This is a genomic window from Halorubrum hochsteinianum (assembly GCF_023702125.1).
Taxonomy (GTDB): Archaea; Halobacteriota; Halobacteria; order Halobacteriales; family Haloferacaceae; genus Halorubrum; species Halorubrum hochsteinianum.
Window position 1 is genome coordinate 1,171,135 of the sequence record NZ_CP098415.1, and the last position, 110,398, is coordinate 1,281,532.

At 71.0% G+C, this 110,398-nt stretch carries 111 protein-coding genes and 2 tRNA genes (2 of these 113 running past the window's edge); 52 read left to right on the forward strand and 61 right to left on the reverse strand.

Annotated elements, in window-relative coordinates; translation table 11 throughout:
• Both NAF06_RS05750 and cgi121 read left to right on the forward strand, forming a co-directional pair.
• Positions 1-1,830, forward strand: the 3' portion of a protein-coding gene (locus tag NAF06_RS05750; protein ID WP_008585450.1) for an ATP-dependent DNA helicase. The gene continues 624 nt to the left of window position 1, outside the view; only the last 1,830 of its 2,454 coding nucleotides appear in the window; its start codon lies off the left edge, out of view; its stop codon occupies positions 1,828-1,830.
• Complete coding sequence (gene cgi121 / locus NAF06_RS05755) at positions 1,827-2,423, forward strand: KEOPS complex subunit Cgi121 (protein WP_008585448.1); 597 nt, start codon at positions 1,827-1,829, stop codon at positions 2,421-2,423. The genes NAF06_RS05750 and cgi121 overlap by 4 nt, the downstream gene beginning before the upstream one ends.
• Before the next feature lie 81 nt (positions 2,424-2,504).
• On the opposite strand, the gene NAF06_RS05760 is transcribed toward cgi121, so the two are convergent.
• Positions 2,505-2,577 (reverse strand) — tRNA-Gln (locus NAF06_RS05760).
• Positions 2,578-2,729: 152 nt separating this feature from the next.
• On the opposite strand from NAF06_RS05760, the gene NAF06_RS05765 reads away from it, so the two are divergent.
• Entirely contained in the window at positions 2,730-3,323 is a 594-nt protein-coding gene (locus tag NAF06_RS05765; protein ID WP_008585445.1) for an IMP cyclohydrolase, read from the forward strand.
• Positions 3,324-3,419: 96 nt separating this feature from the next.
• Positions 3,420-5,522 (forward strand): S9 family peptidase, encoded by a 2,103-nt coding sequence (locus NAF06_RS05770; RefSeq protein WP_008585443.1) that lies wholly within the window; start codon positions 3,420-3,422, stop codon positions 5,520-5,522.
• A gap of 44 nt (positions 5,523-5,566) precedes the next feature.
• Here NAF06_RS05770 and NAF06_RS05775 read toward each other — a convergent pair whose 3' ends face one another.
• From NAF06_RS05775 to NAF06_RS05790, 4 genes are all read right to left on the reverse strand, one after another.
• Positions 5,567-5,941: a helix-turn-helix domain-containing protein gene (locus NAF06_RS05775; RefSeq protein ID WP_008585441.1), complete on the reverse strand. Its 375-nt coding sequence runs from the start codon at positions 5,939-5,941 to the stop codon at positions 5,567-5,569.
• 55 nt (positions 5,942-5,996) lie between these two features.
• On the reverse strand, positions 5,997-6,236 hold the full coding sequence (locus NAF06_RS05780) for a DUF8001 family protein (protein WP_006629152.1): 240 nt from the start codon (positions 6,234-6,236) through the stop codon (positions 5,997-5,999).
• A 63-nt stretch (positions 6,237-6,299) separates the two neighbouring features.
• Positions 6,300-6,986, reverse strand: a complete 687-nt coding sequence (locus tag NAF06_RS05785; RefSeq protein ID WP_008585438.1) for a DUF5828 family protein — start codon at positions 6,984-6,986, stop codon at positions 6,300-6,302.
• Positions 6,987-7,048: 62 nt separating this feature from the next.
• On the reverse strand, positions 7,049-7,312 hold the full coding sequence (locus NAF06_RS05790; protein WP_008585435.1) for a DUF8007 family protein: 264 nt from the start codon (positions 7,310-7,312) through the stop codon (positions 7,049-7,051).
• Positions 7,313-7,438: 126 nt separating this feature from the next.
• On the opposite strand from NAF06_RS05790, the gene NAF06_RS05795 reads away from it, so the two are divergent.
• Positions 7,439-7,819 carry a cupin domain-containing protein gene (locus NAF06_RS05795; protein ID WP_008585433.1) on the forward strand — a complete coding sequence of 127 codons (381 nt, stop codon included), beginning with the start codon at positions 7,439-7,441 and terminating at the stop codon, positions 7,817-7,819.
• Entirely contained in the window at positions 7,812-8,498 is a 687-nt protein-coding gene (locus NAF06_RS05800) for a DUF8052 family protein (protein ID WP_008585430.1), read from the forward strand. Before NAF06_RS05795 ends, NAF06_RS05800 begins: the two co-directional genes overlap by 8 nt.
• A gap of 42 nt (positions 8,499-8,540) precedes the next feature.
• Here the strand turns inward: NAF06_RS05800 and NAF06_RS05805 are convergent, their stop codons facing one another.
• The 4 genes from NAF06_RS05805 to NAF06_RS05820 form a co-directional block, all read right to left on the reverse strand.
• Positions 8,541-10,397, reverse strand: coding sequence for a carbon starvation CstA family protein (locus NAF06_RS05805; RefSeq protein ID WP_008585428.1), 1,857 nt, complete (start codon positions 10,395-10,397; stop codon positions 8,541-8,543).
• A gap of 264 nt (positions 10,398-10,661) precedes the next feature.
• Positions 10,662-11,615 (reverse strand): ArsA family ATPase, encoded by a 954-nt coding sequence (locus NAF06_RS05810; protein ID WP_008585425.1) that lies wholly within the window; start codon positions 11,613-11,615, stop codon positions 10,662-10,664.
• Between the two features lie 28 nt (positions 11,616-11,643).
• The gene (locus tag NAF06_RS05815) at positions 11,644-11,940 is read right to left on the reverse strand and encodes a DUF7990 family protein (protein WP_006629145.1); all 297 of its coding nucleotides are present in this window, start codon (positions 11,938-11,940) and stop codon (positions 11,644-11,646) included.
• 132 nt (positions 11,941-12,072) lie between these two features.
• On the reverse strand, positions 12,073-12,288 hold the full coding sequence (locus NAF06_RS05820) for a hypothetical protein (protein WP_008585423.1): 216 nt from the start codon (positions 12,286-12,288) through the stop codon (positions 12,073-12,075).
• Positions 12,289-12,404: 116 nt separating this feature from the next.
• On the opposite strand from NAF06_RS05820, the gene NAF06_RS05825 reads away from it, so the two are divergent.
• The gene (locus NAF06_RS05825) at positions 12,405-13,673 is read left to right on the forward strand and encodes a CobW family GTP-binding protein (RefSeq protein ID WP_008585421.1); all 1,269 of its coding nucleotides are present in this window, start codon (positions 12,405-12,407) and stop codon (positions 13,671-13,673) included.
• Positions 13,674-13,697: 24 nt separating this feature from the next.
• On the opposite strand, the gene NAF06_RS05830 is transcribed toward NAF06_RS05825, so the two are convergent.
• Positions 13,698-13,937 (reverse strand): hypothetical protein, encoded by a 240-nt coding sequence (locus NAF06_RS05830; RefSeq protein WP_008585419.1) that lies wholly within the window; start codon positions 13,935-13,937, stop codon positions 13,698-13,700.
• Positions 13,938-14,016: 79 nt separating this feature from the next.
• Complete coding sequence (locus NAF06_RS05835) at positions 14,017-14,343, reverse strand: hypothetical protein (RefSeq protein WP_008585417.1); 327 nt, start codon at positions 14,341-14,343, stop codon at positions 14,017-14,019.
• Positions 14,344-14,401: 58 nt separating this feature from the next.
• On the opposite strand from NAF06_RS05835, the gene NAF06_RS05840 reads away from it, so the two are divergent.
• The 6 genes from NAF06_RS05840 (at position 14,402) to NAF06_RS05865 (ending at position 17,950) form a co-directional block, all read left to right on the forward strand.
• On the forward strand, positions 14,402-14,644 hold the full coding sequence (locus tag NAF06_RS05840; protein ID WP_008585416.1) for a DUF8107 family protein: 243 nt from the start codon (positions 14,402-14,404) through the stop codon (positions 14,642-14,644).
• 103 nt (positions 14,645-14,747) lie between these two features.
• On the forward strand, positions 14,748-15,425 hold the full coding sequence (upp, locus tag NAF06_RS05845; protein WP_008585414.1) for a uracil phosphoribosyltransferase: 678 nt from the start codon (positions 14,748-14,750) through the stop codon (positions 15,423-15,425).
• A 67-nt stretch (positions 15,426-15,492) separates the two neighbouring features.
• Positions 15,493-15,708 carry a DUF7569 family protein gene (locus NAF06_RS05850; protein WP_006629139.1) on the forward strand — a complete coding sequence of 72 codons (216 nt, stop codon included), beginning with the start codon at positions 15,493-15,495 and terminating at the stop codon, positions 15,706-15,708.
• A 108-nt stretch (positions 15,709-15,816) separates the two neighbouring features.
• On the forward strand, positions 15,817-17,100 hold the full coding sequence (thrC, locus tag NAF06_RS05855; protein WP_008585411.1) for a threonine synthase: 1,284 nt from the start codon (positions 15,817-15,819) through the stop codon (positions 17,098-17,100).
• Positions 17,101-17,171: 71 nt separating this feature from the next.
• The gene (locus tag NAF06_RS05860) at positions 17,172-17,552 is read left to right on the forward strand and encodes an antitoxin VapB family protein (RefSeq protein ID WP_008585409.1); all 381 of its coding nucleotides are present in this window, start codon (positions 17,172-17,174) and stop codon (positions 17,550-17,552) included.
• Complete coding sequence (locus NAF06_RS05865) at positions 17,549-17,950, forward strand: type II toxin-antitoxin system VapC family toxin (protein WP_008585407.1); 402 nt, start codon at positions 17,549-17,551, stop codon at positions 17,948-17,950. The genes NAF06_RS05860 and NAF06_RS05865 overlap by 4 nt, the downstream gene beginning before the upstream one ends.
• On the opposite strand, the gene serA is transcribed toward NAF06_RS05865, so the two are convergent.
• Positions 17,951-19,555, reverse strand: a complete 1,605-nt coding sequence (gene serA, locus NAF06_RS05870; RefSeq protein WP_008585405.1) for a phosphoglycerate dehydrogenase — start codon at positions 19,553-19,555, stop codon at positions 17,951-17,953.
• A gap of 171 nt (positions 19,556-19,726) precedes the next feature.
• Here serA and NAF06_RS05875 point away from each other — a divergent pair, with 171 nt between their 5' ends.
• Both NAF06_RS05875 and NAF06_RS05880 read left to right on the forward strand, forming a co-directional pair.
• Positions 19,727-21,028 (forward strand): hemolysin family protein, encoded by a 1,302-nt coding sequence (locus NAF06_RS05875; RefSeq protein ID WP_008585403.1) that lies wholly within the window; start codon positions 19,727-19,729, stop codon positions 21,026-21,028.
• Positions 21,029-21,152: 124 nt separating this feature from the next.
• A complete protein-coding gene (locus tag NAF06_RS05880) occupies positions 21,153-21,983 on the forward strand; it encodes a DUF7504 family protein (protein WP_049908833.1) in 831 nt (276 codons plus the stop codon).
• Positions 21,984-22,047: 64 nt separating this feature from the next.
• Here the strand turns inward: NAF06_RS05880 and NAF06_RS05885 are convergent, their stop codons facing one another.
• The 4 genes from NAF06_RS05885 to NAF06_RS05900 form a co-directional block, all read right to left on the reverse strand.
• Positions 22,048-23,541 (reverse strand): HEAT repeat domain-containing protein, encoded by a 1,494-nt coding sequence (locus tag NAF06_RS05885; RefSeq protein ID WP_008585399.1) that lies wholly within the window; start codon positions 23,539-23,541, stop codon positions 22,048-22,050.
• A gap of 89 nt (positions 23,542-23,630) precedes the next feature.
• The gene (thpR, locus tag NAF06_RS05890; RefSeq protein WP_008585396.1) at positions 23,631-24,215 is read right to left on the reverse strand and encodes an RNA 2',3'-cyclic phosphodiesterase; all 585 of its coding nucleotides are present in this window, start codon (positions 24,213-24,215) and stop codon (positions 23,631-23,633) included.
• A 120-nt stretch (positions 24,216-24,335) separates the two neighbouring features.
• Positions 24,336-24,983: a class I SAM-dependent methyltransferase gene (locus NAF06_RS05895; RefSeq protein ID WP_008585394.1), complete on the reverse strand. Its 648-nt coding sequence runs from the start codon at positions 24,981-24,983 to the stop codon at positions 24,336-24,338.
• A gap of 82 nt (positions 24,984-25,065) precedes the next feature.
• Positions 25,066-26,829, reverse strand: a complete 1,764-nt coding sequence (locus NAF06_RS05900; protein ID WP_008585392.1) for an excinuclease ABC subunit C — start codon at positions 26,827-26,829, stop codon at positions 25,066-25,068.
• Positions 26,830-26,954: 125 nt separating this feature from the next.
• On the opposite strand from NAF06_RS05900, the gene NAF06_RS05905 reads away from it, so the two are divergent.
• The 3 genes from NAF06_RS05905 (at position 26,955) to NAF06_RS05915 (ending at position 30,303) form a co-directional block, all read left to right on the forward strand.
• Positions 26,955-28,568: a methyl-accepting chemotaxis protein gene (locus NAF06_RS05905; protein ID WP_049908832.1), complete on the forward strand. Its 1,614-nt coding sequence runs from the start codon at positions 26,955-26,957 to the stop codon at positions 28,566-28,568.
• Between the two features lie 145 nt (positions 28,569-28,713).
• Positions 28,714-30,108 carry a cytochrome P450 gene (locus NAF06_RS05910; RefSeq protein ID WP_008585389.1) on the forward strand — a complete coding sequence of 465 codons (1,395 nt, stop codon included), beginning with the start codon at positions 28,714-28,716 and terminating at the stop codon, positions 30,106-30,108.
• 3 nt (positions 30,109-30,111) lie between these two features.
• Positions 30,112-30,303 (forward strand): hypothetical protein, encoded by a 192-nt coding sequence (locus tag NAF06_RS05915; RefSeq protein WP_080507161.1) that lies wholly within the window; start codon positions 30,112-30,114, stop codon positions 30,301-30,303.
• Positions 30,304-30,647: 344 nt separating this feature from the next.
• On the opposite strand, the gene NAF06_RS05920 is transcribed toward NAF06_RS05915, so the two are convergent.
• Genes NAF06_RS05920 through mdh form a run of 3 tightly spaced genes read right to left on the reverse strand, consistent with a single transcriptional unit; the run spans position 30,648 to position 32,368 of the window.
• Positions 30,648-31,196 carry a 2'-5' RNA ligase family protein gene (locus NAF06_RS05920; protein WP_008585371.1) on the reverse strand — a complete coding sequence of 183 codons (549 nt, stop codon included), beginning with the start codon at positions 31,194-31,196 and terminating at the stop codon, positions 30,648-30,650.
• A 13-nt stretch (positions 31,197-31,209) separates the two neighbouring features.
• Positions 31,210-31,398, reverse strand: coding sequence for a DUF7554 family protein (locus NAF06_RS05925; RefSeq protein ID WP_008585369.1), 189 nt, complete (start codon positions 31,396-31,398; stop codon positions 31,210-31,212).
• 55 nt (positions 31,399-31,453) lie between these two features.
• Positions 31,454-32,368 carry a malate dehydrogenase gene (gene mdh / locus NAF06_RS05930; RefSeq protein WP_008585367.1) on the reverse strand — a complete coding sequence of 305 codons (915 nt, stop codon included), beginning with the start codon at positions 32,366-32,368 and terminating at the stop codon, positions 31,454-31,456.
• 131 nt (positions 32,369-32,499) lie between these two features.
• Between mdh and NAF06_RS05935 the strand changes: the two genes are divergently transcribed.
• From NAF06_RS05935 to NAF06_RS05945, 3 genes are all read left to right on the forward strand, one after another.
• Positions 32,500-33,093, forward strand: coding sequence for a DUF7474 family protein (locus NAF06_RS05935; RefSeq protein WP_008585365.1), 594 nt, complete (start codon positions 32,500-32,502; stop codon positions 33,091-33,093).
• Positions 33,094-33,141: 48 nt separating this feature from the next.
• Positions 33,142-34,563: an MFS transporter gene (locus tag NAF06_RS05940; protein ID WP_008585363.1), complete on the forward strand. Its 1,422-nt coding sequence runs from the start codon at positions 33,142-33,144 to the stop codon at positions 34,561-34,563.
• Between the two features lie 82 nt (positions 34,564-34,645).
• A complete protein-coding gene (locus NAF06_RS05945; RefSeq protein ID WP_008585360.1) occupies positions 34,646-36,496 on the forward strand; it encodes a sensor histidine kinase in 1,851 nt (616 codons plus the stop codon).
• A gap of 44 nt (positions 36,497-36,540) precedes the next feature.
• On the opposite strand, the gene NAF06_RS05950 is transcribed toward NAF06_RS05945, so the two are convergent.
• From NAF06_RS05950 to NAF06_RS05960, 3 genes are all read right to left on the reverse strand, one after another.
• Positions 36,541-37,284, reverse strand: coding sequence for a DNA polymerase sliding clamp (locus NAF06_RS05950; protein WP_008585357.1), 744 nt, complete (start codon positions 37,282-37,284; stop codon positions 36,541-36,543).
• A 61-nt stretch (positions 37,285-37,345) separates the two neighbouring features.
• The gene (locus NAF06_RS05955; RefSeq protein WP_008585355.1) at positions 37,346-37,717 is read right to left on the reverse strand and encodes a hypothetical protein; all 372 of its coding nucleotides are present in this window, start codon (positions 37,715-37,717) and stop codon (positions 37,346-37,348) included.
• 145 nt (positions 37,718-37,862) lie between these two features.
• Entirely contained in the window at positions 37,863-39,287 is a 1,425-nt protein-coding gene (locus NAF06_RS05960) for a phosphohexomutase domain-containing protein (RefSeq protein ID WP_008585353.1), read from the reverse strand.
• 405 nt (positions 39,288-39,692) lie between these two features.
• Here NAF06_RS05960 and NAF06_RS05965 point away from each other — a divergent pair, with 405 nt between their 5' ends.
• The 3 genes from NAF06_RS05965 to rio1 all read left to right on the forward strand — a co-directional run bounded on the left by NAF06_RS05965 (position 39,693) and on the right by rio1 (position 41,931).
• The gene (locus NAF06_RS05965; RefSeq protein ID WP_008585351.1) at positions 39,693-40,259 is read left to right on the forward strand and encodes an NADPH-dependent FMN reductase; all 567 of its coding nucleotides are present in this window, start codon (positions 39,693-39,695) and stop codon (positions 40,257-40,259) included.
• A gap of 90 nt (positions 40,260-40,349) precedes the next feature.
• Positions 40,350-40,901: a Holliday junction resolvase Hjc gene (gene hjc / locus NAF06_RS05970; RefSeq protein ID WP_008585349.1), complete on the forward strand. Its 552-nt coding sequence runs from the start codon at positions 40,350-40,352 to the stop codon at positions 40,899-40,901.
• Between the two features lie 40 nt (positions 40,902-40,941).
• Positions 40,942-41,931: a serine/threonine-protein kinase Rio1 gene (gene rio1 / locus NAF06_RS05975; RefSeq protein ID WP_008585347.1), complete on the forward strand. Its 990-nt coding sequence runs from the start codon at positions 40,942-40,944 to the stop codon at positions 41,929-41,931.
• Here rio1 and NAF06_RS05980 read toward each other — a convergent pair.
• Positions 41,928-42,446, reverse strand: a complete 519-nt coding sequence (locus NAF06_RS05980) for a GNAT family N-acetyltransferase (protein ID WP_008585345.1) — start codon at positions 42,444-42,446, stop codon at positions 41,928-41,930. The two genes, rio1 and NAF06_RS05980, sit on opposite strands and share 4 nt — an antisense overlap.
• A 158-nt stretch (positions 42,447-42,604) precedes the next feature.
• On the opposite strand from NAF06_RS05980, the gene NAF06_RS05985 reads away from it, so the two are divergent.
• Positions 42,605-43,147, forward strand: a complete 543-nt coding sequence (locus tag NAF06_RS05985) for a KH domain-containing protein (RefSeq protein ID WP_008585343.1) — start codon at positions 42,605-42,607, stop codon at positions 43,145-43,147.
• Positions 43,148-43,250: 103 nt separating this feature from the next.
• On the opposite strand, the gene NAF06_RS05990 is transcribed toward NAF06_RS05985, so the two are convergent.
• The gene (locus NAF06_RS05990; protein WP_008585340.1) at positions 43,251-43,439 is read right to left on the reverse strand and encodes a hypothetical protein; all 189 of its coding nucleotides are present in this window, start codon (positions 43,437-43,439) and stop codon (positions 43,251-43,253) included.
• A gap of 577 nt (positions 43,440-44,016) precedes the next feature.
• On the opposite strand from NAF06_RS05990, the gene thsA reads away from it, so the two are divergent.
• From thsA to NAF06_RS06005, 3 genes are all read left to right on the forward strand, one after another.
• Complete coding sequence (gene thsA / locus NAF06_RS05995; protein ID WP_008585338.1) at positions 44,017-45,669, forward strand: thermosome subunit alpha; 1,653 nt, start codon at positions 44,017-44,019, stop codon at positions 45,667-45,669.
• A gap of 293 nt (positions 45,670-45,962) precedes the next feature.
• Positions 45,963-46,619, forward strand: coding sequence for a lactate utilization protein (locus tag NAF06_RS06000; RefSeq protein WP_008585336.1), 657 nt, complete (start codon positions 45,963-45,965; stop codon positions 46,617-46,619).
• Between the two features lie 231 nt (positions 46,620-46,850).
• Positions 46,851-47,672: an alpha/beta fold hydrolase gene (locus NAF06_RS06005; RefSeq protein WP_008585334.1), complete on the forward strand. Its 822-nt coding sequence runs from the start codon at positions 46,851-46,853 to the stop codon at positions 47,670-47,672.
• Between the two features lie 76 nt (positions 47,673-47,748).
• Here the strand turns inward: NAF06_RS06005 and NAF06_RS06010 are convergent.
• A tRNA-Lys gene (locus NAF06_RS06010) sits at positions 47,749-47,822 on the reverse strand.
• A gap of 123 nt (positions 47,823-47,945) precedes the next feature.
• On the opposite strand from NAF06_RS06010, the gene NAF06_RS06015 reads away from it, so the two are divergent.
• Complete coding sequence (locus NAF06_RS06015; RefSeq protein WP_049908830.1) at positions 47,946-49,298, forward strand: M20/M25/M40 family metallo-hydrolase; 1,353 nt, start codon at positions 47,946-47,948, stop codon at positions 49,296-49,298.
• Between the two features lie 10 nt (positions 49,299-49,308).
• Here NAF06_RS06015 and NAF06_RS06020 read toward each other — a convergent pair whose 3' ends face one another.
• Entirely contained in the window at positions 49,309-49,965 is a 657-nt protein-coding gene (locus NAF06_RS06020) for a DUF7119 family protein (protein WP_008585330.1), read from the reverse strand.
• Between the two features lie 87 nt (positions 49,966-50,052).
• The gene (locus NAF06_RS06025; protein WP_008585327.1) at positions 50,053-50,754 is read right to left on the reverse strand and encodes an SdpI family protein; all 702 of its coding nucleotides are present in this window, start codon (positions 50,752-50,754) and stop codon (positions 50,053-50,055) included.
• Between the two features lie 253 nt (positions 50,755-51,007).
• On the opposite strand from NAF06_RS06025, the gene NAF06_RS06030 reads away from it, so the two are divergent.
• The 3 genes from NAF06_RS06030 (at position 51,008) to NAF06_RS06040 (ending at position 52,621) form a co-directional block, all read left to right on the forward strand.
• On the forward strand, positions 51,008-51,934 hold the full coding sequence (locus NAF06_RS06030; RefSeq protein ID WP_008585325.1) for a tetratricopeptide repeat protein: 927 nt from the start codon (positions 51,008-51,010) through the stop codon (positions 51,932-51,934).
• The gene (locus NAF06_RS06035; RefSeq protein WP_006629105.1) at positions 51,935-52,234 is read left to right on the forward strand and encodes a DUF424 domain-containing protein; all 300 of its coding nucleotides are present in this window, start codon (positions 51,935-51,937) and stop codon (positions 52,232-52,234) included.
• 69 nt (positions 52,235-52,303) lie between these two features.
• Complete coding sequence (locus tag NAF06_RS06040) at positions 52,304-52,621, forward strand: hypothetical protein (protein WP_008585322.1); 318 nt, start codon at positions 52,304-52,306, stop codon at positions 52,619-52,621.
• A 17-nt stretch (positions 52,622-52,638) separates the two neighbouring features.
• Here the strand turns inward: NAF06_RS06040 and NAF06_RS06045 are convergent, their stop codons facing one another.
• Positions 52,639-53,748 (reverse strand): pyridoxal-phosphate-dependent aminotransferase family protein, encoded by a 1,110-nt coding sequence (locus tag NAF06_RS06045; RefSeq protein WP_008585320.1) that lies wholly within the window; start codon positions 53,746-53,748, stop codon positions 52,639-52,641.
• 216 nt (positions 53,749-53,964) lie between these two features.
• Here NAF06_RS06045 and NAF06_RS06050 point away from each other — a divergent pair, with 216 nt between their 5' ends.
• Positions 53,965-56,355, forward strand: coding sequence for an amino acid permease (locus tag NAF06_RS06050; protein WP_008585319.1), 2,391 nt, complete (start codon positions 53,965-53,967; stop codon positions 56,353-56,355).
• Positions 56,356-56,410: 55 nt separating this feature from the next.
• Here NAF06_RS06050 and NAF06_RS06055 read toward each other — a convergent pair whose 3' ends face one another.
• From NAF06_RS06055 to NAF06_RS06075, 5 genes are all read right to left on the reverse strand, one after another.
• On the reverse strand, positions 56,411-56,668 hold the full coding sequence (locus tag NAF06_RS06055; protein ID WP_008585318.1) for a DUF7561 family protein: 258 nt from the start codon (positions 56,666-56,668) through the stop codon (positions 56,411-56,413).
• 86 nt (positions 56,669-56,754) lie between these two features.
• Complete coding sequence (locus NAF06_RS06060) at positions 56,755-57,003, reverse strand: hypothetical protein (protein ID WP_152418755.1); 249 nt, start codon at positions 57,001-57,003, stop codon at positions 56,755-56,757.
• A gap of 221 nt (positions 57,004-57,224) precedes the next feature.
• On the reverse strand, positions 57,225-58,370 hold the full coding sequence (locus NAF06_RS06065) for an ABC transporter ATP-binding protein (RefSeq protein ID WP_049908826.1): 1,146 nt from the start codon (positions 58,368-58,370) through the stop codon (positions 57,225-57,227).
• Positions 58,360-60,186: an ABC transporter permease gene (locus NAF06_RS06070; RefSeq protein ID WP_008585316.1), complete on the reverse strand. Its 1,827-nt coding sequence runs from the start codon at positions 60,184-60,186 to the stop codon at positions 58,360-58,362. The genes NAF06_RS06065 and NAF06_RS06070 overlap by 11 nt, the downstream gene beginning before the upstream one ends.
• Before the next feature lie 27 nt (positions 60,187-60,213).
• Complete coding sequence (locus NAF06_RS06075) at positions 60,214-61,437, reverse strand: thiamine ABC transporter substrate-binding protein (protein ID WP_008585315.1); 1,224 nt, start codon at positions 61,435-61,437, stop codon at positions 60,214-60,216.
• Positions 61,438-61,622: 185 nt separating this feature from the next.
• Here NAF06_RS06075 and NAF06_RS06080 point away from each other — a divergent pair, with 185 nt between their 5' ends.
• The 5 genes from NAF06_RS06080 (at position 61,623) to NAF06_RS06100 (ending at position 67,654) form a co-directional block, all read left to right on the forward strand.
• Complete coding sequence (locus NAF06_RS06080) at positions 61,623-62,441, forward strand: DUF6517 family protein (RefSeq protein ID WP_008585314.1); 819 nt, start codon at positions 61,623-61,625, stop codon at positions 62,439-62,441.
• Positions 62,442-63,064: 623 nt separating this feature from the next.
• A complete protein-coding gene (hisA, locus tag NAF06_RS06085; protein ID WP_008585313.1) occupies positions 63,065-63,820 on the forward strand; it encodes a 1-(5-phosphoribosyl)-5-[(5-phosphoribosylamino)methylideneamino]imidazole-4-carboxamide isomerase in 756 nt (251 codons plus the stop codon).
• A gap of 385 nt (positions 63,821-64,205) precedes the next feature.
• On the forward strand, positions 64,206-64,802 hold the full coding sequence (hisB, locus tag NAF06_RS06090; protein WP_008585312.1) for an imidazoleglycerol-phosphate dehydratase HisB: 597 nt from the start codon (positions 64,206-64,208) through the stop codon (positions 64,800-64,802).
• A gap of 98 nt (positions 64,803-64,900) precedes the next feature.
• Positions 64,901-65,788 carry a YkgJ family cysteine cluster protein gene (locus NAF06_RS06095; RefSeq protein ID WP_008585311.1) on the forward strand — a complete coding sequence of 296 codons (888 nt, stop codon included), beginning with the start codon at positions 64,901-64,903 and terminating at the stop codon, positions 65,786-65,788.
• An 84-nt stretch (positions 65,789-65,872) separates the two neighbouring features.
• Positions 65,873-67,654, forward strand: coding sequence for an L-aspartate oxidase (locus NAF06_RS06100; protein ID WP_008585310.1), 1,782 nt, complete (start codon positions 65,873-65,875; stop codon positions 67,652-67,654).
• Positions 67,655-67,672: 18 nt separating this feature from the next.
• Here NAF06_RS06100 and NAF06_RS06105 read toward each other — a convergent pair whose 3' ends face one another.
• The 7 genes from NAF06_RS06105 to larE all read right to left on the reverse strand — a co-directional run bounded on the left by NAF06_RS06105 (position 67,673) and on the right by larE (position 72,630).
• Complete coding sequence (locus tag NAF06_RS06105) at positions 67,673-67,963, reverse strand: DUF7861 family protein (RefSeq protein ID WP_008585309.1); 291 nt, start codon at positions 67,961-67,963, stop codon at positions 67,673-67,675.
• A gap of 28 nt (positions 67,964-67,991) precedes the next feature.
• Positions 67,992-68,591: a GNAT family N-acetyltransferase gene (locus NAF06_RS06110; RefSeq protein WP_008585308.1), complete on the reverse strand. Its 600-nt coding sequence runs from the start codon at positions 68,589-68,591 to the stop codon at positions 67,992-67,994.
• Between the two features lie 69 nt (positions 68,592-68,660).
• The gene (locus NAF06_RS06115) at positions 68,661-69,803 is read right to left on the reverse strand and encodes a Brp/Blh family beta-carotene 15,15'-dioxygenase (RefSeq protein WP_008585307.1); all 1,143 of its coding nucleotides are present in this window, start codon (positions 69,801-69,803) and stop codon (positions 68,661-68,663) included.
• Positions 69,796-70,626, reverse strand: coding sequence for a lycopene cyclase domain-containing protein (locus tag NAF06_RS06120; protein WP_008585306.1), 831 nt, complete (start codon positions 70,624-70,626; stop codon positions 69,796-69,798). The genes NAF06_RS06115 and NAF06_RS06120 overlap by 8 nt, the downstream gene beginning before the upstream one ends.
• A 95-nt stretch (positions 70,627-70,721) precedes the next feature.
• A complete protein-coding gene (gene serB, locus NAF06_RS06125; RefSeq protein ID WP_008585305.1) occupies positions 70,722-71,369 on the reverse strand; it encodes a phosphoserine phosphatase SerB in 648 nt (215 codons plus the stop codon).
• A 46-nt stretch (positions 71,370-71,415) separates the two neighbouring features.
• On the reverse strand, positions 71,416-71,619 hold the full coding sequence (locus tag NAF06_RS06130) for a hypothetical protein (protein ID WP_008585304.1): 204 nt from the start codon (positions 71,617-71,619) through the stop codon (positions 71,416-71,418).
• Between the two features lie 93 nt (positions 71,620-71,712).
• A complete protein-coding gene (gene larE / locus NAF06_RS06135) occupies positions 71,713-72,630 on the reverse strand; it encodes an ATP-dependent sacrificial sulfur transferase LarE (RefSeq protein ID WP_008585303.1) in 918 nt (305 codons plus the stop codon).
• A gap of 154 nt (positions 72,631-72,784) precedes the next feature.
• Here larE and NAF06_RS06140 point away from each other — a divergent pair, with 154 nt between their 5' ends.
• Together NAF06_RS06140 and NAF06_RS06145 are read left to right on the forward strand one after the other, a co-directional pair.
• Positions 72,785-74,818, forward strand: coding sequence for a MutS-related protein (locus NAF06_RS06140; protein WP_008585302.1), 2,034 nt, complete (start codon positions 72,785-72,787; stop codon positions 74,816-74,818).
• 73 nt (positions 74,819-74,891) lie between these two features.
• The gene (locus NAF06_RS06145) at positions 74,892-75,143 is read left to right on the forward strand and encodes a hypothetical protein (RefSeq protein ID WP_008585301.1); all 252 of its coding nucleotides are present in this window, start codon (positions 74,892-74,894) and stop codon (positions 75,141-75,143) included.
• 51 nt (positions 75,144-75,194) lie between these two features.
• Here the strand turns inward: NAF06_RS06145 and NAF06_RS06150 are convergent, their stop codons facing one another.
• From NAF06_RS06150 to tatC (NAF06_RS06160), 3 genes are all read right to left on the reverse strand, one after another.
• The gene (locus NAF06_RS06150; protein ID WP_006629081.1) at positions 75,195-75,680 is read right to left on the reverse strand and encodes a twin-arginine translocation signal domain-containing protein; all 486 of its coding nucleotides are present in this window, start codon (positions 75,678-75,680) and stop codon (positions 75,195-75,197) included.
• An 83-nt stretch (positions 75,681-75,763) separates the two neighbouring features.
• Positions 75,764-78,715 (reverse strand): excinuclease ABC subunit UvrA, encoded by a 2,952-nt coding sequence (gene uvrA, locus NAF06_RS06155; protein WP_008585300.1) that lies wholly within the window; start codon positions 78,713-78,715, stop codon positions 75,764-75,766.
• An 85-nt stretch (positions 78,716-78,800) separates the two neighbouring features.
• Positions 78,801-81,011, reverse strand: coding sequence for a twin-arginine translocase subunit TatC (gene tatC, locus NAF06_RS06160; protein ID WP_008585299.1), 2,211 nt, complete (start codon positions 81,009-81,011; stop codon positions 78,801-78,803).
• 228 nt (positions 81,012-81,239) lie between these two features.
• On the opposite strand from tatC (NAF06_RS06160), the gene tatC (NAF06_RS06165) reads away from it, so the two are divergent.
• Together tatC (NAF06_RS06165) and NAF06_RS06170 are read left to right on the forward strand one after the other, a co-directional pair.
• A complete protein-coding gene (gene tatC / locus NAF06_RS06165) occupies positions 81,240-82,349 on the forward strand; it encodes a twin-arginine translocase subunit TatC (protein ID WP_008585298.1) in 1,110 nt (369 codons plus the stop codon).
• Positions 82,350-82,728: 379 nt separating this feature from the next.
• Positions 82,729-82,884, forward strand: coding sequence for a hypothetical protein (locus NAF06_RS06170; RefSeq protein ID WP_008585297.1), 156 nt, complete (start codon positions 82,729-82,731; stop codon positions 82,882-82,884).
• A gap of 46 nt (positions 82,885-82,930) precedes the next feature.
• Here NAF06_RS06170 and argF read toward each other — a convergent pair whose 3' ends face one another.
• The 13 genes from argF to trpY form a co-directional block, all read right to left on the reverse strand.
• The gene (gene argF / locus NAF06_RS06175) at positions 82,931-83,830 is read right to left on the reverse strand and encodes an ornithine carbamoyltransferase (RefSeq protein WP_008585296.1); all 900 of its coding nucleotides are present in this window, start codon (positions 83,828-83,830) and stop codon (positions 82,931-82,933) included.
• Between the two features lie 33 nt (positions 83,831-83,863).
• Positions 83,864-85,030 (reverse strand): [LysW]-lysine hydrolase, encoded by a 1,167-nt coding sequence (locus NAF06_RS06180; RefSeq protein WP_008585295.1) that lies wholly within the window; start codon positions 85,028-85,030, stop codon positions 83,864-83,866.
• Positions 85,030-86,157: an aspartate aminotransferase family protein gene (locus tag NAF06_RS06185; protein ID WP_008585294.1), complete on the reverse strand. Its 1,128-nt coding sequence runs from the start codon at positions 86,155-86,157 to the stop codon at positions 85,030-85,032. The genes NAF06_RS06180 and NAF06_RS06185 overlap by 1 nt, the downstream gene beginning before the upstream one ends.
• Positions 86,154-87,095 carry an acetylglutamate/acetylaminoadipate kinase gene (locus NAF06_RS06190; protein WP_008585293.1) on the reverse strand — a complete coding sequence of 314 codons (942 nt, stop codon included), beginning with the start codon at positions 87,093-87,095 and terminating at the stop codon, positions 86,154-86,156. Before NAF06_RS06190 ends, NAF06_RS06185 begins: the two co-directional genes overlap by 4 nt.
• A complete protein-coding gene (gene argC, locus NAF06_RS06195; protein ID WP_008585292.1) occupies positions 87,092-88,141 on the reverse strand; it encodes an N-acetyl-gamma-glutamyl-phosphate reductase in 1,050 nt (349 codons plus the stop codon). Before argC ends, NAF06_RS06190 begins: the two co-directional genes overlap by 4 nt.
• Positions 88,138-89,088, reverse strand: a complete 951-nt coding sequence (gene lysX / locus NAF06_RS06200; RefSeq protein WP_008585291.1) for a lysine biosynthesis protein LysX — start codon at positions 89,086-89,088, stop codon at positions 88,138-88,140. The genes argC and lysX overlap by 4 nt, the downstream gene beginning before the upstream one ends.
• A 79-nt stretch (positions 89,089-89,167) precedes the next feature.
• Entirely contained in the window at positions 89,168-89,356 is a 189-nt protein-coding gene (gene lysW, locus NAF06_RS06205) for a lysine biosynthesis protein LysW (RefSeq protein ID WP_004599337.1), read from the reverse strand.
• 233 nt (positions 89,357-89,589) lie between these two features.
• Positions 89,590-91,104: an argininosuccinate lyase gene (argH, locus tag NAF06_RS06210; RefSeq protein WP_008585290.1), complete on the reverse strand. Its 1,515-nt coding sequence runs from the start codon at positions 91,102-91,104 to the stop codon at positions 89,590-89,592.
• Positions 91,105-92,343: an argininosuccinate synthase gene (locus tag NAF06_RS06215; protein ID WP_008585289.1), complete on the reverse strand. Its 1,239-nt coding sequence runs from the start codon at positions 92,341-92,343 to the stop codon at positions 91,105-91,107.
• Positions 92,344-92,706: 363 nt separating this feature from the next.
• A complete protein-coding gene (gene hemL / locus NAF06_RS06220) occupies positions 92,707-94,044 on the reverse strand; it encodes a glutamate-1-semialdehyde 2,1-aminomutase (protein WP_008585288.1) in 1,338 nt (445 codons plus the stop codon).
• 100 nt (positions 94,045-94,144) lie between these two features.
• On the reverse strand, positions 94,145-95,824 hold the full coding sequence (locus NAF06_RS06225; protein ID WP_008585287.1) for an ammonium transporter: 1,680 nt from the start codon (positions 95,822-95,824) through the stop codon (positions 94,145-94,147).
• Positions 95,825-96,333: 509 nt separating this feature from the next.
• Positions 96,334-97,365 carry a DNA repair and recombination protein RadA gene (radA, locus tag NAF06_RS06230; protein ID WP_008585286.1) on the reverse strand — a complete coding sequence of 344 codons (1,032 nt, stop codon included), beginning with the start codon at positions 97,363-97,365 and terminating at the stop codon, positions 96,334-96,336.
• A gap of 159 nt (positions 97,366-97,524) precedes the next feature.
• Positions 97,525-98,025 (reverse strand): TrpY family transcription regulator, encoded by a 501-nt coding sequence (gene trpY, locus NAF06_RS06235; RefSeq protein ID WP_008585285.1) that lies wholly within the window; start codon positions 98,023-98,025, stop codon positions 97,525-97,527.
• Between the two features lie 141 nt (positions 98,026-98,166).
• On the opposite strand from trpY, the gene NAF06_RS06240 reads away from it, so the two are divergent.
• On the forward strand, positions 98,167-100,395 hold the full coding sequence (locus NAF06_RS06240) for an ATP-dependent DNA helicase (RefSeq protein WP_008585284.1): 2,229 nt from the start codon (positions 98,167-98,169) through the stop codon (positions 100,393-100,395).
• Positions 100,396-100,426: 31 nt separating this feature from the next.
• Here the strand turns inward: NAF06_RS06240 and NAF06_RS06245 are convergent, their stop codons facing one another.
• Entirely contained in the window at positions 100,427-100,786 is a 360-nt protein-coding gene (locus tag NAF06_RS06245) for a DUF7473 family protein (RefSeq protein WP_008585283.1), read from the reverse strand.
• Positions 100,787-100,903: 117 nt separating this feature from the next.
• The gene (locus tag NAF06_RS06250) at positions 100,904-101,464 is read right to left on the reverse strand and encodes a TATA-box-binding protein (RefSeq protein WP_008585282.1); all 561 of its coding nucleotides are present in this window, start codon (positions 101,462-101,464) and stop codon (positions 100,904-100,906) included.
• A gap of 84 nt (positions 101,465-101,548) precedes the next feature.
• On the opposite strand from NAF06_RS06250, the gene NAF06_RS06255 reads away from it, so the two are divergent.
• The 3 genes from NAF06_RS06255 (at position 101,549) to rpiA (ending at position 104,665) form a co-directional block, all read left to right on the forward strand.
• A complete protein-coding gene (locus NAF06_RS06255) occupies positions 101,549-102,637 on the forward strand; it encodes a methyltransferase domain-containing protein (protein WP_008585281.1) in 1,089 nt (362 codons plus the stop codon).
• 105 nt (positions 102,638-102,742) lie between these two features.
• Positions 102,743-103,867 carry an ORC1-type DNA replication protein gene (locus NAF06_RS06260; RefSeq protein WP_008585280.1) on the forward strand — a complete coding sequence of 375 codons (1,125 nt, stop codon included), beginning with the start codon at positions 102,743-102,745 and terminating at the stop codon, positions 103,865-103,867.
• A 72-nt stretch (positions 103,868-103,939) separates the two neighbouring features.
• Positions 103,940-104,665 carry a ribose-5-phosphate isomerase RpiA gene (rpiA, locus tag NAF06_RS06265; protein WP_008585279.1) on the forward strand — a complete coding sequence of 242 codons (726 nt, stop codon included), beginning with the start codon at positions 103,940-103,942 and terminating at the stop codon, positions 104,663-104,665.
• A gap of 82 nt (positions 104,666-104,747) precedes the next feature.
• On the opposite strand, the gene NAF06_RS06270 is transcribed toward rpiA, so the two are convergent.
• Positions 104,748-104,915, reverse strand: coding sequence for a DUF1931 family protein (locus NAF06_RS06270; protein WP_004047560.1), 168 nt, complete (start codon positions 104,913-104,915; stop codon positions 104,748-104,750).
• Between the two features lie 279 nt (positions 104,916-105,194).
• Between NAF06_RS06270 and larB the strand changes: the two genes are divergently transcribed.
• The 3 genes from larB to NAF06_RS06285 all read left to right on the forward strand — a co-directional run bounded on the left by larB (position 105,195) and on the right by NAF06_RS06285 (position 106,718).
• A complete protein-coding gene (gene larB / locus NAF06_RS06275; protein ID WP_008585278.1) occupies positions 105,195-105,983 on the forward strand; it encodes a nickel pincer cofactor biosynthesis protein LarB in 789 nt (262 codons plus the stop codon).
• 170 nt (positions 105,984-106,153) lie between these two features.
• Positions 106,154-106,306, forward strand: a complete 153-nt coding sequence (locus tag NAF06_RS06280) for a DUF7563 family protein (protein WP_004599353.1) — start codon at positions 106,154-106,156, stop codon at positions 106,304-106,306.
• Positions 106,307-106,457: 151 nt separating this feature from the next.
• Positions 106,458-106,718: a GIY-YIG nuclease family protein gene (locus NAF06_RS06285; RefSeq protein WP_008585277.1), complete on the forward strand. Its 261-nt coding sequence runs from the start codon at positions 106,458-106,460 to the stop codon at positions 106,716-106,718.
• A gap of 15 nt (positions 106,719-106,733) precedes the next feature.
• Here NAF06_RS06285 and hisG read toward each other — a convergent pair whose 3' ends face one another.
• Positions 106,734-107,624 (reverse strand): ATP phosphoribosyltransferase, encoded by an 891-nt coding sequence (gene hisG / locus NAF06_RS06290; protein ID WP_008585276.1) that lies wholly within the window; start codon positions 107,622-107,624, stop codon positions 106,734-106,736.
• Positions 107,625-107,684: 60 nt separating this feature from the next.
• Here hisG and NAF06_RS06295 point away from each other — a divergent pair, with 60 nt between their 5' ends.
• On the forward strand, positions 107,685-108,047 hold the full coding sequence (locus tag NAF06_RS06295; protein WP_008585275.1) for an SHOCT domain-containing protein: 363 nt from the start codon (positions 107,685-107,687) through the stop codon (positions 108,045-108,047).
• Between the two features lie 18 nt (positions 108,048-108,065).
• Here the strand turns inward: NAF06_RS06295 and NAF06_RS06300 are convergent, their stop codons facing one another.
• Positions 108,066-108,440, reverse strand: a complete 375-nt coding sequence (locus NAF06_RS06300) for a hypothetical protein (protein ID WP_008585274.1) — start codon at positions 108,438-108,440, stop codon at positions 108,066-108,068.
• Positions 108,441-108,563: 123 nt separating this feature from the next.
• On the opposite strand from NAF06_RS06300, the gene NAF06_RS06305 reads away from it, so the two are divergent.
• Together NAF06_RS06305 and uvrB are read left to right on the forward strand one after the other, a co-directional pair.
• Positions 108,564-108,791, forward strand: a complete 228-nt coding sequence (locus NAF06_RS06305) for a hypothetical protein (RefSeq protein WP_008585272.1) — start codon at positions 108,564-108,566, stop codon at positions 108,789-108,791.
• Positions 108,792-108,862: 71 nt separating this feature from the next.
• On the forward strand, positions 108,863-110,398 hold the 5' portion of the coding sequence (uvrB, locus tag NAF06_RS06310) for an excinuclease ABC subunit UvrB (protein ID WP_008585270.1). 519 nt of this gene lie beyond the right edge of the window; the window shows 1,536 of its 2,055 coding nt (coding positions 1-1,536); the start codon lies at positions 108,863-108,865; its stop codon lies beyond the right edge, outside the window.

A 110,398-nucleotide genomic window follows, 5' to 3' on the forward strand; every position in this document is an offset into this window, starting at 1 on the left:
GGCGTCCACTTCGGCAACGCGATCAACTTCGACGACGGGAGCCAGCGCGAGGTCCCGGTCGAGCGCGGCGAGGACCAGACCGCGGAGCTCGTCGGCGACGCCTTAGACACCGAGGAGGGCGGGCAGGGCGGCTCCTCGCTCGTCTTCGTCAACTCCCGCCGCAACGCCGAGTCGTCGGCCCGGAAGCTCGGCGAGGTGACGAGCTCCCGGCTCACCGGCGAGGAGCGCGACCGCCTCCGCGAACTGGCCGAGGAGATCCGCGGCGTCTCCGACACCGACACCTCCGAGGACCTCGCGGACGCGGTCGAGCAGGGGTCGGCGTTCCACCACGCCGGCCTCGCGAGCGAACACCGCAGCCTGATCGAGGACGCGTTCCGCGACCGCCTGATCAAGTGCGTCTCCGCGACCCCGACCCTCGCCGCCGGGGTCAACACTCCCGCCCGCCGGGTGATCGTCCGCGACTGGCGGCGCTACGACGGGGAGTTCGGCGGCATGAAACCCCTCGATGTCCTCGAAGTCCACCAGATGTGCGGGCGGGCGGGCCGCCCCGGGCTCGACCCGTACGGCGAGGCGGTGCTGCTCGCGAACGACGCGGACACGCAGGAGGAGCTGTTCGAGCGGTACGTCTGGGCCGAGGCCGAACCGGTCCGCTCGAAGCTGGCGGCCGAGCCGGCGCTCCGCACCCACGTCCTCGCGACGATCGCCTCGGGCTTTGCCGCCACCCGCGAGGGGCTCCTGTCGTTCCTCGACAACACGCTCTACGCGACACAGACCGACGACGAGGGCCGCCTCGCCGCGGTCACCGACACCGTCTTGGACTACCTCGAAGTCAACGGCTTCGTCGAGCGCGACCGCGACGGCGGGGCGGAGGGCCTCGCCGCGACCGGGATCGGCCACACCGTCTCGCGGCTCTACCTCGACCCGATGAGCGCGGCGGAGATCCTCGACGGCCTCCGCACCGTCGCGGACGGCGACGCCGACGACGCCGCCGCGGACGCCGAGTTCGTCCCGGCGGACGAGGCCGGCGCGGACCCCGACGCCGACAGTCCGGGCTTCACCACGTACACCCGCGGGGACGCCGAGGAGACCGATGGCGACGCCGATCGGCCTGACTCGGGTAACGACGAGCGCCCCGCGGTCACGCCGCTCGGGCTCTATCACCTCGTCAGCCGGACTCCCGACACCTACGAGCTGTACCTCAAGTCCGGCGACCGCGAGGAGTACACCGAGGTCTGCTACGAGCGCGAGACGGAGTTCCTCGGCGACGTGCCCTCCGAGTACGAGGACGTGCGGTTCGAGGACTGGCTCGCCGCGCTGAAGACGGCCCGCCTGCTGGAGGACTGGGCGAACGAGGTGGACGAGGACCGGATCGCGGAGCGCTACGGCGTCGGTCCCGGCGACATCCGCGGCAAGGTTGACACCGCCGAGTGGCTCCTCCGGGCGGCGGAGACGCTCGCGCGCGACGTCGAGGGGATCGACGGCGACGTGGTCGTTCAGGTGCGCGAGGCGCGCAAGCGGCTGGAGTACGGGGTCCGCGAGGAGCTGCTCGACCTCGCCGGCGTCCGCAACGTCGGTCGCAAGCGCGCCCGCCGCCTCTACGAGGCCGGCATCGAGAGCCGCGCCGACCTCCGCGAGGCGGACAAGGCGGTCGTGCTCGGCGCGCTCCGCGGCCGCGAGCGCACCGCCGAGCGGATCTTGGAGAACGCCGGCCGCGAGGACCCCTCGCTCGACGGCGTCGACCCCGACAGCTCCGCCTCCGCGGCGGCGACCGCGGGCGCGGACGCCGACGGCGACGGCGACGGACAGGCCAGCCTGGGTGATTTCGGATGACCGACTCCGCGGTCGAGGCCGCGGGGGAGCCGGCAGCGCCCCCCGACCCCGCCGTCGGTCTCGTCGCCGGGACGTTCGCGGTCCCCGACCTCGACGCGTTCCTCGCCGACCTCGACGAAATCGCCGCGAAGACCGGCGCGGTGGTGCAGGCGTTCGACGCCGACCGCGTCGTCTCGCCCGCGCATCTCCGGGCGGCGACCCGGCTCGCGGCCCGGTCGATCGCCCGCGGCGAGGCGGTCGCCCGCGACCCCGGCGTCGAGATACTGCTGTACGCGGCCGGCCGCAGGCAGATCGACCGCGCGCTCGACCTCGGCGTCTCGGAGGGCGAGCGCGCCGCGATCGTCCTCGCCGCCGACTTCGGCGACGTCCCCGGCGTCGACCGCCCGCCCGCGGACGTGGACGAAGCCGTCGAGCGGATTCGCGGACTCGCCGCCGAGGGGACCAGCGAGTTCGGCGGGAGCCGGAACCCCGCGCTCGACGAGGACCGCGTCCGCGAGTTCTACGGCGTCACGGACCGCGAACTCGCCGCGACGACCGGCGACCTGACGGACGTCGTGCGCGAGCGCGTCGCGCTGCTCGACGTCGAGAAGTGATCGCACACCCCTTCGTTTCGACTGGAAACCGACTGACGGAGGCCTCTCTCGGTTCCAGTCGAAATGAGGGTACCGCAGAAGTAGTCCATCCTGGATTCGAACCAGGGTCGTTGCCCCCAGAAGGCAACAGGATTGGCCACTACCCCAATGGACTGCGCACTCATGAATAACCCACACGTCTTTGTAAGCGTTGCGCGTTGCGACCGCCGTGCGACTCGGTGACGCCCCTCCGCGGTCGACCCGCTTTCGGATCGCGTTCGTGCGCATATCGACGCGCTTTACACGACTCAATCCGCACGAAGCTGTATGTACGTCGGACGATTTGTCGTCGTCGCGCCCGGAATCGGCGGCTACCGCGTCTCCTCGCGCTCGTTCCCGAACCGCCGCGTCACCGACCGCGACGGGACGCTCACCGTCGGCCCGACCCCGGACGCGCCCGAGACGGACAACCCGTACGTCTCGTACAACTGCGCCCGCGCGGTCGAGACCCCGACCGGGGAGGCGCTCGCGGTCCTCGGCAACGGCTCGCACGTCGACCCGATCGCGGAGAAACTGGAACTGGGCTACCCCGCCCGCGACGCGCTCGCGACCCCGCTGCTCGCGCTCGACTTCGAGAAGGACGACTACGACACGCCCCGCGTCGCCGGCGTCGTCGGCGCGGAGTCGGCGACGATCGGCGTCGTCCGCCGCGACGCGCTGCTCGTCGAGGCCGTCGAGGAGCCGACCGTCGTCGCGACCTACGAGACGGATTCCCCCGAGCCGTACGACCTGACCGCGACCGACGCCGACGGCGTCGCGACCGAACTGCTCGGAGCCGACCTCGAACACCCCGTCTGCGCCGCCGGCGCGACCGTCGACGACGACGGCGTCGCGCTCGCGTTCGACAACGGCGGCGACTGAGCGGTCGCGGCTCGCCGCTCCGGCCGCCGACCGGTTCGTCGCCGCCCGCTTTTCCGGCTCCCGACGCCTTTTGGCTCCCCCGTCCGAGTGACGCCCATGGAGCGCGTCACCGCGGCCGACTACCACGACCTCGCGGTCCCGTCCGACCCCCGGATCTCGCCGGACGGCGACCGCGTCGCCTTCGTGCGCCGACAGCCGAACGACGACGACAGCTACGAGACCACCATCTATCTCGTCGACGTCGCCGGCGAGGACGACCCGCGGCGGCTCACCCTCCCGGAGGGCTCGGACGCCGAACCGCGTTGGAGCCCCTCCGGTGACCGGATCGCGTTCACCTCCACCCGGGGCGCGGCCGACGACCGCCAGCAGCTGTGGGTCCTCCCGGTCGACGGGGGGGAGGCGCGCCGCCTCACCGACGTGGTCGGCGGCGTCTCGCAGATCGCGTGGTCGCCCGACGGCGAGCGGATCGCGTTCGTCCAGTCGGTGACGGCCGACGACCGCGAGGCCGATCGCGACCTCGCCGTGCCGGCCGACTACGAGCCCGACGAGCACCCCGACCCGCGCGTCATCGACCGGACCGTCTACCGGTCCATGGAGCGCTACTTCGACGGTCGCCGACCGGGCGTGTACGTCGTCGACGCGGACGCGACCGTGGGGGGCGTCACCGACCCCGACCCGGCCGAGTCGGGGGCGGTCGCGCGCGTCACCGACCGCGACGCCGACTTCGCCGCCCCGTCGTGGGGCGACGCCGACACGCTGTACTACACCGAGGCCGTCGGCGACGACCCCGACGACTCCGTCGAGATCGCGATCCGCGCGCGCGACTTCGCGTCCGGCGACGACGATCGCGTCCACACGACGACCGGCTGGGGGGCCGACCTCGCGGCGACCGGCGACGGCCGCGTCGCGTTCACCCACGCGGAGCCGGATCAGGTGTCGATGCAGCCGACCGACCTCCGCGTGCTCGACGCCCAGTCCGGCGCGGTCACCGACCTCACCGGCGACCTCGACCGCGGGCTGGGTCGCGGGACGATGCCGCAGTGGGGCCCGGACGGCGAGACGCTGTACTTCGCGACGCCCGACGAGGGGAAGACCGCCCTCTGGCACGTCCCCGCGGACGGGAGCGCCGACCCCGAGCGCCTCCTCCGCCCGGGGACGGTCTCGGGCGCGGCCGTCGGCGGCGAGGCCGACGCCGGCCCCGACTCCGTGACCGTCGCGTTCGCCGCCAGCGAGTGGGACCACCCGGGCGACGCGTTCGCCTACGACGCCGCGGCCGACGAGACGACTCGCCTGACCGAACTCAACGCCAACTACCTCGCCGAGCGGGCGGTCGGCGAGCCGGAGGAGATCCGGTTCGAGTCCGACGGCGTCGAGGTTCAGGGGTGGCTGCTGACGCCCCCGGAATCCGCCGACGCCGACGAGCCGTACCCGCTCGCGGTCGAGATCCACGGCGGCCCGCACGCGATGTGGTCGACGTCGGGGACGATGTGGCACGAGTTCCAGACGCTCGCGGCCCGCGGCTACGCCGTCTTCTGGTCGAACCCCCGCGGCTCGACCGGCTACGGCGAGGAGTTCATGCAGGCCATCGAGCGCGACTGGGGCGCGGTCACCACCCGCGACGTGATGGCGGGCGTCGAGACGGTCGCCGACCGCCCCGAGGTCGACGCGTCGAACGCGTTCGTCACCGGCGGCTCCTTCGGGGGGTTCATGACCGGATGGATCGTCGGCCAGACGGACTACTTCGACGCGGCGGTCTCCCAGCGCGGCGTCTACGACCTCACCGGCTTCTACGGCTCGACCGACGCGGCCTACAAGCTCGTCGAGGGCGACTTCGACACGGTCCCGTCCGAGGAGCCCGAGTGGCTCTGGGAGCAGTCGCCGACCGGCCACGCCGACGCGGTCGACACGCCGACCCTCCTGATCCACTCCGAGGACGACACGCGGACACCGATCTGTACGGCGGAGCTGTACCACCGGATCCTCCGGAAGAACGGCGTCGACACGCGGTTCGTCCGGTACCCGCGCGAGGGCCACGAGCTGTCCCGGTCCGGCGAGCCGGCCCACGTCGTCGACCGCATCGAGCGGATCGCCCGCTGGTTCGACGGCTACTCCGACCACCACGACGCCGAGCGCGCGCTCGACCGCCCCGAGGACGACGGGCTGACCGCGGGCGAGGAGTCGGACGAAGCGGAGGAGTAGGAGTCGGACGAAGCGGAGGAATAGACGGTCGCGTCGGCCCCGGCTCAGCGCTCGTCGGGATTGAACCCGTCGATGGCGTCGTGGACGTCCGCGACCCACTCGTCCAAGGCGTCGTGGAGCCGCCGCTTGGCCTCCGGTACCGGGATCGCGGTGTACTGGTAGACGTATCCGCCGGAGTCGAGCAGCCGCCGGCGGCGCTCGACGAGCCCCTTCTCCCGGAGCGTCGACAGCGACCGGTTCACGTTCGACCGGTCCCGGTCGAGGGCGTCGGCGAGCTCCGAGACGGTGCTGCCGGGGTTGTCGAGCAGCGTCAGGTACGCCCGGCTCTCGTGGTCGCGCACGCCGAAGACGCAGGAGAGGACGTGTTCGAACGAGGGGGACCGGTCGCCGACGAGGTCCTCGATTTCGGGGTCGCTCATGCCGCCCGGTTCGCACGCGCCGAGGTTAAATGTCGGTTTCTCGGCGACGAGAGCCTCACTCCTCGGCCGCGTATCCCATCTGGTCGATACAGCCCCGCATGTCCGACTCCGCGGCGTGTCGGTGAAGGTTCGTCGGCGTGTCGCAGTGGTAGGTCTCCCCGTCGTACCGGAGCGCGACCTCGTGGCTGGCCCCGGCGACCTCGACGTCGACGAGGATCCGCCGGCCGTCGTTGAGTTCGTCGATGAGTTCGTCGGCGGACAGCTCCCCCGCCTCGACCCGGAGTACCTCGCTCATGCGTTCGTATCCGCGGTCGGCGAGTTAAAATCGACCGATATCGCTCGGCGCGGAGCGCGCCGGTCACGTCGTCGTCGAGTCCGGGCCGCCCTCCTCCGCCGGCGGCTCGACTCCCTCGGCGGCGGCGACGTCCTCGGTCCGCTTCTCGGTGTCGACGTGCCAGCGGTCTATCTCCGACTCGTAGTCGCCGAGCACGTCAGACACCTCGGCTTTCAGCTCGTCGTCGTTGACGTTCACCTCGAAGACGAACGTCTCGCCGTCCTCCGCGCGGGCGACCTCCTGGATGTTGGCGCTGACGAGTTCGTTGTCGAAGTAGTACGGGGCCATCTGGGTCATCACGTTGCGGTAGACGGCGTCCTCGACCTTCCTGAGCGCCTTCCGGCTGGCGGAGTCGGCCGCGCGGGCGACGTGTTCGATCGACTCGCCCCAGCGCTCGCGGGCGCTCTCGGTGTCGTTCTCCTCGACCTTCTCGTAGGACTCGGTGAGCTTCTCTCCGGCCGTCTGGAGGTCGTCGCCGGGGGATTTCCCCGCGCGCTCGCCTTTCCCCTCGTCGACGGACGCCTGCGCCGCGGTCTTCTCCGAGACGTCCTCGTCGATGCGCTCGTGGGTCTTGGGTCGCCACTCGTCGAACTCGTAGTAGGCGTCGCCGTCGACGCCCACCTCCCGGAGCGCCAACGCGATCCGCTCGCCGTGTTCGACGACGTCGCCCCAGTCTCCGCGCACCTTGAAGCCGGAGATGCTCTCTTCCATCGATTGAACTCGTTACGGAACGGACGCGTATAAATCTCTTTGACCCGACGCGAGCCCGGCCGCTACTTCCCGTACCCGATCCGGCGGCCGATCTCGTCGACCCGCCGCTTGAGGTCGCCGAGGACGCCGGCGGGCGAGACCCGACGGAGCGACGACTCGTCCACCTCGATCCGCCCGTCGGCGAACGGGTCGCGCTCGGCGCGCTCCTCCGGGGACTGGTCGTTCGCCACCGCCCCGACCACGGTCGACATCGAACAGCGGCCGCACGCCTCCGCCGTGATCTCGGCGTCGACCGGCTCCGGGGTGCGCGACTCGTCGTCTGACATGGCTTCTCATCCCACGATAGGCGGTTCCCGCACTTAAATCCGCGCCCCGCCGCTTCGGATCGGGATGCTCGCGCGGTGCGGCCCGGTTCCCGACGCGCTTTTACTGACTCCGCGGAATGCGTTCCCATGGGATACCGCGTCGTCGACGTCGACTCGGTCGAACCGGAGTCGGACCGCCCCAGCGAGTGCCGGAAACTTGCGGAACCGGGGGGACTCGACGCCGCGGCGATCAACCGGTTCCGCGCCGAGCCCGGCGAGCAGCTCCCCTTGGCGTACCACTACCACGAGACCCAACAGGAGGCGTTCTACGTCCTCGACGGGACGCTCGCGGTCGAGACGCCCGACCGGACGTACGAGGTGGCGACCGACGACCTGTTCGTGGTCGACCCCGAGAGCCCGCAGCGCGCGTACAACCCCGCGGAGGCGGACGGACCGGTGACCGTGCTGGCGGTCGGCGCGCCGCCCGCGTCCGGCGACGCCGTCGCGTACGACCCGGACGATGAGTGACCGCGCGGCGTCGGACGAGCGCTCCGGCCCGGGCGGGGAGCCGGGGACGGAGGGGACCGCCGAGCCGGGCGAGGGCCCCCGCCGCGACCCCGAGGAGCTGCCGGCGGAGATCCGCGAGTCGGTGCCGGACTACGACGACGAGTACCTCGACCGGGTCTCGGACCGGCTCATGTACAGCTACGACCTCGACCGCGACGTGGCCGTCGACGGCGAGCGCTTCGAGCTGTACGCGGAGATGCGCGTCCGCAACCAGAAGCAGTTCCTCCACCCCGTCCTGAGCTATGCGGACCACGACATGCGCGAGTACGTGTTCGCCGGCCGAGTCTCGCGGCCGCGCGTCGGCGATCTCGAACGACTCGTCGAGTTCGCCCACGGCGTCGCCGACGACCGCGTCGACGGCCACGAGGAGCACTACGAGAGCGACATCACCGTCGTCCTCGTCGCCGACGAGCTCCCGGACGACGTGGTCGACTTCGTCGAGGGGTTCCGAGACCGCACTCTCCTGAAGTTCGGCTACTACGGGCACTACGAGGTGAACTTGGTCGTCGTCGCGCCCGAGCGCGAGTCGCTCGCCGCGAGCGAGCGCGCCGACACCGCCGCCGCCTTCCGCCTGTGGGAGCCGGTCGACGAGCCGGACGAGGGGTTCTTCTCGCGGGTCGCGAAGTGGTTCTGGCGCTGACCGCCCTGAGATAAAAAACGAAAACGCCGCGACTGCGAGTTTTCAGTCGTCGCTCGGCTCGGCGGCGGGCCGGTCCCCCCTACGGACGCTCGTGATGTTGTCGTAGCCGATGCGCACGAGCGACAGTGCGAGGTAGACCAACACGACCGCGAGCGCGATCCGGACGACCATCGAGATCTGGTTGCCGATGCCGGTCACGCCGCCCTGGATCAGGTTGACGAACAGCCACTGATACCCTGCTAGGAACGCCAAGGCGATCACGGTGATAACGACCATGATAGCCATCGGGACGCCCGTGGTGACGAGCTGTTTCGTCTCGTTCCAGTTGGCGAGCCAGACCGTCCCCGTGAGCAGCGCGAGCGCGGCGAGCAGCTGGTTCGCGCTGCCGAACAGCGCCCACAGGGTCGCCCACTCGCCGGAGATGACCAGCGCGTACGCGATCAGCCCCTGAATGACCGGGTTCGTGTACCGGCCGCGGGCGAACGACCCGACGCCGCCGCCGAAGCCGGACTCGCTCGTGGTCCCCTGCGTCCCGACGATCTCTTCCATCATGTAACGGCCGAGCCGCGCGGCCGTGTCCGTAGAGGTGAGCAGGAAGCTCACGAGCACCAGCGCCATGAACGGGGCACCGTACTCGGCGGGAATTCCGAGACTCGTCAGGATGATCCCGCCGCCGCTCGCGAAGTTCGGCAGCGCCCCGCCGATGCCGCCGGCCGCGGCGTCAGAGGCGAATCCGGCGATGGCGAGCGCGGACAGCGCCGTCGCCGCGAGCAGCCCCTCGCCGAGCATGCCGCCGTAGCCAATGAGCCGGGCGTCGCTCTCCTTGTTCAGCTGCTTTGCCGTCGTCCCCGACGAGACCAGCGAGTGGAATCCGCTGATGGTCCCGCAGGCGATGGTCACGAACAGCATGGGGAAAAGCGGGTACGGCGCTCGACTGTCGACTCCCATGAACCCCTGGAACGGCTGGATGCTGCTGTCGATCACGAGCGGTTGCGACGAGGTGCCGAAGATCGTACCGACGATGATCGCCAACAGCGCGCCCCCGACGCCCGCGTACAGGAGGAACGACGAGAGGTAGTCACGCGGCTGTAGTAGCGTCCAGACGGGAAGTGCGCTCGCGATCACCGCGTATATTAGGATGACGGGAACCCAGGCGGCCGTGTTGCCGCCGAGCGCGCCCGCCCCGGGCACCCACGAGCCCGTGCTCCCCTCGAAGAGGACGAACGTGCCCGCGGCGTGAGAGGCGTCGCCCGCGAGCTCGAAGAACGCGAACGGGTACTGGATGCCCACCCAGACGCCCGCGAACACCCCGGCGACGAACAGGACAGTTCCCGGAACGAACGGCCCGTCGAGCTGGTAGAGGTACACGCCGAACACGACCGCGAGCGCGATGTACACGAAACTCGCCGTCGCCGCCGACGGGTACGCGTTCAACACGATTCCCACGACCAAGGCGAACACAGCGACGACGAGGATGATCGTGAGGAACGCGAACCACAGCAGCAGGTTCTTCCCGCGTTCGCCGACGTACTGCCCCACGATATACCCGATCGACCGCCCCTCGTGTCGGATCGAACTCGACAGCGAGATAAAGTCGTGGACCGCGCCCATCAGCGGGTTCCCGATCGCGACCCAAAGCAGCGCCGGGACCCACCCCCAGATGGCTCCGGCCGTGATCGGACCGACGATGGGCGCGCCGCCCGCGATGCTTGAGAAGTGATGCCCCAGTAACACCGGTTTCTTCGACGGGACGTACTCCTGTCCGTCTTCGTACTTGTGCGCCGGCGTCTCCCGGTCGTCGTCCAGTTCGACGAACCCCGAGAGGTACCGCGAGTACCCCATGTACCCAACGGTGAATGTGCCCAGCACGGCAACTACGATCCAAATTACACTTGTCATAGGTTCCCTGCCTCGTGGGAGTGGTTCACTATGTCAGACTTAAACGTTGCTCTCGTTCATGATATTTGAGGCGATCGGCCGGCCGAGCCGACCGAAGCACCCGGACGCCCCGGGTTTCTTACTCGGAAAAACGGATAAAATTCGCCACATCACCGGTCGAGTCCGCTCGCGCGCGCTCGGGCGGCGAGTTCCGGGTCGGCTCGAACCGCTCCTCCACTTCGGCTCGAACCGCTCCGTCCGGGGGCCCGACGCCGTCGGACCGGCTCAGACGTCCACGTCGAGCGCGTCGGCGACGTCGGTGAGGACGTCGCCGCGGACCTCGCTGGTCCGGGACTCGATCTCGGCGACGAGCGGCGGCTCGAACCCCTCGCGCACCTGTTCGAGGCGGTCGCGCTCGGTCGCGACCCGCTCCCGGAGGTAGCGCGCGCCGCGGCCGGTCTCGTCGTCGTCGGGCGTCGGCGTGAGCTTGTTCGCGACGAGCCCGCGCACGGAGAGGTCCCGCTCGGTGAACCCCTCGATCGCCCGCGCCGTCTCGTTGACGGAGAGCTGGTCGGGGTTGAACACGAGGAAGAACGCGGCCTCCGTCCGCATCGTCTCGCCGGCGTACTCGAAGAACTCCTTGCGCCGCCGGAGCCGCTCGATGACCGGATCGCCCTCCAGCAGTCTCCGGGGCTCCATGTCGCCGATGGCGGCCTTCTCGAACAGGTCGATCGACTGCTTCCGCTTGTACAGCAGCCGGTCGATCCAGTCCCCGAGGAACTCGGGGAGGCCGAGCAGCCGCAGCGTCGACCCCGTGGGCGCGGTGTCGAAGACGACCCGGTCGTACGGCTCGCTCTCCTCGCGCATCACGTCGACGAACGCGTCGAACAGCGCGGACTCGTACGCGCCGGGCGTCCCGTGCGACATCTCTAGCTGGCGGTTGATCTCCGAGACCATCCCGGCCGACACCTGCTCGGAGAGCGACTCGCGGATCTCGTCGAGGTGCCGCTGCATCTCGTCTTCGGGGTCGATCTCCATCGCGTCGAGCCCGTCGACGCCCTCCACGGACCGCGGCTCGTCGTCGAACGACTGGTCGAACACGTCCGACACCGAGTGGGCCGGATCCGTCGAGACGACGAGCGTGCGCACACCCGCCGTCGCGCAGCGGTACGCGTACGCACACGAGACCGTGGTCTTGCCGACGCCCCCCTTCCCGCCGAAGAAGACGAACGGCTCCATCAGTCGCGGGACCCCCCTCGTCCCGTCATCAGAAGTGGTACTGCTGGCCCTTCCGCTCGATGAGGCTCTCGCGGTCCCAGAGTCGGCGCTCCCACGCCTCGAACTCGTCTTCGAGGTAGGGGAGCAGCTCCGCGGTGTAGTACGACACCGGCGACGGGATCCCGAACGCGTCCGGGAAGCACGCGAGCATGAACTCGTCTTCGGCGTCCTCCGCCTCCTTCTCGATCTTCTCGTAGGCCGGATGCGTGATCATCCCGTGGTACAGCCCGCGGAGCCACTCCGTCAGGGTGGCCCGAAACGTCTCGATCCGGTCTGCGAGTGTCATCGTTTCCCATGACACTCCCGATCGCTAAAAGGTGTCCCGGTCGTCGGGTTCGGTCTCCGGCGCGTTCCGATGCTCGCGTTCGGTCTCCGGCGCGTTCACGGGTTCGGCGTCGGTCTCCGCGCGAGCGATCGCTCAGGCGGACGCGCCGTCGGTCAGTTCCTCCTGCGTCTCCTCGGTCTCGACGGATCCCTCGTCGTCCTCGTCGAGCACCGGACTGTCGGCCTTCCCGGGGCTCGGACTGTGGACGTCGCTGTCGAGCGCTCCCCAGACGAGGTACAGCATCGCGGCGATCATCAGAACCGTCATCGCGATGCTGACTAACGCCACGGACCCGGCGGACACGACCATGTCGCGAGTTCGACGACCGCAGCCTATCAACGTATCGGCTTGGTCCGACCGCCGTCCGCTCGCCGACTCGCCTCGCTCTCGCCGGGCTTGAAGGGGATTCCCGCCAATCCACCGGCATGGACACCCCCGACGAGACCGACGACCGAATCCCGGTGACGGTGCTCTCCGGGAGCCTCGGAGCCGGCAAGACGACGCTTCTGAACCACCTGCTCGCGAACGCGGGCGACCGCGACGTCGCGGTCCTCGTCAACGACATGGGCGACGTCAACGTCGACGCGGACCTGATCGCGGAGGGATCCGAGGTCGACGTCGAGGGCGTCACGGAGCTGTCGAACGGCTGTATCTGCTGTGAGCTTCAGGACGACCTGGAGTCGGCGGTGGTCCGGCTCGCGAACGAGCGCTCGTTCGACAACCTCGTCGTCGAGTCGTCCGGGATCTCCGAGCCCGCCCCCGTCGCCCGCCTGTTCACGACCGAGTCGCGCGCGGCGGCCCGCTACCGCGTCGACGCGCTGGTGACCGTGATCGACACGCGGCAGTTCCTCGACGCCTTCGCGGGCGACGGGACGCCGGAGCGCCGCGTCGATCCGGACGCGGACGCCGCCGACGGCGACGCCGACCGCCCGCTCTCTGACCTCCTCGTCGAACAGATCGAGGTGTCGAACCTCGTGGTGTGTAACAAGGCGGACCTCTGTACCGACGCGGAGGTCGACGAGGCGGTCGACCTCGTCGGCGCGCTCCAGCCCGACGCGGAGACGGTCGTCACGGAGTTCTCCGCGGTCGACCCGGACCGGCTCCTCGACGTGGGCCTGTTCGACGAGCGGGCGCTCGGCGACCTCCCCGGCTGGAAGCGCGCGCTCGCAGACGACCACCGAGAGGAGACGGAGGGCGACCACGGCGACCACCGCCACCCCGACGAGGTGTACGGCGTCACTTCGTTCACCTACCGCCGGCGGCGACCGTTCCACCCGGACCGGATCGCCGCGCTCCTCCGGGACCTCCCGGCCGACGTGGTCCGCTCGAAGGGGACGCTGTGGGTGGCCGGGACCGACCAGCGCCAGCAGGTCGGACAGGCGGCGCGGTCGGTCCGCGTCACCGCGCTCGGGCCGTGGATCGCGAGCCTCCCGTCGGTCGAGCGCGACATGCTCCGCTCGAACCGGCCCGACCTCGACTGGGACGAGGAGCGCGGCGACCGCCTGACCGAGTACGTCGTCATCGGGACCGGCGTCGACGAGGACGCGCTCGTCTCGCGGCTCGACGACGCGCTCCTCACCGACGACGAGCTCGCCGCCCTCGGCAGTCCGGGCGTCGGCGACGAGCCGGCCGACGCGGACTCCGACCCGTTCCCGACCGAGCAGGGCGACGAGGTCGCGCTCCGCGAGCCCTGACCGCCTCCCCGGCGGCGCTCGCGCTCAGCAGGCGCAGCCGCTCCCGGTCGCGCGCTCGAACCGCATCGGATCCCCGCAGTCCGGACACTTCGGGACGCCCTCGCCGTCGCGGTCGAGCCCCTCGGCGTCCACGTCGACGTCGCGGACGCGGACCCCGCAGTCGTCACACCAGTAGGCCCCCTCGGAGCCGTCGTCGCCGGCGACCCCGGCAGACCGCTGTGTCGACGCCGCCAGCGTTTCCGCGACAGTGCGTAACAGTCTCATACCGTTCGCTTCCGTCCGAACCGACCTGACTCTCCCGCTGGTGTGTGAAGTGACCACACGACCGGTTCGCCCGGACGGCTCAAAGCAGCGGTATCGTAAGCCCGACGAGCAGGACGCCCAGCGCGAGCGCGGCGTACAGCAGTCGCTCGAACCGCGGCCCCGGGGGGAGCGCCCCGGCGTCGGCGGGCGGTGCCCGGTCCACGAGCCGTCGGTGCGCGACGAGGGTCGCCCCGACGAAGGCTCCCGCCGACGCGGCCAGCGCCTCGGACAGGGAGAGCCCGTACGCGAGCCCGCACATCGGCCCGAAGGAGAAGGCGAACACGAATCCGAGGCCCGTCGTCACGAAGAACGGAACCGGATCGACCGGCTCGCCGCGACGGTTGCGGAGGCTGTGCGGGTCGGTCACGGGACTCGTACGGGATCGACGGACAAGAGCTAAGTGGGGCACTCCCGCCAGTCGGCGTATGAGCGACGCGGGAGAAACCGGCGGCGGAGACGCCGACGACCGTGGGATCAAGGAGGGAGTCGAACGCTCGTCGGGCGACCCGCGGGTGCTGTTCGCGATGAACGCGGTCCTCTCGGCGCTCCTCGCCTCGACCGTCGTCTGGGGCCTCGACTTCCTCGGCGCGGCCGCGTACTCCCTGCGCAACGTCGCGACGCTGACGCTTATCGTCTTCGCGGTGACGTACGCCGTCGTCCTCCGGTAGGGACCGCGGCGGGCCGGAGAGGCATTCGCCCCCGCCTTGGAGCGCCGCTCTCCACCGGGCGATTCGCAACGTTTTAAGGCCGTTCCGAGCGGAAATTCGGCCAATGACGATCGAAGACCGGGACGACGCGTACCTCATCACGCACGCGCTGGCGACGGACACCCTCTCGCGGCTGCGCGACGTCGAGACCGAGCAGGTCGCCTTCCGGAAGGGGCTGGTGAAGCTCGGCCGCATCTGCGGCTACGAGATCATCGACGGGGCGATGGAGACGGAGTACGTCCCCGTCGAGACTCCCCTGGAGGAGACGACCGGCGAGCGCGTGAAGGGGCTCGACGACGTGGTGATAATCAACGTCCTCCGCGCCGCGACGCCGTTCGTCGAGGGCCTGTTGAAGGCGTTCCCGCGCGCGAAGCAGGGCGTCATCTCCGCCGGCCGCGACGAGGAGGCCGGGATGACGGAGGACGGCGAGTTCCCGATCACCATCGACTACGTGAAGCTCCCCGAGATCCGGCCCGAGGACACCGTCATCGTCGCGGACCCGATGCTCGCGACGGGGTCGACGATGGCCGCCGTCCTCGACCACGTCCTCGCCGAGGCCGACGACTTCGAGGACCTGTTCGTGCTCTCGGCGGTCTCCGCGCCGGCCGGCCTCGTCCGCGTGAGCGAGGCGGTCCCGGAGGCCGACCTCCTGACGGTCGCCATCGACGACCGCCTCGACGACGACGGGTTCATCGTCCCCGGCCTCGGCGACGCCGGCGACCGCGCGTTCCGCACGGTCTGAGGCCGAGCGACGACCGCGCCGTCCTCGTCGACGTACTTTTAAGAGCCGCCCGCGCGACCGATCGGACATGAGCGACGCGCCGACGACCGAGCCCTGCGACGCCTGCGGCGAGCCGACGACGGACGCGCTCGCGCGCACCGTCCGGCTGAGCGTCGACCGGGCGAACATCGACACCCAGCGGCTCTGTCCCGACTGCTTCGCCGACTGGATCCGGCGGTATCAGGACCGGCTCGGCTCCGGCGGCTCCGAGGACGACGGCAGCTCCGAGATCATCGTCGACTGAGAGCGGCGGCGACCGACCGCCGTCGTCTCGACCGAACACCTTCGCGTCGGCCGGCAACGTCCGTTCCGACCGCCCGGCTTAAGCCCCGCCGGGACGGAGCCTCACTCAATGGATCTCGCCATCGACGCCCCGGCCCCGGCGGCCCCCGACTGCGCCGACGACGGGACGTGGCTCGCCTGTATCGAGTGCGACGAGACGTTCGCGCCCTTCGAGACGGTCCGGTACACCTGCGACGAGTGCGACGGCCTGCTCGAAGTCCGGTACGACGACCCGCCGACCTTCGACGAGTTCGGCTCCGGCGCGCCCTCAGAGGGGCCAGACCGGGGCGTCTGGCGCTACCGCGAGGCGCTCCCCTTCGACCTCGGCGTCACGCTCCCGGAGGGCGACACGCCGCTCCACCGCGTCCCCCGCATCGAGGAGGCGGTCGGCGTCGACGCGCTCCGGATCAAACACGAGGGGATGAACCCCACCGGCTCGTTCAAGGACCGCGGGATGACGGTCGGCGTCCGCGTCGCGAAGGAGCTGGGCGTGGGTGCGCTCGCGTGCGCCTCCACCGGGAACACCTCGGCCGCCCTCGCCGCCTACGGCGGCCGCGGCGACATGCAGACGCTCGTGTTGCTCCCGCAGGGGAAGGTCGCCGCCGGGAAGGTCGCGCAGGCGAGCCTCCACGGGGCCCGCATCCTGGAGGTCGACGGCAACTTCGACGCCTGCCTCGACATCGTTCAGGAGCTGGCCGCCCGCGGCGAGGCGTACCTGCTCAACTCCCTGAACCCGTTCCGCTTGGAGGGCCAGAAGACGATCGGCTTCGAGATCCTAGAGGAGTTCTACGCGGACTACGGCGTCTTCCCGGACCGGATCGTCCTCCCCGTCGGCAACGCGGGCAACACCTCGGCGCTGTACAAGGGCTTCCGCGAGCTGGTTCAGGCCGGCGCGCTCGACCCCGACGAGGTCCCCAAGCTGACCGGCGTTCAGGCGGACGGGGCCGCGCCGATGGTCGAGGCGATAGCGGAGGGGAACGACGAGATCCGGCGCTGGGAGGAGGTCGAGACCCGCGCGACCGCGATCCGCATCGGCAACCCCGTCAACGCGCCGAAGGCGATCCCGGGGATCCGCAACACCGGCGGCACGGCGGTCGCCGTGAGCGACCCCGAGATCACCGCCGCGCAGCGCCACCTCGCCGCGGAGGGGGTCGGCGTCGAGCCCGCCTCCGCCGCGAGCCTCGCCGGGCTGAAAAAGCTCCGGCGCTCCGGCGTCGTCGACGACGACGAGCGCGTCGTCTGCCTGACGACCGGCCACCTCCTGAAGGACCCCGAGGCGGCCTACGAGGCGGGCGGCGAGCCGGAGCCGGTTCCGAACGACGTCGAGGCCGTCGTCGACCATCTTAGGGGCTGAACGCTCTCCCCTCGGCTCCGGCCGGCTCTCGCCGCAGGTATTTATACACACAAACACGTACACAAACACCGATGGCGACAAAGACAATCGGCGTCCGCGAGGAGGTGTACGAGCGGCTCCGCGCTCGGAAGCGGGACGACGAGAGCTTCACCGACCTCATCGACCGGTTGATCGACGAGAGCGAGGGCGACTGGCGCGAGGGGTTCGGATCGCTGTCAAGCGAGGAGGCCGAGTCGCTCCGCGAAGCGGCGGCCGCGTCGCGGGGGCGGCTCAACGAGTCTGCGGTCGACCGACAGACGGCGGCGGTCGACCGGTTAGCGGCCGCGGACGACGATGGTCGGCTGGCTGACGACGCCGACGCTGATGACGATTCCGACGCCGACCCGGGCGGCGACACCGCCGACGCGGACGATACTGACGACGCGGGCGGCGACGCCGGAGGACCGCCGTGACTCGGTACCTACTCGACACGACGTTTCTGATCGACTACCTGGGCGGTACCGACGGCGTTCGTCGCTTCCTCGAAGCACACGACGGAGACGAGTTCACGACGACGGCGATGAACTACAAGGAAGTCGCGGTCGGCCGACGCCTCGACGACTCGTTCGACCCAGAGGAACTCGCGGCGGCGTTCGCGTGGCTCGACGTGGTCCCGATCGGACGGGAACACGCGCTCGCGGCGAGCGCGTTCGAGGCGGACCTATTCCGCTCCGACGATCACACGAGGCGGGCCGTCGACGCCGCGACCGCGGACATCCTGATCGCCGCCGTGGCCGACGTCGAGGGGATGACGGTGGTCACCCGGAACGTCGACGACTTTGAGCCGTTCGTCCCCGTCGCGAGCTACTGACTACTCGTCGGCGCGCGCCTCGGCGGCGTCCAGCGTGATCTCGGTGATCTCGACGATCCGGTCGTCGGCGAGGAGTTCCTCGATGGCGGCGTCGGGGACGGCGGCGTCGAGGTTGTAGACGGTGAGCGCCTCCCCGCCCTGCGTCTCGCGGCCGTTGAACATCCCGGCAATGTTCACGTCGTGGTCGCCGAGCACGGTCCCGATGAGCCCGATGACGCCGGGCTCGTCGGTGTTGCGCGCGACGAGCATGTGCCCGTACGGGACCGCGTCGACGCGGAAGCCGTCGATGCGGACGATGCGGGCGTCCTCGCCGGCGAACAGGGTCCCCTCGACCGCTATCTCGCCGTCGCCGTTGCGGACGGTGACGCGGACGAGGCTCTGGAAGTCGTCGGTCTGCCGCGTCTTCGACTCGGTAACCTCGATGCCGCGCTCCTCGGCGAGCCGCGGCGCGTTCACGGCGTTCACCTGCCACTCCAGCGGCTCGAAGACGCCCTTCAGCGCGCTCGCGGTGACGAGGTCGACGTCCTCCGCGGCGATGTCACCCTCGTAGGTCGCCTCGACCTCGGTGATCCGGCCGTCGAGCAACTGTGCGGCCACCTTCCCCGCGGTCTCGGCCACGTCGATGTACGGCTCGATCCGCGGGAACGCCGTCTCGTCGACCGAGGGGGCGTTGAGCGCGGTGAGCACGGGTTCGTCGTCGAACGCGGCGAGCACGGCCTCGGCGGTGTCGACCGCGACGTTCTCCTGGGCTGCCTCCGTCGACGCGCCGAGGTGCGGCGTCACGACGACCTCCTCGACGTCTAAGAGCGGCGAGTCGTCCGGGAGCGGCTCCTCGGCGAAGGAGTCGAGCGCAGCGCCCGCGAGGACGCCGTCATCGACCGCCTCCGCGAGCGCGGCCTCGTCGACGATGCCGCCGCGGGCGCAGTTGATCAGGTAGCCGCCCTCCAGTTGGGCCAGCTCGTCCTCGCCGATCATCCCCTCGGTCTCGGGGAGCAGTGGCGTGTGGATCGTCGCGAAGTCGCCCCGCCCGAGCGCCTCGTGGAGGTCCTCGACGAGCTCGGCACCGAGCCGCTCTGCGCGCTCCTCGGAGATGTACGGGTCGTAGACCACCAGATCCATCCTGAGCGAGTCGAGCCGCTTCGCGACCTCCTGCCCGACGCGGCCGAGGCCGACGATGGTGAGCGTCTTGTTGTTCACCTCGGTGCCGAGGAACTCGCCTTTCGCCCACTCGCCGTCGACGAGGCGGCCGTGCGCCTGCGGGATCGAGCGCGCGACGGCGAACGTCATCGCCACCGTGTGTTCGGCGGCGGCGCGGACGTTCCCCTCGGGGGCGTTCGCGACGATGACGCCGTGGTCGGTGGCGGCGTCGATGTCGATGTTGTCCACGCCGATGCCGGCGCGGCCGACGATGACGAGGTCGGGGGCGGCCTCGAAGACGGCCTCCGTGACCTCGGTTCCGGACCGCACGATCAGCGCGTTGGCGTCGGCGACGGCGTCGAGCAACGCCTCCCCCTCGCTCTCGTAGTCGGTGACGACCTCGTGGCCGGCGTCTTGGAGTCGGTCCAACCCCGCGTCCGCGATGGGGTCGGTCACGAGTACCTTCATGCCGAAACGCACCCGCGGCGCGGGGTTAACGCTTTCCTCATCGCGCCGTTTTGCCGCCCGAACGGATCCGCGATCGCGTTCATCTACCCCTCCGTTTCCGGTGGAGAGTGCGCGTTCGTGTACACTTCTCGCGCCGGTACTGCCTTTTATACGGGGCCGCATGGTCGGGACATGGACTTCACGATCGCGTTCGTCGGCGTCGGGGCCATCCTCGTGCTCACCGCCGTCAGCGCATTCTTCTCCAGTTCGGAGCTCGCGGTGTTCTCCGTGCCGACACACCGGATCGACTCGCTCGTCGCGACCGACGTGCCGGGCGCGAAGGCGCTGTCGGCGCTGCGCGACGACTCGCACCGCTTCCTCGTCACCGCCCTCGTGAGCAACAACGTCGCCAACATCGCCGCCGCGTCGGTCGCGACCGCGGTGTTCGTGCGGTTCGGGTTCTCCGGCGGCGAGGCGGCCACGGGGTCGACGCTCGTCACCTCGGTGTTCGTCATCGTCTTCGGCGAGATCGCGCCGAAGTCGTACGCGGTCGCCAACGCGGAGAAGCACGCGCTTCGCGTCTCCCGGATCGTCGTCGCGATCCAGCGCGTCCTCCGCCCGATCCTGTTCGTGTTCGAGGCGCTCTCGGGGGTCGTCAACCGCTTCACCGGCGGCGAGTCCGCCATCGAGTCGTACCTCACCCGCGAGGAGATCGCGACGTTCGTCCGGTCGGGCGAGGCCGCGGGCGCGCTCGACCCCGAGGAGGGCGCGATGATCCGCGGCGTCCTCGATTTAGAGACCACGACCGTCGCCGCGGTGATGGTCCCCCGCACCGACGTGGTCGCGCTCCCCGACACGGCCAGCCCCGCGGACGCGCTCTCCCGGGCCGCGAGCGAGGGCGTCACCCGGATGCCGGTCTACGGCGAGAACCGCGACGACGTGGTCGGGATCGTCGACGTGCGCGACGCGATCCGCGCGAACGACGCCGGCGACGACCTCGCGAGCGCGCTCAGCGAACCGACGTTCGTCCCTGAGACGAAGCCGCTCGACGAGCTGTTCGCCGAGATGCGGGCCGGCGAGGCGCGGATGGTCGTCGTCGTCGACGAGCACGGCGCGGTCGTCGGGATCGCGACCCTGGAGGACCTCTTCGAGGAGGTCGTCGGGGAGCTGGTCGGGCGGTGGGAGACGGACGCCGTCGACCTCGTCGCCCCCGACGCGGCCGTCGTCCGCGGCTGGACGACGGTGTCGCATCTCAACGAGACGCTCGGCCTCTCGCTCCCCGCGGACGCGGGAGCCGAGACCGTGGCGGGGCTGGTCACCCGACAGCTCGGCCGGCTCCCCACCGAGGGCGACCGCGTCGCGGTCGGAAACGTGACGCTCGCCGTCACGGGCGCGACCGCGACCCGAGTCACGCGGGTCCGGGTCGAGCACGCCGACGAGAGCGGGTTCGGCGTCGTCGACGGAGCCGCCGACGGACCGGTCGACGCCGCGTGACCGCCTCCCGTCCACCCACCGTCTGTCCGACCGCCGCCGCGGTCCCCGCCGGTCGCGGAGAGATGCCACACGTAACACAACATACATGAGTCTCCGAGGGGTCCCGGGAGACACGTTCTCGATCATGGTGAGCCGCTGGGCGTGCGACCGGTGCGGGTTCGTCGCGTGGACGCGGGACCGGTCCGACATCTCGGAGGTGACGGGGTCACACCTGCTCGCGCACCACTCCGACGCGCTCTCGAAGTCCGACTTCCGCGTGAGCTGGGACTGCCCGTACTGCGCCACCGCCAAGACCGCCTACGACACCGACGGCGCGGTCGCCGAGTTCAAGACGCACCTCCACGGCCACGCGACCGACCGGATCGACGACGGCGTCCACGTGGCCGACCGGGTGGGCTGGGACGGCGTCGTCCGGGTCGACGCCTCCCCGACCGGCGGCGAGGCCGACGCGCTCCGGGCGCACTTCCACGGCGCTGCGGGGCTCGTCGTCGCCGTGACGCCCGCGCCGGAGCGACTGGTCCGCGCGCTCGACGAGCGCCTCTCCTCGTGGCCGCGCCGGACGGTGATCGTCAGCACCGGCGAGTACGACTTCGAGGCGACGCCGGACGTCGACTTCGAGGGGCTCGACGTCGAACTCGTCGAACTCGACCCGCGCCTCTCCCCCGACGAGGTCGGCGAGACCGTCTCGCGGATCCTCGACGCGAACCACGAGCCCGGCGAGCGCGTCTCGCTGGAGGTGAGCGTCTTCCATCAGATCGTCGCCGCCTTCGACGTCGAGCGCGCGGTCGCGTTCGTCCGCATGCTCGCCGCGCGCCTCGCCGACGCCGGCGGCGTGTTACAGCTGTACGTCGACGCCGACGCGGACCGCAACGTCGCCACCGTCCTGAACTTCCTCGACGAGACGATCGACCTCACCGTCGCGGTCGACGGCGACCGGTTCGTCCGCCGACCGTAGGCGCGGCCGCCGGTCTCTTCCTGCCAGCCTCTTCCTGCCAGTCCCTTCTCCCGGTCGGCCCCGCCTACCCGTCGTAACTCTCGGTGTAGTCCGCGGGCCAGCGGACGTAGACGTACTCGACGTGTCTGTCCGCGGCCGCCTCGACGACGGCGCGCTTGAACCGCCGCAGCACGGCTCTCGCGCGCTCTCGGGCGGCCTCGGAGGCGGTCCCGTCGCTCGCGAGCGCCCGGAGTTCCCGTTCGACGTCGACGCCCAACGGGGGCTCGGCCGGCTCGTCCGGTGGATCCGCCGCGTCCGAGATTCCCTCGGTCGCGTCCTCGGAGACCCCCTCGGTCGCGTCCTCGGAGATCCCACCGGTTTCGCCCTCCGAGACGATCCGGGGCAGGTACGCGGCGGCGAGGTCCGCCACCAGCCGGTCGCGGTGGTCGAGCGCGTCGATCAGCCACTCGACCGCCGCCGACCGGTCGGCCGCGCCGGGGTCCGCTGCCTCGAGGAGTTCGCAGTACAGCCACGCCGCGTACCGCCGCACGTCGGTGTCGCGCGCGCCCGTGCCGGAAGACGGGCTCCGCCTCCCTCCCGTCCGATCGGCCGCGGTCCGCTCCCCGGCGACCGCGCGGAACGCCGCGAGCAGCCCGTCGGCCTCGAACGGACGCTCGGTCAGGAGTCGGTCGCGAACGTCGCCCGCGGGGACGGCGTCCGCCTCGGCGACGACCGCGGCGACGGACGCCGCGGCGGCCCGACGCACCGCTTCCGAGGGGTCTCCGAGCGAGCCGAGCAGCGCGCCGGTCGCGTCCCGCCGGTCGAGGTCCCCGAGCCGCTCGACGACGGTGAGCCGGAGCCGCTCGTTTCCCCGGCGCGCCGCGAGCGCGAGCAGCTCGACCGCCTCGTCGGTGTCCATCTCGACGAGCGCGTCGACCGCGGCGCTGCGAACGAGGTCGTTCGGCGCGTTCACCAGCGGTCGGACCGCCTCGACGTTCTCCCCGCCGACGCGGGCGTAGCCCCTGACTGCCCGGGCGCGGACCCGGTCGTCGCCGTCGTCGAACGCCTCGCGGAGCCGGGGCGCGGCGTCCTCGCCTCCGACGAACCCCAACCCGGTCGCGCCGACCATCCGATACGCGGCCCGGTCGCGGTCCAGCCACCGCGCGAACGTCCCGGCGGCGCTCTCCTCCGGCTCTCCGGCCCCCTCCGCGCCCTCGCCGCGCCGTCGCTCGGCGATCCGCCTCGCCAGCCGGTCGACGTGGGCGTCGCCGTGGAAGTACAGCGACTCGATCGCCGCCGCGCGGACGGCCTCGTCGGGGTCGTCGAGCGCGGTCCCGAACAGCGCCTCGACGATCCGGTCCCGCTCGGCGCTCATCGAACTGGAGGGATTGCCGAGCGCCTCGGCCGCCTCGCGGCGCGTCGAGGCGTCGAACCGCCGGTCGAGCCGCGCCATCGCGGGCGGCCGACCGCCGTCAGTGCGCCCGGCGTCGGCGTGGGCCGAGCGGTCTCCGCGGTGACGGCCGGCGTCGCCGCTCTCCGTCGGCTCCGGGGCTTCGTCGGTCCGCGGCCCGTCGTCCATCTACGAAAACCTCACCGATCCGGTACGTTAAACGCACGGCCGCGATTATCCGAACTGAGAATCTCTCGGGGGCTCCGAGTCCGTCCGCGTCAGTCGAGCCCGAACACCCGGACCGCGTCGTACTCCGGCCCGGAAGGCGTCAGCGTCGACTCGATCAGCCGGATCTCGCCGACCGAGAACGTCCCGACCGCCGGGTCCTCGGCGTCGAGCGCGTCTCGGACCGCGTCGGCGCCGGTCGCGTTCTCGACGCGGCCCAGCGTGACGTGCGGCGTGAACCCGTGGTCGGCCGGGTCGACGCCGAGCGCGGTCGTCTCGGCTTCGAGCGCCTCGTGGAGCGCGGCGAGGTCGTCGCCGCCCCGGCCGACGCCGGCCCAGACGACGGAGACGTACTCGCGGTTCGGGAAGACGCCGAGGCCGCCGACCGCGGCCTCGAACGGGGCGACGCCCGCGCGGTCGACCGCGCGCTCGCCGGCTTCGATCACGTCGTCGACGGCGGGCGTGTCTCGGGGGGAGTCCCCGTCGCTCTCGGCGACGTCGCCGCAGAACTTCAGCGTCACGTGCGCCTGCTCGGGGTCGACCGGGTTGACGCCCGGCGCGTCCGCGAAGGGGGCCTGCGCGTCCGCGACTGCCGGGGCGAGGTCGTCCGGAAGGTCGACGGCGAAGAACGCGCGCATCGTCGGGCGCGACGCTTCGCCGCGACGGTTGATAAACCCCGGCCGATGCGGCGGCGTCCGCCTCGCGTCGGCCGCCCCGCCAAATCCCAATTTCTCACCGCTTGGGCCGCCTCGCACCGCTCATTTCTCGACTATCACGCACGGGTTCGTCTGCCCGATCGACCGCCAGTCGTCTTCCCCGACCGCCTTCCAGAAGCTCCGCGGCCTCGTCCCGAGCGCGTCCCGGATCTCGTCGTACGTCAGGAGGTTCTCGCCGTCGAGCAGGAGTTCGAAGCGCTCGGGGTCCGTCTCCGGGTCGCTCCGGTACGCGGCGCGCGTGTGCCGGTTCGGATAGTTGAAGATCAGCCGTCCGCCCGGTTCGACGCGCGCGTACAGCGCCTCGATCGCCGGGACGATCGCCTCGACGTAGTGGAGCGTCGCGATACACGTGACGCACTCGAATCGCCGGTCGACGTCGAACTCGGGAAGCCTCGCGGTCTCGAAGGTCAGGTTCTCCGCCCCTTCGGCGTCGGCGAGCGAACGGTTCCCCCGCAGGACCGACTCGGCCGCGTCGTACCCGAAGAGGGACGCCTCGGGGTGCCGGCGACTCAGGGCGAACAGGGCGAACCCGGGCCCGCAGCCGACGTCGGCCACGGACTCCGGGAACGGTTCGAACAGCCGGTCGAGCCGGTCGGCCATGCGCTCGCCGGCGGCCCGCATCCCGTCCAGCGACGCCCGGTCGGTCGTCCGCCAGTGTTCCTCCCAGTCGATCGTCGAGGGGAACGCCATGGCTCCGTCGGGAGATGGGGCGGGCCGGCCGAGAGTCCGTCGATCGGCGTCGTTCCGGGTCGCGGTGCGCGTCGCCCGACGGTCACAGCCGCTCCCGGATCGTGTCGGCGGTCGCGTCGCCGACGCCGTCGACGTCGGTGAGGTCGTCGCGGGAGGCCTCCCGCACGTTCTCGACCGACCCGAACCGACGCAGGAGCCGGCGGCGCGTCTCGGGGCCGACGCCCGGCACGTCGTCGAGGACCGTCTCGACCCCGTCGCGGACGGTCTGGTGGTAGGAGACGGCGAAGCGGTGCGCCTCGTCGCGCACGCGCTGGAGCAGGTGGAGCTCGGGGGCGTCGTCGTCCCACCGCCGAGTCCCGGTCGGGGTGACGACCAGCTCCTCCGCCTTCGCCAGCGCGACGACGGGCACGTCCCAGCCGGTCTCCGCGAGCGCGTCGCGGGCGGCCCCCAGCTGTCCCTCCCCCCCGTCGATCAGGAGGAGGTCGGGGTCGGGGCGGTCGTCGCGGCCCTCCGTCGCGCGCTCGGCGCGCCAGCGGATCAGCTCGCGCATGTTCGCGTAGTCGTCGTTGCGCTCGGTGAGCTTCTTTCGCCGGTAGTCGGCCGTCTCCGCGCTCCCGTCGACGAAGCACACGTCGGAGCCGACCACCGCGGTCCCCTGCGCGTGGCTCACGTCGAACCCCTCGATCCGCTCGGGGCGGGCGATCCCGAGGCGGTCGCCGAGCGCGCCGACGGGGTCGTCGCGGCCGCCGCGCTTGCGGGCGTTCTTCAGCGCGAGTTCGACGAGTTTCGCCTCCCGGCCGGCCCCCGGTACCCGCACCGCGACCCCCTCGGCCTCCAGCCAGTCGACCACGTCAGAGTCCGACGGGCGCTCCGCGAGGAGGACCGCGTCCGGGAACTCCCGCTCGGCGTAGTACTGCGCGAGGAACGCCGAGAGGACCGCCGCGGGGGTGTTGGCGTCCGTCTCGTCGCCGGTCTGCCCCTCCTCGACCGCCGCCGCGTCCAGGCGGTGCCGGCTCCGGTCGACGAGCTGTCCGCGCTCGCTGTGGAGCCGGGCCACGCGGGCGTCCTCGCCCTCGACCGCGGCCGCCAGCACGTCGACGACCCGGTCGTCGGTGCGGTCGCTGACGGCCTCGCCCCCCTCGCCGTGGAACGCCTCGACGGCCTCCAGCCGGTCCCGGAGGTTCGCGGCGCGCTCGAACTCGTTGGCCTCGGCGGCCGCCTCCATCCGTCGCCGGAGGGGGTCGGCGAGGATGCCGGTCTCGCCCTCGAAGAAGCGGCGGGCCGCCGCCACGTCCTCGGCGTAGCTCTCGGCGTTGATCTCACCGGTACACGGCGCGGAGCAGATCCCCATCTCGTAGTCGAGGCAGGGCCGGTCGCGCCCCTCGTACTTGTGGTCCGAACAGCCCCGCAAGCGGTACTCGTCGCGGATCGCCTTCACGACGGTCTCGACGCGCCCCACGTCGGTGAACGGCCCGTAGGCGACCGCGCCGGCCTCGGGGTCGCGGGTGACCTCGATCCGCGGCACCTCGTGGTCGGTGAAGGCGACGAGGGGGTACGACTTGTCGTCCTTCAGCCGGACGTTGTACCGCGGTCGCAGCCGCTTGATGAGGTTCGCCTCCAGGAGGAGCGCCTGCGTCTCCGTGTCGGTGACCGCGAACTCGATCCGGTCCGCGCGCTCGACCATCCCCCGGATCCGGCCGGAGCGCGGGTCCGCGTACGACCGCACCCGGTCGCGGAGGTCGAGCGCCTTCCCGACGTACAGGGTCGTCTCGCCCGCCCGGAACTGGTAAACCCCGGGCTCCGTCGGGAGGGATCCGGCCCGCTTGCGCACCGCGTCGGCGTCCATCGGTCTCGGATCGCCGTAGCCGTCGAACGCGTTTGAACGCTGCGGGTGGGCGGGAACTCTGATTATCAAACTCGAACACCGGGACGTGCGGTTTATGCCGGCGGTTGGGAAATACTCACGCAGATATGACGGGACTTCGAGGGCTGCTGCGGCGCGTGCTCGGCCGGGGCGGGGACTCGCGGTCGGTCCCGGACGGCGGTGTCGTCGTCGACGGATCGTCCGACGACGGGGGACCGGGCGAGCCCGGGACCGACGAGAGTGACGCCGAGACGTACGAGATAACTCAAGAGCGGGGCGTCGACCGCGCCGAGACGCTCGCGGGCGCGGGCTTCCAGCAGGTGTTCGACGCGACGAGCGTCCCGACGTTCATCCTCGACGCCGACGGCAACGTCGCCGAGTGGAACGAGTCCATCGTCTCGCTCACCGGGGCCGAGCGCGAGGACGCCGTCGGCCACCCCCACGTCTCAGAGCTGTTCTACCCCGACGGCCGGCGGGCCGACACGCTCGCCGACAAGGTGCTCGACGCGCCGGAGACCGCCGACGAGGAGTACGGCGTCGAGCGCTGCGACTCCGAGGCGACGCGCTACCGCGACACGAGCACGATGGTCGACCGGCACGGCGACGAGAAGCACATCGAGTTCACCGCGACCCCGATGTACGACGACGGCGAACTCGTCGGCGTCACGGAGGTCGTCGTCGACCGCACGGAGAACGTCAACGAGCGCGACGCCACGGCCCGGCTCGTCTCCGAGATCCGCGAGACCGCCGAGGAGATCGGCGAGGGGAACCTCGACGCCCGCGCGGTCTGCCACGACGAGTGCGAGGAGGTTCTCGACGATGATCTGCTCCGCGTCGTCGGCGTCGTCAACCAGATGGCGGAGAACCTCGATCAGCTCTCCTCGGGCGTCCACGAGAAGGCGCGCGACCTCGACGCGACCGTCGGCGAGGCGAGCGCCGCCGCCGCCGACATCGCCGAGAACGTCGACGAGCAGAACGAACTGCTCGAGGAGAGCGTCTCGGAGATGCAGTCCTTCTCGGCGGGCATGGAGGAGGTCGCCGCGACGGCCGACGAGGTCGACACCGCCGCGGTCGCCGCCGCCGACGCCGCCGACGAGGGGCTCGACGCGAGCGAGGACGCCCGCGAGGCGACCGAGGACGTCGTCGAGATCGGCGACGAGTTGGTCGAGAGCGTCGGCGCGCTCTCCGAGCGCATGGACGACATCGAGGAGGTCATCGAGGTGATCTCCGACGTGGCCGAGCAGACGAACCTGCTCGCGCTCAACGCCAACATCGAGGCCGCCCGCGCCGGCGAGGGCGGCGACGGCTTCGCGGTCGTCGCCGAGGAGGTGAAGAAGCTCGCCGACGAGACCCGCGGCTACACCGAGGAGATCACGGAGAGCCTCGACAAGCTCCAGGCGCAGTCCGCGGAGACCACGACCGCGGTCGAGCGCTCTCACGACCGCATCGAGGACGCGGGCACCGAGATCGAGACGGTCCTCGACTCGCTCGAAGAGATCGCCGACGCCGTCGACGAGGCGGCCGCGGGCGTCGCGGAGGTCGCGCGCACCACCGACGACCAGGCCGCGACCGTCGAGGAGCTCACGTCGTCGCTGGAGGCGGTCCGCGAGCGCTCCGACCGCACCGAGGCGGCGACCCAGCGCATCGTCGACGCCACCGACGACCAGGAGGCGGCCGTCGACGAGCTGATCGCCCGCGTCGAACAGCTCGACGCGCGGTAGTCACCGCCGATGCCCGGTAATCACCGCTTCCCTCCCCCGCTCCTCCCGTTCGCTTTCCCCGTTCCTCCCGTTCGCTTTCCCCATTCCTCCCGTTCGCTTTCCCGCTCCGCCGAACGTTTAACCCCGCTCAACCCCCACAAACAGTATGTCCGTCACGCCGCCCGGACCCCTCGGCGACCCCGTGTTCGGGAACGGTCGCCAGTTCGCCGACGACCCGTTCGGATTCCTCCGCGCCTGCGCCGACAGCTACGGCGACGTGGTGCGGCTCGACCTCGGTCCCCGCGAGACGTACCTGCTGACGAACCCCGCCGACGTGGAGCGCGTGCTCGTCGCCGACGCCGAGCGCTATCGCAAACCGCAGTTCGGCGACGACGCGATGGACGCCTTACTCGGCGACGGCCTCCTCATGAGCGACGGCGACACGTGGCAGCGCCAGCGCAAGCTCGCGAACCCCTCGTTCCACAACCGCCGGATCGGCGCGCTCGACGGGACGATGGTCGATCACACCCGGTCGCAGCTCGCGGACTGGGAGGACGGGGACGTGGTCGACGTCCAGCTCGAAGTCGCCCGGCTCACGGTGAAGATCATCGTCTCGGCGATGTTCGGGGCCGACATCACAGACGAGGAGGTGAAGACGGTGCAAGAGAACCTCGAACCGCTCGGCGCGCGCTTCGAGCCGGACCCACGCCGGTACCTGATCCCGAACTGGGTGCCGACCCGCGAGAACCGCGAGTTCGACGCGGCGATCGACACCCTCGAGTCCGTCATCGACGGCATCGTCGACCGCCGCCGCGGCACGGAGCGCGACCCGAGCGTCGACCCCGCCGGCTCCGAGGGCGTCGCGGTGCCCGGTCCCGCGGGCGACGGCGACGGCGACCTGCCCATGGACCTGCTCTCCGTCCTGCTCCGCGCCCGCGACCGCGGCGAGCAGACCGACGAGAACCTCCGCGACGAGCTCGTCACCATGCTGCTCGCCGGCCACGACACCACCGCGCTCGCGCTCACCTACACCTTCTACCTCCTCTCGAACCACCCGGAGGCCCGCGAGCGCGTCGAGCGCGAGGCCGAGGCGGCGACGAGTGAGTCCCCTCCGACCGCGGCCGACGTGCGCGAGATGGCGTACACCGAGCGCGTCCTCAACGAGTCGATGCGCCTCTACCCGCCTGTCTACACGCTGTTCCGCGAGCCGAAGCTCGACGTGAAACTGGGGGGGTACCGGATCCCGGAGGGGTCCGCGCTGATGGTCTCGCAGTGGGCCGTCCACCGGTCCGACCGGTGGTACGACGACCCCGAGGCGTTCGACCCGGACCGGTGGCTCCCCGAGCGCCGGAGCGAGCGCCCCCGGTTCGCCTTCTTCCCGTTCGGCGGCGGGCCGCGCCACTGTATCGGGAAGTCCTTCTCGCTGCTCGAAGCGAAGCTCATCCTCGCGGAGGTCTGCTCGCGGTTCGAACTCGACTACGAGGGGCCGGACCTCTCCTTGCGCGGCTCGCTGACGATGCACCCGAACCACCCGGTGCCGATGCGGCTCCGCGAGCGCTGAGCGATGGCGGACGCGGACGAGGGATCGGAATCCTACTGCGCCCGCTGCGGCGACCCCCTCTCTCGCGGTCTCGTCGCCGGAAAACAACGCGCCTGCTGTCTCAACGCGACGCCCATCGCAGGCGTCTGTCCGACCCACGGGCCGGTGGGACCGCACCACGCGGTCGACGACCCAGACGCGGCCGATAGCAGGTGAGCGGCTCCGGCGAACCGGTTCGTCACCACTACGACGCCATTCGGCGGTGGCGCGTGCCTGCGAGCGTGCCGCCGAAGGCGGCCGCGAGGAGCACGCGCGAGGGAGTCGGCGGCGACCAGCGGGAGCCGCCGACGAGGCTGGGGAGGCGTGAGGCGGGGCGGGAATCGAAGGGGCAGCCGCGAGAACGAACCTCGGTGACGCAAGCACCGCAGGAGCGAACGGAGTGAGCGACGAGGAGCACAGCGAGCCGCGGGAGTTCTCGCGGCTGGGGCTTCGGCGGTGTTCGCGTTGAGCAGTGACGTACGGATCTCGTTTCCTCGACCGACTACGTCCCCGACGACGACCTACAACTCAATCGTCGCCGCGACCTCGCGGAACTCGGGGTCCCACACGTCGAGCGCGTGGACGCGCCACCGGATCGGCTCGAACGCGGCGTCCACCAGCGCCGCGACCGCCCCCGGCTCGGGGTTCCCGCCCCGCGCCAGCGTGACGTGCGGGACGTAGTCGTCGCCCTCGATCCCCTCGACGGCTCCGAACGCGGCGCAGAGACGCCGGTGGAGGCGTACGAGCCCGCCGCTCTCGACCGCGAGATACACGACCGGGCGCGACCCGGAGGCGGGCGCGTCGAACACGTCGACGCCGGTCACGGCGACCTCGAACGGGTCGGTCCTCGCCAGCGGCCGGCTCAGCCGTCCGCGTAGTCGGTCGAGGGCGTCCTCCCTCGCCGGCGTCTCGCCGGCGTCGCCCTCCGCGTCGCGCACGTCGCCGACGCCGAACCGCTTACAAACGAGGGTGTGCCGCTCGCGCACCCGATCGAACCCCTCCAGTTTCGGGTGGAGATCGCCCGCGAGACGGTCGACCGCGGGCGAGAGCGGGACGTTGAGGCTGAACACGTCGCGGGCCGGCTCAGATCCGATCGGCGAGGCGTAAGGCGATCACGACGACGAGCGCGACCCCGATCAGCGTCGGGATCGCGTCGAACAGCCAGAACGCGACGTCGAGGACGGTCTCGACGATCTCCACGAGAAGCCATACCACGACGAGGAGCAGAACGAGTTTCAGCAGGTCGTCGGTGTCGATCTCGGCGCGGTCCATGCCGTACTCGGGGCGGGGCAGCGACAAAAATCCGAGGGTGACGCGAGCGCGTCCGCTACGTGATCTTCTCGTACTGCTCGGAGAGCTTCTCTGCGGCCTCGTCGAGCAGCTCCGACTCGTAGTCGTCGAGGTCCCACTCGACGACCTCCTCGACCCCCTCGGACCCGAGCTTCGCGGGCACGCCGAGGGCGGTGTCGTCGTAGCCGAACTCGCCGTCGAGGACGACCGAGCAGGGCAGCACCTCGCCGGTGTCGTTGACGATGGCCTCGACCGTGTGCGCGACCCCGGTGGCGGGCCCCCACTGCGTCGCGCCCTTCCGGCTGATCACGTCCATCGCGGACTCCTGGAGGTCTTCGAGGATCGCCTCCTTCTCGTCGGCGTCGAACGACGGGTCGTGACCGTTCACGCGCACCTTCGAGAAGACGGGGGCCTGCGCGTCGCCGTGCTCGCCGAGGATCGTCGCCTCGACGTTCTTGACGGGCGCGTCGAACCGCTGCGAGAGGACGTAGCGGAAGCGCGCGGAGTCGAGCCGCCCGCCGAAGCCGACCACCTTGTGGCGGTCGCGGTCGCCCGCCTCGTACAGGTGGCGGTTGAGGAGGTCGACCGGGTTGGAGGTGGTGACGGTGACGAAGTCGTCGTTGTGCTCGGCGATGGAGGAGCCGATGTCCTCCATGATCGGCGCGTTGTCGCCGGCCAGGTCGATCCGCGTCTGGCCCTCCTTGCGCGGGATGCCGGCCGTGATCACGACCACGTCCGAGCCAGCGGTGTCCGCGTAGTCGCCCTGCCGGACGGTCGTGTTCGAGTCGTAGGCGACGCCGTGGTTCGCGTCGGCGGCCTGTCCGATCGTCGTCTCGCGCTGGTCCGGGATGTCGACGAAGACGAGCTCGTCGACCACGTCGCGTAACGCGAGGTTGTAGCCCGCCGCGGCTCCGACGGTCCCCGCCGCACCGATAACGCTTACCTTTGTCATACCGTCTGAAATCGGGTCCGGCCGGCGAGTAAACGTTTCGGAACGCCGTGATCGACCGTGCGGATCCCGGCCGTCGCCCGCGGCGGACCGTCGCGAAACGCCTAACTCCGGCGGCGACGCAGGGGGTCGTAGTGCCGACGTTCCGCTACCCGTGTCCCGGCTGTCGGACGACGAACAGCCTCCACGACGCCGACTGCGAGTTCGAGGGCGTGAGCTGGCCGACCGTCGAGAAGGCGTACACGGACCTGCTTTCGGTGCTGTCCGCCGAGCCGGACGGCCTCTCGGAGGCGGCGCTGCGGGACGCGATTCCGGCCGACTGGGGCGGCCTCCACAAGGCCGCGCTCGGGGCGCTCCGGCGCGACCAGCGCGTCGTCGAGGACGGCGACCGGCTCCGGCTGCTCACCGCCGCGGAGTTCAAGGAGCTGGTCTCGGAGCCGACCCGCGAGCCGATGCGGACGGTGTACGAGCACGGCTCCGTCCCGGGCTGTCACGACAACGCCGTCTTCGCGATGGTGGCGTGGTACGAGATGGTCGGCCTCTCGTGGCCGGAGACCCGCGAGAACGTGATCGAGTGGCTCCGCGAGTCGGGCGCGTGGGACCGCGGCGGCTTCGAGGAGTCGACGCCCGAGGAGCTCGTCGACGCCAAGCGCCACGTGTACGACGAGGGATACGGCTGGAAGGAGAAGGGGCAGTCGGCGAAGCGCGTGATCGAACGGCACATCTGAGCGCCCTCGCGACCGCCCGCTTAAGTTTCCGCGTAACCTCCCGCCACCGTGACACACCCGGAAGCCGGCGCGGCGTCCGGCAAGGGCGGTCTCGACGAGGTCGCCGAAGTCGACCCCTCCGCTGCCGACTCCTCCGACGCCGCGGGCGACGACACCCCTCGATCCCCGGCGGTCGAAAACCCCCGACGCGCGCTCGCGGTCGTGATCGGCGTCGTGTTCATCGATCTGGTCGGCTTCGGGATCGTGATCCCGATCCTCCCTTTCTACGTGCGGTCGTTCGAAGTCAGCGACGCCTTCATCGGGCTGCTCGCGGCGTCGTACTCGCTCGCGCAGTTCCTCGCGGCCCCCACGCTCGGCCGGCTCTCCGATCGGATCGGTCGCCGCCCCGTCCTGCTCGCGTCGCTCGCCGCCGCGGGCGTCGCGTGGGTGACGTTCGGCTACGCCGGGGCCGCGGGGGCGCGGTTCGGCCCCGTCGCGGCGCTGGCGACGCTGTTCGCCTCCCGGACGCTCGCGGGCGCGATGGGCGGCAACATCGCCGCCGCGCAGGCGTACGTCGCCGACATCACGCCCCGAGACCGCCGGGCGGGCGCGCTCGGCCTCATCGGTGCCGCGTTCGGCCTCGGCTTCGTCTTCGGCCCGGCGATCGGCGGACTCCTCGCCGCCGACCCGGTCGTCGCCCGCGCCGACGCGCTCCTCCCGGCGTTCGTCCCGGCGACGGCGTACTCGCTCCCGAGCTTCGCGGCGGCCGGCATGAGCTTCCTCGCCGTCGCCGTCGGGTTCGCGTTCCTCGACGAGCCGACGCGGACGCGACCCGCCGGAGCGGTCGGCGGTCGGTCGACGACGGTCGTCGGCCAGTTCCGCGACGCCCTCGCCTCCGCGACGCTCCGGCCGCTGACGGCCGCGTACTTCGTCGTCGCCGTCGCGTTCGCCGGCGTCCAGGTGATGTTCATCCCGTACGTCGCGGACGCGTTCGGCTACGACGCGACCGCGGCGGCGTTCCTGCTCACGTACGTCGGCGTCCTCGGCGCGATAAACCAGGGGATCCTCGTCGGGCGGCTCTCGCGGGTCGTCTCCTCGCGGACGCTCGTCGCCGTCGGCTCGGTCGTCCTCGCCGTCGCGCTCGCCGCGATCCCCGCGAGCGGGTTCGTCGACCGCGCGACCGGCGGCCTCGCCGTCGGCGGCCCGGCGTGGCTCACGCTCCCGCTGCTCGCGCTGCTCGCCGCGCTCGCGGCGCTCTCGCTCGGCAACGCCCTCGTCAACGTCTCGCTGGCGACGCTCGTCTCGGCGTCGGCGGACGACGCGGCGCAGGGCGCGGCGTTCGGCGTGACGCAGGGCGCGTCGAGCCTCGGGCGGACGGTCGGGCCGCCGCTGATGGCCGTCCTCTACACGGTCGCCGTCGCGTCGCCGTTCCTCGTCGGCGCGCTCCTCCTCGTGCCCGTGGCCGCGGCGTTCGGCCGCCGGCTCGGGTGACGGATCGGCCGACCGGACTGGGAACGGGCGACCCGCCGCCGCACGACAGTTTTACGCCCGCGCTCTCCGTCGTACGCCACACATGGCCCTCGACCTCCTCCCCGCGTGGCCGGCGGTCGGCTCGCTCGCGGGCGGGGCGGGGGCGCTCGCGCTCGCGTGGGCGATCCGCGAACACCGCGGTCGCCCGGGCGTCGACTGGTTCCTCGGCGTGTTCGCCGCGCAGACGACGTGGTGTTGCTCCTACGGGGTCGGACTGCTCGTCGCCGACCCGACGCTCCGCGCCGCGCTGGAGGCGACGATGTGGCTCGGCGTGATCTGGACCGGGATCGCGTTCCTCGGCTTCGCCCTGGAGTACACCGGCCGAAGCGACGTCGTCCGCAGCCGCCTGTTCGCGGGGATCGTCGGGTTCGGACTCCTCTCCTCGGCGCTCGTCGCCACGAACTCCCTCCACGGTGCCCTCTGGACCCGATTCGCCCGAGACCCGGCCTTCGGCGTCGAGACCGTCTCGTACGCCTTCGGGCCGTGGGCGTACCTCACGGTCGCCGTCGAGACCGTCCTCGTCGCCAGCGCGGTCTTCCTCCTCGTCGACACGCTGCTCAGCTACGGCCCGCTGTACCGCCGGGAGAGCGCCGCGGTCGCGCTGAGCTCGCTCCCGCCCGGGTTCGCCCTCGTCGCGTGGACGCTGCAGCTCGGCCCCGTCCCGCAGCTCCAGCTCGCGCCGCTGATGTTCGTCCCACACATGGTCCTCGACGCGTACGCGTTCAACCGCGCGGAGATGTTCGACCGGAACCCGACGACCAGCCGCGCCGCCGAGCGCACGGCGATAGACGACCTCCGGGACCCGATCGTCGCGCTCGCGCTCGACCGCCGCGTCGTCCGGCTCAACCCCGCCGCCGAGGCGGTCTTGGATGTCGACGCCGAGACCGCGCGCGACCGCCCGCTCGCCGACTTCCTGGAGCTGCCGGTGTCGATCGGCGACGAGGACCCGATCGAGTCGGACGGCGACGAGTCCGGCGTCGACGAGGACGCGGGCGGCGGCTCCCGCGAGACGGTGCGGATCGACGCCGCTTCCGGCACCGGGACGCGCACCTACGCCGTGTCGGTCTCCCGGCTGACCGATCCCAACGGGACGCACGTCGGGTACACGGTCGTCCTCTCGGACGTCACCGAGCGCGAGCGCCGCCGCCAGCAGCTTGAGGTGCTCAACCGCATTCTCCGGCATAACCTCCGGAACGACGCCGGGGTCGTCCACGGGTACGGCGAGATCCTCCGCGACCGCCTCGAGGACCCGGAGCTGCTGCGGATGGCCGACGCCATCGAGCGGCGCGCGGGCGCGCTGGCCGCGCTCGGCGAGAAGGCCGGCACGGTCGAGCGCCTCCTCGCCGACAGCGACCCCGAGCGGACGGACGTCCGCGACCTCCTGCGGTCGATCGTCGCGGACGCCCGCGAGCGCGACGGCGACGCGACCGTCGAACTCGACGTCGACGGCGGCGGCCTCGACGCCGCCAAACTTGACGACGTCGACCTCGACGCCGACGGCGACTGGACCACGCGCGTCAGGCCCGATGCGCTCCGCGCGGTCGTGGAGAACACGGTGGAGAACGCCGTCGACCACCACGACGGCGAGGGGGTCGAGCGCGACGACGGCGGGACGTGGGTCCGCGCCTCGCTCCGCCGCGAGGGAGATCCGGACGACCCGGACGGCGACGCCCGGTTCGTCCTCGCCGTCGAGGACGACGGTCCCGGCATCCCGGACCACGAGGTCGAGGCGGTCGAGTCCGGACGGGAGACCGCCCTCGAACACGGCTCGGGGCTGGGGCTATGGGTCGTCGCGTGGGGTGCCGCCGCCGTCGGGGCCGACGTGGAGTACGCCGACCGGGAGCCGCGGGGGACGCGGGTGACGGTGTCGATTCCGGTGGTCGAAGCCGAGTGAATCGGGCGGAAACCGAGACCGAAAAACCCTCGAAAACTGCCGGTTCAGTCGCTCTGAATGCGGGGAGCGAGCATGAATGTCACGTTCCCCAGCCCCTCGGCGAACCCGTAGTGGAGTTTGACGGGGAACTCCTCGCCGAGTTCGACGGTGACCTCGGCGTCCGAGGGGATCGCCTTGTTCATGTCCTTGAGGTAATCGAGGCTGAAGAGGGAGTCGGCGGCCCCGGCGGTGAGCGCGATGAGGTCCTCGCGGTCGAGCTTGAGGTTCACGTCGTCGGTGTCGCCCTCGGCCTCGATGAAGAACGCCTCGTCGGCCTCGTCGACGCGGAGGCGGATGTGGTCCGAGACCATGTCGGCGGCCTTGATACCGCGGTCGAGCTGTGCGCCCTCGACGACGATCTCGGAGGCGAGATCGAGGTCCGGGATGTCCGGCTCCTGTCGGATCGAGTCGGGGTCGATGAGCGCGAGGGTGTAGCTCAGGCCGTCGATCTCGATGTGGAGCTTGCGGGTCTCCTCGTCGAGTTCGAGGTGGATCAGGTCGCCCGAGTTGGCCATCCCGGCGATGTCCTCCAACCGGGCGAGGTTGACGCCGATGACGCCGCCGTCGGCGTCGTAGGACTCGAACGCGGCCGCTTCGAGGGTGAGGTCGACCATGCCGACGTTGGCGGGGTCGACGGCGCGGATGGAGAGCTCCTCCTCGTTTAAGCGGATCTTACACTCGTCGACCAACACGCTCACCGAATCGAGCGCGTCCTGAAACGTCGACGCGCCCACGATGGCCTTGAACATATACGTTCAGCTTGGGCGGTATCCCCTAAAAAGACACCCGATCGGGTCGGCACGGAAACGCTCAAAGCGAACGGATGAGGCGGCCGACGACGACCGCGAGCGTCGCGACGGTTCGCCACAGCCGGAGCCGTTCGAGCCGGTATTCGAGCGGCTCCGACTCCTCCGCGTCGTCGTCGCTCTCCCGCTCGGACTCGCGGTCGCCGACCTCGTCGCCCTCGCGCGAGTCGGGCGGCGGATCGGTGGTTCGATCCGGGCCGGCCTCCGATTCGCGGCCCGGCGGTTTTCCATCCGGTCGCCGGACGTTCGGGTCTCGCTCCGCCGGATCTCCGTCGCTCGATTTTCGGCCGCTCGGATCGTCCTCGCTCAACCCTCCGTCGGTCGGTTCCGGTTCGGCGTCATTGCCACTCGGCGTCGGCAGCGGGTCGTCGATCATGGGTCGCTCCCGGCCGGGACTCCGGCCGCACGCGACGGTACGGGATTAATTCATAAATAAACGAGCCGAACCCAAGGCGGAACTGAAACTCTCGGCGGTCGAGTCGTCGGTCCGCCGACGCGCCCGCTCGGCCGTCGCTCCGGCGTCAGATCAGCGGTTCGACGAGGTCGCGTCCCGCGTCGAGCAGGTCGTCGACGGCCGCCTCGGAGTCCGCCTCCGCGTACACCCGCAGCTTCGGCTCGGTGCCGGAGGGGCGGACGAGCAGCCACGAGCCGCTCTCTAAGAGGAGTTTGAACCCGTCGAGCGTGACGACCTTCGCGACGGGCGACCCGCGGACCGACTCCGGGATGTGGTCTTCGAGTTCGTCGAGGACGCCTTCCTTCCGGTCGTCGGGGCATTCGAGCGACACCTTCCCCGCCGCGATGCGGCCGTGCTCGCCGAGCAGGCGGTCGACGCGGGCGTCGAACGGCTCCGCGGCGTGGGTCGCGGCCGCGAGCAGCGCCATCAACACGCCGTCCTTCTCGCGGACGTGCCCGCGGACGGTGAACCCGCCCGACTCCTCGCCGCCGAACAGCGCGTCGCGCTCGCCCATCGCCCGCGCGACCCACTTGAAGCCGACCGGCGTCTCGTACACTTCCTCGCCGTGCGCCTCCGCGATGCGGTCGACGAGGAACGTCGTCGAGACCGTCCTGACGGCGGGGCCGGCGTCGGTCTCCAGCAGCCGGTCGTAGCAGGCGGAATAGAAGAGGTTCGCGTCGAGGACGCCGCGTTCGGGCGTGACGACCGCGATCCGGTCCGCGTCGCCGTCGTTGGCGACGCCGAGGTCCACGTCGCTTTCGGGATCGGTGACGCGCTCGGCGAGCGCCTCGAGGTGTTCGGCCGAGGGCTCGGGCGAGTCGCCGCCGAAGGTCACGTCGCGGTCGCAGCGCAGGCGGACGACCTCCGCGCCGGCCGACTCAAGGAGGGCGTCCGTGACCCCCCGCCCGCTGCCGTGCATCGCGTCGTACGCCACGGTGAGCCCGGAGAGGTCGACGGCGCTCGCCGCGTCGCCGTCGCCCTCGTCGCCCCCGAGGGCCGTCCCAACCACCTCGCGGGCGGCGTCGGCGTGGTCGCTCACGAGGTCGACCCGTTCGACCGCGCCGCGCTCGGCCTCGGGCAGCAGGTCCGGTTCGGCGAGGCGGGCCTCGATGTCCTCGGTGACCTCGGGCAGCGCCGGCGCGCCGTCGTCGGGGATGAACTTCACGCCGTTGTACTCGGGCGGGTTGTGCGAGGCGGTGATCATGCACGCGCCGGCCAGCCCGCGGGCGACGATGGCGTGCGCGATGACGGGCGTCGGCGCGTCGCGCTCGGGGACGATCACGTCGAAGCCGTTCCCGGCGAGCACCTCGGCGAGGCTCTCCGCGAACCCCTCCGAGGTCTCGCGGGCGTCGTAGCCGACCGCCACGGGGGCGTCGCGGCCCGCCGCTTCGAGGTGGTCCGCGACCGCCTGTCCGACGATGCGGACGCGCTCGTCGGTGAACGTGTCGAGCGTGGCCCGCCAGCCGTCCGTGCCGAAACTGATCTGGTCCATGTCGGTGTCGTTGACGGCGAGGCTCATAATGCCCGGTGGCGCGAGACGACTGATCCGATCCGGTCGCTCGATACGACGCAGTTGCCGGTCGGCGAGACACCCCCGAATCCCCAGTCGCTCGGCTGTACGTAACTACTGACGACCAGCCGATCGACACCGGGACCGCCTCGCGGCTGCCCCTTCGAGTCCCGTTCCCGCACCGCACAGCCCCCACCTCACGCCTCCCCAGCCTCGCCGCTCGTTCGCGGGCTCCCTCCGGTCGCCCGCAGCACTCGCGGCGTCCCTCGCGCGTGCCGTCTCGCGGTCGCCGGGGGCGACCGCTCGCGGGCACGCGCCACCGCACCGCGTCGAATATCAGGCGTCCGAACCGGTCCCGTTTTTGTCGCCTCGCTCCGAACCCGGCGTATGACACGGATCGCCGCCATCTCCGGCAGCCGGCGGGCGGAGAGCACGACGCGGGCCGCGCTGTCGGTCGCGCTCGACGCCGCGGCCGACGCGGGCGCGGAGACGGACCTGATCGACCTCGGAGCGGTCGACCTCCCGCTGTACCACCCGAACGAGGACGCGCAGGGCGACAGCGAGGCGCTGAAGCGCCGCGTCCGCGAGGCGGACGGCGTGCTCGCGGGGACCCCCGTCTACCGCGGCTCCTACTCGTCGACGTTCAAGAACTTCCACGACTTCTGCGGCTCCGACGAGTACGCGAACACCGCGGTGGGGCTGCTCGCGACCGCGGGCGGCGGCTCCTACGGCGGCACGCTCGAACACCTCCGGTCGACGTTCCGCAACGTCCACGCGTGGACCGTCCCCCACGAGGTCGGAATCCAGGGGGCCTCCTCGGTCGTCGAGACCGGCGGGGCCGGGAGCGGGAGCGACCCGGCGGATGAGCCGCGGATTACGGACGACGATCTCCGCCGCCGCACCGAGCGGCTGGGCCGCGTCGTCGTCGAACACGCGGAGCGGCTCCGGGAGTGAGCGCCCGCTCCGCGATCCGTTCTCGCCTTCGCCCCGCGACCCGCCGGGCTTTTGCCCGGCTCGCGTCTACGACGCCCATGACCGAACCGGGTGACGACGACCGTGTCCGCTAACCGGAAGGGGGACCGCCGGGAGCGCGAGCTGGTGAACGCCCTGGACGAGGCGGGGTTCGCCGTGATGCGCGCGCCGGCCAGCGGCTCCGCGACCGAGCGGGAGCTGCCGGACGTGCTCGCGGGCGACGGCGAGACGTTCTACGCCATCGAGGCGAAGTCGAGCGCGGGCGACCCCATCTACCTCACCGGCGAGGAGGTGGAGGCGCTGCTGTTCTTCGCGCGCAACTTCGGCGCGAAGGCGCGGATCGCGGTGCGGTTCGACCGCGAGGACTGGTACTTCTTCCACCCCGGCGACCTGTACACCACCGACGCCGGCTCGTATCGGGTGAAGAAGGAGACGGCGCTGGCCGACGGCACCGACTTCCCCGAGTTCGTCGGGGAGACGGAGAAGGTGACGCTCGGCGAGGTCGGGGGCGGCGACGCGGGCGACGCGGACGCGACCGACCCGGAGGCCGAGGAGCGCCGGACGGTACTGGAGGCGGTCCGCGACGGTCACATGCCCGTCGAGGACGCGCTCGACGTGCTGTGACCCCCTCGCTTATCCCTCGCGGCGTCGAACTCGGTGACGAATGAGCGAGGACTTCGGCCTGCTCGAACCCGCGGACCAGCCCGGCGACGAGTGGGAGCAGCTCGACGTCTCCGACACCGAGGCCGACCGGATCGCCCGGCGGCAGGACCGCGAGTTCGACGAGTTCCGCAAGCGGATCAAAGACACCGAGCAGTTCAAGCTGCAGGAGTCGGTGTTCGACGACGCCACGCTGGCGGCGGTGTACAAGCTGGTCCAGGACGGCTACGTCGACGCCTTCGGCGGGCCGGTGTCGACGGGCAAGGAGGCGAGCGTCTTCGAGGCGCTCGGCGGGCAGGCGGGCGAGCGCCCGGAGCCGGGCTCGGAGGCGGCCGGCGGCGGTCCGGAGGGCGTCACGCCGGAGCGCGAGGTCGCGGTGAAGGTGTACCGGATCAACTCCTCGAACTTCCGGCAGATGCGCGAGTATCTCGAAGGGGACCCGCGGTTCGAGGGGATCGCGAGCGACAAGAAGGCGGTCGTGCTGGCGTGGACCCGCAAGGAGTTCGCGAACCTCGAACGCGCCCGGAAGGCGGGCGTCCGCGTCCCCGAGCCGATCGCGGTCCAGCGCAACGTCCTCGTGATGGAGCTGGTCGGCCACGCCGAGGAGCGCGCCCGGCGGCTGAGCGAGGTCGACGTGGAGAACCCCGAGACCGCCTACGAGGTCGTCCGCGAGTACATGCGCCGGCTCTACGGCGCGGGGCTGATCCACGGCGACCTCTCCGAGTACAACATGATCATCCACGAGGGGGAGCTGGTGATAATCGATCTGGGGCAGGCCGTGACGGTCCATCACCCGAACGCCGGCGAGTTCCTCGCGCGCGACTGCGAGAACGTGGCGACGTTCTTCACCCGACAGGGAATCGACGTGGACCCCGACGACCTCCGCGCGTACGTGACGGAGCCGGATCCGGACCCGAGCGGCGAGCCCGAGGTGGAATCGGAGGACAACCCGACGGGGGACCCGGAGGGGGAACCGGACCGGGACGACGCTTAGACCCGCTTGGTCCACACGTCGAGCGCGCGCGGTTCGCCGGCGACCTCGCGTTCGACCGCGTCGGTCCGCTCGAACCCCCGCGCCTCGTAGAACCGGGCACCGACCTCGTTGTCGGCGAGCGCCTCAAGCCGCACCGTCTCGATCCGGTCGGGGAGCGCGTCGAGTTCGCGGTCGAGCAGCGCCGAGCCGACCCCCTCTCCCCACCGGTCGGGATGGACGTAGATCGCCTTTATTCCGGCCTCGCGCTCGCCGACGAACGACTTCGTGTTCTCCGCGCCCCAGCGCACGTCGACGAACCCGCGGACCGTCTCGTCGACGAGGGCGATGAAGACGGCGGCGTCGTCGCCGTCGAGTCCGTCCGCCCACTCCTCGACGTCCTCGGGAGTCGGTTCGACCGTCATCGCGTCGAGCACCGAATCGGGGAGGATCCCGTCGTACGCCTCGCGCCACGACAGCCCGTGCGCCCGGATCAGCTCCCGGATCTCCGCGTCGCTCTCGGAGCGGCGAACCTCCATGTCCGCGGATCGGTGGGCGATGTGAAAAAGCGTCCGCCGGTGTGACAGCGAGTCGCTCTCCTTGGAACGGCCCCAAATCGCTGGAGAGACCCGTTATACCGGCACACACTCGCGTCCGGCGGAACACGCTTAAAAGGCTCCGCCGGGTACTCCGTGACATGCAACACGTGACGGTTCCGCAGGACCGGATCGGCGTCGTCATCGGTGCCGGTGGCGAGACGATGCGGGAGATCGAAGAGCGGGCGAACGTGCGGCTCGACATCGACTCGGAGTCGGGGAGCGTCTCCATCGAGGAGCGCGACGACCCGGTGGCCGCGATGGTGGCCCCGGACGTGATCAAGGCGATCGGCCGCGGCTTCAAGCCGGAGACTGCGCTGTCGATCCTCGACCACGACCTCCGGACGCTCGACCTGATCGACCTCTCCGAACACACCCGCAACGACAACGACCTTCAGCGCAAGAAGGGCCGGATCATCGGCGAGAACGGCCGGACGCGCGAGCTGATGGAGGAGCTGTCGGGCGCGAACGTCGTCGTCTACGGGTCGACGGTCGGAGCCGTGGGCCAGCCCGAGGAGCTTGAGGTCGTCCGGCGGGCGGTTGGAATGTTACTGGACGGCGCTCCCCACGGTGCGGTGTACTCCTACTTGGAGCGCATGTCGAACGAGCTCGACGACGACGTGAGCTTCAACGCGCCGCAATAGGGGAGATTCGATATCGGTCACTACGCCGTCGATATCCCCCTTCTATTGGTTTTCGCGTGATCCGTAACTGAGGATTTCACCGGACCGTACTAACAGTCGGAGCTCACGAATAGGTATTAAATAGAATTGCCCCAGCGAGGACGAGCGAGACTCCGAACGCGACCTGCGGCGCAATCGCAAAGAGAAACGACAGGCCGGCGATCATGAGTCCGATACCGAGAATAACGGGGACCGTTCGCCCTTCGAATACTCTCGCGGAGTCGCTTGGCTTCGGGGACCCGTCCGTCGCCATACGGGGTACGTCGACAGGACTGTTATAATAAGTACGGGTGGCTTGAATTGAGATTAAATCAGCCACACCGCTACTCTCTCTATTCAACATGCGGTCGTAACCTCGCAAAACTAGTGAATTCCGACACAGCCGTTTCTGTTTATACTCGGTGAGTAGTACGGGCACTACCGAAGCCCCAGTCGGGAGGCGGGCGCACGCTCGCTGCGGTCCTCAGTCGCTCACTCCGTTCGCCCCCTGCGGTCCTTATTTCGCCTGCGCCCGCCTCCCGACTGCCCCTTCGAGCCCCGCCCCGCACGGCACAGCACCTCTCGCCTCCCCAACCTCGTCAGCCGACCTCCGCTTCGCTCCGGCCGGCTGACTCCCTCGCGCGTGCGACTCGCAGCCTGACGGCTGCTCGTCGGCACGCGCCAACGCTCGATCTGGACTTCTATATAAAGAGCCGTGTGAACGTGACGCATGGCGGCCGATACTCCCCCACCGTGCCGCGGTTTCGCACGCACCGAGCGAAGGGCTTATATAGAATCACAAACAATCAATGGCTGTAATGTCACAGCGCCAGCGGATGGGCAATCAGCCCATGATCGTACTTTCCGAGGAGTCGCAGCGCACCTCCGGAAAGGACGCGCAGAACATGAACATCACGGCCGGCAAGGCGGTCGCGGAGTCCGTCCGCACCACGCTCGGCCCGAAAGGGATGGACAAGATGCTCGTCGACTCCGGCGGGTCCGTCGTCGTCACGAACGACGGCGTCACCATCCTGAAGGAGATGGACATCGACCACCCGGCGGCCAACATGATCGTCGAGGTCTCCGAGACGCAGGAGGAGGAAGTCGGCGACGGCACCACCTCCGCCGTCGTGGTCGCCGGTGAGCTCCTCGATCAGGCCGAGGAGCTCCTCGACCAGGACATCCACGCGACGACCCTCGCGCAGGGGTACCGTCAGGCCGCCGAGAAGGCCAAGGAGATCCTCGACGAGGAGGCCATCGACGTCTCCGCGGACGACTACGACACGCTCGTCGAGATCGCCGAGACGGCGATGACGGGCAAGGGCGCGGAGAACTCCAAGGACCTCCTCGCCGAACTCGTCGTCGACGCCGTCCTCGCGGTCCAGGACGACGACGGCATCGACACGGAGAACGTCTCCGTCGAGAAGGTCGTCGGCAGCTCGATCGACGAGTCCGAGCTCGTCGAGGGCGTCATCGTCGACAAGGAGCGCGTCGACGAGAACATGCCCTTCGGCGTCGAGGACGCCGACGTGGCGCTGTTCGACGGAGCCATCGAGGTCAAGGAGACGGAGATCGACGCCGAGGTCAACGTCACCGACCCCGACCAGCTCCAGCAGTTCCTCGACCAGGAGGAAGAGCAGCTCCGCGAGATGGTCGACCACCTCGTCGACATCGGCGCTGACGTCGTCTTCGTCGGCGACGGCATCGACGACATGGCGCAGCACTACCTCGCGCAGGAGGGCATCCTCGCCGTCCGCCGCGCGAAGTCCGACGACCTCAAGCGCCTCGCCCGCGCGACCGGCGGCCGCGTCGTCTCCAACCTCGACGACATCGAGGCCGACGACCTCGGCTTCGCCGGCTCCGTCGCCCAGAAGGACATCGGCGGCGACGAGCGCATCTTCGTCGAGGACGTCGAGGAGGCGAAGTCCGTCACCCTCATCCTCCGCGGCGGCACCGAACACGTCGTCGACGAGGTCGAGCGCGCCATCGACGACTCGCTCGGCGTCGTCCGCACGACGCTGCTCGACGGCAAGGTCCTGCCCGGCGGCGGCGCGCCCGAGGCCGAGCTGGCGCTGCAGCTCCGCGACTTCGCCGACTCCGTCGGCGGCCGCGAGCAGCTCGCCGTTGAGGCGTTCGCCGACGCGCTGGAAGTCGTCCCGCGCACCCTCGCCGAGAACGCGGGTCTCGACCCCATCGACTCGCTCGTCGACCTCCGCGCCCGCCACGACGGCGGCGAGTTCGGAGCCGGTCTCGACGCCTACACGGGCGACGTGATCGACATGGAGGCCGAGGGCGTCGTGGAGCCGCTCCGCGTCAAGACCCAGGCCATCGAGTCCGCCACCGAGGCGGCCGTCATGATCCTCCGCATCGACGACGTCATCGCGGCCGGCGACCTCAAGGGCGGCGGCACCGACGACGGCGGCGACGAGGGCGGCCCCGGCGGCGCGCCCGGCGGCATGGGCGGCGGCATGGGCGGCATGGGCGGCATGGGCGGCGCGATGTGAAGTTCGGTTAACGCCTTCACTCCCCACCCACACCGACCGTAGCCGTTTCACCGAACCGCCTCTCGACCGACCGTCGCGCGCCCCCCTCGGGCCTCGACGACACGCGATTTTTATCGACGAACGCGACCGGAGAGCGACGCGCTCGTCAAGCGTCCGCGATCATCGGTATCGGCTCGCACATTCGTCGGCGACGACACGAGGGTAACACCCGCGTAACCACCGGACAGCGGTGTCCGCGAGCGGTTAAGTGACTCCCGCCCCTCCGATCTACCGACGAGGTTCTCACGTTCACAATGTCACAGCAGAAGGCTGACTACGCAGACGACGCGGAGATCGACGCGGAACTGGACGACCTCCCCGACGCGGAGACGGTCGAGGAGACGGTCGCCAGCTTAGAGGAGCGCGGCTTCGACGTGGTCGTCGTCGAGGACGCCGACGAGGTGCTGGAGGCGGTGAAGTCCCAGATTCCCGACGGTGTCTCCGTGATGAACGGGCACTCGACGACCCTCGAGGAGATCGGGTTCGACGAGTTCCTGAGCGAGGGCGACCACGAGTGGGAGAGCCTCCCGGACCAGATCTGGGCCATCGACGACGACGCCGAGCGACAGACCGCGCGCCGCGAGTCGCAGACGGCCGACTACTTCCTCGGCGGGATCAACGCGATCGCCGAGACGGGCGAGCTCGTCGCCGCCGACCTCTCCGGCAGCCGGATCGGCGCGTACCCGTTCGCCGCGGGCAACGTCGTCATCGTCAGCGGGATCAACAAGATCGTTCCCACGCTCTCGGACGCCTTCGACCGCCTCGAATCGGTCGCGTACCCGCTTGAGAACGAGCGCGCACAGGAGGCGTACGGCGTCGAGTCCGCCATCGCCAAACAGCTCGTCTACCGCCGCGAGACCGAGGAAGGCCGGACGACGCTCGTCCTCGTGCGCGAGCAGCTCGGGTACTGAACGCCCGCGCCGCGCCGACGGCGACACACGCTTTCTCCCCCCGGTTTCGACGCTCGCGAGCGCTGCCGCCGCCGCGACGCCGAGAACACAGCCGCCGCGACGCCGAGAACACAGCCGCCGCGACGCCGAGAACACAGCCGCCGCGACGCCCGACCACGGTCGTTGCGACGCCGGATCGCGATACCGCAACCCGTTTTCGGCCCCTCCGAGAACCACCGCGTAGGTCCCGCCATGACGCCCCAATCGACGACCCTTCGGACGGACGCGTGTACCCTCCCCGACGGACGCACCCTCTCGTACGCGACCGGCGGCGACCCCGACGGCTTCCCCGTCGTCGTTCACCACGGCACGCCGGGGTCGCGGCTGTTCGGGGCGCTGCTGTCGGCACCCGCGACCGAGGCCGGCGTTCGGATCCTCGCCCCCGACCGCCCGGGATACGGTCGCTCCTCGCCGCCCCCGAGCGAGTGGTCGCCGTCGGACTGGGCGGGTGACGCCGCCGGGCTCCTCGACGCCGAGTCGGTCGACCGGGCCGGCGCGCTCGGCTTCTCCGGCGGCGGTCCGTTCGCGCTCGCCGCCGGGACCGACGACCGGGTGACCCGCGTCGGCCTGATAAGCAGCGTCGTCCCCCCGGCGGACAACGCTCTCGCGACGCTCGCGTCGGTCCCGTTCGCGCTGCGCGCGACGTTCCGTCTCTCGAAGGCGTTCGCGTCGGTCTCGGGGCCGGACGCCGTCGTCTCGCAGTACACGGACCGGTCGGTCCCCGACGCCGTCGCCGACGCGGTCGCGGCCGACTTCCACGAGGCCCTCGCCCCCGGCGCGCGCGCCGTCGAACGCGAGAACCGATCGTTCGCGGACGCGGCGTTCGATCCGGCTCCGTCCGACGCGGCCGTCCGCGCTTGGCACGGGACGAACGACGAGAACACGCCGCTTCCGCCGGTCCGATCGCTCGTCCGGGAGCGCGGCGGCACGCTGGAGACCGCCGCGACCGACCACCTCGGTACGCTGCTCGACCAGCGGTCGGCGGCGCTGGCGTGGCTCGCCGAGACGGCGTGACAGCGTCGCGGTCCGCGGTTCGAACCCTCCCTCGGCACAGCACCGCCGCTCGCGGTTTTGCTCGCGGCGGTGACAGCGGGCCGGGAGGGATTCGAACCCCCGACCGTCCGGTTAAAAGCCGGACGCTCTCCCTAACTGAGCTACCGGCCCAGACGAATTGAGGTAGGGTCAGGCGACGGATAAACGTTTAGAACCGCGGCAGGGGTCGCCCCCGCGACCCGAAACGGTTTCCGGGCCCCCGCCGTCGCCGGGGACGTGACGACCGACTTCGACATGCGCGCGTTCGCCGCCGACCTCTGTCGGTTCCGGTCGACCGCCGGCGAGGAGGCGGCCGCGGCCGACTTCGTCGAGCGCACGCTCGACGACCTCGGGTTCGAGACGTACGGTTGGGACGCGGACCCCGCCGTCCTCGCCGACCACCCCTCCTTTCCCGACGACCTCGACGCGGCGGCAGTCGAGGGACGCCGGAGCGTCGCGGGCGTCCTGGAACTGGGCGGTGCCGGCGGCGAGGACCCGGACGCCGCTCATGAGGGCGGCGAGGACGCCGACGCCTCGACGCCCACGCTGGCGCTGAACGGCCACCTCGACGTCGTCCCCGCGGAGCCGACCGAGTGGTCGAGCGACCCCTTCGAACCGGTCTGGCGCGACGGCGACGAGGGCGGCGTCGGCGGCGTTGACGGCGACGAGGGCGGCGCGACGCTCACCGCCCGCGGCGCGGCCGACATGAAGTCTGGGCTGGCGGCCTGCGTCGGTGCCGCCGCGGACCTCCGCGCCGCGGTCGCGGACGGCTCCGTCTCGCTCCCACAGTCGGGGCTCCGGCTGGCGGTCGAGGCCGTCGCGGGCGAGGAGGACGGCGGCTACGGCGCGGCGACCGCCGCGCTCGCGAGCCCGTACCCCTTCGAGCGCGACGCGGCCATCGTCGCGGAGCCGACGGAACTGCGCCCCGTGGTCGCCGCCGAGGGGTCGCTCATGGCGCGACTGGAGATCGACGGGCGGAGCGCCCACGCGGCCACGCGGTGGCGCGGCGAGGACGTTCTCCCCCGGTTTGAGGCCGTGCGAGAGGCGTTCGCAGACCTGGAGCGGGAGCGCTGCGAGTCCGTCACCCACCCGCTGTACGGCGAGTTCGCGGTGCCGTGGCCGGTCGTCTGCGGGCGCGTCGAGGCGGGGTCATGGGCGTCGACGGTCCCCGCGACGCTCACCGCCGAGTTCCGGATCGGCGTCGCCCCCGGCGAGACCGTGGCCGGGGTCGAGTCGGCGTTCCGCGAGCGACTGGCGTCGGTGGTCGCGGACGACCCGTGGCTCTGCGACCACCCGCCGCGGTTCGAGCGGTTCTCCGTCCAGTTCGAGCCCGCGGAGATCGCGGTGGACGAACCGATCGTCGAGGCGGTCCGCGCCGGCCTCGTCGCGGCGGGACTCCCCGACGCCGAGCCGCGGGGCGCGACGTACGGGGCCGACTCGCGGCACTTCGTCGCGGCGGGCGTCCCGGCGGTGCTGTTCGGGCCGGGCACCATCGACGAGGCGCACTACCCCGACGAGACGATAGCGTGGGACGAGGTCGAGCGAGCGAGGGAGGCGATCGCCGCCGCCGCGGTGCGGTTCGCGACCGACCGCGCCGCCGGATCATAACCCGACTTCGCTACTCGTCGAGGTACGCGTCGACCGCGTCGGCGACGATCTCCCCCGGCTCGACGTTCTCCATGGAGGCGCGCCGACGGAGTTCGACGTAGGTGTCCGCCGGGAGCCGGACCTGAAGCCGCCCGAGTTCGACGCCCGCGTCGCGGACCGCGCCCTCGATGTCCGTCCCGTCGTTGACCGCGGAGGCGGCCGCGCGCACCTCCCGGACCGTCAGGTCGCCGTCGATCGCCGCCCACGCGAGCAGGTACCGGTCCCGGCCGCCGAGGCGCGCGACGTGTTTCGCTGCGCTCGGCGCGATCCGCCCGTTGGCGACCTGTCGGCGGATCGCCTGCGGGAGGTCGTGGACCCGGGCCCACTTGCGGATGAACGCGACGGAGACGTCGCCGCCCGCCCGCTCGGCCGCCTCCTTGTACGAGCCGACGCCGCGGACGAGCGCCGCGCAGGCCGCGGCACCCCGCAACATTAGGACGTTGTCGTCGTCGCCCACGTCGCCGGCCGCGAACCGGGCCACCGTCTCCGCGGCCTCGGCGACGCTGTCGGGGTCGTTCGGGTCGAACCCCACCGCCTCGGCGGCCCGGTCGCCGGTCACCGCCGGGTCCGACCGGACCACCGGCTCGCCGACGGGGGACCGTCGGTCCGCGCGTGACTCCTCGGTCATACACGTCCCTTCGCGGCCGCGGACATAAACGCCCGGCACCGGGGCGGAACTCGCCGTCGCCTCCGTCCTCCGACGCCCGCCGCGCTCCTACTTCGCGGTTCGGGTCGCGGCTTCGGGGTCGCCGTCGCTCCCGCCGTCCTCGCGGCGCGCGTACAGGACGTACGAGTACGCCGCGGTGACGGCGGCCGTCGCCAGCGCCGGGCCGACGAGGAAGTAGACGGCGTACTCGCCGACGAAGAGGCCGGCGACCGCGATCACGGCCGAGAGCTTGAACAGCCGGCCGCCGAGCGCGTGGGTCCGGTCCCACACCTCGTCGTCGCTGAGCGTCCACGGCGTCCGGATCCCGACGAACCAGTTCGGCTCGACGTGCGGTAAGAGCGTTCCGAGGTAGTAGAACAGCGCGGCCCCGCCGGCCACCGCGATCGTCGTCACGTCGACCGCGTAGCCGAGGTTGACGGCGAGCACGGCGAGGTGGAGCCCGACGAGGAACGCGGTGAACACGACGACGAACCGGTCGTAGTGGACCCGGAACGCGGCGATGTTCCCGCCGAGCGGGTCGATCCGGGGGAGCAGCGCGAACAGGCCGAGCAGCCCGGCCGCGAGCCCCGGAACGAACCACATCCCGGCCGCCTTCGAGAGCGTGCCGACCGGCTCGCCGGCGGCGTTCCACCGCGTCACCATCTGCTCGGGGAGGTCCGGCGCGACCGCGAGGCTGGCCGCGGCACCGGCGGCGACGAGGAGGGCCGCCGCGCCGAACCGGAGCCGCGTGGAGAGTCGGGGACGTGTCATCGTCCCGATATCCGCGCGCCGAGCTAATAAAACCACGCCGCGATCACCCGTTTCGAGCGCTGTACTCCCGACGAAGCTCGGATCATCCCGTGATCGTCTCGACCGCACCCGTCCCCCGGCCGGCCGCGACAGGGGGGAAGCGTTCGACCGCGTTCGCCGGAACGACCGCGCTCCCGGCCGTTTCCCGTGGGAACAGCCCCCGATGGACCCGCGCGACGCAACCCTTACGCGTCGTGACCGCCAACCTCGGGGCATGACCGACGAACGCGACGACGACGGCCACGAGTTCTCCTCGGGGCAGGGCGTCGACGCCGACTACGACGCGTTCACGCTGGACCCGCCGGAGCTCGGCGAGGACCCGAGCCGCGTCGACCCGGTCGACTCCCGGGCGCTGACCGACGAGTTGGACCGCCGGAACATCGGCAGCGAGGACGTCGACGTCGAACAGCTGATCGACGTCGGCCTCTCGTACATGGGGATCAACCGGTTCGAGGAGGCGACCGAGACGTTCGAGCGCGCCGCCCGCTTCGCCGAGGAGGACTCGCTGGAGGCGCAGGAGGCGTGGGTGAACAAGGGCGCGGCCCACGCCCAGTTGGAGGAGTTCGACCAGGCCGTCGGCGCGTATCAGGAGGCGCTGCGCATCGACGAGGAGTCAGAGCACGCCGCGACCGCCGAGACCAACCTCGCGTACGCGCTCTGGGAGTCCGGCCGCAGCGAGCAGGCGCTCGAACACGCCGAGCGCGCCGTCGAGGCCGACCCCCGGTTCGCCGAAGCGTGGTACAACCGCGGCTTCCTGCTGGTCGAGCGCGGCCTCGCGGAGGACGCCGTCAAGTGCTTCGACAACGCGATCCGGCTCGGCTACCGCGACGCGGGCGTCCTCGAAGAGAAGGCCCGGGCGCTCGAAGAGGCCGGCGAACACGAGCAGGCCGAGGAGGTCGCCGACCGCGCCGAGGAGCTCCGCCGCGAGACGGAGGAACAGCTGATCGAGGAACAGACCGGTCAGGCACCGGGTCCGGGCGGGCAGGCCGGCCCCGGCGGCCAGCCCGGCGGTCGCGGCGGGCAGCCCGGCGAACCCGGAGCCGGCGGCCGCGGCGGACGGAGCGGCGGCCGAAGCGGGCAGGACGGCGAGGCCGAGGGGCCGGAGCGCGAGCTTCAGGGCGAGGGTCCCGAGGGCTTCTGAATGCTCCTCCGCGAGCGCGAGACCGCCGAGGGACGGCTCGTCTCCGTCTGCGACCCTGACTGCCTCGGCGAGACGTACGAGGACGGTCCCGTCACGCTCACCGTGAGCGAGGAGTTCTACGGCGGCGACGACGCGGTCGAGGCGACCGCCGAGGAGGTCGTCGCGGGGCTCCAGCGCGCGCAGGTCGCGAACATCGTCGGCACGGAGGCGGTCGGCGTCGCCGTCGAGGCCGGCCTCGTCGACGAGGAGACCGTCTTGGAGTTCGAGGAGACGCGGCACGCGCAACTCCTCTGGCTGTAACGACTTTTCTGACCCGTCGGTCGGCGGGGATCCGAACCGGATAAGGGCTCACGCGACGAGGCAGATCCGATGAGACGACTCACGCGGAGCGAACTGGCGTCGCGGGTGGGACCGCGGCCGCCCTCGGACGCCTTCTGGCGGCGCGCGATCGACCGCGGGGAGGCCGCGCTCGGCGTCGGCGCGGACGCCGTCGACGCGGTCGACACGGACAGCGGGAGCGAACCGGACGCGGACGCGGAGGATCCGGACGAACGGGCGGGGCCGCTCGACACGGGCGACATCGTCGATGTCGGCGACCACGCCTTCGTCGTCGCGGGGGTCGACCGGACCGAGGGAGGCGGCCGGATCTACCGGATCGAACGGGTCGCGGACCGCGACGAGGACTGAGTTCAGGGTTTAGCGGACTACAGGTCCGCCACGTCCTCGATGGCGTCGGTGAGTTCCTTCACGCTCTCGACGGTGTGTTCGCCCATGTGCCCGATCCGGAACGTCTCCTCGCCGATGTCGCCGTACCCGTTCGAGAAGGCCATGTCGTACTCCTCGCTCACCTCCTCGATGGTCGCGGCCACGTCGATCCCCCGCGTGTTCTCGATGCAGGCGACGGTCTGGGACTCGTACCCCTCCTCGGGGAACATCGCGAAGTGCTCGTCGGCCCAGTCGTGGACGTACTCCATCATCTCGCGGTGGCGCTCGTCGCGGGCGCGGTGGCCCTCGTCGAGCATGCGTTTCATCTGCTTGCGGTACGCCAACATGATCGGGATCGCGGGCGTCGAGTGGGTCTGGCCCTTCCGGTCGTAGTAGTCGATCGTGCGGCGGAAACCGCCGTACCACGAGGAGTCGCCCTTCTCGACCTCGCGGTCGTAGGCGTCGTCGCTGACGACGCAGACCGCCAGTCCGGGGGGCATCGCGAACGCCTTCTGGGTCGACGCGAAGATGGCGTCGATGCCGTGCTCGTCGATGTCGACGTAGTCGCCGCCGAGCGAGGAGACGGCGTCGACGGCGAAGTAGGTGTCCGGGTACTCGGAGAGCACGTCGCCGATCTCCTCGATCGGGTTCCGGACGCCGGTCGAAGACTCGTTCATCACGCCGGCGACCATGTCGTAGTGCACGTCGGCGGACTCGATCGCCTCCCGGACGTCCTCGGGTTTGACGGCCTCGCCCCACTCGTACTCCAGCCGGTGGACCGTCTTGCCGAGGCGCTCGGCGACGTTGGCGTAGCGCTCGCTGAACGCGCCGCAGGTCGGGACGAGGACGTGCTCGTCGACGAGGTTCAGCGTCGTCGCCTCCCAGAACTCCGTGCCGGAGCCGGTGAGGATCACGACCTCGTTGTCGGTGCCGAGGAACTCCTTCGTGTCCTCGACGATGGTGGTGTAGAGGTCGGTCATCCGGTCCATCCGGTGGCCGAACGTCGACTCCGTCATCGCCTCGATCACGTCGTCGCGGACCTCGGTCGGCCCGGGGATGTACAGCGTCTTGTCGTCGTAGTCGTCGCGGTATTCGCGTTTCTTCGTCAAGGGATCCACCTGTTGGATCGTACCGGGACGCGTGAGGGTATGGACCTTGTGTTCCGGTCAAAAGGCGCGATCCGACTCGGCTCGTTCCTCTCGAAGGCGGCTTCGCCCCTGCGAAGACGGCGCAGTCGACCGGATCAACCGGCTTTATACGAACGGGGGAGCGAAAACAGGTATGATACACGCCCGAAGAGTCACAACCGCCCGAGGTGGTCCGCCGTGAGCGGCGACGAGGAACTCGCGAAGGACCTCGGTCCGCTCGCGGCGCTCACGATCGGGATCGGGACGATGATCGGCGCGGGGATCTTCGTCCTCCCCGGCACCGCGGTCGCCCGCGCCGGCCCCCTCGCCGCGTTCACGTTCGTCCTCGGCGGCGTGATCGCCCTGTTTACCGCCCTCTCCGCCTCCGAACTCGGGACGGCGATGCCGAAGTCGGGCGGCGCGTACTTCTACGTCAACCGCGCGCTCGGACCCATGTTCGGCTCGATCGCCGGCTGGGCGAACTGGCTCGGACTCGCGTTCGCCTCCGCGTTCTACATGTACGGCTTCGGCGAGTACGTCAACGCGCTCGTCGGGATCGGCCCGGTGGGGATCGGCTTCGTCACGCTGGAGGCCGCGCAGGTAATCGGGCTGGCCGGCGCGCTCCTCTTTATCGCGGTCAACTACTTCGGCGCGAAGGAGACCGGCGGCCTCCAGATCGTCATCGTGATGTCGCTGCTCGGAATTCTGGCCGTCTTCACCGTCGTCGGCCTGCTGAACGCCGACATGGAGTCGCTGCGTCCCCTCGCGCCACCGGGCACGACGAGCGAAATCCTCCCGGTGACCGGGATAATATTCGTCTCCTATCTGGGGTTCGTCCAGATCACCTCGGTCGCGGAGGAGATCAAGAACCCGGGGCGGAACCTCCCGCTCGCCGTCCTCGGCTCGGTCGTCATCGTCACGGTCGTGTACGCGCTGTTCCTGCTGGTGTTGCTCGCGGCGGTCCCGAACGAACTCGTCGCGAACAACGAGACCGCGGTCGTCGACGCTGCCGAACTCCTCTTCGGTAACTACGAGGTGTTCGGCTACTCGCTCGGCGCGGTCGGTGCCGCCATGCTCCTGATCGGCGGGCTGCTCGCGACCGCCTCGTCGGCGAACGCCTCCATCCTCTCGTCGTCGCGGATCAACTTCGCGATGGGCCGCGAGAAGATCGTCACCCCGAAGCTCAACGAGATTCACGAGCGGTTCGGCACGCCGTACAAGTCGATCGCGCTCACCGGCGCGCTCATCCTCGTGTTCCTCGTCGCCGGGAGCGTCGAGTCGCTGTCGACGATGGGCTCGGTCCTCCACCTCGTCGTCTATGGCCTGCTCAACCTCGCGCTGATCGTGATGCGCGAGTCGGAGGTCGAGGGGTACGACCCCGACTTCGAGGTCCCCTTCTACCCCGCCGTGCCGATAATCGGGACGCTGTCGTCGTTCGCGCTGATCGTCTACATCGAGCCGACGATCATTCTCCTCTCCGCAGGCCTCGTCGCCTTCGCCGTGCTCTGGTACCTGCTGTACGCCCGCGGCAAGGTGGAGTCGCGCGGCGTCCTCGGGACGTGGATCCTCGACCGGTCCGACGAACTGCCCGATCAGGCCGTCTCCGCGGCCACCTCGGTCCAACCGAGCGGCGGCGACTACCGCGTGATGGTGCCGCTCGCGAACCCCAAGACCGAGGAACACCTGATCACGCTCGCGTCCGCCATCGCCAAGCAGCGGAACGGGACGGTCGTCGCGGTCAACATCGCGAACGTGCCCGACCAGACCTCGCTTGAGGCCGCCCGCGACCGCGGGGCGCACGAGGCGGCCCACGGCCTGTTGGACCAGGCCCGCGCGGACGCCGAGACGTTCGGCGTCGACGTGGAGACCCACGTCGTCCTGTCGCACCGCGTGTTCGAGGAGGTGTTCGACGCCGCGCGCACCTACGGTGCCGACATGACCGTGATGGGCTGGGGCGAGGACTCCCACGGGGCCCCGGGGCGCGCCGAGTCCGCCATCGACGAACTGGCGTACTCGCTGCCCTCCGACTTCCTCGTGTTCCGCGACCGCGGGTTCGACCCCTCGCGCATCCTCGTGCCGACGGCCGGCGGTCCGGCCTCGGACCTCTCCGGCGCGGTGGCGAAGATGCTCCAGGCCGAGTTCGACGGCGAGGTCACGCTGCTCCACGTTACCGAGCCGGGTGAGGAGGAGGCGGGCCGCGCGTTCCTCTCCGAGTGGGCCGACGCGCACGACCTCTCGGACGCGGCGCTGCGGATCGAGAGCGGCGACGTCGAGACCAGCATCGAGCGGGCCGCCCGCGACGCCACGATGCTGATCGTCGGCGCGACCCAGAAGGGGCTGCTCTCGCGGCTGGTCCGCGGGTCGCTCGTGCTGGACGTGCTCAACGAGGTGAACTGCTCCGTGCTGCTCGCCGAACCGCGGAGCGAGCGCGGGCTCCGCGCCCGCCTGTTCGGCAGCGGCTCGCAGTCGAACGACGTGACGGACGCGACCGCGACGCCGGCGGACACCGGCGTCGAGACGGAGCCGTCGACGCCGGAGATCGACGAGGAGTCGGGCGAGAAGTCGGGAGAAGAGTCGAGCGCGGACTGACGCCGCGGGCTTCTTTTCTGACGGCTGCGGGAACGACTCGGAGGACTGCTTCGCGTCAGCGCCAGTGCCAGAAGTGGTTGCCGTCCTCCTCGACCGGCTCGGTGCGCTCGCGGAGGTCGGCCACGTCCTCGGCGGTCGGCTCGTGGTCGTCGGGCAGTCTCTCCATACAGTCGAAACAGAGGAAGAACTCCGAGCCGTCGGTGAGTTCGAGGGTCAGTCCCTGCGTCGACTCGAACGCGAAGTTCCACAGGTCGCCGATCCCGCCGGCGATCCGCACGGACCGCTCGCAGACGTCGCACGACTCGGAGGCCATACGTTTCGTTCGGACTGCTGGGGGTAAGGGGTGTCGCCTGCGACGGCGACGGTGGGGTGGTGACCGGGTGTGTCGTTGATGGATCGCTAACCGACGCGGAGACCGTCGAAGCCCCAGTCGCTCGGCGATACGCAGTTGCTTCCGTTACGACCGAGACCGCCGAAGCCCCAGCCGCTCGGCGATACGTAGCCGATTATAAATGAGAGATCGACACGGAGACCGCCGAAGCCCCAGTCGCTCGGCGATACGTAGCCGATTATAAATGAGAGATCGACACGGAGACCGCCGAAGCCCCAGTCGGGGGCGCGCCGGACGCTCGCTGCGGTCCTCGTCACTCGCTACGCTCGTTCCTGTGGTCCTTACGTCGCCTCCGGCGCGCCCCCGACTGCCCCTTCGAGTCCCACCCCGAACCGCCTCCGCACAGCACCTCACGCCTCCCCAGCCTCGTCGGCCGCGTCTGTCGGGCTCCCTTCGGTCGCCCTCGTCACGGCCGACTCCCTCGCGCGTGCGACTCGCGCCCTCTCGGGCGCTCGTCGGCACGCGCCACCGCAACTGGTTACTGTGGTTCCACGTCGATCACGTGCGCGTCGTCGGGGTCGAACGCGACGGTGACCGCGCCGTCGAGGGGGTCGACCGTCCGAACGAGCAGTTCGCGGTCCCCCCAGTCGAGGGTGACTCTGGTCGTCTCCCCGAGGAACTCCGCGCTGGCGACGGTCGCGCGCAGCGCGTTTTCGGTGCGGTTGCCCCTCCTCACCGCGTCGCCGTCGCCCGCGACCCGGAGGTGTTCCGGCCGGACGCAGAAGGCGACGCGGTCGCCGGCCTCGGGGATGGCGTCGGGGCCGTTTGCGACCCCGACGCGGAGGGTCTCGTCCGCGTCGTCGACGGCGACCGCGACCTCGCCGTCGGCGGGGGCGTCGCGGACTCGTCCCGAGAAGACGTTGTTGTCGCCGACGAACTCGGCGACGAACCGGGTGGCGGGCCGGCGGTAGACGGTCCGCGGCGGGGCCACCTGTTCGTGCGCCCCGTCGTTCATCACGGCGACGCGGTCGGAGACGGCCAGCGCCTCCTCCTGATCGTGGGTGACGTATATCGTCGTAATCGACAGCTCCGACTGGATCCGTTTCACCTGCGCGCGGAGTCGCTCGCGCAGGCGGGCGTCGAGCGCGCTCATCGGCTCGTCCAGGAGGAGCACGTCGGGGCCGGGCGCGAGCGCCCGCGCCATCGCGACCCGCTGCTGTTGGCCGCCCGAGAGGCTCTCCGGGTCGCGGTCGGCGGCGTCGGGCAGGTCGACGAGTTCGAGCAGGTCGGCGACGCGCTCGTCGCGCGTGACGCCTTCGGGCGGCTCGGCGAAGTTGAGCCCGTACGCGACGTTCTCGCCGACGGTCATGTGCGGGAACAGCGCGTAGCTCTGGAAGACGACGCCCACGTCGCGGCGCTCCGGCGGGACACCCGCGACCGACTCGCCGGCGAAGCGGACCGCCCCCACCGTCGGCTCCTCGAACCCCGCGATCAGGCGGAGCGTCGTCGTCTTCCCGCAGCCCGAGGGGCCGACGAGCGTGAAGAACTCCCCCTCGCGCACCCGCAGGCTCACGTCGTCGACGGCGGTCGCGTCGCCGTAGCGTTTGCTCACGCCGTCGAGTTCGACGGCGACGGGGGCGTCCGGGTGGGGAGCGTCGGGCGAGTCGCTCCGGTCAGAGCCCACGGTGGTCACCCCCGAGCCGCTCGATGACGACGAAGCTGAGTCCGGTGACGACCAGCAGGACGACGCCCATGGCGGTCGCCGGTCCGAGCCGCCGCCCGATGAACCGTTCGATCGCGACGGGCATCGTGTACGCGTCGGCCCCGGTCGCCAGCACCACGGTCGAGGTGAACTCACCGATCGAGATGGCGAACGCGAACGCCGCGCCCGCGACGACCGCGGGCCAGACGAGGGGGAGTTCCACGTCGCGGATCACCCGCGCCCGCGACGCGCCGAGCGCCCGCGCCGACTCGACGAGCGAGCGGTCCAGCCCCGAGAGCCCGGGCGAGACGGTGCGCACGACGAACGGGTAGCCCGCGACCGCGTGCGCGACGACGATGGCGACCGCGCCGCCGGCCGCGATCCGCCAGCCCGCGATCTCGACCCCGAAGACCAACCCCCGGAGCAGCCCGAGGCCGACGATTATCCCGGACACCGCGAGGGGGGCCATCGCGGCCGCGTCGACGAGCGTCCGCCCCCGATACCGCCGCGTGGTCAACACCGCGACGACGACGCCCATCGGGAGCGCGAGCAGGGTCGCCGCCCCCGCGAACGCCAGCGAGTTCCGGATCGCGGGCCACGGCCGCACCTGAAACGCCGCCCCCGTCTGCTGCCGCTCGACCAGGAATCGGTAGTGGTCGAGCGTGAGCGCGCCGTCGCCGCCCGTGACGGAGGCGAGGATCATCGACGCGATCGGCGCGAGGAAGACGACCCCGGCCACGACAGCGTAGGCGGCCAGCCCCGCCCGCGGCAGCAGGTCTCGGGCGGAGCGCGACGGCGGGACGAGCGACCGGCGCGGCAGCGGCCGCGCCCCGCGCGTGCTGGTCGCGTTCCGGGCCTCGTAGCGGAGGTACGCGAGCAGGACCGCGAGCGAGACGGCGAGTTCGACGATCGCCAGCGCGGCGGCCTCGGCGTAGTTCAGGTCGCGCACCAGCCGGTAGACGAACACCTCCACCGTCGCCAGTTCGAACCCGCCGAGCGCCAAGACGATTGGGAACGTCCCGAACGTGAACACGAACGTGAGCGCCGCGCCCGTCAACACGGCCGGGTACACCTGCGGCGCAACCACGTCGACGAACGCCCGCACCGGACCGGCACCGAGGCTCCGCGCGGTCTCGACCGCGCTCGCGTCGACCGACTCCCACGCCGCGGTCGTCACGCGCGCGACGAGCGGCGCGTTGTAGAACGCGTGGGCGATCACCACGGCTTCGAGGGTGAACATGAGGTCGACCGGCGGCAGCCCGAGCGCGCTCAGCGCGGCGTTCAGGGTGCCGTTCTGCCCGAACGTGGCCACGAACCCCACCCCGACCATTATCGACGGCAGGACGAACGGGACGATGGTCAGCGAGCGCAGCGTCTTCCGGCCCGGGAACTCGAAGCGCGCGAGCAGGTAGGCGGCGGGGAGCCCGAGGGCGACGCTCGCGACCGTCGAGAGCACCGCCTGATACGCGGTGAACCCGACGATCCCCAGCCGGCGGTCCGGCGAGAGCAGCGCCCGCGCGACGACTCCCGGCGGCTCGCCGGACAGCAGGCGCGCGAGTTCGCCGAAGTAGAAGGGGTCGGTGAGCACGTCGGCGAAGACGCCGAGGGTGAACGCGCCGTCGACGACGACGGCCTCGACGAGGACGGTCGCGGTCGGGTAGTAGAAGGCGACGACGAGCGTGAGGCTGGTGAGGACCGCGAGCGCGGTCAGCGCGCGCGCCTCGGTCCAGGCGCGGAGCCGCGCCACGCGGCCGCCGTGGTCGTCGGCGTCCCGGGCGTCGTCGCCGTGGTCGCTCACGCGCTCGGGCCCTCGTCGCCCACGCGTTTAGTTACCGGCGAACTGCCGCTCCCAGGCCTCGACCCACGCGTCGACCGAGCCCTGAAGCTCGTCGTAGGAGAACGTCACCGGGTCGGCCGGCTCCTGTGCCAGCTCCGCGTAGTCGCTCGGCAGCTCGGCGGTTCCGGTCGCCGGGAACGCGACGTTGCGCTGGGCGATCTCGCCTTGAACGTCGGGCTCCAGCACGAACGACATGAACTCCCGCGCCAGCTCCGGCTCGTCGGCGTCGGCGAAGACGGCCATCCCCTCCGGGTTCGCGTACGCCTGATCGTTCAGGAACCGGATCTGGTGTTCTTCGAGGTTCTCGCCCTCCATGTCGGCGAACACCTGATCGGTGGAGTAGGAGACGACGATCGGCGCTTCCCCCTCGCTCCAGGCCGTGTACGCGTCGTCCCAGCTCCCCAGCACGCGCACGTCGTTCGCCTGGAGGTCCGCCCAGTAGTCGAGGTAGTCGTAGTCGGCGTCGCCGTCCTCGCCCGAAACGGCCTCCCCGTCGCCGTCGCTCGCGACCCCGCCGTCGCCGAACCGGTTGATCGTGTGGAGGAGGAACGCGCGACCGGTCGCGGAGCCGCCGGGGTTCTGCGCGATGAGCGCGCCCGCGTGCTCCTCGTCGAGCAGCCCGTCGAACGTCTCCGGGGCCTCCGTCGCCGTCCCGTCGTACACGAGGCTCACGTAGCCGGTGTCGAACGGGACCGCCCGGTCGAACGGGTCGAACAGCAGCCCCTCCCGCACGTCGTCGAACCCGTCGACCGAGCCCCGCTCCGCGAAGAGGTCCCCGTCGAGCTCCTCGTCGACGCGCACGAGGTCCTCCGTGGTGAGGCCGACGTAGAGGTCGGCGTCGACGCCGGCTCCCGAGGCCGCGCGCTCGACGTAGTAGTTCACCTCGTTGTCGGGCGTCGCCCACTCCAGCTCGGCGTCGAAGCGGCTCTCGAACTCCTCTTTGAGCCACTCGCCGGGACTCACCGAGGGCGCGTCGATGAAGTTGGCGTAGGTGGCGACGGTCAGCGTCGGCGTCTCGCCGTCTCCCTCCCCGTCGGAGCCGTCCGAGCCGTCGCCGCCGCTCTCGTCGCCGCCCTCGTCCCCGTCGCCGGTGCGCTCGGCGCTACAGCCGGCGAGGGCGACGGCCCCCGCCGCCCCGGCCGCCGTCAGGAACCGTCGTCGGGTGTGTGGCCGGACGGGTCGCCGCCGCGTCTCGCTCTCGTCGGTGGTCATCACTCGGTTGTTGTACTCGGTGGTTACAAAAGGGATCCGTGTCGGTCGCGGCGTCGTCCGCCGGCGACCCGCGGATTCCGACGCGACCGCCCCTCCCCGCGCCTCCCCGCGCTTCCCCGCGCTTCCCCGCGCCTCCCCGCGCCGCCCGGCGACATGCATTTACCCCCGGGTGACCTGTTCGACCCATGGAACCACGCCCCGCGGATCGGTCGACGACGACAACGCGGCGACGGCTGCTGGCCGGTGCCGGGAGCCTCGGGCTGCTCGGACTGGCGGGCTGTCTCGGCGCGCGGGAGGGGCCGGTGCCGGAGCCGACGGTGACCAGCGACAGAATCGAGGACTGGCGGCAGATCGACAAGTCGCGGAGCACGGTGTTCGAGCAGTCGTACGGGCCGGTGACGGTTCAGGCGCGCGAGCGGACGCTGATATACGAGTACGTCGACGTCGCCGAGGCGCTCGCGGCGACGTTCGACGCGTCGGGGTCGCCCGTCGTCTTCTTCGCCACCCGGATCGACCTCCGGCCGGCAATCGACCAGTTGCCCGCGGGCGTCGGCCGCGACCGGCTGATGGAAGAGGTGGAGGGCGCGGCGGTCGACGCGTTCCGCGCGCAGCTCCGCGACAGCGGGATCGAGAACGTCGAGGTCGCAGACGAGGGGACGACGACGGTCCGGAGCGGGCACACCGCGACGGCGTGGCGGCTCGCGGGCGAGTTCGCGCTCGACGGGGAGTTCCCGCTGCCGGACGGTTCGACCGAGTCGGTCAGCGAGACCGTCGAGATGGAGTCGCGGCTCGGCGTCTGGCACGACGGGACCGACGTGATCGTCGCGGGCGGCGCGTACCCGACCGACCCGCTCATCGAGGTGATCGGCGAGGCGCTCCCGAACCTCGTGGACGCCGAGACGGTCGTGACGGAACTCGCCGACGCGGAGACAGCCGAGGCGCTCGCGACCGACCCCGCGGCTTTCGACGAGGACGTCTCGCAACTGCTCATCTCCGTGGAGTGAGTGGGTCGAGACCCGGAATATCCGACTCCATTGAAACGCGATTGTTTATAAATAGGTGCGGTGGCGCGTGCCGACGAGCGGCCGATAGGCCGCGAGTCGCACGCGCGAGGGAGTCGCTGGCGGTCGAGCGAAGCGAAGACCGCCAGCGACGAGGCTGGGGAGGCGTGAGGTGCTGTGCGGAGCGGTGCGGGGGCGGGATTCGAAGGGGCAGTCGCGAGGGCGAAGCACGACGAAGTAAGCACCGCAGGGAGCGAACAAAGTGAGCGACTGAGGAGCGCAGCGAGTCGCGCGAGTCCTCGCGACTGGGGCTTCGGCGGTATCCGTGTCGATCGGTTAGTTATAACCGACTACGTACAGCCGAGCGACTGGGGCTTCGGCGGTATCCGTGTCGATCGGTTAGTTATAACCGACTACGCACAGCCGAGCGACCGGGGCTTCGGCGGCGTTCGCGGCGGCAGCAACGACGTAGTGCCGAGCAACCGGGAATGTAGAGGCGTTCGCCGGCGATCCAGCCGCAGCCATTCATAAGCAAACGACTGCGTCCCCGGAGGAGTTCACCGCCGAACTCGCTCGTTTCGCCCCGAACCGACCGGTTTAATCGCCGTCGTCGGCTCCTATCGCGTATGAGCGACTTCCCCGAGTTCGAGGTGATTCCCGCCGTCGACGTGCAGGACGGCGAGGTCGTCCAGCTGGTCGGCGGCGAGCGCGGGACGGGCAAACGCTACGGCGACCCGGTCGACGCCGCCGAGCGCTGGATCGACGCGGGCGCGAGCACCCTCCACCTCGTCGACCTCGACGGCGCGTTCGAGGGCGAGCGGGTCAACGCCGCGGCGATCGAGGCGGTCGTCGAGGCGGTCGGCGGCGCGGACGGCGACGACGCGATCGGCCTCCAACTCGGCGGCGGCATCCGCACCGCCGGCGGCGCGCGCGACCTCCTCGATCTGGGACTCGACCGCGTGATACTCGGGACTGCGGCGGTCGAGACGCCCGAGATCGTCGCGGAGATCGACGAGACGCACCCGGGAAGCGTCGTCGTCAGCCTCGACGCGAAGGACGGCGAGGTCGTGGTGTCGGGGTGGACGGAGGGAACCGGGCTCGACCCCGCCGAGGCGGCCGCGCGCTACGAGGAGCTGGGTGCGGGCGCGATCCTCTTCACGAACGTCGACGTGGAGGGCCAGTTGGAGGGGATCGACCGCGAGGCGGTGGAGTCGGTGGTCGAGGCGGTCGACATCCCGGTCATCGCGTCCGGCGGCGTGGCGTCGGTCGGCGACGTGGTCGCGCTGAAGGAGGCAGGGGCGGCCGCGGTCGTGGTCGGGACCGCGCTGTACGAGGGCGAATTCACGCTGCGGGAGGCGCAACAGGCGGCCGACGAGGTCTGAGACGAGGCGTTCGGATGTGGAGTCGTGGATGACTCGGTCGGACACAAGCGCGTCCCCATGACCGAGACCGCCGAAGCCCCAGCCGCGAGGTTGACGCACGCTCGCTGCGGTCCTCTCTCAGTCGCTGTCGCTCCTTCGCTGCGGTCCTTGCGTCGCCTGCGTCAACCTCGCGGCTGCCCCTTCGAGTCCCGCCCTACCGCACCTCACACCTCCCCAGCCTCGTCGCTGGCGGCCTTCGCTCACGCTTCGGCCGACAGCGACTCCCTCGCGCGACGCTCCTCGGCCGCAAGGCGGCCTCGGAGGCGCGCGCCACCGCAGTTGAACTTATAACTGATGACACCCCGTTCCCCGCAATTCCCTTAAGAGCCGCCCGCGACGGACACGTATGAGCGAGCACGAGCGGACCGCGGCGGTCACCCGCGAGACCGCGGAGACGACGATCGAGTTGACGCTCGCGGTCGACGGCGACGGCGACAGCGAGGTCGACACGGGGATCGGCTTCTACGACCACATGCTGGCGTCGTTCGCCAAACACGGCCTCTTCGACCTCACCGTGCGCTGTGACGGCGATCTGGAGATCGACGACCACCACACCGTCGAGGACGTGGCGATCTGCCTCGGCGAGGCGTTCGACGAGGCGCTCGGCGACAAGCGCGCGATCCGCCGGTACGCCGACCGGCGCGTCCCCCTCGACGAGGCGGTCGCGAGCGTCGTCGTCGACGTGGCGGGCCGCCCCTACTACGAGTTCGCCGGCGAGTTCTCACAGGAGTCCGTCGGCGAGTTCACGAGCGTCATGGCCGACCACTTCGCGCTGTCGCTGGCCCACAACGCCGGGCTGACGCTCCACGCCGCGGTCGAGAAGGGCGACAACGCCCACCACGAGGTCGAGGCCCTGTTCAAGGCGCTGGCGCGCGCCCTCGACGACGCCACCCGCCTCGACGAGCGCCGCAGCGACACGCCGAGCACCAAGGGCGAACTGTAAGCCGGCGGCGCTCCCCGAGACCCTCCTCGCCGATCGACCACCTCTCCGAGGCCTCCCCGCCGATCCCTTATCCCCGCGCGAACCGTTCGCACGTTCGTATGGAACTCCGCTGTGAGGGGTGCGCCGGCTGCTGCGTCGACTGGCGACCGCTCGACCCGGCGGCCGCGGGCTCCGACCGCACCGGGCCGCGCCCCCCGCTCGACGACGTCTACGACCTCGCGCCGCTCACCCGCGACGAGGTGGCCCGGTTCGTCGACGACGGCCTCGCCGCCGCGCTCACGCCCCGGCTGTTCGAGCCAGCCGAGGGCGACGACAGCGTCGGGATCGACGGCGTCGACCTCGCCGCCGCGAACGGTCGCCCCGTCTTCGTCGTCGGCCTCCGGAAACCCCCAAAACCGGTCGCCCCGGTCGGGACCGACGAGCCGCGCTGGCTCGACGCCTGCGTCTTCCTCGACCCGACGACGCTCCAGTGCCGGATCCACGGCGACGAGCGCTACCCGCGCACCTGCGCGACCTACCCCGGCCACAACCTCGAACTCGGCGCGGAGACGGAGTGCGAGCGCGTCGAGGCCGCCGGCGGCGGCGACCGCCTCCTCGACGACGACCCGCCGAACGACCTCCCGGCACCCGCGTTCGGCCCGCAGGCGCTCGGCGCGACCGTGTTCGCCTACCCCGACCCCGACGCGCTCGACGGCGTCGTCGCCCGACTCCGGGACGGCGAGGCGACCCCCGACGACCGCGCCCGCTTCGCCGGTGCCGCCGTCGGCTCTCGCCCCGGATCGCTGTCGGTCGACCGCGACCGCATGGCCGAGGCCCGGGACAGCGCCCGCGAGACCGACTCCTGGGTCGGGACGGCGATCCGCGAGTGGACCGAACGGGCCGCCCCCGACGGCGACCCCGTCGCGCTCGACGCCGACGCGCTCGGTCGACTGGTGCGCGACGTGGAAGACGACGCGGGCGCGCCCGACACGCCCGGGTGGGACTGAAGCGGCGGCCGCGCGGGCTCGATCTGGCGCTCACGCGCGCACACGCGCGTGAGGCTTACCCGTGTGCGGCTCTTCCATTCTGTCATGACCGAACGAGACACCGACGAGCCGGTCGAGTACGCGCGCGAGGACGTTTCCGTCCTCGTCGTCGGCGCTGGCGCGGCGGGCGCACGCGCGGCCATCGAACTGGCCGAGCGCGGCGTCGACGACCTGCTCGTGCTCGGCAAGCGCGGGCACGGCGACGCGCACACGACGTGGGCGCGCGGGGGGATCAACGGCGCGCTCGGCACGCGCGACCCCGAGGACTCGCCGGCGATCCACGCCGCCGACACGCTCAACGAGGGCCACCACGTCAACGATCCGGCCAAGGTCGAGACGGTGACGGAACAGATGCCGGCGCGCCTCCGCGAACTCGACGAGTGGGGCATGGAGTACTCCCGGACCGACGACGGCGAGATCGACCAGCGCTACTTCGGAGCCCAGTCGTTCCGCCGGACCGCCTTCGCCGGCGACCACACCGGCGAGTCGATGCTGAACACCCTCGTTGACCGCGCACAGTCCCTGTCCGTCCCCTACCGGGAGAACGTGATGATAACGAAACTGGTCTCCGACGGCGGCGCGGTCCACGGTGCCGTCGGCTTCGACATGGACGACGGCGAGTTCGTGCTGTTCAACGCCGGCACCGTCGTCCTCGCCGCCGGCGGCCACGCCGCCATCTACAACCGGCACACCTCCCGCGACGACGAGAACAACGGCGACGGGGCGGCGCTGGCGTACGACGCCGGCGCGTCCCTGATGGACATGGAGTTCATGCAGTTCCACCCGACCGGGATGGCCGTCGACGAGAGCGATCCCGAGTGGGAGCCGTGGAGCGGCCGCCTCGTGACCGAGGCGGTCCGCGGCGAGGGGGGCCGACTGTTCAACGCGGAGGGCGAGCGGTTCATGGAGCGCTACTCGCCGGACCAGATGGAGCTCGACGCGCGCGACGTGGTCGCCCGGGCGATCGCGCGCGAGGTCGCCGAGGGGCGCGGCACCGAGAACGGTGGCGTCTACCTCGACATCTCCCACCGCGACGCCGACTTCGTCCGGGAGCGGCTCCCGCGGATGTACGAGCGCTTCCAAGAGCTCGGCGTGGACATGGCCGAGGAGGCGGTCGAGGTGGCCCCGACCTCCCACTACGGGATGGGCGGGGTCGCGGTCGACGACCACGGGGAGACCGACGTGGACGGGCTCTTCGCCATCGGCGAGACGATGGCGGGCGTCCACGGCGCGAACCGACTCGGCGGGAACTCGCTGGCCGAGACCGTCGCGTACGGCGTCGTCGCCGGCGAGCGGATCGCCGACCGCGCGGACGGACCGGGGACCGTCCCGGACGACCTCCGCGAGTCGGTCGTCGAACCGCACCTCCGAGACCTGCGCGCGATGGCGAACCGCGACGGCGAGCACGACGTGGACGCGGTGCTCGCCGAACTGCGGGAGCTGATGTGGGACCACGCCGGCATCCTCCGCGACGAGGCGTCGCTCCGGGCGGGGCTCGACCGCCTCGCCGACGTGCGCGAGCGCGCCGCCGACCTGCGCGTCGGCCCAGTCACGAGCGAGTCGTTCGAGTTCGCGGTCGACCTCGGCTTCATGATCGTCGCCGCCGAGGCGGTGCTCCGCGGCGCGCTCGAACGCGAGGAGTCCCGCGGCGCTCACTACCGCACCGACTTCCCCGACACCGACGCCGACTGGCGGCGCAACGTCTACTTCGACGCCGCCGACGTGGGCGGCATGCGGCTCCGGACCGAGCCGGTCGACGAGCCGAGCGAGGCGGTCAAGGCCGCGCTCGACGAGGGGCACGAACTGGACTACCACCAACTGGAGTGACCGTGGGTCAGCCTCCGCTCACCCGCCCCGCTTCCGGTACCAGACCTGCTCGCCCGCCGGCGACTCGCCGTCCTCGATCGGGAGCCGGCCCACGAACAGGTCCCTGACGGCGAACGTTATCAGCAGGTCGACGGGGTCGCCGACCCCGTCCCCGGGTCCGGCCTCGGCGTCTTCCGACCCCGCCGGTTCGACCGGCCGAACCGTCACGACGCAGTGGCCGTCGCGCTCGCGGATCGACTCGATCACGCCGACCGACCACCGGTCGACGTGATGCGACGGCTCCCTCGCGTGGACGCGGTCGTGGTTCACCGCCGACTCCCGGTCCGGCGTCGCGCGATCACGAGCCGCTCGCCTCCGGCCCGCCCCCGTCGCCCCCGACTCGCCGCACCGCGAGCGCGCCCTCGCAGACGCACTCGCCCTCGCATTTCGGGCACTCCGACGCCGGTCGGTCGATCGGGTCGCGGTGGACCGTCTCGTACCCGTGTCCGTCGAACAGCTTCTCCGGCGAGTCGTCGCCCCCGTGGTACCACGAGTCCGCGACGAACAGGTCGACGCCGCGCTCGGCCCCGACCGCGTGGAGCCGTTCGAGCAACCGGCTCCCGATCCCGCGGCCGGTCGCGTCCCCCCTGACGTACCCCATTTCGAGGTGGCCGTACAGCTCCGCGGCCGGCAGGAGGCCGGGGTCGTCGAAGAAGTACATCTCGTCGGCGACGGCGGCGGGATCGGCGAACTCCCGGAGCGCCATGACGCCGAGGATCGAACCCTCTGAGTCGGTGTCGTCGCCTCCGGCCTCGACCGCGACCAGCACGCGGTACGTCGGGTCGTCGAGCCCGAGGTCGACGCCGTAGGAGCTCCCCTCGCTGAAGTGCGACGTGATGAGCGCCTCCAGCGGCTCGGCGTCGCCGGGGCGGGGCCCTCGGATCGCGATCTCGTCCATCTACCGGAGCGAGGGGTTCCCGGAGCAAGAGCGGTGCGGTGTCGGAACCGCGACGGGTTCGACCCCTCGTCAGGCTCCGACGCCGGGACGCCAGACGCCCTGCCGCCGGTCGAGCCACGCGACGACGACGACGTGGGGTAAGGTCATCGCGGCGATGGCGACCAGCGACACGGCCAGCAGGTCGCCGGGCGCGGCCACGCCCGCCGGCACGCTCGCGCCCACCGCGCCGACCACGAGGAACCCGCCGAGCGTGAGCGGTGCCGCGTCGCGGCCGAAGCGGGCGAGCGCGCCGACGGCGTCGCCGGCCGACGCGGCGCTCGCGGCCTCGGGGTCGACGAGGACGAGCCGCCCGACGTGCCGGAGCGCGTGCCACAGCGCGAAGTACACCCCGATCGCGAACACCGGTGCCGCGAGCAGGAACCACGCCCACAGCACCGCCAGTTCGCCGACGTCGCGCCGCCACCCGGCGGGGTCGCGTCTCGCCCCGCCGTCGTTACTGCCGTCGCCGCCACCCCGGACTCGGCGGTAGCCCAGTCCGACCGACGCCAGCGTCGCGGCCGCCATCCCCGCGCCGACCGCGGCGCGGACCGCGGGCGTGAAGAGGGGGTCGACCGCGGTCGCGGCCGCGCCCGCGTCGACGAGGAACAGCCCGACGGTCCACTCGGCCACCAGTCGGTACTCCTCCGGATGCGCGAGCAGCGGAACGCCCATCGGGAGGCCGCCGCGGACGACGAGCGCCAGCCACCGCTCCGCCGACGTGGGCAGGTGGTCGACGCTCGCGATAGCGAGCGTCGCCACGTCGCCCTGCCCCCAGTGGAGCCACGTGAGCGCGACGAAGCCGACGAACGCCGCGACCGGCGCGAGGAAGAACGCGGCGACCACCGCGCCGCCGAGGACCGCGTAGACGACGGAGACGACCGCGATCGACCGTCGCAGCGACACGCCCGGGGCGGCCCGGAGCGGGACGAGGTGGTCGACCGCGCCGTGAGCCATCCCGACGACGAGCGTCCCGAGCGCGAACGTCGCGACGCCGACTTCGACCGGAAACAGGGGGGTCACGGCACCGATCGGGAGGAGCGCGGCCAGCGCCAGCGCCGGGCGTCGCGCGAACCACCGGTCGACCCGTTCCTCGGCCGACTCCGCGGTCGACCCGCGCCGCCCCGCGTCGGCTGGGCGCGATTCGGTCGACTCCGTCGCCGCGGCCTCAGTCATCGACCACGTCGGGGTCCGGGTCGGCGGGCGGTTCCGGGCCGGGCACGTCGGGCTCGGCCGCTCCCGACGGGACCGACTCCGCGACGCTCCCGCGGCGGTCGTTCCAGTCGAGCACCCACTCGAACAGCACCAGCCCGTTGACGGTCATCACCCCGGCGGCGGCGAAGAAAAGCATCTCCTCGATCGGGAGGCCCAACACGGCGACGCCGGTCGTGTACTCGGCGGAGAGCTGCCACGTCCCCATCGCGATCGCGATCCGGTCGGCGACCCAGAAGTAGGCGGCCGGGATCAGCGTCGCGGCGAGCCACATCCGCGGCGTGCGGACGAGGTACCCCCCGCCGACCGCCCACTGGAGCGCGACCACCGGACCGACCCACGCGATCAGGCCGCCGAGGTAGAGGTACGAGGGGTCGAGCGTCGTCAGCCAGAGCCCGCCGACGACCATCGCGACCCCGGCGATGACGCCGGCGACCCTCGGTTTCCGGTCGAAGTCGCCCTCGCGGAACGTCGGGTCGAACCCGATCAGGTGGAGCGCGAACGCGGTGACGACGGTCTGGATGGTGAAGAACAGGTACTCGCCGAGGGGGATCGACAGCGCCCGGACGAGCACCGCTCCGTCGGCGTACCACCACGCGCCCTGCCGGATCATGTAGCTGATCCACGGCGTCGTGTAGAAGTACGCGATGGCCACGAGGATCGCGATCCCGACCGTCGCCCGCCGCTGGCGGACGGCCTCGTACCGCGGCGCGAGGTACCACAGCAGCGCCAGCACGGGGACGCTGAAAACGAGGTGGAACTGAAGGTACGTCAGCGTCGGTAGCATCGGATCACCCCGGCGAGGACGCTCATGCGATCACGTTCGGCTCGTCGTTGATTAAGGCTTGATCCAAACATGGTCAGGTGTCGACCGGTGTCAGTTCACTCCGCCGCGAGCACGCCGTGCGCCTCCAGCACCTTCCCGAGCCGGTACATTGAGGCGACGACGGCGTCGCAGACGGGCCGCACCGCGGACTTTGGGACGAAGCCGACGGCGAGGCCCGCGACCTCCAGCATCGGCAGGTCGTTCGCGCCGTCGCCGACCGCCACCGCGTCGGCCATCGAAACGCCGACCTCGGCCGCCAGGTCCGCGAGCGCGTCGTCTTTCGTCCCCTCGATGAGCGGCCCCTCGGCCGCCCCGGTGAGCGCGCCGTCGGCCCCGGTCGGCAGGCGGTTCGCGACGATCGTGTCGACCGCGACCCCCTCCCGCTCCAGCGCCGCCTCGACGCCGCGCTCGAAGCCGCCGGTCAACACGGCGACGTGGTGCCCCTCGTCGCGCAGGCGTCGGATGAGCCGCGCCGCGCCGGGTCGGATCCGGACCGCGTCGAAGGCGTCCGCGATGTCTTCCTCCGGGAGGCCCTCCAGTAGCTCCGCGCGCCGATAGAGGCTCTCGGCGTAGCTCATCTCGTCGTTCATCGCCCGCTCGGTGATCTCGGCGACCTCGTCGGTGACGCCCGCCCGCTCGGCGAGCAGCACCGTCATCTCGGAGTCGGAGAGCGTCCCGTCGAAGTCGAACGCGATGAGACTCATGGGTTCCGTTCGTCTCGGCGGGACCTTGAAGCGCGCGGTCGCGGGGTCACTTGCCGTCCGCGTCGGCGAGGAACTCCACGTCGCCGGCGACGACCGCGCTGGCGATGACCCCGACGCCGACGAGGGTGGCGACCCCGAGGGTGGTCAGGGTCACCGAAACCGCCGACCCGCCGACCGCGACGCCGACGAACGCCCCGACGGCCCCGCCGACGCCGCCGGCGATCACCGCCAGCGTCTGCGCCTCTCGCATAGGTGTCGCTTCAGCAACACGGGTTATAAGCGTTCGTGCCGGGTTCTCTCCGGTGATAACGCGGCGGGCCGCGCGAGCGGTCCGGCGGCGGGTTCAGCGCGGGTACCGCCGACCGAGGTCGACGCCATCGTCGGCCGAACCGTCCGAATTCTCTTCGTCCTCGTCGCCGCCCGGACTCACGCTCCCCGTCCGGTAGCCGGCCATGTCGAGCGTGACGTACTCGAAGCCGAGGTCGGTGAGGTGTTCGTGGACGGCGTCGGCGAACGCCGGGTCCAGCGCGCGCTCCAGTTCCTCCGGCGCGATCTCGACGCGCGCCAGCCCGTCGTGGTCGCGCACCCGGAACCCCTCGAAGCCCCACTCGCGGAGCACCCGCTCGGCCTTCTCGACGCGGCTCAGCCGCTCCTCGGTCACCTCCAGTCCGGTCGGGATCCGCGAGGAGAGACACGCCATCGAGGGCTTGTCGGCGACGGAGAGGTCGTAGGCGTCGGCGATCGCGCGCACCTCCTCCTTCGATACGCCGGCGTCCAGCAGCGGGGAGAACACGTCGAGCTCCTCGACGGCGCGGAGGCCGGGTCGGTGGCCCTCGCCGGGGTCGTCCGCGTTCGTCCCGTCGCAGACCGTGTCGATCCCGAGGTCCTTCGCCGTCTCGTACATCTTGCCGAGCCGCATCGTCCGGCAGTGGTAACAGCGGTCGCCGTCGTTGGCGACGAAGTTCGGGTCGTCCAGCTCGGAGAAGGTCACGGTCTCGTGGGGGATCCCGATCTCGTCGGCGACCCGCTCCGCGTCCGCCAGCTCCGCGGCTGGGAGCGTCTCGCTGCGGGCGGTACACGCCACGGCGTCGTCGCCGAGTACGTCCGCCGCCAGCGCCGCGACCACCGCGGAGTCGACCCCGCCCGAGAACGCGACGAGGACCCCGTCGCGCTCGCCGAGCGCGTCGCGGGCGGTCGCCGCCTTCGCCGCCGTCTCGGGCGCGAGCGACCCGTCGCCGACGGGCCGCGCGTTCTGACTCATGGCCGGCGTTGGCGGCGAGCGCGAAAAAGCCCGTCGCACGCGGATCGGCGCTCTTCGCCGCCGACGCGAACCGGTCCCGGTTCGAGGTCGCGCGCGTCCGGACCGCGGGAGCGACCCGCACGCTTTAGACCGTTGCCGCGATACCGGCGAGTAGATGGAGCTGGAGGCGATCCCCGGCGTCGGGGCCAAGACGGCCGCGGCGCTGCGCGAACTGGACGACCCGGTCGCGACCGTCGAGTCCGGCGACGTGGCCGCCATCGCCCGCGCGCCGGGCGTCAACGAGGCCCGCGCGGCCCGGATCGCCCGCGGGGCGATCCGCCGCCGCCACGACGACGAGGGGCGCGTGCTGGCGACCGACCGCGCCCGCGAGCTGTACCGGGAAGCGATCGACCTGCTGCGCGAGCGCACCGTCACCGACTACGCCGCGAAGCGGCTGGAGACGTTCTACCCGAGCGCGTCCGCCTCGCGGATCGCGGAGGCGCAGTCGTTCGCGGCCGACGCCGCGGAACGCGACCCGGACCCCGCCGTCCGCGAGGCGCTCGCGGACTGCGCGCCCCTCTCCGACCCCCCGACCGTCCGCGTCCGCGACCGCTGCCTCGCGACCGCCGACGCCGAGACGCTCGCGCGCGCCGAGGCGGCCGTCCCCGAGCTCTCCGTCGAGACCGTCGAGGACGCCCGCGACGTCTCCGAACTCGGCCGGTCGTACGCCTCCGTGATCGTCTTAGACGAGTCGTTCGCCGGCCTCGACGTCGAGGGCGACGTGGTCGTCCGTCCGGACGCGCTCGAAACCCCCGCGGAGACGGTTCCCGAGCGGCTGCTGACGTTCTTCGCGGAGAACCGCGAGCGGCTGGAGGCGGCGGCGGCGGTCCACGAGGCGGCCGGGACCGCGGCCGACGCCCCCGTCGACCTCGACCGCCTCCGCGACGCGCTCTCGCGGCTCGACGACGACGGCACGATCGCCGGCGACGCGGAGTTGGACCGCCTGACCGCCGCCGTCGACGACCTCGACGCCGCGGTGTCGACGGCTGCGTCGGTCGCCGACGACCGCCTGCGCGAGGCGATCCGCGAGCGCGACGTGACCATCGAGGGGACCGACTTCCTCTCCCTCGTCGAGCAGGGCGCGCGCGTCGACTCCCTTTTAGACCGCGAACTCGCCGACGAGTACGACGAGGCGGTCGACGCCGCCCGCGACCACCTCGCCGACGCGCTCCGCCTGAAGCCGGAGGAGGCGGAATTGGCCGAGCGCGTCTTCGGCGGCGACCCCTCGTTCCCGGTGGACCACGACGAGAGCGCCGTCTCCCGGCTCCGAGCCGAGCTCTCGGCGGCCCGCGACCGCCGCGCCGCGAGGCTGAAGGCCGACCTCGCGAGCGACCTCGGCGACCTCCGCGAGCCGGTCAAGACGCTGGTGCGCGACGCCCTGGAGCTCGACGTGGAACTCGCGGTCTCGCGGTTCGCCCGCGACTTCGACTGCGTGCTGCCGGAGGTCGTCGACCCGGACGCCGAGGGGGACGCCGCCGCCGAGGGCGACGCCGACGCCGGCGACGGCGCGAAGGGCTTCCGCATCGAGGGCGGCCGCTCCCCGCTGCTTGACGTCGACTTCGCCGACGTGGAGCCGGTCGACTACGCCGTCTCGGGCGCGACCCTGCTCTCCGGCGTCAACTCCGGCGGGAAGACCTCCACGCTCGATCTGGTCGCCTTGGTCGTCGTGCTGGCGCAGATGGGGCTGCCGGTCCCCGCCGAGTCGGCCACGGTCGAGCGGTTCGAGGAGATCCACTACTACGCGAAGTCGCAGGGGACGCTCGACGCGGGCGCGTTCGAGGCCACGCTCCGCGACTTCGGCGACCTCGTCGACGGCGCGGACGGCCGCCTCGTCTTGGTCGACGAGCTGGAGTCGATCACCGAGCCGGGGGCCTCCGCGAAGATCATCGCGGGGATTCTGGAGGCGCTCGATGACCAGCACGCGACCGCGGTGTTCGTCTCGCACCTCGCCCGCGAGATCAGAGACGCCGCCGACTTCGAGGTCGCGGTCGACGGCATCGAGGCGGCGGGGCTCGTCGACGGCGAACTCCGGGTGAACCGCTCGCCGAAGAAGGGCCACCTCGCGCGGTCGACGCCGGAGCTGATCGTCGAGAAGCTCGCGGACGACCGCGGCGGCGAGTTCTACGGCGACCTGTTGGAGAAGTTCTGAGACCTCGCACGTCCGCCCTCGATAGAGGGACACCGCCGGTACGTTCATATTCCGTCCGCCGATATCGCGTCGCATGCCCGCAGTGTCCCCGTTCGGCGTCCTCCTCTTCGCGGCTCAGGTCGGCGTCGGCGTTCAGGCGTCCCGCTCGCTCACCGCCCGCGACCGCGCTCACCGCGCCGCGGTCGGCCTCGCCGTCGCGACGCTCGGCGCACTGGTCCTGTTCCGTTTCGGCGTCGTCGCGACCGTCGCCGTCGATCTCGCCGTGCTCGTCGCGTCGGTCACCGTCGCCGACCGGGGTGGCCGACGCTCGGTCGCAGGTCGGTGACCGCCGAGCGGCACCCCCCGAGTCGTCGGTCTCGCCGGATCGCTCGGGCGTTCACGTCTCGTCCGGTTCGCCTGGCCAGACGAGCCGCCACTCGCCGCCGTCGGTCGCGACGAGCCACCGGAGTTCCAACTCGCCGTCGTCGGCCTCCACGGTCACGGAGACGAGGGCGTTCTCCGCGGCGATCGACTCGGTACCGTCGGCGGTGAGCGACGCGGCGAGGAACCCGGAGACGCTTCGAATCCGGTCGGGAGAGAGGTCCTCGGCGATCACCACGGATTCGACGAACCGCTGCCGCACCGTCCCGTCGAACGCCATGGGTGCGTCACCGGCGAGCTCCGACAGCGGGGAGGCGGAGTGAGCGAGGTCGCGCACGTCGTCGGCGAACGCCTCGGCGTCCTCGGCGTCGCTCGCTCGCCGGTAGTACGCCTCGACGACCGCAACCGGACCGTCCGATTCGATACGTGCGATGGAGGGACTCCCGACCGCGAGCGCGAGGGCCGCCGCACCGCCCGCGGACAGGAACGATCGCCGCTCCATGATCACTCGTGAAGAAAATCCATAATAAAAACGTTTTCCGAATGTGCGCCATAGACGGCCGGAGCGCGGCGATCTGGTCGCCTTCAGTCGTCGTCGGCCACCGCGGGCTTCCGGCGGTCGTCGCGGGGGCCTTCGAGGTCGACATCGGGGAGCATGTCCCGGAGGTAGCGCCCCGTGTGCGAGTCGTCATCGCGGGCGACCGCCTCGGGCGTGCCGCTGGCGACGAGCTCGCCGCCGCCGTCGCCGCCCTCGGGACCGAGGTCGATCACGTGGTCGGCGTTCTTCACCAAGTCGAGTTCGTGCTCGATGACGACCACGGTGTTGCCCGCGTCGACGAGGCGGTGGAGCACGTCGATCAGCTTGCGCTCGTCGGCCTTGTGGAGGCCCGTCGTCGGCTCGTCGAGCAGGTACAGCGTGTCGCCGGTCGCGCGCTTGCCCAGCTCCTCGGCGAGCTTCACCCGCTGGGCCTCGCCGCCGGAGAGCGTGGTGGAGGGCTGGCCGAGTTCCATGTAGCCCAGCCCGACGTCCTTCAGCAGCTTCAGGCGTCGTTCGAGGCCGCGGTGGCTCTCGAAGAAGTCGTACGCCTCCGCGACGCTCATGTCGAGCACGTCGGCGATGGTCGCCCCCTTGTACTCGACGTCGAGCGTCTCGTCGTTGTAGCGCGCGCCGCCGCACTCCTCGCAGGGGACGTACACGTCCGAGAGGAAGTTCATCTCGATCTTGACGGTCCCCTGCCCGCCGCACTCCTCGCAGCGGCCGCCCTTCACGTTAAAGGAGAAGCGCCCCTTCTCGTAGCCGCGGCGCTTCGCGAGCTTCGTCTCCGCGAACAGCTCCCGGACGTGGTCGAACACGTCGGTGTACGTCGCGGGGTTCGAGCGCGGCGTCCGCCCGATCGGCGACTGGTCGATGAGCCGCACCGTCTCGATCCCGTCGAGCCCCTCGATCGCGTCGTGCTCGCCGGGGTCGACCGAGGTGTTGTCGTTCATCTCGCGGGCGAGCCCCTTATAGAGGATGTCGTTGACGAGCGTCGACTTCCCGGAGCCGGAGACGCCGGTGACGGTCGTCAGCGTGCCGAGCGGGATCGGCACGTCGAGGTCGTCGAGGTTGTGCTGGCGAGCGCCCTTCACCACCAGCTCGCCTTCCGCCTCGCGGCGCTCGTCGGGCACCGGAATCGACTCCCGGCCCGCGAGGTAGTCGGCCGTCACCGACTCGTCGGCCTCGACCACCTCGTCGAAGGTTCCCTGCGCGACGATCTCGCCGCCGCGCTTCCCCGGTCCCGGCCCCATGTCGACGATCTCGTCGGCGCGGCGCATCGTCTCCTCGTCGTGCTCGACGACGAGGAGGGTGTTGCCCAGATCGCGGAGCCCTTCGAGGGTGTTCAACAGCCGGTCGTTGTCGCGCTGGTGGAGCCCGATGGAGGGCTCGTCCAAGACGTACAGCACCCCGACCAGCCCGGAACCGACCTGCGTGGCGAGCCGGATGCGCTGGCTCTCGCCGCCGGAGAGGGTCGACGCCTCGCGGTCGAGCGTGAGGTACTCCAACCCGACCTCCTCCATGAAGCCGAGCCGCGCGCGGATCTCTTTTAAAATCTCCTCGGCGATGGTGGTTTCGCGCTCGTTCAGCTCCGACTCCATGCCCTCGAAGTGCTCGCGGGCGTCGGCGATCGACAGCTCGTTCACCTCCGTGATCGACGTGCCCGCGACGAGGACGTGCCGCGACTGCTCTTTCAGGCGGGTCCCGTCGCACTCGGGGCAGGTCGTCACGGCCATGTACTCCTCGATGTGGTCGCGGGCGCGCTCGGAGTCGGTCTCGACGTGGCGGCGCTCCAGGTTGGGGATGACGCCCTCGAAGCGCTCGGTCTTCTCGCGCGTGCCGTTCTTCGTGGTCCACTCGAAGTGGACGAGGTCGTCGGTGCCGTAGAGGAACTGCCGCTGAACCTCCTCGTCGAGTTCCTCGAAGGGCGTGTCGAGGTCGACCCCGAAGTGGTCGGCGACGTTGTCGAGCTGCCGCGAGTAGTAGGTGCGGTCGTAGCTCCACGGCTCGAACACGTGTTTGAGCGGCTTCGAGGGGTCCTCGATCACGAGGTCCTCGTCGACCTCCTTCGTCGAGCCGATCCCCTCGCACTCGGGACAGGCCCCGTACGGGCTGTTGAAGGAGAACGAGCGCGTCTCGATCGCGGAGAACTGGACGTCGGAGTTGGGGTTGCCCAGCTCCTCGGAGAACTCGACGACGAGCCGGTCGTCGCCGTCGGCGTCCGCGGCCAGCGACCCGGTCGAGCGCGCGTTCGACGCGAACGGCACGTCCTCGGGCGGGTCGGGGACGATCAGCTTGAGCGCGCCGTCGGCCTCTTCAAGGGCGGTCTCGACGGAGTCCGTGATCCGCGAGCGGGCGTCCGGCGAGACTTTGACCCGGTCGACGATCACGTCGATCGTGTGGTCGTAGTTCTCGTCTAGCTCGGGGTCGTCGAGGGTCAGGTCGACGGACTCGCCGTCGACTTCGACGCGGCTGTACCCGTCGCTCACCAGCTCCTCGAACAGCTCCTCGAACGCCCCCTTCTGGTCGCGGACGACCGGGGCGGCAACCTTCGCGCGGGTCCCCTCCGGGAGTTCGAGGATCTGGTTCACCATGTCCTGTGCGGACTGCTCGCCGACCTCCTCGCCGGTGACGGGGTCGTACTGGGTGCCGATCCGGGCGTACAGCAGGCGGAGGTAGTCGTGGAGTTCGGTGACGGTGCCGACCGTCGACCGCGGGTTGTTCGCGGCGTTCTTCTGGTCGATCGAGATCGCCGGCGAGAGCCCCTCGACGGACTCCACCTGCGGTTTGTCCATCTGCCCGAGGAAGTTCCGGGCGTACGCGGACAGCGACTCGATGTAGCGGCGCTGCCCCTCGGCGTAGACGGTGTCGAACGCGAGCGACGACTTCCCCGACCCGGACAGCCCGGTGACGACGGTGAACTCCTCGCGCGGGATCCGGACGTCGAGGTCCTTGAGGTTGTGTTCCTCAGCGCCGCGGACCTCGATGTAGTCCTTGCTCATTTCTATCCCTCCGTTGCGGGCGCGCGCGGGAATACCCGTCGGTCGCGGGGGTGGCGTCGAGGGACGGCTCCCGGCGTCGGGCGGCTCAGCGCCCGACGAACTCCGCCGGCGGCGAGAGGTTCCGCCGTCCCCCGAAGGTGACGAGGAAGAGGGCCCCGACGCCGACGCCGTACGCGGCCATCAGCGGGACCGTCGCGAGGAACATCGTGACCACGTCGGAGGGGGTGAACACCGCCGCGATCAGCATGGTCGCGATCGTCGCCTCGCGCCAGCGCTCCCGGAACACGCGGTACGGGACGCCCGCCTTGTTCATGAGCACCATCGCGATCGGGATGTCGGCGAGGAAGCCGATCCCGACCGTGGTGTAGATGACGAGCCAGAGGAAGTCGCTCACCTGATAGGTGATGATCATGTCGGCGAGGCGCGCGTCGGTGACGAGCCAGCCGATGAGTCCCGGCGCGATGTACGCGTAGCCGAGCGCGAAGCCGCCGACCATCCCGGCACCGAGCGCCCCGGCCCACAGGTACACCTGGTACACCCGCCCGGCGACGAAGCCGCGCTCGCGGAGCGCGGGCCACGCGTAGTAGAGGACGAGCGGGAACGCCGCGAAGATCCCGATCACCACCGAGAACTTCACCATGAAGATCAGCGCCTCGACCGGGTGGAGCGTGATGATGTTGATCCCGCCCTCGACCTCGGCGGGCACGCGCCGTTCGAGGTCGCCCCGGACCGTGCCGAGCCCCCCGAGGTACAGCCACATGAACGCCGCCGCCATCACCGCGCCGAAGACGGCGACGATCCGGAACGACCCCGAACGCAGCGAGTCGAGGATGAACTTGAGGTCTTTGTAGTAGCCGCCGATGTCGTCCTCGGCCGCCTCCCCGTCGCCGTCGGTGAACTCGGCGAGGAACGTCGACCCCGCCCGGGACCCGCGGTTCCGCACGGAGCCCATCAGCCCGCCGTCGTCGCCTCCGTCGCCGCCGCCGCTCGCGTCGCCGTCGGCCGAATCGCCGTCGCCGTCGTTCGCCTCGTCGAACCGGTCCAAGATCGCCTGCGCCTTCTCCGGCTCGTCGTCCTCCATCGCGGCCTGCGCGAGCGCGAGCGACCGCTCCTCCTCCATCTCCGCGAAGGCGTCGGCGGGGGCCGCCCGCACGCCCGCCGCGTCGAGTTCGCTCACGTCGATCGCGGTCGGGTCGCCGTACTGGTAGCCCGCGCTCGTGGTGTCGAGGTCGGTGTACACGGCCCACAGCGTCGCGACCACGGCGAACGCCAGCGCCCACGCGACGGCGTAGATCCCGAGCGCCGTCGCGGGGTCGACGCCGAGTCCCGCGCCGGGTTCGAGGAACCGCCAGGTGCTGTCGACGAGGGGGTGCCGCAGGACGCCGTTGACCGCCGCGCGGCCGCCGTACTCGTAGAACCCGTACACGAGCGCGCCGCCGAGGAGGGTCACGCCGCCGACGACGTTCCAGTGGTTCCGCACGGCCCCCGGCACGTCGATCTGTTCGGAGCTTCGCTTGGCCGTGACGACCAGCTTCGCGAGGTAGAGGCTGAACCCGTACAGCGCCGTCAGCGGGAACGCCCACAGCAGCTGCGTGAACGGGTCGGGCGGCGAGAAGAACGCGCCGAAGACGAAGATGGCGACGACCGCGTAGCGCCACTTGTCGCGGAACGTCTCGTACTGGACGATCTCGGCGTACGACAGCCCGGTGACCAGCAGGGGCATCTGCCCCGCCAGCCCGAACGAGAGCGAGAGGAAGACGATGAACTCCGTCCACATCACGATCCCGTAGGTGGGCTGGATGTCGGCCTCCAGCCCGAACTCCGCGAGGAAGCCGAACATCAGCGGGAAGAACGCGAAGACGCCGTAGGCGACGCCGGCGGTGAACAGCACGGCACCGAGCAGCGCGATCCCCGCGAGCTTCCAGCGCGCGACGGGCGACCGCGGCCACATGCCCCGGGCGCGGAGCTCGTCGCGGGTGACGTAGATCAGCGGTGGGATCGCGATGATCGCGCCCACGATCAGTCCGATCTTCGCTTGAAGGAGGATCACCTCGAACGGCGTCGTGGCGATGATGTCCGCCTCCGCGGCGACCGCGGGGCTCATGTTCGACTCCGTCACGTCCCTGAGCCAGTCCCAGATGTAGACGCGCAGCGCCCAGAACGACAGCAGGAATCCGAAGAGGAAGACGACGAACACCTTCTGGAGGTCCTTCTGGATCGACCGAAGGAACGCCTTCGCCGTGTCGCGGCCCTCCGCGATCGACCGCTGGGTGTCATCGTCGAGGGCGCTCGCCATACGGGGGCCGAAGGCCGTCGCCGTTATCAACCTTTTCGACCGCGGGCAGTTCCGCACCCGAGCCCGCGCGATCCGAAAGCGGTCCGGTCGGGGAGGCCGTCGGTCTGGTGCGTAGATCTCGCCGGTCCGGTCAGGGGATCGGCGGTCCGGCCACGGGACCCCGATCGCCCCCTCGCGGCGTCGCTATCCGAAAAGGTTGATAACGGCCCGGTCGCGTAGGGCAACTGAATGGACGACTCGGATCGGTCGCGCGACGACGACTCGGCGGGTGCCGGCGATCCGGCCGCCGACGAGGCCGACGCCGACGCGGGATCCGAGCCGGACGACGCCGAGACTGTCGAGTCGGAGGTGACGCCCGAGGTCTCCTCCGAGGTCGGGGCCGACGCGGGCGAGGAGAGCGCCGCCGACGCGGAGCCCGACGACGGCGTCGTGGACCCGGACGACGTCGTCGACGCCGAGGACGCCGCGCGGACCGCGGCCGTCGAGGGGGCCGCCGACGAGGGGACGACGGCCGAAGACGAGACCACCGAGAGCCTCGGCGACGGCGGCACGCCGGCGGCCTCGGCGAACGCGGCCGCGACCACCGACGACGGCGACGAGGCGTTCGGCGGCATCGAGGGGCCGGAGACGGACGAGGAGATGCCGCTGGCGGCCCACATCGAGGAGATGATGCGCCGGCTCGCCGTCGTCTTCCTCGTCGGCGGGCTGGCGACGCTCGTCGTCGTCACCGAGTCGACGGAGCTCATCAACTACTTCTGGAGCTACCACATCCCGGCCCCGATGGAGAACCGCCCGCGGCTGTACGGGCCGCTGGAGCTCCCGCTCACCCGACTGAAGGTGGCCGGCCTCGCGGGCGTGGTGGTGGGGCTTCCGGCGTTCGTCTACGAGACGTACCGGTTCATGCGCCCCGGGCTCTACCAGCAGGAGCGGCGCTACTACCTCGCGGCGGTGCCGACGAGTCTGGTCCTCGGCGGGGTCGGCGTCGCGTTCGCGCACTTCCTCGTGCTGCCCGCGATCTTCTCGTATTTCACCACCTACACCTCCGACGCGGCGACCATCGCCTTCGGGCTCGCGGAGACGTTCAACCTGATCGTCGTCATGCTCGCGTTCATGGCGATCGTCTTCCAGATTCCCCTCTTCATCATGCTCGCGATCATGATGAACCTCGTCACGCGGTGGTGGCTGGAGTCGAAGCGGCTGATCTTCTGGGGGTCGTTCCTCGGGATCGCCTTCCTGTTCAGCCCGGATCCGACGGGAATGGCCCCGATCATCGTGGCGCTCACGATGATCGCCCTCTTCGAGGGGACGCTGGCGATACTGCGCTGGACCGGGAACTAGATCCGAACCGCGGCCTGAGATTCGTTGCGTTTCTCGTTGTGGACGAGGCCGCCGAAGCCCCAGTCGCGAGGGCTCGCGCGACTCGCTGCGCTCCTCGGTCGTTCGCTTCGCTCACTCCCTGCGGTGCTTACTTCGTCGGGCTTCGCCCTCGCGACTGCCCCTTCGATTCCCGCCCGACAGCAACCGCACGGCAACCGCACCTCACACCTCCCCAGCCTCGTCGGCGGCTCCCGGTGGTCGCCGCCGACTCCCTCGCGCGTGCTGTCTCGCGGTCGCCGGGGGCGACCGCTCGCAGGCACACGCCACCGCGGTTCGGTTGCGATCGCTTCGCCTCGGCGGAGTCAGGCCTATGCGCGTTTGGGTGCTACGCTCCGCCGACATGGTCCTCGCTCTGCTCGTTCCGGCGGCGGTCGCGTTCGTGATCGGCGCGCTCGCGGCGTACGTGGGTGCCCTCCGCGCGCTGGAGGTGTACTTCGATCCGAATCGAGACAGCGTCTTCCTCGTCGACGACCGCGACCAGCCGGAGCGCCGCTGACGCCAGGCCGCTCGCTCTTGCCGGGCCGCTCGCTCTCGCCGGGCGGCTACTCGCCGCCGAGCAGTTCGACGAGCAGCGCGTTCTGCGCGTGCATCCGGTTTTCCGCCTGGTCCCAGACGAGCGCGCGGTCGGACTCCAGCACGTCGTCGGTTATCTCCTCCCCGCGGTGCGCGGGCAGGCAGTGCATCACCGTCGCGTCCGTGCCGGCGAGCAGGTCGGCGTTCACCTGGAACCCGTCGAAGGCGGCGAGCTTCTCGCCGCGTACGTCCTCCTGTCCCATCGAGATCCACACGTCGGTGTAGACCACGTCCGCGCCGTCGATCACCGCCTCGGGGTCGGTCGTGGGGGTCACGTCCGCGCCGAACGCCGCGGCCCGGTCGAACACCGCGGGGTCCATCCCGTAGTCGGCGGGCGTGGCGACCCGCACGTCGATCCCGGCCATCGCCGCGCCGACGACGAACGACTGGCCGACGTTGTTGCCGTCGCCGACCCACGCGACGGTGGCGTCCTCGCCGACCGTCTCGCGGATCGTGAGGAGGTCCGCGAGCGTCTGACAGGGGTGCGCCTCGTCGGTGAGCCCGTTGATCACGGGGCAGTCGGCGTACTCGGCGAGGACCTCGACGTCCTCGTGATCGAACAGCCGCGCCATCACGCCGTCGACGTAGCGGCCGAGGACGCGCGCCGTGTCCTTCAGCGGCTCGCCGTGGCCCAGTTGGATGTCGTCTGGCCCGAGGAACATCGCGTGGCCGCCCAGTCGGGTCATGCCCGTCTCGAAGGAGACGCGGGTGCGCGTCGACGGCTTCTCGAAGATCATCCCGAGCGTCGCGTCGCCCAGTCGCGGGTCGGTCTCGCCCGCCTTCATCGCGGCGGCGCGGTCGAGCAGGGCGTCCAGTTCGGCGGGCGTCACGTCGTCGATGTCGAGGAAGTCGTCGGTGGCGAGTGTCATGGTATCGAAAACGGGTCGGGTGATCGGGTGGCGTTACAGTCGCTCGCGACAGACGTCGGTCAGGACGCGCACGGCGCGGTCCAGGTCCGGCAGCGGCAGCCGCTCGTCGGGCGCGTGGTCCAAGTCGGAGTTCCCCGGGCCGTAGGTGACCATCGGGCAGTCCCACGCGGCCGCGAAGAGGTTCATGTCGCTCGTGCCGGTCTTCCGCAGCAGGCGCACGTCGCCGCCCGCCGACCGGATTGCGACGCGGAACGCCCGCGCGAGGTCGGTCCGCGGGCTCTCCATCACCGGCGGCATCGGGTCGTCCCACTGGACCGAGCCGGTCGACAGCTCCGCCTCCGCCAGCTCGTGAATCTCGTCGACCGGCCGCGAGGGCGGGACCCGGAGCTGCACGTCCATCGTCGTCTCCACGGCGAGCCCGTCGTCGCTCAGCCCGCCGTCGACCGAGATGGGCTTCGTCGTCACCTGATCGAACACGGCGGTCTCGGCGTCGTCCGGCGTGAACGTCTCCTCGACGCCGTGCCACCAGTCGATCGCGTGCTGGATCGCGTTCGGCTCCGGCCGCGAGGAGTGGCCCGACTCGCTCGTGTTCACGTACGTCCCCTCCAGCAGGCCGCGGTAGCCGAGGGTGATCCCCTGCCAGCCCGACGGCTCGCCGTTGATCACCGCCTCGGGGGCGTCGCGGTCGCCGACGAGGTGTCTCGCGCCCCCGGAGTCGACCTCCTCGCGGACGACGCCGACGAAGGAGACGCCGGTCTTCACCGCCGCGACCGCCATCGCGACCAGCGGTCCCGTCGCGTCGACCGCGCCGCGACCCCACAGGACGGGGTCGCCGGGGTCGCCGACGCGCACGTCCGACGGCTCCGGTAGCTCGCCCTCCGGCGGTGCCGGCCGCACCTCGACCGGGATGTCGCCGGGCACGGTGTCGACGTGCGAGGTCAGGAGGACGGCGTCGTCCGCCGGCGCACGGACGTTCCCGACCTCGTCGATCCACGCCTCGCGGCCGTTCGCCTCGAAGAAGTCGACGAGGCGCTCGGCCGCGCGCTCCTCCTCGCCCGACGGCGAGGGGATCGACACCATGTCGTACAGCAGCCTCCGGGCCGCCGTGTCGCAGGCCGCGGGGTAGCCGCCGCCGGCGACGACGTCGGCGTCCTCGCGATCCGCTTCCGGCTCCGCCCCCCGCCCCTTCCCGGCCGCCATCAGCCGATCACCTCGGCTATCGCGTCGACGACGCGGTCGGCGTGCTCGCGTTCGACCGTCAGCGGCGGGAGCAGCCGCAGGACGGTGCGGCCCGCGGGCAGCGCGAGGATCTGGTGGTCGATGGCGAGGTCGCGCAGCAGGCGGTTCGACCCCCGACGGACCTCGACGCCGACCATCAGCCCGTCCCCGCGCACGTCGCGCACGTCGTCGCCGAGGCGGTCGCGGAGTTCGCCGCGGAGGTAGTCGCCCACCTCCTCGGCGTGAGCCGGAAGCCCCTCGCGCTCGATCACGTCGAGGGTCGCGCCCGCCGCGGCCGACACCACCGGGCCGCCGGAGAACGTCGAGCCGTGGTCGCCGGCGTCGGCGGCGATCCAGTCGCGACACAGCGTCGCGCCGATCGGGAGCCCGCTGCCGAGCCCCTTCGCGGTCGTCAGCACGTCCGGCACCACGTCGTGGCGGTCGGCCGCCCACATCGAGCCGGTGCGGCCCAGCCCGGTCTGGATCTCGTCGAGGATCATCGCCGCCCCGTTCGTCGCCGTGGCGACCCGGACGGCCTGGAGGTACTCGGTCGAGACGGGGTTGATCCCGCCCTCGCCCTGAAGCGGTTCCAGGATGACGGCGGCGGTGTCCTCGTCGACCGCCTCGCGCATCGCCTCGGCGTCGCCGTACTCGACGAACTCCACGCCGCCGGCGAGGGGGCCGAACCCCTCCTTGTACTTGTCCTTCCAGGTGGTCGCGAGGGTCCCCATCGTCCGGCCGTGGAACCCCTGCGTGGTCGCGACTATCTTCTCGCGGCCCGTCGCGTGCCGGGCGAACTTCAGCGCGGCCTCGTTGGCCTCCGTCCCGGAGTTACAGAGCCAGACCTTGTCGACGTCGACGGGCGCGACCTCGGCGAGGCGCTCGTACAACGCCGTCCGCGCCGCGTGCGGGTACGACGCCTGAACGTACATGAGCTCCTCCAGCTGGCTCGTCGCGGCGTCGACGACCTCGGGGTGGCAGTGCCCGACGGGCGTACAGGCGTAGCTCGCGCCGAAGTCGAGGTACTCGGTCCCGTTCGTGTCGGTGAGGTGTACGCCGTCGCCGGCGGCGATCTCGATCGGCTTCTCGGAGAAGACGAAGCCGCTCACGCGGTCTCACCCCCTTCGGCTTCGACACCGGACTCACGTTCGCCGCCGAGCGCCGACCGCTCGACCGTCGTCCCCGCGCCGCCGAGCGCGGCGACGACCGGGTCGCGGACGTTGGCGTCCGCGATCACGACGCGGCCGGAGCCGCCGGAGAGCGCCTCTCTCGCGGCCATCACCTTCTTGCCCATGAACCCCTCGGCGGCGTCCTCGACGGCCGCCAGCTCGTCGGGCGTCGCGGCCGCGTCGATGCGCGTCTCGGGGTCGTCCGGGTCGGCGTACACGCCGGACACGTCGGTCAGCAGGACGAGGTCGGCACCGAGCGCGCCCGCGACGGCCGCGGCCGCGCGGTCGGCGTCGGCGTTGACTGGGGTGACCTCGCCGTCGCCCTCGTCGCCCGCCATCGGGGGCGAGACGACCGGGGTGTAGCCGTCGGCGAGCAGGTCGCCGAGCAGGTCGCCGTTCACCGACTCGATCTTCCCCGAGTGGTCGCCGCGGCGGATCTTCTTTTTCCCGTCCTCGACGACGCGGACGGCCGACTTGCGCGGCCCCGAGAGGAGGCCGCCGTCGACGCCGGAGAGGCCGACCGCGTCGACCCCCGCCGACCGGAACTGTGCGGTCAGTTCGGTGTTGAGCTTGCCCGCCATCGCCATCGCGAACGCCTCCATCGTCTCCGCGTCGGTGAACCGCCCCGTGACGCCGGAGGCGGACTCGACGTACTCCGGCTCGATGTCGAGCCGTTCGAGGGTCTCGTCGACGACCGTCGAGCCGCCGTGGACGACGACGACTCGCCGGCCGTTGGCGACGAGGTGGGCCACGTCGCCGACCGCGCCGGCGGGATCGACCGCCTTCGCGCCGCCGACCTTGACGACGACCGGCGGCTCGCCGGCGGCGGTTCCGTCGTCCGCGGACGCGCCGGCCGCGTCGGACTCGGTCCCGGTCATGGCGATCCCACCGGGTGAAGCCCGTCGAACTCGAGGCCGGCGGTCTCGTCGAGGCCGAGCGCGACGTTCGCCGCGTGGACGGCCTGGCCCGCCGACCCCTTGGTCATGTTGTCGATCGCCGAGAAGACGACGACCCGGCGGTTGCCGGGGTCGAGCTCGAAGCCGACCTCGCCGTGGTTCGTCCCGGCGACCGACTTCGGCTCGGGGTAGCGGTAGACGCCGCCCCCGCCGGAGACGATCCGCATGAACGGCTCGTCGGCGTAGGCGTCGCGGTACGCGCCCCACAGGTCCCCCTTCGAGACCGGCTCGTCGGGGAAGACGTGACAGGTCGCGCTCGCGCCCCGCACCATGTCGACCGCGTGGACGGTGAAGGAGACGGAGAGGCCGAGGTACGCCTCGATCTCCGCCTCGTGGCGGTGGCCCGTGGGCGCGTAGGGGCGCACGACGCCCGAGCGCTCCGGGTGCGAGGAGGCCGCGCCGCCGCCCGCGCCGCCCTCCGAGGAGCCGACCTTCACGTCGACGACGACCTCGCCCGTCTCCGGGCCGAGCGCGCCCGCGTCGACCAGCGGCTTGAGGCCGAGGATCGTCGCGGTCGCGTTGCAGCCGCCGCCGCCGATCAGGTCCGCGCCGACGAGGTTCTCGCGGTTCAGTTCGGGCAGCGCGTACTCCGCGCGGTCGAGGTACTCCGGCGACTCGTGGCCGTCGTACCACTCGTCGTAGGCGTCGGCCTCGGGCAGCCGGAAGTCGGCCGAGAGGTCGACGACGGTGTCGGCCGCCTCGAAGAACTCGTCGATCCGGCCCATCGAGACGCCGTGCGGCGTCGCCGCGAACAGCACGTCGACCGACTCCAGGTCGTCGGGGTCCGAGAAGCGCAGGTCCAGCCCGCGCAGGTTCGGGTGCGAGCGCCCGACGGTCATGTTGTCCGCCGACCGCGAGGTGGCCTGAACGACCTCGAAATCGGGGTGGCCGGCGAGGATCCGCAACAGCTCGCCGCCGGTGAAGCCGGTGCCGCCGACGACGCTCGCGGTGTACGTCCCGTCGGTCATGTGGTCGCCTCCGTGGACTCCTCCGCGCCCTCGTCGGCCGCCGCGGCCGCCTTCGTCTCCAGCCAGTCGACGACCCGCGCCGGCACGTCGACCTCGGTGGCCGAATCGAGCGCCTTGAACTCGACGGTGTGGTTCACCTCGTGGACGGTGTAGTCGTCGGGGATGCCGTCGCCGTCCGCGTCGACTCCGGTCTCGCCGGCGTCCGCTTCCGGCTCGACTCCGACCTCCATCAGGTCGACGCCGAGCATCCCGCCGCCGACCGCGTCGGAGGCGCGCTCGACCAGTTCGGTCGCGCGCTCGTCGAGGTCGAACGCCTCCGTCTCGCCGCCCTTCGCGGCGTTTGTGAGCCAGTGGTCGGACGAGCGCGTCATCGCCGCGACCGGCTCGCCGTCGACCGCCAGCACGCGGATGTCGCGGCCGGGCTTGTCGACGAACTCTTGGACGTAGAACACCTTGTGCTCGTAGTGGCCGAGCGTCTCCTTGTGTTCGAGGATGGCCTCGGCGGCGTTCCGCGAGTCGATCTTCGCCATCAGCCGCCCCCACGAGCCGGTGACCGGCTTGAGGACGCAGGGGTAGCCGAACGACTCGATCGCTTCGAGGGCGGCCTCCTTCGTGAACGCCACCTCCGTGGCGGGCGTCGGCACGTCCGCCTCGGCGAGCGCGAGCGAGTTCTTCGCCTTGTCGGCGCAGACGTCGCCCGTCTCGGGAGAGTTCACCACGGGGACGCCGTAGCTGTCGAGGAAGCGCGTCGCGTACAGCGACCGACTCGTCGACAGGCAGCGGTCGACGACGAGGTCGAGGTCGTCGACCGGAGCGGTCGTGGACTCCAGCCCGAACCGCTCCTCGCGCACGTCTATCTTCTCGACCTCGTGGCCACGCTCGCGGAGCTCGCCGAGCAGGAGCTTCTCGTCTCTCCGTATCCGAGAGTAGAGGACGCCTACGCGCACGGCGGTCCCCCTCCGTTCGCGTCGGTGCTCACGCGCATGTCGACCACTCGCGTGTCGGGTCCGCGGCGCTCGTCGCCATCTACTCGCCCCAGTCCTCCTCGAGTTCTGGTGCCTCCTCCAAGACGACCGGATCGAGCGAGATCACTTCGAGCTCGGTCCCGGTGACCGGACTGTCGATGATCTCCCCGACCTCGACGTCGGCCGGGATCTCGATCTCCTCGCCCGTGATCGGGTCCTCCGCGGTCAGCGTGTCGGTGTCGCTCGTCATCGTACCCCGTTCTCGGCGACGCGAACGCATAAAGGTTCCGAACTTACCAAATAGTTTACACTAACTAAAGCACCGGCTATCGGGGCGAGCGCGTCCGAAGCCGGTCGAACGAGACCGACTGTCAGGATCCGAGTACGGGTTCGCCCCCTCGCGGGAGCGGGGTCGCGGCCGGCGGTCGCGGACCGACCACCGACCGCGGCGGTCGTCGCATCCGGTCGGGCTGCGGCGGGCGATCACTCATGCGTCGCCACCTCCGCGGCGAGCGCGTCGGCGGCCGCCGCGAGCGACTCGCGGCGCTCGTCGAGCGCCGCCCCGTCCGCGTCGATTCCCGCGGTCGCGGCCGCCAGTTCCTCGGCGACCGCCGCGGGGGCCGGCCCGCCGGCCGAGTCGCGGCTCGCGACGCTCTCCGCCGGGTCGAGCACGCGTTCGACCTCGTCGCGGGACACGCGCTCGAAGAGGGACTCGCCCAGCACGGCCCGTGCGGCCTCGTCAACTTTTGCGGCGGCCGTCGCGGGGTCGTCGCCGTCCGCGACCTCGGTCGCCGCGCTCGCGACGATCTCGTGGGCGGTGCGGAACGGGAGCCCGTTCGCCGCGAGCAGGTCCGCGACGCCCGTCGCGATCGAGAACCCCTCGCCCGCGGCGGCCGCGAGCGCGTCCTCGTCCCAGTCGGCGGTCGCGACCGCGCCCGCCGCCACCTCGGTCGCCTCGCGCACGTCGTCGGCGATGTCGAAGACGCTCGCGTGGGCGCGCTGGAGGTCGCGGTTGTAGGCGCGCGGCAGCCCCTTCAGCAGGCTCAGCGTGCCGGTCGCCTCGCCGATCGCGTCGCCCGCGACGCCGCGGGTCAGCTCCAGCGTGTCGGGGTTCTTCTTCTGGGGCATGATCGAGGAGGTGGAGGCGTACGCGTCCGCCAGCTCGATCACCCCCTTGTTCGAGAACACGATCAGGTCCTCCGCGAGCCCCGACAGCGTCGTCGCGAGCGTCGCGAGCGCGCTCGCGGACTCCGCGAGGAAGTCGCGCGCGGAGACGGCGTCGGTCGAGTTGCGGACCGTGCCGTCGAACCCGAGCAGCTCGGCGGTCCGGTCGCGGTCCACGTCGAAGGGCGTCCCCGCGAACGCCGCGCCGCCGAGCGGCGACCGGTTCACGCGGTCGTACGCGTCGAGCAGCCGCTCCGTGTCGCGGGCGAGCGCGCCCTCGTACGACAGGAGGTAGTGGCCGACGGTCGTCGGCTGGGCCGGCTGGAGGTGGGTGTACCCCGGCATCACGGTCTCTGCGTGGTCGTCCGCGGCGTCGACGAACGCCTCCCGGGCGGCGACGGTCGCCTCGACCGCCGCGAGCAGGTCCCCGCGCAGCCGGTAGCGGATACAGGTCGCCACCTCGTCGTTCCGCGAACGCGCGGTGTGCATCCGCCCGCCGTCGGGACCAATCCGGTCGATGACAGCGGTCTCTATCGCCTCGTGGACGTCCTCGCCGTCGGGGAGCGCGCCGTGTCCGGCCTCCTCCACGTCGTCGAGCGCCGCGAGGATCTCCCCCGCGACCCCGTCGTCGACGATCCCCTGCTCGGCGAGCATCACCACGTGCGCGCGGTCGACCGCGAGGTCGGCCTCGAAGATGGCCTCGTCGGCCGCGAGGCTCGACAGGAACTCGCGGGCTGGACCGCCGCTGAAGCGGTCGCGGCGGACGGCGGTGCCGCCGTCCGCGTCGCCGTCGCCCGCACTCGCGTCGGCCGTACCGGGATCGTCGTCGGTCATTCAGTTCTCGTCGGTGTCGGCGGCGTCGGCTCCCGACCCGTCGGTCGCCAGCTCGGGCTTCGAGACGCTCGCTTTCACGTCGTTGGCGAGGCGCTCCTGAAGCCCGTGGTACTTCGCGACGCCCGTCGCGTCCGACTGGGCGATGCCGGCGACGTCCTCGGTGTTGAACGAGGCCATCTCCTCGGAGTAGACGGCGTACTCGGAGTCGCGGGCGACGACGCGGCAGTCCCCGCCGGAGACCTTCACCGTCGCCGTGCCGGTCACCACGTCCTGCGTCTCGTCGACGAAGGCGTTCAGCGCGTCGACGACCGGGGCGAACACGAGCCCCTGATACGCCTTCTCGGACCACTCCTGTTCGATCCCCTTCTTGAACGAGCGCTCGTTCTTCGTGAGCACGAGGTCTTCGAGCGCCTGGTGCGCGGTCAGCAGGACGGTCGCGGCCGGGTGTTCGTAGTTCTCGCGCACCTTCAGCCCGAGCATGCGGTCCTCCATCACGTCGGTGCGGCCGACGCCGTAGCCGCCGGCGTACTCGTTGAGGTGCTGGATGAGCGGCACCGGGTCCATCGCCTCGCCGTCGACGGCGACCGGGACGCCCTCCTCGAAGGTGACCTCGATGGTGGTCTCTCCTTCAGGCTCCGCGGTCCACTCGTAGATGTCCTCCGGCGGCTCGTAATCCGGATTTTCGAGCTTCCCGCCCTCGACCGCACGCGACCAGATGTTCTCGTCGATGGACCAGACGCCGCCGTCACCGGCCTCGACGGGCAGGTCCTTCTCGGCGGCGTAGTCGATCTCCCACTCGCGGGTGAGTCCGAGCTCGCGCACGGGGGCGATCACTTCCAGATCGGAGCCGCGCCAGACGGCCTCGAAGCGGAGCTGATCGTTGCCCTTGCCAGTACAGCCGTGCGCGATGGCGTCACAGCCCTCCTCCTCGGCGACCTCCAGGATGGCCTCGGCGATGACCGGGCGCGCGAGGGCGGTCCCGAGCGGGTAGCCCTGGTAGCTGGCGTTCGACTTCACCGCGTCGAAACAGAGGTCCGCGAACTCCGCCTTCGCGTCGACGACGTGGATGTCGAGCCCCAGCGCCTCCGCGGTCTCCTCGGCCTCGTCGAACTCCTCCGTCGGCTGGCCGACGTCGACGTTGACGCCGATGACCTCGTCGTAGCCGTACTCCTCTTTCAGTAGCGGTACGCACACCGTGGTGTCGAGTCCCCCGCTGAACGCGAGTGCAACGCTCGTCATTACCGGAGGAGACACGGCCTATACCCTTAAATTCAGCGTTATAAGTTTTGTAAGAAACTGGGAAAGCGGTCGCTCACGGAGACTACAGTCGAGACTCCACGGAACGAAACGGCGCGAACGCGACGAGGGATGAAGTGTTATCGGCCCGAGGGGCCTCGTCGTCGCGCCGCGCCGGAGGCCGGTCGCGGCGGTCGGACGTCTCGTCGCGGTCGCAGGGCTCGTCGGTCTCGGAAGAGGCCGGCGTCGAGACGAGCCACTGCGGTCACTACGTGTAGATACCCGCGTTTCCGTATAAAAATATTCCGCACCGACGGTCGCCCGCAACACTTGCCGCTCGGAGCGCTCCGGGCGGTTTCCGGCCGTTCAGATCGCCTCGCGGTACGCCTCCAGCGTCCGCTCGATGTCCTCCTCGGTGTGGGCGTACGACGTGAACTGGCACTCGAACTGGTTGGCGGTGAGGAACACGCCCCGGTCTTTCATCTCCTGCCAGAACACGCGCTCCCAGCGGTCGGTCGCGGCCGCGGCCACGTCCGCGCCGGTCTTCGGACACGCGTCGTAGCGGGCGCAGTCGGGGTCCTGTCGACAGCCGCCCGCACAGCAGGCGTCCGGCTCGTCGGGCGCGTCCCGGGTGAACACCGTCTTGAACATCGAGTCGGTGCCGACGACGGTGTACTCCGGGGCGCGCTCGGCGCAGATCTCCGAGATCCCCTCGCGGAGCTTCCGGCCGAGCCGGTTGACGTGCTCGTACACGTCGTTCTCGGCGGCGTACTCCAGCGTCGCCTTCCCCGCGGCCATCGTCACGGGGTGGCCGGAGAACGTGCCCGACTGGAACACCTCGCCCGCGGGCGTGAATCCCTCGATTATCTCCGCCTTCCCGCCGATCGCCCCCACCGGGAAGCCGCCGCCGATGATCTTTCCGAACGTCGTCACGTCCGGCGTCACGCCGAACTTCGACTGCGCGCAGCCCAGCCCGCCGACGCGGAACCCGGTGATCACCTCGTCGAAGATCAGAAGCGAGCCGTGGTCGTCACAGAGGTCCCGCAGCGTCTCGTGGTAGCCGTCGACCGGCGCGACGATCCCCATGTTGGCCAAGATCGGTTCGACGAGGACGGCCGCGATGTCGTCGCCGTGCTCGGCGAACACCTCCTTGGCCGCCTGCGGGTCGTTGAACGGGATCGGGAGGGTGTGCTGCGCGAACTCCTCGGGGATCCCCGCGGTCGACGGGTGCGCGTCCCCGGGCGACCCCTCCACCAGCGTCGACTCCTGTGCGCCGTGGTAGCCGCCCTGCATCACGACGATCTTGTCGCGATCGGTGTGACCGCGCGCGAGGCGCACGGCCGAGACGGTCGCCTCAGTCCCCGAGTTGACGAAGCGGATCGACTCGACGCTCGGGACGTGTCGCGCCACGAACTCGGCGTGCTCGACCTCGATCTCCGTCGGCGCGCCGTACATCGGCCCCTCCGCGACGTGCGACTGGACCGCGGCCTCGACCGGGTCCGGGAGGTCGTGGCCGTACAGCAGCGGCCCGTATCCCATCACCCAGTCGACGTAGCGGTTGCCGTCGGCGTCGATCACGTGGCCGCCGTCGCCCCGCTCGATGAAGAACGGGTGCGGCATGTTCGCCCGGACCGAGGAGTTGACGCCGCCCGGCATCACCGACAGCGCGCGGTCGTACAGTCCGCGCGAGCGCTCGTGGTTCATGCCGATCGGTTGGGTCGGCGGGCTGAAAGTAGTTGCCGAACCGGCCCCGACGCGGCCGGTCCGAGAGAAAACGTTGACCGTCAGTTCGCGCGCGCGCCGCCTACACCGCTTCCGGTCCGGTCGCGCCCGTGCGGACCTGAAGCGCGTCCTCGACCGGCAGGACGAACACCTTGCCGTCTCCGGGTTCGCCGGTCTCGGCGGCGTCGGCGATCGCCTCCGCGACCTCGTCGGCCGGGATGTCGGCGACGACGACGTCGATCTTCACCTTCTGGTGGAGGTCGACGGTGAACTCCTCGCCGCGCCACTGGCCCTTCTTCGCGGGCTGGCTGCCGCGGCCGGAGACGTTCGTCACCGTGAGCGAGGGCGCGTTGATCTCCGCGAGCGCCTGCTTGATGTCCCCGAGTTTGTCGGGGCGGACGACCGCGGTGACCATCTTGATCTCCGCGCCGTCCTCCTCGCCGCCGTCGGCGCGCGGGGAGCCGTCGTCCGCGTCCGCGCCGACCACGCGACCCCCGTCGGTGGTGACCGAGGGCTTGCCGAACTCGGGGTACGTCTCGACGCCGTGCTCGCTGACGTCGAGGCCGTCGCGCTCGTGTTCCGGGGTGACGCGGGCCTGTCCGGCGGCCTTGAACGCGCCGAAGACGACCGCCGTCGCGATCACGGTCCACGCCCCGATGACGACCACGCCGGTCACCTGCGAGACCAGCACCTCGACGGAGAAGCCGTTGATACTGACGAACGGCAGCGCGAGCACGCCGAGGACCCCGGCGGAGCCGTGGACCGGGAACACCGCGCAGACGTCGTCGATCTTCATCGTGTCCGAGACGAACTCGAAGACCAGCGGGAGCTGGAGGCCACAGAGCAGGCCGACGGCGATCGCACCCCACCATGTGGCGAGGTTCGCGATGCCGGTCACGCCGACCAGCCCGGCGAGCAGCCCGTTCGCGACGTACAGCGTGTCGACCTTCTTCGAGAGCGCGACCGACGCGAGCGCGGCACCGACGCCGCCCGCGGCCATGCCGAGCGTCGTGCCGAGCGAGACGCGGCCGACCGACGCGTAGCCGTCCAAGACGAGTTCGCCGCCGTCGACAGTGAACACCGTCGCGGTCGTGCCGACGTTGAACCCGTACCAGCCGAACGCGAGGATGAGCGTGCCGAGCACCGCGAACGTCATCGAGTGACCGGGGATGACGTTCGAAGAGCCGTCCTCGGCGTAGCGGTCCATCCGCGGCCCGAGCACGTACGCCGCCGTGAGGCCCGCGATGCCGCCCATCCCGTGGACGATCATCCCGCCCGCGAAGTCGGTGAATCCGAGGCCGCCACCGCCGAGGAAGCCGCCGCCCCAGGTGATGCCCGCGACAACGGGGTAGATGACCGCCGAGATGGCGATCGTGTACGCCACGTACGCGCGGAGCTTCGCCCGCCCGGCGACCGCGCCGGAGACGATGGTCGCGGCCGTCATCGCGAAGACGGCACCGAACAGCCAGCTGTTCACCCAGCCGCCGTCGCCGAGCGCGGACGCCGCGGAGAAGCCGCCGCCGGCGGAGAGCCCCTCGACGCCGAACCCGACGAGGAAGTAGACCAGCACGCCGACGCTCCACGTCAGCAGGTTCTTCGTGAGCTGGTTTGCGACGTTCTTCGCGCGCACCTGGCCCGCTTCGAGCATCGCGAAGCCGGCGTGCATGAAGAAGATGAGGAAACAGACCACCGCGACCCACATCAGGTTCACGCCCTCGGCGAGGACGCTCGGATCGATCGAGGCGAGCACCGCACCCGTCACGCCTCGGTCACCTCTACTGAACGCTCGTTCGGCTCGAACCGCATTTCAGTCGTGTTCATGCGTTGAATCACGTTTCGGTTGCGGGGAACGGCCATACATAAACGTTCGAGTTGAGTTTCACAACAAAAACGCTTGATAATACGGAGGGCGTCCGATATAATGACGTGGCAATGGAATATAAGGACGTTTTCTCGGGTGTTTCGTGGCAATTGCTGCGCTCGAACTCGACGCCCGTTGTGTGAAATTTCTATCCTTTTTGGCGCGATCCGCCGTCGAGGGCGGCTTCGAGGGCGTGCGCGGCCGATTCTGGCGAGTATTGCCACTCCGTCGTCTCGCGGTTCGCCGTCATACGGCTCGGTAGCGGCGAATTCGGGCGTTTCGGGACGCCTCGTGAGAAATTGACGTTCGTCAACCCGTTTCATGGCCGACCGACCGCCTCGCCCGCTCCCCCCGACGAAGCGACAGCGACGCGGGGCTGTTTCCGTCGGCGACGGCCGCCGAACGGGCGGTTACTCCGGCTTCAGCCCCTCGTTCTGGACGCGCATCACGGCCTCGCCGTCGGCGAGGTTCGGCGCGTCCACGAGCCGGACGATCCGCTTGTCGCCCTTCGACTTCCGGAGGTAGATCCGGAACGTGGAGGCGTGGCCCAAGATGTTGCCGCCGATCGCCTGCGTCGGGTCGCCGAAGTAGGAGTCCGGGTTCGACGCGACCTGGTTGGTGACGAGGATGGCGGTGTTGTACAGGTCGCCGAGCCGCATCAGGTCGTGGAGGTGCTTGTTGAGCTTCTGCTGTCGCTCCGCGAGCTCGCCCCGGCCGACGTACTCCGCGCGGAAGTGCGCGGTGAGCGAGTCGACGCAGACGATCCGGATCGGCCACTCCGTCTCCTCGTGTTCGCCGGCCAGCTCCTTCGCCTTCTCGGCGAGGAGGATCTGGTGGTTGGAGTTGAACGCCTTCGCGACGTGGATCTGGTCGAGGAAGGCCTCGACCAGCTCTTCGAGCGCCTCCTCGTCCGAGGGCGTGCCCTCGATCTCGCGGCGCTCCATCTCGTCGGCGAGGATCTCGTCGTCGAGCCCGCGGACCATGTCGTCGATCCGTTCGGGGCGGAACGTGTCCTCGGAGTCGACGAAGATACAGCCGCCGTCGAGGCCGCCGTTCTCCGGCTCCAGCTGGACGTTGACGGCCATCTGGTGGGTGACCTGCGACTTGCCGGAGCCGAACTCGCCGTACACTTCCGTGATCGACTGGGTCTCGATGCCCCCGCCGAGGAGGTCGTCGACCTCGTCGATCTGCCAGGAGAGCTTGCCGATCTCCTGTCGCCGCTCCAGTACGCTCGCGCCGGTCTCGAAGCCGCCGACGTCGGCGGCCTCGCGGGCGGCGTTGATGATGTCGCTCGCGGACGACTCGCCGATGTCGGCGGTGTTCGACATCTCGCCGGGGCTGGCGACCGCGATCGACTGGTAGCTCTCGAATCCGTTGTCAATGAGCTTGTCCGCGGTCGCCGGGCCGACGCCGGGGAGGTCCTCGAGTTCGTCTTCGGGCATGTACTCGACCCTTGTTCGCCATCGGGTATAAAGACTGGTTTACACCTTTGTGAAAGTGAAACGGCGGCGTCGCTCCCGCTCGCTCGCGGCTCGGAATCTCTCGAAAGCGCTCGTCGGGGCGAGCGGATCCGCCGGGCGGTGAAACTGGTCGTCGCCCGCTCAGAAGCCGACGCGGCGGACGTAATCGAGGTCGCGGATCTCCACGAGCAGGTCGCCCGGCAGCTCCGCGTCGGTGATCACGTACAGCTTCGGGTCGTCGGTGAACTCGGGGTCCTCGCTCAACACCTGCCGGATCGAGACGCCGCGGTCGCCCAGGATCGAGGTGACCTCGGCGACGATCCCGGCCTCGTCGGCGGCGGCGACCTCGATGGTGAGGACCGTGAGATCCAAGACCGGCGCGAGGTCCATCAGGCTCGGGATCGACGAGATGTTGGTGAAGATGCGCTTCAGCTCCGGGTCGGCCAAGATCGCGTCGGTCGTCGAGTCCACCACGCGCCGGTCCACGTCGAGTTCGCGCGCGATGCCGGTGTAGGGGATCTCGATCCCGCCGGAGACGACGCGCCCCTCCTCGTTGACCGAGAACCCGCGCTCCAAGAACAGTCGGATGACGGCCTGTTGGCTCGGTGACCCCTCGAACTTCTCGAGGATCTCGTCGAACATTCGTCTCCCGATGCTCGCCGTGCGCTGTTAAATTGGCGGGTGCGCCGCGGAGCGCGGGGCGGCGAGCCGCGCATCGGCGACGCGGACCACTTCCGCCCCGCCACCCGACCGCTTTTGCCCGGTGACGCCGAACCCCACCCCGTGTCAGAGTCGTCGCATCTCCGGTTCTTCCCCTACGAGGAGCCGTACCCGAACCAGCGCGAGGCGATGGACAGGGTCGCCAACGCGTTAGACCGGGGGCAGGACGTGCTGTTCGAGGGCGCGCCCGGGACGGGGAAGACCCTCTCCGCGCTCGTGCCCGCGCTCGAACACGCCCGCGAGCACGACCGGACGGTCGTCATCACGACCAACGTCCACCAGCAGATGCGGCAGTTCGTCGAGGACGCCCGCGCCATCACCCGCGAGGAACCCATCCGCGCGGTCGTCTTCAAGGGGAAGTCGTCGATGTGCCACATCGACGTCGACTACCAGGAGTGTCAGACACTCCGGGACACGACCCGGGAGATGGTCGAGACCGAGAGCGAGGTGCGCGAACTGGAGTCGCGCCAGCGCGAGCTGCTCGCCGAGAGCCGCGAGGGCGACGCGAGCGCCGCCGAGGCCCGCGAGGCGATCATGGAGGAGTTAGACGAGCTGGAGGCCGAGGTCGACGAGTACGAGGCCGCGAACGTCTGCGAGCACTACCGCAACAACCTCACCCGCGACACGGAGGAGTTCTTCGGGTGGCTCTTCGAGGACGTCCGGACCCCCGAGGACGTGTACGCGTACGCCGACGAGCGCGAGCTGTGCGGCTACGAGCTGTTGAAGGAGGGGATGGAGGGCGTCGACCTGGTCGTCTGTAACTACCACCACCTGCTCGACCCGAACATCCGCGAGCAGTTCTTCCGCTGGATCGACCGCGACCCCTCGGAGATCGTCACCGTGTTCGACGAGGCGCACAACATCGAGGACGCCGCCCGCGACCACGCCACCCGGACGCTCACCGAGAACACCCTCGACGCCGCGCTCGACGAGGTGGCCGACAGCGACGACTCCCGGGCGGAGCCGGCCGGGAACGTCCTCCGCGCCTTCCGCGACGCCCTCGTCGAGACGTACGAGGACGGGCTCGGCTTCGGCGGCCCCGAGTCGGTCACCGAGAGCTGGGAGGACGTGTCGATCGCAAACGACGACCGCCGCGACGACCTCACGCTCGCGTTCCTCCGCAACTACGAGGGGAGGGGAATCGACACGGAGACCGAACTCGCCGTACAGCTCGGGCAGGCGATAGACGAGGAGTACGAGCGCCGCTACCGCGACGGGGAGGCGACGACCCGGTCGGAGTCGCAGACGCTCGCGGCCGCCCGGTTCGTCGCGACGTGGATCGAGGACGGCACCGAGTTCGGGCAGTACCCGGTGGTCTCGGTCCGCCGCGACGCCGGCACCGACGAGGTGTACGGCCGGGCGGAGCTGTACACCTGTATCCCGCGGAACGTCACCAGCGAGCTGTTCGACGAGGTGGCGGCCTCGGTCCTGATGAGCGCGACGCTGCGCCCGTTCGACGTGACCGAGGACGTGCTCGGGTTGGAGGATGTCGCGTCGATGGCCTACGAAATGGGCTACCCCGAGGCGAACCGCCGGACGTTCGCCGCCGACGTCCCGCCGCTCTTCGCCTCCGACCGCAACGACCCGGAGACGCAGGAGGCGGTGGCGTCGCTGCTCCGCGACGCGATCCGCTTCACGCCCGGCAACACGCTCGCCTTCTTCCCGTCGTACGCGGAGGCGGAGCGCTACCACGAACGCCTGACCGGTGCGAGCGACGGGGGCGGTAGGAGCGGTGCCGGACCGCGGAACGACGCCGACGGCCCCGCCGACCTCGGCCCGATCCACCTCGACGGTCCCGGCGAGGACGAGGAGCGGCTCCGCAGCGAGTTCGTCGCCGCCGACGACGCCGCGCTGTTCACCTCGCTGTGGGGGACGCTCGGCGAGGGGGTGAGCTTCGACGGCGACGACGCCCGCACGGTCGTCGTGGTCGGCGTCCCGTACCCGCACCTCTCGGACCGCACCGAGGCGGTCCAGGACGCCTACGACCGGGCGTTCGCCGACCGCGACCGCGCCCGCGACCCGGGGTGGACGTACGCGGTCGAGATCCCGACGATACGCAAGACCCGGCAGGCGCTCGGCCGGGTGATCCGCGGGCCCGAGGACTTCGGGGTCCGCATCCTCGCGGACCGCCGCTACACGACCGCCGACATGGGGAAGTACTCGGTCCGCTCCGCGTTCCCGCCGGAGGAGCGCGAGGAGCTGCTCGACGTCGACCCCGAGAAGCTGAAGTTCGCGATGCTCAACTTCTACCAGGACCACGACGCGTACGACGGGCCGCCGCCGTCGCCGTGAGTCCGGCGAGCGAGCGTCGACACGGGCGAGTTCACCCCGGCATCGACGCGAGCAGGACGGAGACCAGAATCAGGACGCCGGCGAGCAGCGTCGTGACCACGGCGTGGATGAGCGTCATCCCGGCCACGACCCGCCGCGGCTCCTCGTAGCTCCACCAGAACATCGTCCCGTCGACGAGGAGCCCCGCGAGGAGGATGAGCGCCGCGGGGAGTTCGAACGCGTTCCCGACGACGCTGATCACCGCCGGGAGCGGGCCGACGTAGAGGGCGCGGCGCGGGTCGACGTCGCCGAGGACGTTCCGGGCCGCGACGTGCGCCGTCACGGAGAGGAACAGCGCCAACAGGACGGTCGTCCCGAGCACGGACACCGGCGTCACCGTCTGTAAGAGCATGGTCGGTCTACGGGACGAGGGGTAAAAGTGGCCGCGGAACGCGGCCGCGGTGCCGCCGTTTCCGGTCCGCCGCGTCCCGGCGTCTATCCCGCCGGCGTCGTCGTCTCGGGACCGCCGTCAGTCCAACAGTCCCAGTCCGTTCAGCTCCTCGACGATCACGTCGACGGCGGCCTCGGCGTCGGCCGGGCTGGTGCCGCCCGTGACGACCACTTTGCCGCTGCCGAACAGGAGGGCGACGACCTCCGGCTCGTCGAGCCGGTAGACGAGGCCGGGGAACTGCTCCGGCTCGTACTCGATGTGTTCCAACCCGAGGCCGATCGCGATCGCGTTCAGGTTCAGGCTCTTCCCGAGGTCGGCCGACGTGACGATGTTCTGGACGGTTATCTCCGGGTCCTCGATCGGGATCTGGAGGGCGCGCAGCTCCTCGAACACGATGTCGAGGCTCCCGTGGACCGCCTCGATCGAGTTCGCGCCGGTGCAGACGATCTTCCCCGACCGGAAGATCAGGGCCGCCGACTTCGGGTCCGCGGTGCGGTAGACGAGGCCGGGGAACTGCTCGGGGTCGTAGTCCGCGCCTTCGAGGTCCATCGCGACGCTCTGGAGATCGAGCTCCTGTCCGATCCCCGTGGAGGCAACGACGTTCTCTACGGTGATCGTCTCCTTCGGATCGGCCGTCATTACATCCTTTCTCGCCCGAACGCCGTAAAAAGGTGGCTGGTCGGAACCGCCACGCTATTCCCCTCGCCGCGCGGAGCCGTCGGCGTGTACTGGCTCGAACTCGCCGGCGAGACCGACGCCTTCGCCGCCCGCGAGGCCGCGACCGCCGCGACCGCCGTCGACCTCGTCGCGCCGGGGATCGCGCGCGCCGGCGGGATCGACCCCTCTCGGGTCCGCCGACTCGCGTACACCCGCGCCGCACACGAGACGCTCGCCCGGACCGACGCCGACCTCGACGCCGCGGTCGCCGCGCTCCGCGCGGCGTCGATCGACCGGTCGGGGAGCGTCGCGGTCCGCGCCCGGAACGTCCGGGGCACCGCCGGCGTCTCGACGGCGGCCGCGGAGCGCGCGCTCGGCGGCGTCCTCGTCGACCGCGGGTTCGACGTCGACCTCGACGACCCCGACCACGTCCTCCGCGCCCTCTTTTCCGCCGGCCCGCGCGCCGACCACGACGCGGTGACCGGGGCCGACGGCGGCGACGCCGACGTCTGCGCGCTCGGCTGGGTCGCCGCCGAGGCGACCCGCGACTTCGCGCCCGATCCCACGGACCGCCCGTTCTTCCAGCCGGGGAGCATGGCTCCGGCGGACGCCCGCGCCTACGCCAACCTCGCGGGCGCGGCCCCCGGCCGGACCCTGCTCGACCCGATGTGCGGCACCGGGGGGCTCCCCCTGGAGGCCGGCCTCGTCGGCGCGGACGCGGTCGCCTGCGACGCGCAGGCGAAGATGGTCCGCGGCGCGCGCGAGAACCTCCGGGAGTACGTGGGCGACCCCGCCGCCGGACCGCCGGACTGGCACGTCGCCCGCGGCGACGCGACCGCGCTCCCGCTCCCGGACGACGCCGTCGACGGGGTCGCGTTCGACGCCCCCTACGGCCGGCAGTCGAAGATCGCGCGCCACGAGCTGGCGGACCTCGTCGCGGGCGCGCTCGCCGAGGCCGCCCGCGTCGCGCCGCGCGCGGTGCTGGTCGCCGACCGCGACTGGCGCGGTCCCGCCCGCGAGGCGGGCTGGACCGTCGACGCCGCGTTCGAGCGCCGCGTCCACCGGTCGCTGACGCGGTACGTGTTGGTGTTACATCGAGGGGACCCGGGCGAGGTCCGGCGGAACGCGACCGAGATCGCGGCGGACCGAGAGTGAACGACCGATCGCCGGAATCGACCCCATCGGGCGCTCGTGCGACAAGTTTCAGTTTCGCCTCGGCTCCGGGCAACGGTTAAGTGCGCGGCCTCTCGTGGTACTCGCATGACCGGGGACGCCGGAGACATGCTCTCGTGGGACGAGTCCGTGTTCCGCGACGAGTCGGTGTTCGAGATCGACCACGTCCCCGAGACCTTCCGCCACCGCGAGAGCCAGCTGGAGAACCTCAAGTACGCGCTCCGCCCCGCGGTCCGCGGATCCCGCCCGCTCAACACGATGGTCCGCGGCCCGCCCGGGACCGGCAAGACCACGGCGGTCCAGAAGCTGTTCGGCGAGCTGGGCGCGCGCACCGAGGTGCGGACGGTCCGGGTCAACTGTCAGGTCGACTCGACGCGCTACGCGGTGTTCTCCCGGCTGTTCGAGGGGATATTCGAGTACGAACCCCCCTCCTCGGGCATCTCCTTCAAGAAGCTGTTCGGCCAGATCACCGACCGGCTCGTCGAGGAGGACGAGGTCTTGGTCGTCGCCCTAGACGACGTGAACTACCTCTTCTACGAGAACGAGGCCTCCGACACGCTCTACTCGCTGCTGCGCGCCCACGAGGCGCACTCCGGCGCGAAGATCGGCGTGATCGTCGTCTCCTCCGACCTCGGCCTCGACGTGATCGACGACCTCGACACGCGGGTCCAGTCCGTCTTCCGCCCGGAGGAGGTGTACTTCCCCGTCTACGACGCGACCGAGATCTACGACATCCTCGCGGAGCGCGCCAAGCGCGGCTTCCACGAGGGGGTGATCGGCGACGCCGAACTGGAGCGCGTCGCCGACCTCACGGCCGAGAGCGGCGACCTCCGCGTCGGCATCGACCTCCTGCGGCGGGCCGGGCTCAACGCCGAGATGCGCGCCTCCAAGACGATCTCCGAGGCGGACGTCGAAGAGGCGTACGACAAGTCGAAGCACGTCCACCTCTCGCGGTCGCTACGCGGGCTCTCCGATTCCGAGCGCGACCTCGTCCGGGTGCTCGCCGAACACGACGGCGAGCGCGCCGGGGCGGTGTACGACGCGTTCAACGACGCGACCGGGCTGGGGTACACCCGCTACTCGGAGATCATCAACAAGCTCGACCAGCTCGGCGTGATCGACGCCGAGTACGCCGACGTGGAGGGGCGCGGCCGCTCCCGCGAACTCTCCCTCGCGTACGACGCGGAGGCCGTCTTGGACCGGCTGGAGTGACGCGAACGGGCGCGGCGGAACCCTCCCCGGCGCGCCGACGCCTTTTCAACGGCTCCGCCCGCACCTCGTCGCATGAAGACGAGCGGCGGGAGCGACGCGATGAAGCGGCGCGCCGGCGAGTCGGCGGCCGAGGCGGTGAGCGACGGCGACGTGGTCGGGCTCGGGACCGGGTCGACCGCGGCCCACGCGATCCGTCGGATCGGCGACCGGGTTGACGCCGGCCTCGACGCGCGCGGTGTCCCCACCTCCTTCGCGAGCCGCGAACTGGCCCGCGACGCCGGCGTCCCCTGTCTCGACCTGCCCGAGGCGGTCGGTCCCGACGGGCCGGGGATCGACGTCGCGATCGACGGTGCCGACCAAGTCGCGGTCGGTCGCGGCGACGGCCCGGCCGTCGGCCCGCTGATAAAGGGCGGTGGGGCCGCACACGCCCGGGAAAAGTTGGTCGACGCGGCGGCCGACCGCTTCCTCGTCGTCGCCGACCCCTCGAAGGAGACGCCGGTCCTCGACCGGTCCGTGCCGGTGGAGGTCCTCCCCGCCGGTCGCTCCGCGGTCGCCGAGGCGGTGCGGGCGGCCGGGGGCGAGCCGACCCTGCGCCGCGCGGAACGGAAGGACGGCCCGGTCGTCACGGACAACGGGAACCTCGTGTTCGACGCCTCCTTCGGCGCGATCGACGACCCGTCCGCGCTGGCGACGACCCTCTCGACGACGCCGGGCGTCGTCGAACACGGGCTCTTCGTCGGGCTCGCGGACGAGGTCCACGTCGGGACCGAGTCCGGCGTCCGGGTCGCGAGGCGCTGACCGCCGCTTGACGCCCGCCCGACGGACGCGTCGCTCGCCGGTCGGCGGTCGCCAAAAAATGAAGAACGGAAACGCGTCCGTCTTAGAGGTCGCGAGGCTGGACCGTCTTCCGGTCGTTGGCCTCGGCGCGGCGCGCGGCGTCTTCGAGCAGCTCGTCCACTTCGTCGTCCAGCGCGTCGTAGAAGTCCGAAGCGACGTTCTTGTCGTCCAGGGCTTCCTTGACGGCCGCTTTGACAATAAGGTCTGCCATGCGGTCTGGCCTACCCGGTGATGGTTAATAAGAGTTCCTGAATTCGACCGCGAGGGACGCCGTGCCGCCGGTTCGCGGGGGGTCGCGAGTACAATCTCTTATAAATCTTGTGAGATTCGTGTCTCCGCACCGACGCGAACCCGACTCGAACCCGGTCAGAATCGGTCCCGAACCCCGTCCGACCGACTCGCGTGTGCGGCTCGCGCCCGACAGAGGGCGACCAAGCGACGGAAACGCCGAACCGACAGGTTCGACCGGGCCCGTCCCCCACGGTCGCTCATGCGAGAGACGTTAGCGGCGCTCGAAGCGGGCGAGATCGGCGTCAAGGAGGCGGAGTCGCGGCTCGCGGGCTACGCGACCACGGACGCGGGGCGGTTCGACGCCGCCCGCGAGCGACGGCGCGGGATCCCGGAGGCGATCCTCGCGGAGGGGAAGACGCCGGCGGAGGTCGCCGCGCTGGCGACGACCGCGCTCGACACCACCGGCCGGGCGCTGGTGACCCGCGCGGACGAGGCGACCGCGGCGGCCGTCGCGTCCGCGGTCGGCGGCTCGGCGGGGTCGACCGCGGACGGCGACGCGGACGCGACGGTCGACCGCGACCACCGGACCGGCACCGTCGTCGCGCACGCCGCCGGCTTCGAGCCGCCGTCGCTCGACGCGACGGTCGCGGTCGTGGCCGCCGGCACCGCCGACGCGCCCGTCGCCGGCGAGGCGGCAGTCGTCGCCCGCGAGGTCGGCGCGACGGTCGACCGGGTCGACGACGTCGGCGTCGCCAACCTCGACCGAATCCTCGATCAGGTCGACCGGATCCGCGAGGCCGACGCCGTCGTCGTCGCGGCGGGCCGCGAGGGGGCGCTCCCGACGGTCGTCGCCGGTCTCGTCGACGCCCCCGTGATCGCCCTCCCGGTCTCGACCGGCTACGGGGTCGGCGGCGAGGGGGTCGCGGCGCTGGAGGGCGCGCTCCAGTCGTGTTCCGTGCTCACGACCGTCAACGTCGACGCCGGGTTCGTCGCCGGCGCGCAGGCCGGCCTGATCGCCCGCGCCGTCGACGCGGCGCGCGCCCCGTGAGCGACCCCGTTCCCGGCGGCCGACGACCCCGGTGACGGCTTCGATCGCCTCCCCGGAGGCTGCCGATACCGGATCACATTAAACGCGCGAATACCGGAATCCGACGGGGCCGAGAAAGGGTATTTGTTCGTCCAGTCCGTAACGATCTCACCGACAAACGTCGGTATCACATGCCACGCTGTGACCACTGCGGGTCGCACGTCTCGGACCGCTTCGCTCGCGTCTTCGCGGACGAGCACGGCGACCTGAACGCGTGCCCGAAGTGCTCCGCCAACGCGGGCATCGCAGAGGTGTCTCGCGAGCGGACTCGAACCGGGGACTGACCGGCGAAACGCCGATCGGAGACCGAGCGCACGGAGAGCGGCAGCGCCGTCTCTCCGACGGTTCGGACACGTCCGAGCGCACGGCTACAATCCGCACGCGCGGCCCGGCCGCATCCGCACGCACTTTGCCCTCGCGCTCCCACGACCGGCCGTGGCCGAGCACCACGTCTACGTGATCGAGTGCGCCGACGGCACCCTCTACACCGGCTACACGACCGACGTGGAGCGTCGGGTCGCCGAACACGACGCCGGGGAAGGCGCGAAGTACACCCGCGGCCGGACCCCCGTCACGCTGCGGCACGTTGAGTCGTTCGACTCGAAGTCGGCGGCGATGTCGCGGGAGTACGCGGTCAAGTCGCTGTCGCGCGCCGAGAAGGAGCGGCTGATCGAGGGCGACGGCGACGAAGGGTGAGGAAGCCGCGCGTACTCACTCCACGAGCCGCTCGATCTCGGTGACGAGGATGCCCGTCGCGCCGACGGACCGCAGCTCCGAGATGGTCTCGAACACGTCGCGCTCGTCGACGACCGCGTGGACCGCGACCATCCCGTTGCCGTCCGCGTCCGCCTCGACGTTCATCACGGTCGGGCCGCCGAGCCCGGGGATCACGTCCTTCACCTCGTCGAGCCGCGCCTTCGGCGCGTTCATCATGAGGTAGCGGCGGCCGTCGGCGGCGAGGACGGACTCGAAGGCGGTCAGCACCTGCTCGACCTTCGGGTCGTCGACCACGTCCGGGCGCGCGAACAGCCGCACCGAGGAGTCGAGCACATCGTCGATCACGGCCAGTCGGTTCACCTTCAGCGTCGTCCCCGTCGAGGTGATGTCGACGATGGCGTCGGCCATGTCGACGTGCGGGGTCAGCTCCGTCGCGCCCGTCACGGTGACCACGTCGGCGTCGACGCCCACGCGGTCGAGGTACCCGCGGGTGACGTTCGGGAACTCGGTCGCGACCGTCTTGCCGACCAGGTCCTCGACCGACGAGACCTCGCCGTCCTCCGGCGCTGCGAGGACGAGCCGACAGGAGCCGTACCCCAGATCGAGCAGGTCGACGAGGTCCCCCTCTGCGGCCGCGCCCGCCTCGTCGACGACGCCGCCCGACTCGGCGGCCTGATCGAGGCCGGTGACGCCGAGGTCGGCCGCGCCGTCGCGGACGTACTCGGGGATGTCCGCCGCCCGCGCGAACAGCACCGTCACGTCCTCGTCGACGGTGTCGGCGTACAGCTGTCGGTCGGCGGTCTCCTCGACGTGGAGTCCGGCGCGCTCTAAAAGGGAGAGCGTCGGCTCGTGTAGGCGGCCCTTGTTGGGGACGGCGATGCGCATACGGAGAGCGTCGCGGGGACGGGGGGAAACGTTTTCGTCCTCGCTGCTCCGTCCGTACGCATGGACAACGGAACGGGAGCAGCCCTCCTCTCGCTCGCTATCGCCGTCCCCATCGTCGGTGCCCTCCTCCTGTCCGGAACCGTCTCCGGCGCGGTCCTCACCGGACTCATCGTCGGTACCATCGCGGTGTCGTTCGTCCTCGCCGATCGGATCGACGACGAGGAAGACGAGGCCGTGACCGACGACGAACCGGACCCGCTGGAGTCGCTTCGAGACCGCTACGCACGCGGTGAACTGACCGAAGACGAGTTCGAGCGGCGAGTCGAGCGACTCCTCGAAACGGAGGACCGATCGACCGCGCGCGACCACCTTCTGGACGAGAGCGACGGTGCGGCCGAAACGGAAGCTGTCCGCGAGCGCTGACGCGCGGAACCCGCCGGCTCACACGCCTCGTCTCACCGCCCAGTACGCGACGGGGAGACAGCCGGCGAACGCGACCGGCCACGTGGTCAGCTGTGAGGTCGGATCGGGCGGTGAGACGAGGCTCCCGACGGCCAGCCCGCCGAGGCCGGCGAGGACGACGACCGCGGTGGCTCGCTCCGCTCGTCCCGGCGGCCACTCGCGTGACCGCCCGCGACGCCACCACAGCAGGTAGTAGATCAGTACGACCCCCGAAAGCGGTGCGAACACGCCCCAGATCGCGGGGTGGTGGCTGCCGCGAGCGCGCGCGTCGAAGTTCACCCACGCACCCATCGCGGCCCAGACGAACAACACGAGGGCCGCACCGAACCCAACGGCGGGCGTGAGGAGGGACATGGTCGGTCTTCCAGTCGACCGGTTGTCAGTCTTCTCCCCGCAAGGGAGTCGACACGGAGCGATCCGGCCCGCGAGGCTCCAGTCGGCCCAAAACTATACCTCCGCGTCGCGAGAGGGGCCGGTATGACGAACGCCCTCCGCTCCCGCCTCGGCGACTACTACGATCCCGACCCGCGGGCGACGGTGATCTGTCTGCTCGGGTCCGCGTTCACGCTGGCGATGATGCTGCCGATCGCGGATCTTGCGAACTCGTACCATGACTTCGGCGTCGTCGGAACGACGCTAGCGCTCCTCGGCTCCATTGCGATCCTCGTCGACCACCGGCGACGGCGGGAGACGGAACGCGACTGACCGGCGGAGTCACCGATGAACTGCGCGCGCGCCGCGCCGCTCAAGTGCCTCGCCGCCCAACGACGCGTATCGTGAGCGACGCCGACTCCCCCCTCTCGGAGGACCGCCCGACCGTCGACCGCCCCCTCCGCGTCGACGCCCCGTTCGAGCCCGCGGGCGACCAGCCCGAGGCGATCAGGCAGCTCGTCGAGGGGTTCGAGTCGGGCGCGGACAAACAGACGCTGCTCGGCGTCACCGGCTCCGGGAAGACGAACACCGTCTCGTGGGTCGCGGAAGAGCTCGACCAGCCCACCCTCGTCTTGGCCCACAACAAGACGCTCGCGGCCCAGCTGTACGAGGAGTTCCGCGAGCTGTTCCCGGACAACGCGGTGGAGTACTTCGTCTCCTACTACGACTACTACCAGCCGGAGGCGTACGTCGAGCAGACGGACACGTTCATCGACAAGGAGATGTCGATAAACGAGGAGATCGACCGCCTCCGCCACTCCGCGACGCGGTCGCTCCTCACCCGCGACGACGTGATCGTCGTGGCCTCCGTCTCGGCCATCTACGGGCTCGGCGACCCGGGGAACTACCGCGACATGGCGCTCCGGCTCGAAGTCGGCGAGGAGGTGGGCCGCGAGGAGCTTCTCACCCGGCTCGTCGACCTGAACTACGAGCGCAACGACGTGGACTTCACGCAGGGGACCTTCCGCGTCCGCGGCGACACCGTCGAGATCTACCCGATGTACGGGCGGTACGCGGTGCGCGTGGAACTGTGGGGCGAGGAGATCGACCGGATACTGAAGGTCGACCCGATGCACGGCGAGGTCGTCTCGGAGGAGCCCGCCGTCATGCTCCACCCGGCGGAGCACTACTCGATCCCGGACGACAAGCTCGAACAGGCGATCGCGGAGATCGAGGACCTGATGGAGAAGCGCGTGAGCTACTTCGAGCGGCAGGGCGACCTCGTGGCCGCCCAGCGCATCGAGGAGCGCACCACCTTCGACCTGGAGATGCTGCGGGAGGCGGGCTACTGCTCGGGGATCGAGAACTACTCGGTCCACATGGACGACCGCGAGTCGGGCGACGCGCCGTACACCCTCCTCGACTACTTCCCCGACGACTTCCTCACCGTCGTCGACGAGTCCCACCAGACGATCCCGCAGATCAAAGGCCAGTACGAGGGCGACAAGTCGCGGAAGGACTCGCTCGTTGAGAACGGGTTCCGGCTCCCGACCGCCTACGACAACCGCCCCCTGACGTTCGAGGAGTTCGAGGAGAAGACGGACCGCACCCTCTACGTCTCCGCGACCCCGGGCGACTACGAGCGCGAGACCTCCGACCGGATCGTCGAGCAGATCGTCCGCCCGACGCACCTCGTCGACCCGAAGGTGGAGGTGACGGGCGCGACGGGACAGGTCGACGACCTCCTCGACCGCGTCGACGACCGCATCGAGCGCGACGAGCGCGTCCTCGTCACCACGCTCACCAAGCGGATGGCCGAGGACCTCACGGAGTACTTAGAGGAGGCCGGCGTCGACGTGGCGTACATGCACGACGAGACGGACACCCTCGAACGCCACGAGATCATCCGCGACCTCCGTCTGGGGAACATCGACGTGCTC

Excerpts from the sequence above, each read along its gene's own strand:
- serA (WP_008585405.1), bottom strand. The coding sequence starts at position 19,555 with ATGAAGGTACTCGTGACCGACCCCATCGCGGACGCGGGGTTGGACCGA.
- NAF06_RS06040 (WP_008585322.1), top strand. The coding sequence starts at position 52,304 with ATGAGACGACTCACGCGGAGCGAACTGGCGTCGCGGGTGGGACCGCGG.
- larB (WP_008585278.1), top strand. The coding sequence starts at position 105,195 with ATGCGAGAGACGTTAGCGGCGCTCGAAGCGGGCGAGATCGGCGTCAAG.
- NAF06_RS06295 (WP_008585275.1), top strand. The coding sequence starts at position 107,685 with ATGGACAACGGAACGGGAGCAGCCCTCCTCTCGCTCGCTATCGCCGTC.
- thrC (WP_008585411.1), top strand. The coding sequence starts at position 15,817 with ATGGATCTCGCCATCGACGCCCCGGCCCCGGCGGCCCCCGACTGCGCC.
- hisB (WP_008585312.1), top strand. The coding sequence starts at position 64,206 with ATGAGCGAGCACGAGCGGACCGCGGCGGTCACCCGCGAGACCGCGGAG.
- NAF06_RS05765 (WP_008585445.1), top strand. The coding sequence starts at position 2,730 with ATGTACGTCGGACGATTTGTCGTCGTCGCGCCCGGAATCGGCGGCTAC.
- NAF06_RS05985 (WP_008585343.1), top strand. The coding sequence starts at position 42,605 with ATGCAACACGTGACGGTTCCGCAGGACCGGATCGGCGTCGTCATCGGT.
- rio1 (WP_008585347.1), top strand. The coding sequence starts at position 40,942 with ATGAGCGAGGACTTCGGCCTGCTCGAACCCGCGGACCAGCCCGGCGAC.
- NAF06_RS06055 (WP_008585318.1), bottom strand. The coding sequence starts at position 56,668 with ATGGCCTCCGAGTCGTGCGACGTCTGCGAGCGGTCCGTGCGGATCGCC.
- NAF06_RS06000 (WP_008585336.1), top strand. The coding sequence starts at position 45,963 with ATGTCACAGCAGAAGGCTGACTACGCAGACGACGCGGAGATCGACGCG.
- mdh (WP_008585367.1), bottom strand. The coding sequence starts at position 32,368 with ATGACAAAGGTAAGCGTTATCGGTGCGGCGGGGACCGTCGGAGCCGCG.
- uvrA (WP_008585300.1), bottom strand. The coding sequence starts at position 78,715 with ATGAGCAAGGACTACATCGAGGTCCGCGGCGCTGAGGAACACAACCTC.
- tatC (WP_008585299.1), bottom strand. The coding sequence starts at position 81,011 with ATGGCGAGCGCCCTCGACGATGACACCCAGCGGTCGATCGCGGAGGGC.
- NAF06_RS05880 (WP_049908833.1), top strand. The coding sequence starts at position 21,153 with ATGGTGAGCCGCTGGGCGTGCGACCGGTGCGGGTTCGTCGCGTGGACG.
- NAF06_RS06300 (WP_008585274.1), bottom strand. The coding sequence starts at position 108,440 with ATGTCCCTCCTCACGCCCGCCGTTGGGTTCGGTGCGGCCCTCGTGTTG.
- NAF06_RS06145 (WP_008585301.1), top strand. The coding sequence starts at position 74,892 with ATGCCCGCAGTGTCCCCGTTCGGCGTCCTCCTCTTCGCGGCTCAGGTC.
- NAF06_RS06110 (WP_008585308.1), bottom strand. The coding sequence starts at position 68,591 with ATGGACGAGATCGCGATCCGAGGGCCCCGCCCCGGCGACGCCGAGCCG.
- NAF06_RS05875 (WP_008585403.1), top strand. The coding sequence starts at position 19,727 with ATGGACTTCACGATCGCGTTCGTCGGCGTCGGGGCCATCCTCGTGCTC.
- hisA (WP_008585313.1), top strand. The coding sequence starts at position 63,065 with ATGAGCGACTTCCCCGAGTTCGAGGTGATTCCCGCCGTCGACGTGCAG.
- NAF06_RS05820 (WP_008585423.1), bottom strand. The coding sequence starts at position 12,288 with ATGGTCGTGTCCGCCGGGTCCGTGGCGTTAGTCAGCATCGCGATGACG.
- NAF06_RS05910 (WP_008585389.1), top strand. The coding sequence starts at position 28,714 with ATGTCCGTCACGCCGCCCGGACCCCTCGGCGACCCCGTGTTCGGGAAC.
- NAF06_RS06280 (WP_004599353.1), top strand. The coding sequence starts at position 106,154 with ATGCCACGCTGTGACCACTGCGGGTCGCACGTCTCGGACCGCTTCGCT.
- thsA (WP_008585338.1), top strand. The coding sequence starts at position 44,017 with ATGATCGTACTTTCCGAGGAGTCGCAGCGCACCTCCGGAAAGGACGCG.
- NAF06_RS06075 (WP_008585315.1), bottom strand. The coding sequence starts at position 61,437 with ATGACCACCGACGAGAGCGAGACGCGGCGGCGACCCGTCCGGCCACAC.
- NAF06_RS06015 (WP_049908830.1), top strand. The coding sequence starts at position 47,946 with ATGCGCGCGTTCGCCGCCGACCTCTGTCGGTTCCGGTCGACCGCCGGC.
- NAF06_RS05925 (WP_008585369.1), bottom strand. The coding sequence starts at position 31,398 with ATGGACCGCGCCGAGATCGACACCGACGACCTGCTGAAACTCGTTCTG.
- NAF06_RS06025 (WP_008585327.1), bottom strand. The coding sequence starts at position 50,754 with ATGACACGTCCCCGACTCTCCACGCGGCTCCGGTTCGGCGCGGCGGCC.
- NAF06_RS06180 (WP_008585295.1), bottom strand. The coding sequence starts at position 85,030 with ATGGCGGCCGGGAAGGGGCGGGGGGCGGAGCCGGAAGCGGATCGCGAG.
- NAF06_RS06130 (WP_008585304.1), bottom strand. The coding sequence starts at position 71,619 with ATGCGAGAGGCGCAGACGCTGGCGGTGATCGCCGGCGGCGTCGGCGGG.
- cgi121 (WP_008585448.1), top strand. The coding sequence starts at position 1,827 with ATGACCGACTCCGCGGTCGAGGCCGCGGGGGAGCCGGCAGCGCCCCCC.
- argH (WP_008585290.1), bottom strand. The coding sequence starts at position 91,104 with ATGACCGACGACGATCCCGGTACGGCCGACGCGAGTGCGGGCGACGGC.
- NAF06_RS05780 (WP_006629152.1), bottom strand. The coding sequence starts at position 6,236 with ATGAGCGAGGTACTCCGGGTCGAGGCGGGGGAGCTGTCCGCCGACGAA.
- argC (WP_008585292.1), bottom strand. The coding sequence starts at position 88,141 with ATGACCGACGGGACGTACACCGCGAGCGTCGTCGGCGGCACCGGCTTC.
- NAF06_RS06250 (WP_008585282.1), bottom strand. The coding sequence starts at position 101,464 with ATGACGGCCGATCCGAAGGAGACGATCACCGTAGAGAACGTCGTTGCC.
- NAF06_RS06305 (WP_008585272.1), top strand. The coding sequence starts at position 108,564 with ATGACGAACGCCCTCCGCTCCCGCCTCGGCGACTACTACGATCCCGAC.
- NAF06_RS06215 (WP_008585289.1), bottom strand. The coding sequence starts at position 92,343 with ATGACGAGCGTTGCACTCGCGTTCAGCGGGGGACTCGACACCACGGTG.
- NAF06_RS06005 (WP_008585334.1), top strand. The coding sequence starts at position 46,851 with ATGACGCCCCAATCGACGACCCTTCGGACGGACGCGTGTACCCTCCCC.
- NAF06_RS05785 (WP_008585438.1), bottom strand. The coding sequence starts at position 6,986 with ATGGAAGAGAGCATCTCCGGCTTCAAGGTGCGCGGAGACTGGGGCGAC.
- NAF06_RS05810 (WP_008585425.1), bottom strand. The coding sequence starts at position 11,615 with ATGGAGCCGTTCGTCTTCTTCGGCGGGAAGGGGGGCGTCGGCAAGACC.
- NAF06_RS05965 (WP_008585351.1), top strand. The coding sequence starts at position 39,693 with ATGACACGGATCGCCGCCATCTCCGGCAGCCGGCGGGCGGAGAGCACG.
- NAF06_RS06245 (WP_008585283.1), bottom strand. The coding sequence starts at position 100,786 with ATGCTCTTACAGACGGTGACGCCGGTGTCCGTGCTCGGGACGACCGTC.
- NAF06_RS06150 (WP_006629081.1), bottom strand. The coding sequence starts at position 75,680 with ATGGAGCGGCGATCGTTCCTGTCCGCGGGCGGTGCGGCGGCCCTCGCG.
- NAF06_RS06030 (WP_008585325.1), top strand. The coding sequence starts at position 51,008 with ATGACCGACGAACGCGACGACGACGGCCACGAGTTCTCCTCGGGGCAG.
- NAF06_RS05800 (WP_008585430.1), top strand. The coding sequence starts at position 7,812 with ATGAGTGACCGCGCGGCGTCGGACGAGCGCTCCGGCCCGGGCGGGGAG.
- NAF06_RS05895 (WP_008585394.1), bottom strand. The coding sequence starts at position 24,983 with ATGGCGTTCCCCTCGACGATCGACTGGGAGGAACACTGGCGGACGACC.
- NAF06_RS05990 (WP_008585340.1), bottom strand. The coding sequence starts at position 43,439 with ATGGCGACGGACGGGTCCCCGAAGCCAAGCGACTCCGCGAGAGTATTC.
- NAF06_RS06100 (WP_008585310.1), top strand. The coding sequence starts at position 65,873 with ATGACCGAACGAGACACCGACGAGCCGGTCGAGTACGCGCGCGAGGAC.
- NAF06_RS06095 (WP_008585311.1), top strand. The coding sequence starts at position 64,901 with ATGGAACTCCGCTGTGAGGGGTGCGCCGGCTGCTGCGTCGACTGGCGA.
- NAF06_RS05860 (WP_008585409.1), top strand. The coding sequence starts at position 17,172 with ATGGCGACAAAGACAATCGGCGTCCGCGAGGAGGTGTACGAGCGGCTC.
- tatC (WP_008585298.1), top strand. The coding sequence starts at position 81,240 with ATGGACGACTCGGATCGGTCGCGCGACGACGACTCGGCGGGTGCCGGC.
- NAF06_RS05850 (WP_006629139.1), top strand. The coding sequence starts at position 15,493 with ATGAGCGACGCGCCGACGACCGAGCCCTGCGACGCCTGCGGCGAGCCG.
- hemL (WP_008585288.1), bottom strand. The coding sequence starts at position 94,044 with ATGAACCACGAGCGCTCGCGCGGACTGTACGACCGCGCGCTGTCGGTG.
- NAF06_RS05980 (WP_008585345.1), bottom strand. The coding sequence starts at position 42,446 with ATGGAGGTTCGCCGCTCCGAGAGCGACGCGGAGATCCGGGAGCTGATC.
- NAF06_RS05815 (WP_006629145.1), bottom strand. The coding sequence starts at position 11,940 with ATGACACTCGCAGACCGGATCGAGACGTTTCGGGCCACCCTGACGGAG.
- NAF06_RS06080 (WP_008585314.1), top strand. The coding sequence starts at position 61,623 with ATGGAACCACGCCCCGCGGATCGGTCGACGACGACAACGCGGCGACGG.
- lysW (WP_004599337.1), bottom strand. The coding sequence starts at position 89,356 with ATGACGAGCGACACCGACACGCTGACCGCGGAGGACCCGATCACGGGC.
- trpY (WP_008585285.1), bottom strand. The coding sequence starts at position 98,025 with ATGTTCGACGAGATCCTCGAGAAGTTCGAGGGGTCACCGAGCCAACAG.
- NAF06_RS05915 (WP_080507161.1), top strand. The coding sequence starts at position 30,112 with ATGGCGGACGCGGACGAGGGATCGGAATCCTACTGCGCCCGCTGCGGC.
- NAF06_RS05805 (WP_008585428.1), bottom strand. The coding sequence starts at position 10,397 with ATGACAAGTGTAATTTGGATCGTAGTTGCCGTGCTGGGCACATTCACC.
- NAF06_RS05775 (WP_008585441.1), bottom strand. The coding sequence starts at position 5,941 with ATGAGCGACCCCGAAATCGAGGACCTCGTCGGCGACCGGTCCCCCTCG.
- NAF06_RS05905 (WP_049908832.1), top strand. The coding sequence starts at position 26,955 with ATGACGGGACTTCGAGGGCTGCTGCGGCGCGTGCTCGGCCGGGGCGGG.
- NAF06_RS06140 (WP_008585302.1), top strand. The coding sequence starts at position 72,785 with ATGGAGCTGGAGGCGATCCCCGGCGTCGGGGCCAAGACGGCCGCGGCG.
- NAF06_RS05830 (WP_008585419.1), bottom strand. The coding sequence starts at position 13,937 with ATGAGACTGTTACGCACTGTCGCGGAAACGCTGGCGGCGTCGACACAG.
- serB (WP_008585305.1), bottom strand. The coding sequence starts at position 71,369 with ATGAGTCTCATCGCGTTCGACTTCGACGGGACGCTCTCCGACTCCGAG.
- NAF06_RS05885 (WP_008585399.1), bottom strand. The coding sequence starts at position 23,541 with ATGGACGACGGGCCGCGGACCGACGAAGCCCCGGAGCCGACGGAGAGC.
- NAF06_RS06120 (WP_008585306.1), bottom strand. The coding sequence starts at position 70,626 with ATGCTACCGACGCTGACGTACCTTCAGTTCCACCTCGTTTTCAGCGTC.
- thpR (WP_008585396.1), bottom strand. The coding sequence starts at position 24,215 with ATGCGCGCGTTCTTCGCCGTCGACCTTCCGGACGACCTCGCCCCGGCA.
- NAF06_RS06035 (WP_006629105.1), top strand. The coding sequence starts at position 51,935 with ATGCTCCTCCGCGAGCGCGAGACCGCCGAGGGACGGCTCGTCTCCGTC.
- argF (WP_008585296.1), bottom strand. The coding sequence starts at position 83,830 with ATGACACTCGCCACCGACGACTTCCTCGACATCGACGACGTGACGCCC.
- NAF06_RS05825 (WP_008585421.1), top strand. The coding sequence starts at position 12,405 with ATGGACACCCCCGACGAGACCGACGACCGAATCCCGGTGACGGTGCTC.
- NAF06_RS05945 (WP_008585360.1), top strand. The coding sequence starts at position 34,646 with ATGGCCCTCGACCTCCTCCCCGCGTGGCCGGCGGTCGGCTCGCTCGCG.
- NAF06_RS05795 (WP_008585433.1), top strand. The coding sequence starts at position 7,439 with ATGGGATACCGCGTCGTCGACGTCGACTCGGTCGAACCGGAGTCGGAC.
- NAF06_RS06020 (WP_008585330.1), bottom strand. The coding sequence starts at position 49,965 with ATGACCGAGGAGTCACGCGCGGACCGACGGTCCCCCGTCGGCGAGCCG.
- NAF06_RS06270 (WP_004047560.1), bottom strand. The coding sequence starts at position 104,915 with ATGGCAGACCTTATTGTCAAAGCGGCCGTCAAGGAAGCCCTGGACGAC.
- rpiA (WP_008585279.1), top strand. The coding sequence starts at position 103,940 with ATGAAGACGAGCGGCGGGAGCGACGCGATGAAGCGGCGCGCCGGCGAG.
- larE (WP_008585303.1), bottom strand. The coding sequence starts at position 72,630 with ATGAGTCAGAACGCGCGGCCCGTCGGCGACGGGTCGCTCGCGCCCGAG.
- NAF06_RS06260 (WP_008585280.1), top strand. The coding sequence starts at position 102,743 with ATGACCGGGGACGCCGGAGACATGCTCTCGTGGGACGAGTCCGTGTTC.
- NAF06_RS05960 (WP_008585353.1), bottom strand. The coding sequence starts at position 39,287 with ATGGACCAGATCAGTTTCGGCACGGACGGCTGGCGGGCCACGCTCGAC.
- NAF06_RS05770 (WP_008585443.1), top strand. The coding sequence starts at position 3,420 with ATGGAGCGCGTCACCGCGGCCGACTACCACGACCTCGCGGTCCCGTCC.
- radA (WP_008585286.1), bottom strand. The coding sequence starts at position 97,365 with ATGCCCGAAGACGAACTCGAGGACCTCCCCGGCGTCGGCCCGGCGACC.
- upp (WP_008585414.1), top strand. The coding sequence starts at position 14,748 with ATGACGATCGAAGACCGGGACGACGCGTACCTCATCACGCACGCGCTG.
- NAF06_RS05900 (WP_008585392.1), bottom strand. The coding sequence starts at position 26,829 with ATGGACGCCGACGCGGTGCGCAAGCGGGCCGGATCCCTCCCGACGGAG.
- NAF06_RS05950 (WP_008585357.1), bottom strand. The coding sequence starts at position 37,284 with ATGTTCAAGGCCATCGTGGGCGCGTCGACGTTTCAGGACGCGCTCGAT.
- NAF06_RS06190 (WP_008585293.1), bottom strand. The coding sequence starts at position 87,095 with ATGACCGGGACCGAGTCCGACGCGGCCGGCGCGTCCGCGGACGACGGA.
- hisG (WP_008585276.1), bottom strand. The coding sequence starts at position 107,624 with ATGCGCATCGCCGTCCCCAACAAGGGCCGCCTACACGAGCCGACGCTC.
- NAF06_RS05955 (WP_008585355.1), bottom strand. The coding sequence starts at position 37,717 with ATGATCGACGACCCGCTGCCGACGCCGAGTGGCAATGACGCCGAACCG.
- NAF06_RS05790 (WP_008585435.1), bottom strand. The coding sequence starts at position 7,312 with ATGTCAGACGACGAGTCGCGCACCCCGGAGCCGGTCGACGCCGAGATC.
- NAF06_RS06170 (WP_008585297.1), top strand. The coding sequence starts at position 82,729 with ATGGTCCTCGCTCTGCTCGTTCCGGCGGCGGTCGCGTTCGTGATCGGC.
- NAF06_RS05840 (WP_008585416.1), top strand. The coding sequence starts at position 14,402 with ATGAGCGACGCGGGAGAAACCGGCGGCGGAGACGCCGACGACCGTGGG.
- NAF06_RS06115 (WP_008585307.1), bottom strand. The coding sequence starts at position 69,803 with ATGACTGAGGCCGCGGCGACGGAGTCGACCGAATCGCGCCCAGCCGAC.